Annotated in this window: 105 protein-coding genes, 6 tRNA genes, 2 pseudogenes and 2 riboswitches; of the genes and pseudogenes, 63 read left to right on the forward strand and 50 right to left on the reverse strand. The window is 73.9% G+C overall.

Going from position 1 to position 111,388, the window contains the following annotated elements:
* Window positions 1-71: 71 nt before the first annotated feature.
* The 9 genes and pseudogenes from CYJ76_RS00005 to CYJ76_RS00040 all read left to right on the forward strand — a co-directional run bounded on the left by CYJ76_RS00005 (window position 72) and on the right by CYJ76_RS00040 (window position 9,004).
* Complete coding sequence (locus CYJ76_RS00005; protein WP_414467267.1) at window positions 72-1,427, forward strand: ISL3 family transposase; 1,356 nt, start codon at window positions 72-74, stop codon at window positions 1,425-1,427.
* A 6-nt stretch (window positions 1,428-1,433) separates the two neighbouring features.
* Window positions 1,434-1,586 (forward strand): hypothetical protein, encoded by a 153-nt coding sequence (locus tag CYJ76_RS12295; protein WP_180802148.1) that lies wholly within the window; start codon window positions 1,434-1,436, stop codon window positions 1,584-1,586.
* A 9-nt stretch (window positions 1,587-1,595) separates the two neighbouring features.
* Window positions 1,596-2,081: pseudogene (locus CYJ76_RS00010) on the forward strand (ATP-binding cassette domain-containing protein); the annotation flags it as partial.
* Window positions 2,082-2,338: 257 nt separating this feature from the next.
* Entirely contained in the window at window positions 2,339-3,568 is a 1,230-nt protein-coding gene (locus CYJ76_RS00015) for a hypothetical protein (RefSeq protein ID WP_101848874.1), read from the forward strand.
* Entirely contained in the window at window positions 3,562-4,164 is a 603-nt protein-coding gene (locus tag CYJ76_RS00020; RefSeq protein ID WP_101848875.1) for a hypothetical protein, read from the forward strand. The genes CYJ76_RS00015 and CYJ76_RS00020 overlap by 7 nt, the downstream gene beginning before the upstream one ends.
* 111 nt (window positions 4,165-4,275) lie before the next feature.
* Window positions 4,276-5,493, forward strand: a complete 1,218-nt coding sequence (locus CYJ76_RS00025) for an alpha/beta hydrolase family protein (RefSeq protein ID WP_070705688.1) — start codon at window positions 4,276-4,278, stop codon at window positions 5,491-5,493.
* A gap of 69 nt (window positions 5,494-5,562) precedes the next feature.
* A complete protein-coding gene (locus tag CYJ76_RS00030) occupies window positions 5,563-6,756 on the forward strand; it encodes a polyphosphate kinase 2 family protein (protein WP_180802150.1) in 1,194 nt (397 codons plus the stop codon).
* 5 nt (window positions 6,757-6,761) lie between these two features.
* Window positions 6,762-7,610, forward strand: coding sequence for an aldo/keto reductase (locus CYJ76_RS00035; protein WP_101848876.1), 849 nt, complete (start codon window positions 6,762-6,764; stop codon window positions 7,608-7,610).
* A gap of 2 nt (window positions 7,611-7,612) precedes the next feature.
* On the forward strand, window positions 7,613-9,004 hold the full coding sequence (locus CYJ76_RS00040; protein ID WP_070705686.1) for a protein adenylyltransferase SelO: 1,392 nt from the start codon (window positions 7,613-7,615) through the stop codon (window positions 9,002-9,004).
* Window positions 9,005-9,109: 105 nt separating this feature from the next.
* Here CYJ76_RS00040 and CYJ76_RS00045 read toward each other — a convergent pair whose 3' ends face one another.
* Window positions 9,110-9,730, reverse strand: a complete 621-nt coding sequence (locus CYJ76_RS00045) for a superoxide dismutase (protein ID WP_070705685.1) — start codon at window positions 9,728-9,730, stop codon at window positions 9,110-9,112.
* A gap of 103 nt (window positions 9,731-9,833) precedes the next feature.
* On the opposite strand from CYJ76_RS00045, the gene CYJ76_RS00050 reads away from it, so the two are divergent.
* Complete coding sequence (locus tag CYJ76_RS00050) at window positions 9,834-10,274, forward strand: Fur family transcriptional regulator (protein ID WP_070705684.1); 441 nt, start codon at window positions 9,834-9,836, stop codon at window positions 10,272-10,274.
* A gap of 174 nt (window positions 10,275-10,448) precedes the next feature.
* On the opposite strand, the gene CYJ76_RS00055 is transcribed toward CYJ76_RS00050, so the two are convergent.
* From CYJ76_RS00055 to CYJ76_RS00075, 5 genes are all read right to left on the reverse strand, one after another.
* Window positions 10,449-10,524: transfer RNA gene (locus CYJ76_RS00055), tRNA-Gly, on the reverse strand.
* 24 nt (window positions 10,525-10,548) lie between these two features.
* Window positions 10,549-10,623, reverse strand: a tRNA-Val gene (locus CYJ76_RS00060).
* A 48-nt stretch (window positions 10,624-10,671) separates the two neighbouring features.
* A tRNA-Cys gene (locus tag CYJ76_RS00065) sits at window positions 10,672-10,742 on the reverse strand.
* Between the two features lie 37 nt (window positions 10,743-10,779).
* Window positions 10,780-10,852 (reverse strand) — tRNA-Gly (locus CYJ76_RS00070).
* A 150-nt stretch (window positions 10,853-11,002) separates the two neighbouring features.
* Entirely contained in the window at window positions 11,003-11,833 is an 831-nt protein-coding gene (locus CYJ76_RS00075; RefSeq protein ID WP_070706003.1) for a thioesterase family protein, read from the reverse strand.
* 61 nt (window positions 11,834-11,894) lie between these two features.
* Between CYJ76_RS00075 and CYJ76_RS00080 the strand changes: the two genes are divergently transcribed.
* The 4 genes from CYJ76_RS00080 (at window position 11,895) to thrS (ending at window position 15,687) form a co-directional block, all read left to right on the forward strand.
* Window positions 11,895-12,839 carry an aminotransferase class IV gene (locus tag CYJ76_RS00080; protein WP_070706005.1) on the forward strand — a complete coding sequence of 315 codons (945 nt, stop codon included), beginning with the start codon at window positions 11,895-11,897 and terminating at the stop codon, window positions 12,837-12,839.
* Window positions 12,836-13,333 carry a TIGR02611 family protein gene (locus CYJ76_RS00085; protein ID WP_237769843.1) on the forward strand — a complete coding sequence of 166 codons (498 nt, stop codon included), beginning with the start codon at window positions 12,836-12,838 and terminating at the stop codon, window positions 13,331-13,333. Before CYJ76_RS00080 ends, CYJ76_RS00085 begins: the two co-directional genes overlap by 4 nt.
* Before the next feature lie 94 nt (window positions 13,334-13,427).
* Window positions 13,428-13,501, forward strand: a tRNA-Val gene (locus tag CYJ76_RS00090).
* A 203-nt stretch (window positions 13,502-13,704) separates the two neighbouring features.
* Window positions 13,705-15,687 carry a threonine--tRNA ligase gene (thrS, locus tag CYJ76_RS00095; RefSeq protein WP_101848877.1) on the forward strand — a complete coding sequence of 661 codons (1,983 nt, stop codon included), beginning with the start codon at window positions 13,705-13,707 and terminating at the stop codon, window positions 15,685-15,687.
* 165 nt (window positions 15,688-15,852) lie between these two features.
* Here the strand turns inward: thrS and CYJ76_RS00100 are convergent, their stop codons facing one another.
* Entirely contained in the window at window positions 15,853-16,344 is a 492-nt protein-coding gene (locus CYJ76_RS00100) for a C40 family peptidase (protein ID WP_083323657.1), read from the reverse strand.
* A 301-nt stretch (window positions 16,345-16,645) separates the two neighbouring features.
* On the opposite strand from CYJ76_RS00100, the gene CYJ76_RS00105 reads away from it, so the two are divergent.
* Entirely contained in the window at window positions 16,646-17,200 is a 555-nt protein-coding gene (locus CYJ76_RS00105; RefSeq protein ID WP_101848878.1) for an HIT family protein, read from the forward strand.
* A gap of 90 nt (window positions 17,201-17,290) precedes the next feature.
* On the opposite strand, the gene CYJ76_RS00110 is transcribed toward CYJ76_RS00105, so the two are convergent.
* Window positions 17,291-17,557: a GlsB/YeaQ/YmgE family stress response membrane protein gene (locus tag CYJ76_RS00110; RefSeq protein ID WP_070705611.1), complete on the reverse strand. Its 267-nt coding sequence runs from the start codon at window positions 17,555-17,557 to the stop codon at window positions 17,291-17,293.
* Between the two features lie 183 nt (window positions 17,558-17,740).
* Between CYJ76_RS00110 and pgsA the strand changes: the two genes are divergently transcribed.
* From pgsA to CYJ76_RS00175, 13 genes are all read left to right on the forward strand, one after another.
* Complete coding sequence (gene pgsA, locus CYJ76_RS00115) at window positions 17,741-18,376, forward strand: phosphatidylinositol phosphate synthase (RefSeq protein WP_070705610.1); 636 nt, start codon at window positions 17,741-17,743, stop codon at window positions 18,374-18,376.
* Entirely contained in the window at window positions 18,373-19,569 is a 1,197-nt protein-coding gene (locus CYJ76_RS00120; RefSeq protein ID WP_101848879.1) for a glycosyltransferase family 4 protein, read from the forward strand. Before pgsA ends, CYJ76_RS00120 begins: the two co-directional genes overlap by 4 nt.
* Window positions 19,566-20,204, forward strand: coding sequence for a hypothetical protein (locus CYJ76_RS00125; RefSeq protein ID WP_101848880.1), 639 nt, complete (start codon window positions 19,566-19,568; stop codon window positions 20,202-20,204). Before CYJ76_RS00120 ends, CYJ76_RS00125 begins: the two co-directional genes overlap by 4 nt.
* 57 nt (window positions 20,205-20,261) lie before the next feature.
* Window positions 20,262-21,158, forward strand: coding sequence for a pyridoxal 5'-phosphate synthase lyase subunit PdxS (gene pdxS, locus CYJ76_RS00130; RefSeq protein ID WP_070704230.1), 897 nt, complete (start codon window positions 20,262-20,264; stop codon window positions 21,156-21,158).
* On the forward strand, window positions 21,155-21,847 hold the full coding sequence (pdxT, locus tag CYJ76_RS00135; protein ID WP_070704228.1) for a pyridoxal 5'-phosphate synthase glutaminase subunit PdxT: 693 nt from the start codon (window positions 21,155-21,157) through the stop codon (window positions 21,845-21,847). Before pdxS ends, pdxT begins: the two co-directional genes overlap by 4 nt.
* A gap of 71 nt (window positions 21,848-21,918) precedes the next feature.
* Window positions 21,919-22,680 (forward strand): YebC/PmpR family DNA-binding transcriptional regulator, encoded by a 762-nt coding sequence (locus tag CYJ76_RS00140; protein ID WP_101848881.1) that lies wholly within the window; start codon window positions 21,919-21,921, stop codon window positions 22,678-22,680.
* Window positions 22,681-22,684: 4 nt separating this feature from the next.
* Entirely contained in the window at window positions 22,685-23,311 is a 627-nt protein-coding gene (gene ruvC / locus CYJ76_RS00145; RefSeq protein ID WP_101848882.1) for a crossover junction endodeoxyribonuclease RuvC, read from the forward strand.
* Window positions 23,308-23,937, forward strand: a complete 630-nt coding sequence (gene ruvA, locus CYJ76_RS00150) for a Holliday junction branch migration protein RuvA (RefSeq protein ID WP_101848883.1) — start codon at window positions 23,308-23,310, stop codon at window positions 23,935-23,937. The genes ruvC and ruvA overlap by 4 nt, the downstream gene beginning before the upstream one ends.
* Window positions 23,934-25,010 (forward strand): Holliday junction branch migration DNA helicase RuvB, encoded by a 1,077-nt coding sequence (ruvB, locus tag CYJ76_RS00155; RefSeq protein ID WP_101848884.1) that lies wholly within the window; start codon window positions 23,934-23,936, stop codon window positions 25,008-25,010. The genes ruvA and ruvB overlap by 4 nt, the downstream gene beginning before the upstream one ends.
* 98 nt (window positions 25,011-25,108) lie before the next feature.
* Window positions 25,109-27,013 carry a protein translocase subunit SecD gene (gene secD / locus CYJ76_RS00160; RefSeq protein WP_101848885.1) on the forward strand — a complete coding sequence of 635 codons (1,905 nt, stop codon included), beginning with the start codon at window positions 25,109-25,111 and terminating at the stop codon, window positions 27,011-27,013.
* The gene (gene secF / locus CYJ76_RS00165; protein ID WP_101848886.1) at window positions 27,013-28,209 is read left to right on the forward strand and encodes a protein translocase subunit SecF; all 1,197 of its coding nucleotides are present in this window, start codon (window positions 27,013-27,015) and stop codon (window positions 28,207-28,209) included. The genes secD and secF overlap by 1 nt, the downstream gene beginning before the upstream one ends.
* A complete protein-coding gene (locus tag CYJ76_RS00170) occupies window positions 28,206-28,787 on the forward strand; it encodes an adenine phosphoribosyltransferase (RefSeq protein ID WP_238138094.1) in 582 nt (193 codons plus the stop codon). The genes secF and CYJ76_RS00170 overlap by 4 nt, the downstream gene beginning before the upstream one ends.
* A 105-nt stretch (window positions 28,788-28,892) precedes the next feature.
* Window positions 28,893-31,118: a RelA/SpoT family protein gene (locus CYJ76_RS00175; protein WP_101848887.1), complete on the forward strand. Its 2,226-nt coding sequence runs from the start codon at window positions 28,893-28,895 to the stop codon at window positions 31,116-31,118.
* Between the two features lie 37 nt (window positions 31,119-31,155).
* Here the strand turns inward: CYJ76_RS00175 and CYJ76_RS00180 are convergent, their stop codons facing one another.
* Window positions 31,156-32,484, reverse strand: coding sequence for a M18 family aminopeptidase (locus CYJ76_RS00180; protein ID WP_101848888.1), 1,329 nt, complete (start codon window positions 32,482-32,484; stop codon window positions 31,156-31,158).
* Complete coding sequence (locus CYJ76_RS00185; protein WP_101848889.1) at window positions 32,481-34,043, reverse strand: DUF349 domain-containing protein; 1,563 nt, start codon at window positions 34,041-34,043, stop codon at window positions 32,481-32,483. The genes CYJ76_RS00180 and CYJ76_RS00185 overlap by 4 nt, the downstream gene beginning before the upstream one ends.
* 124 nt (window positions 34,044-34,167) lie before the next feature.
* Between CYJ76_RS00185 and CYJ76_RS00190 the strand changes: the two genes are divergently transcribed.
* The gene (locus CYJ76_RS00190) at window positions 34,168-34,866 is read left to right on the forward strand and encodes an MBL fold metallo-hydrolase (RefSeq protein WP_101848890.1); all 699 of its coding nucleotides are present in this window, start codon (window positions 34,168-34,170) and stop codon (window positions 34,864-34,866) included.
* Here the strand turns inward: CYJ76_RS00190 and CYJ76_RS00195 are convergent.
* Window positions 34,848-35,468: a hypothetical protein gene (locus tag CYJ76_RS00195; RefSeq protein ID WP_101848891.1), complete on the reverse strand. Its 621-nt coding sequence runs from the start codon at window positions 35,466-35,468 to the stop codon at window positions 34,848-34,850. The genes CYJ76_RS00190 and CYJ76_RS00195 overlap by 19 nt on opposite strands.
* A 27-nt stretch (window positions 35,469-35,495) precedes the next feature.
* Between CYJ76_RS00195 and CYJ76_RS00200 the strand changes: the two genes are divergently transcribed.
* The 10 genes from CYJ76_RS00200 to CYJ76_RS00240 all read left to right on the forward strand — a co-directional run bounded on the left by CYJ76_RS00200 (window position 35,496) and on the right by CYJ76_RS00240 (window position 47,889).
* Window positions 35,496-36,449: a site-specific tyrosine recombinase XerD gene (locus CYJ76_RS00200; protein ID WP_180802151.1), complete on the forward strand. Its 954-nt coding sequence runs from the start codon at window positions 35,496-35,498 to the stop codon at window positions 36,447-36,449.
* Window positions 36,450-36,579: 130 nt separating this feature from the next.
* Entirely contained in the window at window positions 36,580-37,542 is a 963-nt protein-coding gene (locus CYJ76_RS00205; RefSeq protein WP_070705440.1) for a ParA family protein, read from the forward strand.
* A 21-nt stretch (window positions 37,543-37,563) separates the two neighbouring features.
* Window positions 37,564-38,430: a segregation and condensation protein A gene (locus CYJ76_RS00210; protein ID WP_101848892.1), complete on the forward strand. Its 867-nt coding sequence runs from the start codon at window positions 37,564-37,566 to the stop codon at window positions 38,428-38,430.
* Window positions 38,423-39,175, forward strand: a complete 753-nt coding sequence (gene scpB / locus CYJ76_RS00215; protein ID WP_101848893.1) for an SMC-Scp complex subunit ScpB — start codon at window positions 38,423-38,425, stop codon at window positions 39,173-39,175. The genes CYJ76_RS00210 and scpB overlap by 8 nt, the downstream gene beginning before the upstream one ends.
* The gene (locus CYJ76_RS00220; protein WP_070705441.1) at window positions 39,172-40,026 is read left to right on the forward strand and encodes a pseudouridine synthase; all 855 of its coding nucleotides are present in this window, start codon (window positions 39,172-39,174) and stop codon (window positions 40,024-40,026) included. Before scpB ends, CYJ76_RS00220 begins: the two co-directional genes overlap by 4 nt.
* Complete coding sequence (gene cmk, locus CYJ76_RS12300) at window positions 40,026-40,778, forward strand: (d)CMP kinase (RefSeq protein WP_070705447.1); 753 nt, start codon at window positions 40,026-40,028, stop codon at window positions 40,776-40,778. The genes CYJ76_RS00220 and cmk overlap by 1 nt, the downstream gene beginning before the upstream one ends.
* Window positions 40,775-42,319, forward strand: a complete 1,545-nt coding sequence (der, locus tag CYJ76_RS00225) for a ribosome biogenesis GTPase Der (RefSeq protein ID WP_238138095.1) — start codon at window positions 40,775-40,777, stop codon at window positions 42,317-42,319. Before cmk ends, der begins: the two co-directional genes overlap by 4 nt.
* Window positions 42,320-42,421: 102 nt before the next feature.
* Window positions 42,422-42,498, forward strand: a tRNA-Pro gene (locus CYJ76_RS00230).
* 139 nt (window positions 42,499-42,637) lie between these two features.
* Window positions 42,638-46,513: a Pls/PosA family non-ribosomal peptide synthetase gene (locus tag CYJ76_RS00235; RefSeq protein WP_101848894.1), complete on the forward strand. Its 3,876-nt coding sequence runs from the start codon at window positions 42,638-42,640 to the stop codon at window positions 46,511-46,513.
* Between the two features lie 59 nt (window positions 46,514-46,572).
* Window positions 46,573-47,889, forward strand: coding sequence for a M1 family metallopeptidase (locus tag CYJ76_RS00240; protein WP_101848895.1), 1,317 nt, complete (start codon window positions 46,573-46,575; stop codon window positions 47,887-47,889).
* Window positions 47,890-47,925: 36 nt separating this feature from the next.
* Here the strand turns inward: CYJ76_RS00240 and CYJ76_RS00245 are convergent, their stop codons facing one another.
* The gene (locus tag CYJ76_RS00245; RefSeq protein ID WP_101848896.1) at window positions 47,926-48,456 is read right to left on the reverse strand and encodes a 4'-phosphopantetheinyl transferase family protein; all 531 of its coding nucleotides are present in this window, start codon (window positions 48,454-48,456) and stop codon (window positions 47,926-47,928) included.
* A 57-nt stretch (window positions 48,457-48,513) separates the two neighbouring features.
* Here CYJ76_RS00245 and fdhD point away from each other — a divergent pair, with 57 nt between their 5' ends.
* From fdhD to CYJ76_RS00295, 10 genes are all read left to right on the forward strand, one after another.
* Window positions 48,514-49,368, forward strand: coding sequence for a formate dehydrogenase accessory sulfurtransferase FdhD (fdhD, locus tag CYJ76_RS00250; RefSeq protein WP_070705519.1), 855 nt, complete (start codon window positions 48,514-48,516; stop codon window positions 49,366-49,368).
* A 61-nt stretch (window positions 49,369-49,429) separates the two neighbouring features.
* Complete coding sequence (locus CYJ76_RS00255) at window positions 49,430-50,257, forward strand: DUF881 domain-containing protein (protein WP_101848897.1); 828 nt, start codon at window positions 49,430-49,432, stop codon at window positions 50,255-50,257.
* Window positions 50,254-50,586, forward strand: coding sequence for a small basic family protein (locus CYJ76_RS00260; protein WP_070705521.1), 333 nt, complete (start codon window positions 50,254-50,256; stop codon window positions 50,584-50,586). Before CYJ76_RS00255 ends, CYJ76_RS00260 begins: the two co-directional genes overlap by 4 nt.
* The gene (locus CYJ76_RS00265; protein WP_070705522.1) at window positions 50,579-51,319 is read left to right on the forward strand and encodes a DUF881 domain-containing protein; all 741 of its coding nucleotides are present in this window, start codon (window positions 50,579-50,581) and stop codon (window positions 51,317-51,319) included. Before CYJ76_RS00260 ends, CYJ76_RS00265 begins: the two co-directional genes overlap by 8 nt.
* A 62-nt stretch (window positions 51,320-51,381) precedes the next feature.
* Window positions 51,382-51,762 (forward strand): glycine cleavage system protein GcvH, encoded by a 381-nt coding sequence (gcvH, locus tag CYJ76_RS00270; protein ID WP_070705523.1) that lies wholly within the window; start codon window positions 51,382-51,384, stop codon window positions 51,760-51,762.
* Between the two features lie 76 nt (window positions 51,763-51,838).
* On the forward strand, window positions 51,839-52,294 hold the full coding sequence (locus tag CYJ76_RS00275; protein WP_070705524.1) for an FHA domain-containing protein: 456 nt from the start codon (window positions 51,839-51,841) through the stop codon (window positions 52,292-52,294).
* A 26-nt stretch (window positions 52,295-52,320) separates the two neighbouring features.
* Complete coding sequence (gene ftsR / locus CYJ76_RS00280) at window positions 52,321-52,995, forward strand: transcriptional regulator FtsR (protein WP_237769800.1); 675 nt, start codon at window positions 52,321-52,323, stop codon at window positions 52,993-52,995.
* An 81-nt stretch (window positions 52,996-53,076) separates the two neighbouring features.
* Window positions 53,077-53,628, forward strand: a complete 552-nt coding sequence (locus CYJ76_RS00285) for a MerR family transcriptional regulator (protein ID WP_180802152.1) — start codon at window positions 53,077-53,079, stop codon at window positions 53,626-53,628.
* A gap of 61 nt (window positions 53,629-53,689) precedes the next feature.
* Window positions 53,690-53,775: riboswitch (glycine riboswitch) on the forward strand.
* Between the two features lie 127 nt (window positions 53,776-53,902).
* Window positions 53,903-56,806 (forward strand): aminomethyl-transferring glycine dehydrogenase, encoded by a 2,904-nt coding sequence (gene gcvP, locus CYJ76_RS00290; RefSeq protein ID WP_238138103.1) that lies wholly within the window; start codon window positions 53,903-53,905, stop codon window positions 56,804-56,806.
* Between the two features lie 133 nt (window positions 56,807-56,939).
* Complete coding sequence (locus tag CYJ76_RS00295; RefSeq protein ID WP_070703964.1) at window positions 56,940-58,448, forward strand: glutamate--cysteine ligase family protein; 1,509 nt, start codon at window positions 56,940-56,942, stop codon at window positions 58,446-58,448.
* Window positions 58,449-58,455: 7 nt separating this feature from the next.
* Here the strand turns inward: CYJ76_RS00295 and CYJ76_RS00300 are convergent, their stop codons facing one another.
* Window positions 58,456-59,169: a histidine phosphatase family protein gene (locus tag CYJ76_RS00300; RefSeq protein ID WP_083323460.1), complete on the reverse strand. Its 714-nt coding sequence runs from the start codon at window positions 59,167-59,169 to the stop codon at window positions 58,456-58,458.
* A 19-nt stretch (window positions 59,170-59,188) separates the two neighbouring features.
* On the opposite strand from CYJ76_RS00300, the gene CYJ76_RS12705 reads away from it, so the two are divergent.
* Together CYJ76_RS12705 and CYJ76_RS00305 are read left to right on the forward strand one after the other, a co-directional pair.
* Entirely contained in the window at window positions 59,189-59,644 is a 456-nt protein-coding gene (locus CYJ76_RS12705) for an OsmC family protein (protein WP_070703966.1), read from the forward strand.
* Entirely contained in the window at window positions 59,641-60,972 is a 1,332-nt protein-coding gene (locus CYJ76_RS00305) for an APC family permease (RefSeq protein WP_238138096.1), read from the forward strand. The genes CYJ76_RS12705 and CYJ76_RS00305 overlap by 4 nt, the downstream gene beginning before the upstream one ends.
* On the opposite strand, the gene CYJ76_RS00310 is transcribed toward CYJ76_RS00305, so the two are convergent.
* Window positions 60,914-61,756, reverse strand: coding sequence for an aldo/keto reductase (locus CYJ76_RS00310; protein WP_101848900.1), 843 nt, complete (start codon window positions 61,754-61,756; stop codon window positions 60,914-60,916). The two genes, CYJ76_RS00305 and CYJ76_RS00310, sit on opposite strands and share 59 nt — an antisense overlap.
* A gap of 85 nt (window positions 61,757-61,841) precedes the next feature.
* Between CYJ76_RS00310 and CYJ76_RS00315 the strand changes: the two genes are divergently transcribed.
* Complete coding sequence (locus CYJ76_RS00315; protein WP_101848901.1) at window positions 61,842-63,086, forward strand: alanine racemase; 1,245 nt, start codon at window positions 61,842-61,844, stop codon at window positions 63,084-63,086.
* Complete coding sequence (locus CYJ76_RS00320; RefSeq protein WP_101848902.1) at window positions 63,083-64,417, forward strand: D-arabinono-1,4-lactone oxidase; 1,335 nt, start codon at window positions 63,083-63,085, stop codon at window positions 64,415-64,417. The genes CYJ76_RS00315 and CYJ76_RS00320 overlap by 4 nt, the downstream gene beginning before the upstream one ends.
* A 3-nt stretch (window positions 64,418-64,420) precedes the next feature.
* Here the strand turns inward: CYJ76_RS00320 and CYJ76_RS00325 are convergent, their stop codons facing one another.
* Genes CYJ76_RS00325 through CYJ76_RS00340 form a run of 4 tightly spaced genes read right to left on the reverse strand, consistent with a single transcriptional unit; the run spans window position 64,421 to window position 69,503 of the window.
* The gene (locus CYJ76_RS00325; protein WP_101848903.1) at window positions 64,421-65,803 is read right to left on the reverse strand and encodes an aldehyde dehydrogenase family protein; all 1,383 of its coding nucleotides are present in this window, start codon (window positions 65,801-65,803) and stop codon (window positions 64,421-64,423) included.
* Window positions 65,804-65,812: 9 nt separating this feature from the next.
* The gene (gene thrB / locus CYJ76_RS00330; RefSeq protein WP_101848904.1) at window positions 65,813-66,715 is read right to left on the reverse strand and encodes a homoserine kinase; all 903 of its coding nucleotides are present in this window, start codon (window positions 66,713-66,715) and stop codon (window positions 65,813-65,815) included.
* Complete coding sequence (gene thrC, locus CYJ76_RS00335; protein ID WP_101848905.1) at window positions 66,712-68,256, reverse strand: threonine synthase; 1,545 nt, start codon at window positions 68,254-68,256, stop codon at window positions 66,712-66,714. Before thrC ends, thrB begins: the two co-directional genes overlap by 4 nt.
* Window positions 68,253-69,503, reverse strand: coding sequence for a homoserine dehydrogenase (locus tag CYJ76_RS00340; RefSeq protein WP_070705361.1), 1,251 nt, complete (start codon window positions 69,501-69,503; stop codon window positions 68,253-68,255). Before CYJ76_RS00340 ends, thrC begins: the two co-directional genes overlap by 4 nt.
* Before the next feature lie 229 nt (window positions 69,504-69,732).
* Here CYJ76_RS00340 and CYJ76_RS00345 point away from each other — a divergent pair, with 229 nt between their 5' ends.
* Together CYJ76_RS00345 and CYJ76_RS00350 are read left to right on the forward strand one after the other, a co-directional pair.
* Entirely contained in the window at window positions 69,733-70,905 is a 1,173-nt protein-coding gene (locus CYJ76_RS00345; protein ID WP_180802153.1) for a hypothetical protein, read from the forward strand.
* A gap of 139 nt (window positions 70,906-71,044) precedes the next feature.
* The gene (locus tag CYJ76_RS00350; RefSeq protein ID WP_180802154.1) at window positions 71,045-72,409 is read left to right on the forward strand and encodes an MFS transporter; all 1,365 of its coding nucleotides are present in this window, start codon (window positions 71,045-71,047) and stop codon (window positions 72,407-72,409) included.
* On the opposite strand, the gene CYJ76_RS00355 is transcribed toward CYJ76_RS00350, so the two are convergent.
* From CYJ76_RS00355 to CYJ76_RS00390, 8 genes are all read right to left on the reverse strand, one after another.
* Window positions 72,377-73,630, reverse strand: coding sequence for an acyltransferase family protein (locus CYJ76_RS00355; RefSeq protein ID WP_101848907.1), 1,254 nt, complete (start codon window positions 73,628-73,630; stop codon window positions 72,377-72,379). The genes CYJ76_RS00350 and CYJ76_RS00355 overlap by 33 nt on opposite strands.
* Before the next feature lie 388 nt (window positions 73,631-74,018).
* Window positions 74,019-75,269 (reverse strand): glucose-1-phosphate adenylyltransferase family protein, encoded by a 1,251-nt coding sequence (locus tag CYJ76_RS00360; RefSeq protein ID WP_101848908.1) that lies wholly within the window; start codon window positions 75,267-75,269, stop codon window positions 74,019-74,021.
* A 15-nt stretch (window positions 75,270-75,284) separates the two neighbouring features.
* The gene (locus tag CYJ76_RS00365) at window positions 75,285-76,424 is read right to left on the reverse strand and encodes a HesA/MoeB/ThiF family protein (RefSeq protein ID WP_202820440.1); all 1,140 of its coding nucleotides are present in this window, start codon (window positions 76,422-76,424) and stop codon (window positions 75,285-75,287) included.
* The gene (locus CYJ76_RS00370) at window positions 76,421-77,314 is read right to left on the reverse strand and encodes a thiazole synthase (protein ID WP_101848909.1); all 894 of its coding nucleotides are present in this window, start codon (window positions 77,312-77,314) and stop codon (window positions 76,421-76,423) included. The genes CYJ76_RS00365 and CYJ76_RS00370 overlap by 4 nt, the downstream gene beginning before the upstream one ends.
* Entirely contained in the window at window positions 77,311-77,526 is a 216-nt protein-coding gene (gene thiS / locus CYJ76_RS00375; RefSeq protein ID WP_070706105.1) for a sulfur carrier protein ThiS, read from the reverse strand. Before thiS ends, CYJ76_RS00370 begins: the two co-directional genes overlap by 4 nt.
* Window positions 77,523-78,701 (reverse strand): FAD-dependent oxidoreductase, encoded by a 1,179-nt coding sequence (locus CYJ76_RS00380; RefSeq protein WP_101848910.1) that lies wholly within the window; start codon window positions 78,699-78,701, stop codon window positions 77,523-77,525. The genes thiS and CYJ76_RS00380 overlap by 4 nt, the downstream gene beginning before the upstream one ends.
* Before the next feature lie 4 nt (window positions 78,702-78,705).
* A riboswitch (TPP riboswitch) is annotated at window positions 78,706-78,790 on the reverse strand.
* A gap of 12 nt (window positions 78,791-78,802) precedes the next feature.
* The gene (locus CYJ76_RS00385) at window positions 78,803-80,002 is read right to left on the reverse strand and encodes a methyltransferase domain-containing protein (RefSeq protein ID WP_414467266.1); all 1,200 of its coding nucleotides are present in this window, start codon (window positions 80,000-80,002) and stop codon (window positions 78,803-78,805) included.
* Window positions 80,002-80,730 (reverse strand): glutamine amidotransferase, encoded by a 729-nt coding sequence (locus CYJ76_RS00390; protein WP_101848911.1) that lies wholly within the window; start codon window positions 80,728-80,730, stop codon window positions 80,002-80,004. The genes CYJ76_RS00385 and CYJ76_RS00390 overlap by 1 nt, the downstream gene beginning before the upstream one ends.
* Before the next feature lie 55 nt (window positions 80,731-80,785).
* Between CYJ76_RS00390 and CYJ76_RS00395 the strand changes: the two genes are divergently transcribed.
* Window positions 80,786-81,583 (forward strand): alpha/beta fold hydrolase, encoded by a 798-nt coding sequence (locus CYJ76_RS00395; RefSeq protein ID WP_101848912.1) that lies wholly within the window; start codon window positions 80,786-80,788, stop codon window positions 81,581-81,583.
* A gap of 97 nt (window positions 81,584-81,680) precedes the next feature.
* Here the strand turns inward: CYJ76_RS00395 and CYJ76_RS00400 are convergent, their stop codons facing one another.
* The 4 genes from CYJ76_RS00400 to CYJ76_RS00415 all read right to left on the reverse strand — a co-directional run bounded on the left by CYJ76_RS00400 (window position 81,681) and on the right by CYJ76_RS00415 (window position 86,073).
* Window positions 81,681-83,258 (reverse strand): MDR family MFS transporter, encoded by a 1,578-nt coding sequence (locus CYJ76_RS00400; protein WP_101848913.1) that lies wholly within the window; start codon window positions 83,256-83,258, stop codon window positions 81,681-81,683.
* Window positions 83,255-83,896 (reverse strand): TetR/AcrR family transcriptional regulator, encoded by a 642-nt coding sequence (locus tag CYJ76_RS00405; RefSeq protein ID WP_101848914.1) that lies wholly within the window; start codon window positions 83,894-83,896, stop codon window positions 83,255-83,257. Before CYJ76_RS00405 ends, CYJ76_RS00400 begins: the two co-directional genes overlap by 4 nt.
* Window positions 83,897-83,970: 74 nt before the next feature.
* Window positions 83,971-85,026 carry a DUF2207 domain-containing protein gene (locus tag CYJ76_RS13035; RefSeq protein ID WP_070705991.1) on the reverse strand — a complete coding sequence of 352 codons (1,056 nt, stop codon included), beginning with the start codon at window positions 85,024-85,026 and terminating at the stop codon, window positions 83,971-83,973.
* An 18-nt stretch (window positions 85,027-85,044) separates the two neighbouring features.
* Entirely contained in the window at window positions 85,045-86,073 is a 1,029-nt protein-coding gene (locus tag CYJ76_RS00415; RefSeq protein ID WP_101848915.1) for a helix-turn-helix transcriptional regulator, read from the reverse strand.
* 61 nt (window positions 86,074-86,134) lie between these two features.
* Between CYJ76_RS00415 and CYJ76_RS00420 the strand changes: the two genes are divergently transcribed.
* On the forward strand, window positions 86,135-86,950 hold the full coding sequence (locus CYJ76_RS00420) for a DinB family protein (RefSeq protein ID WP_070705995.1): 816 nt from the start codon (window positions 86,135-86,137) through the stop codon (window positions 86,948-86,950).
* Window position 86,951: 1 nt separating this feature from the next.
* A complete protein-coding gene (locus CYJ76_RS00425) occupies window positions 86,952-87,704 on the forward strand; it encodes an alpha/beta fold hydrolase (RefSeq protein ID WP_101848916.1) in 753 nt (250 codons plus the stop codon).
* A gap of 75 nt (window positions 87,705-87,779) precedes the next feature.
* On the opposite strand, the gene CYJ76_RS00430 is transcribed toward CYJ76_RS00425, so the two are convergent.
* Window positions 87,780-89,306: an MDR family MFS transporter gene (locus CYJ76_RS00430; protein ID WP_070703342.1), complete on the reverse strand. Its 1,527-nt coding sequence runs from the start codon at window positions 89,304-89,306 to the stop codon at window positions 87,780-87,782.
* 144 nt (window positions 89,307-89,450) lie between these two features.
* On the opposite strand from CYJ76_RS00430, the gene CYJ76_RS00435 reads away from it, so the two are divergent.
* Window positions 89,451-90,683 (forward strand): serine/threonine-protein kinase, encoded by a 1,233-nt coding sequence (locus tag CYJ76_RS00435; protein WP_180802155.1) that lies wholly within the window; start codon window positions 89,451-89,453, stop codon window positions 90,681-90,683.
* A gap of 7 nt (window positions 90,684-90,690) precedes the next feature.
* Here CYJ76_RS00435 and CYJ76_RS00440 read toward each other — a convergent pair whose 3' ends face one another.
* The 11 genes from CYJ76_RS00440 to CYJ76_RS00490 form a co-directional block, all read right to left on the reverse strand.
* Window positions 90,691-91,986: a hypothetical protein gene (locus CYJ76_RS00440; protein ID WP_101848918.1), complete on the reverse strand. Its 1,296-nt coding sequence runs from the start codon at window positions 91,984-91,986 to the stop codon at window positions 90,691-90,693.
* A gap of 95 nt (window positions 91,987-92,081) precedes the next feature.
* Window positions 92,082-92,636 (reverse strand): GtrA family protein, encoded by a 555-nt coding sequence (locus tag CYJ76_RS00445; protein ID WP_101848919.1) that lies wholly within the window; start codon window positions 92,634-92,636, stop codon window positions 92,082-92,084.
* Window positions 92,629-93,456 carry an SOS response-associated peptidase gene (locus CYJ76_RS00450; RefSeq protein ID WP_101848920.1) on the reverse strand — a complete coding sequence of 276 codons (828 nt, stop codon included), beginning with the start codon at window positions 93,454-93,456 and terminating at the stop codon, window positions 92,629-92,631. The genes CYJ76_RS00445 and CYJ76_RS00450 overlap by 8 nt, the downstream gene beginning before the upstream one ends.
* A 52-nt stretch (window positions 93,457-93,508) precedes the next feature.
* Window positions 93,509-96,274 carry a multicopper oxidase domain-containing protein gene (locus tag CYJ76_RS00455; protein WP_101848921.1) on the reverse strand — a complete coding sequence of 922 codons (2,766 nt, stop codon included), beginning with the start codon at window positions 96,272-96,274 and terminating at the stop codon, window positions 93,509-93,511.
* Window positions 96,274-96,723 carry a hemerythrin domain-containing protein gene (locus CYJ76_RS00460; protein ID WP_101848922.1) on the reverse strand — a complete coding sequence of 150 codons (450 nt, stop codon included), beginning with the start codon at window positions 96,721-96,723 and terminating at the stop codon, window positions 96,274-96,276. Before CYJ76_RS00460 ends, CYJ76_RS00455 begins: the two co-directional genes overlap by 1 nt.
* A 115-nt stretch (window positions 96,724-96,838) precedes the next feature.
* Complete coding sequence (gene gdhA / locus CYJ76_RS00465) at window positions 96,839-98,188, reverse strand: NADP-specific glutamate dehydrogenase (RefSeq protein ID WP_101848923.1); 1,350 nt, start codon at window positions 98,186-98,188, stop codon at window positions 96,839-96,841.
* A gap of 235 nt (window positions 98,189-98,423) precedes the next feature.
* The gene (locus CYJ76_RS00470) at window positions 98,424-98,621 is read right to left on the reverse strand and encodes a hypothetical protein (RefSeq protein WP_070703241.1); all 198 of its coding nucleotides are present in this window, start codon (window positions 98,619-98,621) and stop codon (window positions 98,424-98,426) included.
* A gap of 30 nt (window positions 98,622-98,651) precedes the next feature.
* Window positions 98,652-99,200, reverse strand: a complete 549-nt coding sequence (locus CYJ76_RS00475) for a hypothetical protein (RefSeq protein ID WP_141495010.1) — start codon at window positions 99,198-99,200, stop codon at window positions 98,652-98,654.
* 162 nt (window positions 99,201-99,362) lie between these two features.
* Window positions 99,363-100,763 carry an MFS transporter gene (locus tag CYJ76_RS00480; RefSeq protein WP_101848924.1) on the reverse strand — a complete coding sequence of 467 codons (1,401 nt, stop codon included), beginning with the start codon at window positions 100,761-100,763 and terminating at the stop codon, window positions 99,363-99,365.
* A gap of 51 nt (window positions 100,764-100,814) precedes the next feature.
* Window positions 100,815-101,750 (reverse strand): DUF2797 domain-containing protein, encoded by a 936-nt coding sequence (locus CYJ76_RS00485; RefSeq protein ID WP_144043001.1) that lies wholly within the window; start codon window positions 101,748-101,750, stop codon window positions 100,815-100,817.
* 17 nt (window positions 101,751-101,767) lie between these two features.
* On the reverse strand, window positions 101,768-102,556 hold the full coding sequence (locus tag CYJ76_RS00490) for a M15 family metallopeptidase (protein WP_070705456.1): 789 nt from the start codon (window positions 102,554-102,556) through the stop codon (window positions 101,768-101,770).
* 114 nt (window positions 102,557-102,670) lie between these two features.
* On the opposite strand from CYJ76_RS00490, the gene CYJ76_RS00495 reads away from it, so the two are divergent.
* Window positions 102,671-103,126: a DinB family protein gene (locus CYJ76_RS00495; protein ID WP_101848926.1), complete on the forward strand. Its 456-nt coding sequence runs from the start codon at window positions 102,671-102,673 to the stop codon at window positions 103,124-103,126.
* Between the two features lie 25 nt (window positions 103,127-103,151).
* Here the strand turns inward: CYJ76_RS00495 and CYJ76_RS00500 are convergent, their stop codons facing one another.
* Both CYJ76_RS00500 and CYJ76_RS00505 read right to left on the reverse strand, forming a co-directional pair.
* Complete coding sequence (locus tag CYJ76_RS00500) at window positions 103,152-104,177, reverse strand: class I SAM-dependent methyltransferase (protein ID WP_101848927.1); 1,026 nt, start codon at window positions 104,175-104,177, stop codon at window positions 103,152-103,154.
* On the reverse strand, window positions 104,174-104,710 hold the full coding sequence (locus CYJ76_RS00505; RefSeq protein ID WP_070705458.1) for a DUF6328 family protein: 537 nt from the start codon (window positions 104,708-104,710) through the stop codon (window positions 104,174-104,176). The genes CYJ76_RS00500 and CYJ76_RS00505 overlap by 4 nt, the downstream gene beginning before the upstream one ends.
* Window positions 104,711-104,905: 195 nt before the next feature.
* Between CYJ76_RS00505 and CYJ76_RS00510 the strand changes: the two genes are divergently transcribed.
* Both CYJ76_RS00510 and CYJ76_RS00515 read left to right on the forward strand, forming a co-directional pair.
* On the forward strand, window positions 104,906-105,265 hold the full coding sequence (locus CYJ76_RS00510; RefSeq protein ID WP_070705463.1) for a nuclear transport factor 2 family protein: 360 nt from the start codon (window positions 104,906-104,908) through the stop codon (window positions 105,263-105,265).
* A 202-nt stretch (window positions 105,266-105,467) separates the two neighbouring features.
* Window positions 105,468-105,880, forward strand: a pseudogene (locus tag CYJ76_RS00515) (VOC family protein).
* Between the two features lie 22 nt (window positions 105,881-105,902).
* On the opposite strand, the gene CYJ76_RS00520 reads toward CYJ76_RS00515, so the two are convergent.
* The 6 genes from CYJ76_RS00520 to CYJ76_RS00540 form a co-directional block, all read right to left on the reverse strand.
* Window positions 105,903-106,400 carry a DsbA family oxidoreductase gene (locus CYJ76_RS00520; RefSeq protein ID WP_101848928.1) on the reverse strand — a complete coding sequence of 166 codons (498 nt, stop codon included), beginning with the start codon at window positions 106,398-106,400 and terminating at the stop codon, window positions 105,903-105,905.
* Window positions 106,401-106,762: 362 nt separating this feature from the next.
* The gene (locus tag CYJ76_RS00525; RefSeq protein ID WP_238138097.1) at window positions 106,763-107,545 is read right to left on the reverse strand and encodes a class I SAM-dependent methyltransferase; all 783 of its coding nucleotides are present in this window, start codon (window positions 107,543-107,545) and stop codon (window positions 106,763-106,765) included.
* 1 nt (window position 107,546) lies between these two features.
* Complete coding sequence (locus CYJ76_RS00530) at window positions 107,547-107,960, reverse strand: VOC family protein (protein WP_101848929.1); 414 nt, start codon at window positions 107,958-107,960, stop codon at window positions 107,547-107,549.
* Between the two features lie 4 nt (window positions 107,961-107,964).
* Window positions 107,965-108,777, reverse strand: coding sequence for an inositol monophosphatase family protein (locus CYJ76_RS00535; protein WP_101848930.1), 813 nt, complete (start codon window positions 108,775-108,777; stop codon window positions 107,965-107,967).
* 32 nt (window positions 108,778-108,809) lie between these two features.
* Window positions 108,810-108,950 (reverse strand): hypothetical protein, encoded by a 141-nt coding sequence (locus tag CYJ76_RS12310; protein WP_168168484.1) that lies wholly within the window; start codon window positions 108,948-108,950, stop codon window positions 108,810-108,812.
* A gap of 428 nt (window positions 108,951-109,378) precedes the next feature.
* On the reverse strand, window positions 109,379-110,695 hold the full coding sequence (locus tag CYJ76_RS00540) for an HNH endonuclease (protein ID WP_180802157.1): 1,317 nt from the start codon (window positions 110,693-110,695) through the stop codon (window positions 109,379-109,381).
* Between the two features lie 239 nt (window positions 110,696-110,934).
* Here CYJ76_RS00540 and CYJ76_RS00545 point away from each other — a divergent pair.
* Window positions 110,935-111,388: NUDIX domain-containing protein (locus tag CYJ76_RS00545; RefSeq protein ID WP_101848932.1), on the forward strand; the 454-nt coding region annotated here is incomplete at its 3' end.

Here is a 111,388-nt window from a genome sequence, read left to right on the forward strand (position 1 = left end):
GGCTCTTCCGATCTGAGGGTGTAGCAGTGGTGGTGTGACCGGGTCGAGGTAGGGGTCGAGGTCCCCTGATGATGGGGGTTCCTACACCGACCCGACCAGAAGACCTCGACGTGCGTGAACTTACCTTTGATGCCCCTGATCTGACGACCTTCGCCCGCCTGGACGAGCTTGGTCTCGTTGCGGTTGGCCAGCGCGTGGAGCCTGACCGGGCGGTGCTGGAATGCCGGGTGGTCGCGGGCGATGACGACGCGTTCTGCCGGCACTGCGGGGCCGAGGGCGCCGCGCGGGGCACGGTGACCCGTCAGCTGGCGCATGAGCCGTTCGGGTGGCGGCCCACCACGCTGCTGATCCGGGTGCGTCGCTTCGGCTGTCAGGCGTGCCGGCGGGTGTGGCGCCAGGACACCACGGGCGCAGCCGAGCCACGGGCGAAGCTCTCACGGGCAGCGGTGCGCTGGGCGCTGGTTGCCCTGGTGACCCAGCACCTGACTGTCGCCAGGTTGGCCGAGGCTCTGGGAGTGGCCTGGGACACCGCCAATGACGCGGTCCTGGCCGAGGGCCGACGGGTCCTGATAGATGACCCCACCCGGTTTGACGGCGTCACCGTGGTCGGAGTGGACGAGCACGTCTGGCGCCATACCCGAAGCGGCGAGAAGTACGTCACCGTCGTCATCGATCTGACCCCGATCCGCGACGGGACGGGTCCAGCACGCCTGCTCGACATGGTCCAGGGGCGATCGAAGAGCACTTTCAAGACCTGGCTCGCTGCCCGCACCCAGGCATGGCGCGACAGGGTGGAGGTGGTGGCGATGGACGGGTTCACCGGGTTCAAGACTGCTGCGGCCGAGGAGCTCCCCGACGCGGTCGCGGTGATGGATCCCTTCCACGTGGTCCGGCTCGCTGGTGACGCCCTGGACCGTTGTCGCCGACGGGTCGGGCAAGATCTCCACGGCCACCGCGGCCGGGCCGGCGATCCGCTCTACTGCGCGCGGCGGACCCTGCACACTGGCGCCAACCTGCTCACCGACAAGCAGGCCCGCAGGATCGAGTCCCTGTTCGCCGACGAGGAGCACGTCGAGGTCGAGGCGACCTGGGGCATCTACCAACGCATGATCGCCGCCTACCGCCACCCAGACCGGCGCGAAGGCCGGGCACTGATGACCGCCGTGATCGACTCGGTGACTCGTGGCGTTCCCACCGCCCTGAGCGAGCTCGTCACGCTCGGGCGGACGCTGACCAAGCGGGCCGAAGACGTACTCGCATTCTTCGACCTGCCGGGCACGAGCAACGGCCCGACCGAGGCGATCAACGGCCGCCTCGAGCACCTCCGAGGGTCCGCCCTCGGCTTCCGCAACCTGACCCACTACGTCGCCCGATCCCTCCTCGAAGCCGGCGGCTTCAGACCACGACTACACCCTCAGATCGGATGAGCCATCTTGATCCGGAACGTCACGCACTCGTGCGGCGGCTATCGAGAGTTCAACCACGGCTGGCAGCGCAAGGATGACTACATGGTTCGGTTGAACGGTTACCAGCACATCTACTACCGCGAAGCCGTGGACTTCCAAGGAATCGGCGTCAAGTACTGAGGAGTCGAATTGGCTTCATCGTCCTTCGGGCTGGCGGGCGTCACCGTCCACCGCGGCGGCCTCTGGCGTGGCCGTCGACAGGCCGTTCTGGAGAACCTGACATGGATGGTGCCCGACGTTCGTCGCACCGTCCTCCTGGGGGCGAACGGAGCTGGGAAGACCACGCTCGTCGAGACGCTCGCTGGCCTGCGAAGGCCCAGCACCGGACGGGTGCACCGCTCGGGTCAGGCGGCCTTCGTCGCGCAGTACTCCGGTCGTTTCCGAGGCCTGCGCGTGGCCGAGCAGGTGGCCTACTCGGCCTGGTTGGCCGGGCGAGACCGGGCGGCGTTGCCGCGTGAGGTGGACCGCGCACTGGCCCTGACCGACCTCGGCGGGTTACGTGACCGACCGGTGATGCAGCTGTCGGGTGGTGAGGCCCGTCGCCTCGCGCTGGCCGAAGGACTGGCCGCCCCTGGTGAGCTGGTCATCCTGGACGAGCCCACCGCGGGTCTCGACCCGTTGCAGCGGGCCCTCTTCCATCAGGCGGTGGACCGCGTCGACCGCCCGGTCCTCGTCACCACGCATCTCGTGGAGGACCTGGCCGACGAGGCCGACCACGTCACCCTGCTCGATGCCGGCCAGGTGGTGTTCGATGGGTCACCGGCGGACTTCGTCCGCGTGGACGGCCAGACCCTGTCACCGCAGGCCGCATTCTCAGTGCGGGTTCAGCGAGCCTGGGGGTTGGAATGGGTGTGCTGAGACCGTCTACGCTGATGCGTCTGACCGCCTGGCCGCTCGTTCTCCTGCTCGCCGGGGGACTGCTGGCCTACCACTTGTGGATGGTCGGGGTGGAAACGGTCCATCCCCTCACGAATGCCCTTGACGCCCACGGGGGGTCGGTGCTCGTGCTGCCGGTCGTGGCCGCCGGGGCCACCGTCGTCGCGGGTCGTCTGGTTGAGGGTGAAGTCTTCAGGAGGCGCCTCGCGCCCCTCAAGGAGCTGGCGCTCTGGGCGGTCGCCGTGCTGCCTGTCGCGAGCGTCGGAGCAGTCGTGCTGCTCGGGGGTGCCTGGGTCCAGATGCTGCGGGCTGGCCACCTGGCTGGCATCGCCGGGTGGCTGGCCGCGGCCATGGTTCTCAGTCCGCTGGCCGCGGCCTCGTGGGGAGCCCTGGCCGGGCGCACCCTGCCCTTGTACGTGGCCCTGCCCACCAGCATCGTGGTCGCCTATCTCGCCCTGGGGGCCTTCGCCTCCATGGAGAACGGCCCTGCTCGGCTCATGATGGCGCCTCCAGTCGCCTGCTGTGTCAGCCAGACGGAACCCACAGCGGGTGCCTCGACTGCCTACCTCCTGACCGTGGCCGCCATGGTGCTCCTGCTGGCGGCCGCGTGGTGGGCCCTCCAGCGACCGGTCGTCTCGACAGCTCTCCTTCTGGCGGCACTGTTGACCGCTCTGGCGGGGTGGCAGGCTGCTCGAACCAGCCCTGTACATGGTCTGCGCCTTCGTCCCGCGGTCGCTGGTTGTCAGGCTGTGGCGTCGGGCGGACTCGACCGAGCAGTGGAACTCTGCCTCTGGCCGGAGAACGAGGACCGTCGCGCAGAGATCGCCGGCGAGGTCGAGCGGCTCGCGGCCGTCGCGGGGGAGAACGGTATCTCCTTCCCGCGTCGCTTCACCGAATACCCGGACTCACAGGGGCGACTCCTGCCCCTCGACGCTGCCGACCACCAGAGCTGGGCCAGGACCCTGCTGTTCTCCGTGGCCGAGGCACCCCGGTGCGGTCCGGATCAGGTCCTGCCGGAGGGTGACGGCCAGGCCACCGCTGCTTCCGCTCCCCCCGATGCCGCACCTTCGGCTTCCGCGTCCGACGTGGACGCAGCTGCCGTGGAGTGGTGGGAGAAGGCGCTGGGAGAGCGTCCGGACCTCTCGCCACGGGCTCGGGCCATCCTCGGGGAGTCTCCCGCAGCACAGCTGAAGACGCTGCGGGAGCACTCGGAGCAGTCGTGTTGAGGGGCCCGGTCTCCTGGTTCCTTCGGCAGCGCCTCACGGGAGCCTCCGCGGCCCTGTGGGCGGCCGGACTGCTCACGACGGTGTGGGTGGGCTCCCGAGACCTTCCGATCCCACGCCTGGCCCCGGGTCTCGTCCAGTACGCGGAGTTCCTGCCGAGCCTCGCGGCGGCGGGCATCGTGGCGAGCATGGTGGCGCCGCGCCATCGCATCCCCGAGGTGCGTTCGCTTCGTGGGGTGGCCGCGTGGGAACGCATGGGGCTGGCGGGGGCCCTCGTGCTGACCTGCGCCGTGTGGGTCGTGGCCGCCGTGGTCGGGACGGAGTCGACCCTCCTGGTCGTGGCCAGCCGTGACCTCCTGGGGTACACGGGGATCGGTCTGGTCTGCCGGGGGCTCGGGTGGGGCCCGTACGCACCGGCTGTCTGTGTGCTGGTCGCAGCTGCCGCGACGGTGCTGGGGTACCCCGGGCAGTGGTTGTTGCACTGGCCCTTGGAGCCGGTCGAGTCGTGGCCGGCAGCCTCTATCGCCGTCACCCTGCTCTGCGCGGGCTGGTGGGTGGGAACCGGCCCCTGCCCGATGTACTCCGACGCGACGCGCTGACATGGGGGGCACGCGAGTGGCTGCTCAGGGCAGGGGATCCGCGAGCCGGACGGACGCGCCCACCTGCTGGCTGCCCCCACCCTGACGGCCGAGAACAACTAGGATCCCGGCATGGCTCTGACGACCGCCGTGTGGCGACGCATCGGGGCGGTGACCGGCTGGGTGGTCGGCAGCGCCGCCGCGCTGACCGGGGCCGCCGTGGTGGGGACGGCGGTCTACTTCGGTCGGCGGGTGCTCACCCCCGATGCGGTGCACCCGGACGACTGCGAGCTGCTCGCCGTGGACCTGCACGCCCGCACGGTGACCTTGGCCGCCAACGGCCTCACCCTGCAGCCCGGCCGCTACGGCCTGTGGACCACGGGCGGCGACCGGCACCTGCGCTTCAGCGACGTGGTCGAGCACCACGAGGAGTCCGGCCGCGTGGTGCGCCGTCTCGACGCCGTGGACGGCCCCGCCCCGGAGCCGGGCCCGGCGCGCCTCAACCCCTACTACTTCCCGCGCGACCCGCGGCAGGCCCTGGGCCTGCCCGCCCGCGACCTGTCGCTGCACTCCGACATCGGCGAGATCCCCTGCTGGCAGGTGCTCCCCGACGGCGTGGCCGACGGTCCGGCGCTGCAGCACGACCGGTGGATGGTCACCGTGCACGGCCGGGCCGCCCGGCGTGAGGAGGGCTTCCGTGCCGTGGCCCCCTTCCGCGAGGAGGGCTGGGCCTGCCTGGTGCCGGCCTACCGCAACGACAGCGAGGCCCCGCGCAGCGCCGACGGCCGGTACAACCTCGGCCTCACCGAGTGGCGTGACGTCGAGGCCGCGCTGGAGTACGCCGTCGCCCACGGGGCGCGCGAGCTGGCCCTGGTGGGCTACTCCATGGGCGGGGCGATCGTGCTGCAGACGCTGGTGCGCTCGCGCTTCGCCGACCGCGTCACCTGCGTGGTGCTCGACGCCCCGGTGGTGGACTGGGGCAAGGTGCTGGCCCACGCCGCGGTGCGGGCCAAGGTGCCGGCCGCGGTGGAGCAGCTGGCCCGCCACCTCATGGGACGCCACGAGGCGAAGTTCCTGTTCGCCATCACCGAGCCGCGTGACCTGGCGCAGATGAACTGGCTCGACCGAGCCGCCGAGCTGCGCCACCGCATGCTGGTGATCCACTCGGTGGTCGACGAGGTGGTGCCGGTGGGCACCTCCCGCGAGCTGGCGGCCATGCGGCCGGACCTGGTGACGTTGGCCGAGTGGCCGGCCGGCATGCACTGCCGCGAGTGGAACACCGACCCGCAGCGTTGGGAGCAGGTCGTGCAGCGCTTCGTCCAGCGCCGCGCCGCCCCCGACGTGCCCTGACCCCGGGAACGGGCTGGTCCGGCGCCCCGGGGCCTGCCGCGTGGGGTGCTGGATGGCAGAGTTGGCCCCATGGCCAAGAGGAAGAACGAGGTCCCCGGACCCTCCGAGAAGCAGCTGGCGAAGGCTGCCGGGCAGATCCAGGACGGCGCCACGCCGTTCAGCGACGCCCTGCGCGCGGAGCGTGGTTTCCGCCTGTCCGAGCTGGACCCCCGCTCGACGCCGGCCTTCGAGGGCGACAAGGTGCAGGGCAAGCTGGCGATGATGGCCGCCGACGCCGAGGTGGACGAGCTCCAGGAGCGTCTGTGGGCCAACGGGACCCGCGGTGACAAGCGTCGCCTGCTCGTGGTGGTGCAGGGCATGGACACCTCCGGCAAGGGCGGTGTGATGCGCCACGTCATCGGGGCCATGGACCCGCAGGGCACCCGCATCGCGTCCTTCAAGAAGCCCACGGCCGAGGAGCTGCGGCACGACTTCCTGTGGCGCATCCGCCAGCAGGTTCCCGAGCCCGGTGAGATCGGTGTGTTCGACCGCTCCCACTACGAGGACGTCCTCGTGGTCCGCGTGCACGACCTCGTGCCGCCGGCCGAGTGGCAGAAGCGCTACGCCCTCATCAACGCCTTCGAGCGCCAGCTGGCCGCCCGGGGCGTGACCATGGTGAAGGTGATGCTGCACGTCTCGCCCGAGGAGCAGGCCGAGCGACTGCTCGACCGCCTCGAGCGCCCGGACAAGCACTGGAAGTTCAACCCCGGAGACCTCGAGGAGCGCGATCACTGGGCGGACTACCAGAAGGCCTACCAGGTGATGCTGACGCGCACCTCCACCAAGGGTGCGCCCTGGTACGTGGTGCCGGCCGACCGCAAGTGGTACGCCCGCCTGGCGGTGCAGCAGCTGGTGCTGGAGCATCTGCGTGGCCTGGACCTCCAGTGGCCGGAGGCGGACTTCGACGTCGAGGCCAGCACGGCCCGCCTGCGCTCCCAGCGGGGGCTGGCCCCCGAGGAGGGGGCTGAGCAGGACGCCGCCGAGGTGTCGGAGGCACCCGCTCCCGGCACGGACCGGGGCGCCCAGTCCGAGACGCTGCCCTTCGGCAGCGCGGACGCCCCGGGAGTGACCGAGGTGGCCATGGCCCGTCCGACCCCGGCGAAGAAGGAGGACGAGCCCAAGAAGGCCAAGAAGTCCGGCGACAAGAAGGCCGCGAAGGCCGAGAAGCCGAAGAAGGCCAAGAGCACCAAGAAGTCCACGAGGTCGACGAAGAAGGGATCCTGACCCCGATGGTGAACCCCACTGACGTCCCCACCCTGACACTCAACAACGGCGTCGAGATCCCGCAGGTCGGGTTCGGCACCTTCAAGGTCGACCCCAAGGGTGCCCAACGCGCCGTCGAGGCCGCTCTGGAGGCCGGGTACCGCCACATCGACACCGCCGCGGTGTACGGCAACGAGGAGGGCGTGGGCGCGGCCATCGCGGCCTCCGGCATCGCCCGCGACGAGCTCTTCGTGACCACCAAGCTCCGCAACGGCGAGCAGCGCAAGGATCTCGTGCACCCGGCGTTCGAGGAGTCCCTGCGCAAGCTGGGCCTGGACCACGTGGACCTCTACCTGGTCCACTGGCCGGCCCCGGGGCTGGGCACCTACCGCGAGGCGTGGACCGAGCTCGAGGGCATCTACCGCGAGGGCGGCGCCCGTGCCATCGGCGTGTCCAACTTCCTGCCCGAGCACCTGCACTCGGTGCTCGAGGTGGCCGAGGTGGTGCCGGCGGTCAACCAGGTGGAGTTGCACCCCAGCTTCCAGCAGCCCGAGACCCAGCAGGCCAGCCTCGAGAAGGGACTGGCCGTCGAGGCCTACGCCCCCATCGGTCAGGGTGCCGACCTCGAGCTGCCGGCCGTCACCCGCATCGCCGAGGCCAAGGGCGTCACGCCGGCCCAGGTGGTGCTGCGCTGGCACCTGCAGTCCGGCCGCGTGGTGATCCCCAAGTCGGTCACCCCGGAGCGCATCGCGAGCAACATCGACCTGTTCGGCTTCGAGCTCTCCGAGGAGGAGATGACCGACCTCACCGCCCAGGACACGCCCGAGCGCATGTTCCCGGACCCGGCCACCGCCGACTTCACGATGCTGGACTGAGCATGACCACCCGCCCCCGCCTGGAGCAGGGGTACGCCGCGGCCGTCCCGGAGCTCTCGCTCCCGTGGGCGGCCGCGCCCGTCCCCGAACCGACCCTGCTCGCCCTCGACGAGCAGCTGGCAGCCTCCCTCGGCCTCGATGCCGGGTGGCTCCGCTCACCCGAGGGGCTGCGTTTTCTCTGCGGGGACGTCTCGGCGCTGCCCGAGGCGCCGCCCACCGTCGCCCAGGCCTACGCCGGCCACCAGTTCGGCGGGTTCTCGCCGCTGCTGGGCGACGGGCGGGCCCTGCTGCTCGGTGAGCTGGTGGACCCGGCCGGGCGCCGCTGGGACCTCCACCTCAAGGGCTCGGGGCGCACCCCCTTCGCCCGCGGGGGAGACGGGAAGGCGGCCGTGGGCCCGATGCTTCGCGAGCACCTGTTCTCCACCTTCGCGCACGCGGTGGGTATCCCGACCACGCGCTCCCTGGCGGTGGTGGGTACGGGCGAGCAGGTGCAGCGCGAGACCCTGCTCCCCGGGGCGATCCTGGTGCGCGTGGCGGCCAGCCACCTGCGGGTGGGCACGGTGCAGCACGCGGCGGCCTCCCACGACCGCGACGTGCTCGAGCGCCTCGTCTCCCACGCGCTGGACCGCCACCACCCGGCTGCGCGGGACGCGGCCCGGGCGGCGGGGGAGCCGGACGGCCTCACGCTGCTGCGGGCCGTGGCCGACGCCCAGGCCGACCTCGTGGCCCGCTGGATGGGCGTGGGCCTCGTCCACGGGGTCATGAACACCGACAACATGACCCTCTCGGGCGAGACGATCGACTACGGCCCCGTCGCGATGCTCGAGGCCCACGACCCGCAGGCGGTGTTCAGCAGCATCGACCACCAGGGGCGCTACGCCTACGGCAACCAGCCGGCCGTGGCGCAGTGGAACCTGGCCCGTCTGGCCGAGGCGCTGCTGCCGCTGGTGGACGCCGATCCCGACCGTGCCGTGGAGCGGGCCACCGAGGTCGTGGTGGGCTTCGCGGACACCTACCGCCGCGCCCACACCGCGGTGTTCTCCGCCAAGCTCGGCCTGCCGGAGCCGGACGCCCAGGCGGTGGGGGAGTTCCTGGACCGCCTGACCGCCGAGCGGGCGGACCACACGGGAGCGTTCGCGTCCCTGGCCGACGAGGCCGAGGCCGCGGGGGAGACCGACCGTGCCGCCCGCCTCCGTGCGGCCAACCCCGTGTACGTGCCCCGCAACCACGTGGTGGAGGAGGCCCTGGCCGCGGCCGCCGACGGCGACCTCGCGCCCGTGGAGCGGCTCACCGCCGCGTTGCGGGAGCCCTTCGCACGCCGCCCGGGCCTGGAGGACCTGGAGCGGCCCGCCCCGCCCGGCGCGCCCCCGCACGTCACCTTCTGCGGCACCTGACGCCCCGGGCACACAGAACGGGAGGAGACCGTCGTGCGGTCTCCTCCCGTTCCCGGACCGACGGCGCCTCTCCCGCTACAGTGACGACGCCGTCGGTGGTCTGTGTCAGGGCGTGATGAGCCCCTGGGTGCGGCTGGCCCCCTCGAACCGCGCCGCGACGTCCTGCCAGTTCACGACCTCCCACCACGCCTTGACGTAGTCGGGCTTGACGTTGCGGTACTGCAGGTAGAACGCGTGCTCCCACATGTCGATCATGAGCAGCGGCACCTGGCCGGTCGGCAGGTTGCCCTGGTGGTCATACAGCTGGCAGATGTAGGGGCGCTGGCCGAGGGTGTCCCAGGCGAGGATCGACCAGCCCGATCCCTGGATGCCCAGGGCGCTGGCGGTGAACTGCTCGCGGAAGGCGTCGAAGCCACCAAAGTGGGTGTCCAGGGCGGTCTTCAGGGCGCCCTCGGGTTCGCCGCCGCCATCGGGGGACATGTTGTTCCAGAACACCGTGTGGTTGAGGTGGCCACCCAGGTTGAAGGCGAGGTTCTTCTCCAGCATGTTCACCGTGGAGAAGTCGCGCTGCACGCGGGACTCGGACAGCTTGTCCATGGCCGTGTTGGCGCCGTCCACGTACGCCTTGTGGTGCTTGGAGTGGTGCAGCTCCATGATCTCGGCGTTGATGTGCGGGGCCAGTTCGCCGTAGTCGTACGGCATGTCGGGCAGGGTGTACTGGTCCATCGCAGCCTCCTCGTCGGTGGTTCGTCAGGTGAGACGGTGTCTCAGGAAGAGAGTGTGCCACGTCGCCCGCGGGACGGGCAGGGGGGTGGCGCAGACTGGTGCCATGACCCCCGATCCCGTAGTGCTGCAGCACGCCGAGGACGCCCTGCGCGCGCAGGGCGTGCGCGTCACCAAGCCTCGCCGTGAGGTGCTCGCCCTCCTCGCGGCGGTGGCGGACCTCCCCACGGCCGACGAGATGCTCGAACGTCTCGACCCGGCCGCCGGGGCCACGCGCGCCACGCTCTACCGCACCCTGCAGGTCGGCGTGGAGGTCGGCGTCGTCTGTCACGTGCACACCGGGCACACGCCCACGCGCTACCACCTGAGCGCCCCCGACGCCGAGGAGCACGTCCACCTGTTCTGCGTGGAGTGCCAGCGCCTCGTCACGGCGCCGCGGTCCCTCCTGGGCGGGGCAGAGGAGCAGCTCGGCCGGGAGGGCTTCCTGCTGGACCCCTCGCACCTGGCCCTGTCCGGACGCTGCCGTCGCTGCGCCGCCGGCAGCTGAGGGGGAGGGGAGGGGTGCTGACCCCCGCGAGGTGGAGCGGGCTTCCCGGCGTGCGGGCGCTCGGCTCCACTGCGATGCCGGGCCGACCCGGAACCGGCTCCCACCCGCACCGCACGCTCCCGGAACGTGGACATGAGAAGGGCCCGCACCCTGATGGGTGCGGGCCCTTCTCGATGGAGCGGACAACCGGGCTCGAACCGGCGACCTCAACCTTGGCAAGGTTGCGCTCTACCAACTGAGCTATGTCCGCCTGCACGCGCCGTGCGGCTCGTGCTGGTGGGCGATACTGGGTTTGAACCAGTGACCTCTTCCGTGTCAAGGAAGCGCGCTACCACTGCGCCAATCGCCCGAGTCGATCAGTGACCGACAAGGTGGCAACGGATTTCCCGTCGCCTCGAGGTGGAGACGGGATTCGAACCCGTGTATACGGCTTTGCAGGCCGCTGCCTCGCCTCTCGGCCACTCCACCGTGAGGTGCGAGACCTCAGGGAGGTCGGAGACCTCAGAGCGGACAACCGGGCTCGAACCGGCGACCTCAACCTTGGCAAGGTTGCGCTCTACCAACTGAGCTATGTCCGCCTGCGCGCTGTGTCCTCGGCGTCTGTGACGTCCGGGGGCCCTGCGGCGCTGGGAAACAATAACCAACTTCGGCCCGAGTGCCAAGTCGGGGCGTGTCCGGGTGGGGATTCCGCACCACGGTGCGGAATCCCCACCCGGACAGCGCGTGCCTCAGAGGTTCTCCGGCATCGGGCGCACGGTCAGTGACTGCTCGATGCGGGCGAAGGCCCCCTGCTCGTCGTGCATCCAGGTGGAGGTCAGGCCGGCGCCGGTCGGCCCCCACATCACCTGCCCGTCGAGCCCCACCCAGCCGCGCTCGGGCTGGCGCCACAAGTGGATGGAGATCTCCACGTTCGGGAACATCCACTCTGCCGGGCTCTGTCGCGGGCCGATGCCGTTGGCCGTGTCCGAGAGCGCCATGGCCGCGGCCACGGGGGAGACCTCCACGCCCTCCACCAGGGGGTGGTCAGTGTGCAGCCACGCGCGCCCGCGCCCGGGGCCGTGGCCCGGCACCTCCTTGAAGGTGAGCGAGTCGATGAACCCGCCGCTCCACACGTTCATGCCCTCCCAGTCGGGCAGCGTGTCCGGCGCCGGGAGCTGCTCGACCTCCTGCCCGGCCACGGCGGCGGTGTCCACGACGGCGATGCGCCAGGCGTGGGCCCGCACCACCACGCGGTCGGCGATGGTCATGGTCGCCTCGAGCAGCTCGATGGTGCGCCCCGGCCGCACCGTGCGCACCTCGATGGTCGAGGGCATCGCCGGCATGACCCCGTAGGCCTCCAGCGTGATGCGGGAGAGCTGCATGTCCTCGCGCTTCTCGTGCTCGTGCAGCTCGTGGGTGAGCAGCCCGACCACGGGGGCCAGGTGGTGCTCCCACGGTCGCCACGCACCCTGCACGTGGATCGTCGGCTGGTAGCGACCACCACCGAGGGGCTGGAAGTAGGCGGGGCTGTCGGTGGGCAGGGCGGCGACGACCTCGTCGGGGTCCGGCAGAGCATTCATGCCGGTCAGGGTAGGGCGCCGCCCCGCGCCCGGTGTGACGGCGCCCACCTAGCATGTGGCCATGAATGACACGCAGCCCATCGTCTGGGTCGACGGCGCCCTCGTGCCCGCCGACCGCGCCGCCGTGCTGGCCCTCGACCACGGCATCACCGTCGGGGACGGGGTCTTCGAGACCGCCGAGGTGCGCCACGGTCAGGTCTTCGCCCGCACCCGCCACCACGACCGCATGGACCGCTCGCTCGCCGGCATCGGGCTGGCCCCGCTGGACCGGGCCCGTCTGGACGCCGGCATCGATGCCGTGCTGGCCGCCTCCCGCGAGGTCCACGGCGAGGCCCTGCCGCTGGAGCGCCTGCGCTACACCGTCACCGGTGGGCGCGGCCCGCTCGGGTCCGGCCGCTACGACACCGAGCCCACCTACATCGTGGCGCTGGCGCCGGACCCCGGCATGGAGGGCCCGACCACCGTGGCCGTGGGCCCGTGGCGGCGCAACCTGCACTCCACGGTCACCGGGCTCAAGACCACGTCGTACGCCGAGAACGCGGTCATGCTGCTGGCGGGCTCGAAGCTGGGCGCCACCGAGACGCTCTTCGCCACCAGCGAGGGCGACCTCTGCGAGGGCACCGGCTCCAACACCTTCGTGGTGACCGACGGCGTGCTGCGCACCCCCGGCCTGGACCGCGGCCCGCTGGCCGGCGTGACCCGCGGCCTGGTCATCGAGTGGGCGCGGGAGGCCGGCATCGAGGTGCGCGAGGAGCAGGTGCCCATGGCCGACCTCGCCACCGCCGAGGAGGTCTTCATCACCAGCTCGATCCGCTCGGTGCAGCCGGTGGAGCGCCTCGTGGAGATCACCGAGTCGCCCCTGCCCACCGCCCCCGGCCTCGCCGCCCCCGTGGCGCCGTCCGAGCAGTACGGCGTCTCCTTCGACCGCACCCTCGAGGTGGGCCCGGTCACCCGTCGCCTGCAGGCGCTCTTCCGCGAGAACGCCGCCGCCACCCCCGACCCGTGACGCCGAGCCACAGGGCGCCGGCGGGCCCGGGTGGGTCCGCCGGCGCCGGCGCGGGGGAGCACGTGCCGCTGCACGAGCGGGACTGGGCCTGGCGCAACGCGCTGCGCTCGATGCCGGTCGTCGGGCCGTTCTACAAGGTGCTGGTGGGGGTCGTGGGCCTGTTCGTGGTGGTCCTGGGGCTCATCCTCGTTCCCTTCCCCGGCCCCGGGTGGGCCATCGTCTTCCTCGGGGTGCTGCTGTGGGCCACCGAGTTCCCCCCGGCCTCGCGGCTGCTCCACTGGGGGCGCCTGCAGCTGGGGCGGTTCACGCACTGGGTGGCCCGGCGGGGGTGGCCGGCCCGCATCGGGCTGGGCGTCCTCACCGCCGTGACGTGCACGGTCATCGTGTGGTGCGTGCTGTGGCTGATCGGCCCGCCGCCGGGGCTGCCGGCCTCCTGGGAGGACCTCCTGCTGCGCTGGGGCCACCTGCCGGGCGAGCCCGTCTGGGCCCGCTGACCGGGGTCGGGCGGGCCGCCAGCAGGCGGAATTGGCACCCTCCGCCGAGATGGGGTACTGTCTGCCCCCGCGCCGGTCACACGGCGAAGCGCACGGGCGCATAGCTCAGTTGGTTAGAGCGTTCGCTTCACACGCGAGAGGTCAGGGGTTCGAGTCCCTTTGCGCCCACCCGTTGCCGCCCCCGGAGTCCACCAGGACCCGGGGGCGTTCGCGTCCCCGGGGAGGACTGCGGTGACCCTGGGCGCGGGGCGTGGGGCGGTGGCCGCGCCGGTGGGGGAGCGGGCTGCGGCACGTAGACTGCGCGGGCGCGCGGAATCCCGCGCGCCACACCCCATCGAGATGCAGCACGCGCTGCACGGACAGGAGCAGTCATGGCCCCCATCAGTCTGACCGTGAACGGCGAACCCCGTACGGCCGAGACGGGGACCACTGGCACCGACCTGTTCGGCGAGGACCGCGCCGTCGTGGCCACCCGCGTCAACGGCGAGCTGCGCGACCTGTACCGCGAGGTGGCTGACGGCGACGTCGTGGAGGCCGTGCTCATCAGCGAGCCCGACGGGCTGGACATCCTGCGCCACTCGACGGCCCACGTGCTGGCCCAGGCGGTGCAGCAGGAGTTCCCCGAGGCCAAGCTCGGCATCGGACCGCCCATCACCGACGGCTTCTACTACGACTTCGACGTGGCCGAGCCGTTCACGCCCGAGGATCTCAAGAAGCTCTCCAAGGCCATGCAGCGCATCGTCAAGGAGGGCCAGACCTTCGTGCGCCGCGAGATCAGCGACGCCGACGCCCTCGAGGAGCTGGCCGCCGAGCCGTACAAGTGCGAGCTGGTGGGTCTCAAGGGCGGGGCGGCCGAGGAGGCCGCCGACGGCGCCTCGGCCGAGGTGGGCGGCGCGCAGCTGACCATCTACGACAACGTGAAGCGGGACGGCTCCGTGGCCTGGGGCGATCTGTGCCGCGGGCCGCACCTGCCCAGCACCAAGCTCATCGGCAACGGCTTCGCGCTCACCCGCTCGGCGGCGGCCTACTGGCGCGGCTCGGAGAAGAACCCGCAGCTGCAGCGCGTCTACGGCACGGCGTGGCCGTCCAAGGACGAGCTCAAGGCCTACCAGGAGCGCCTGGCCGAGGCCGAGCGCCGCGACCACCGCAAGCTCGGCGCGCAGATGGGGCTCTTCAGCTTCCCCGAGGAGGTGGGCCCCGGCCTGCCGGTCTTCCACCCCAAGGGCGGTGCCCTGCGCAAGGCGATGGAGGACTACGTCTACAAGCGCCACATCGAGGAGGGGTTCCAGTACGTCACCACGCCCCACCTGGCCAAGGAGCAGCTCTTCCACACCTCCGGGCACCTGCCGTACTACGCGGACGGCATGATGCCGGAGCTCGACGACGACGGGCAGGCCTACCGCGTCAAGGCCATGAACTGCCCGATGCACAACCTCATCTACCGCAGCGAGCAGCGCTCCTACCGTGACCTGCCGCTGCGCTTCTTCGAGTTCGGCACGGTGTACCGCAACGAGAAGTCCGGTGTGCTGCAGGGCCTCACGCGCGTGCGGATGATCACCCAGGACGACTCGCACTCCTACGTCACCGAGGAGCAGGCGCCCGGCGAGATCCGCCACCTGCTGGACTTCGTGCTCTCCCTGCTGCGGGACTTCGGGCTGGACGACTACTACCTGGAGCTCTCCACGCGTGACGAGGAGGGCGACAAGAAGGACAAGTTCATCGGCACCGACGAGCAGTGGGAGAAGGCCACCTCCGTGCTGCGCGAGGTGGCCGAGTCGACCGGGCTCGAGCTCGTGCCGGACCCGGGCGGTGCCGCGTACTACGGCCCGAAGATCTCCGTGCAGGCGCGCGACGCCATCGGCCGCACCTGGCAGATGTCGACCATCCAGTACGACTTCAACCAGCCGGAGCGCTTCGGTCTGGAGTACTCCTCGGCCGACGGTGGCCGGGAGCGCCCGGTGATGATCCACTCGGCCAAGTTCGGTTCCATCGAGCGCTTCATCGGCGTGCTCATCGAGCACTACGCCGGGCAGTTCCCGGTGTGGCTGGCGCCCACCCAGGTGCTCGGTGTGCCGGTGGCCGAGGAGTTCACCCCCTACCTGCGGGAGGTCCTCGACCAGATGAAGGCGCAGGGCATCCGCACGGAGCTCGACGACAGCGACGACCGCTTCCCCAAGAAGATCCGCAACGCGAGCACCTCCAAGGTGCCCTTCACCCTCATCGCCGGTGGGGAGGACCGGGACGCCGGGGCGGTGTCCTTCCGCTTCCGTGACGGCTCGCAGGAGAACGGTGTGCCGGTGGCCGAGGCCATCGCCCGCATCCGCGAGGCGATCGACACGCGCGCCCAGGCCTGAGCGCAGGGCGCCCCGCCGGCGCAGGACCCCCTGAGCGCGGGGCGCCCGCCGGCGCAGGACCCGGCGGGCGCCTGCCGCTGCGTGCCCCCTGACGTGAGAAGGCCCCCACCGTCCGGTGGGGGCCTTCCCGATGTCACGTCCTCGTCGGTGACGAGGACCCGCTGCTCAGTAGAAGCGGCGGGTGGTGTAGCGCCAGGTCCAGATGCGGTCGCAGACGACGCGACGGCCCGGACGCGGGGCGTGGAAGATGTAGTTGCGGCCGTTCCACGGCACGTAGAAGCCCACGTGCGAGGCGTGGTTGTAGTTGCCGACGAACAGCATGTCGCCGAGCGTCGCGTTGCGGCGCGAGATGGCCTTGGCGCGACGGTACTGGGTGGCGGCGGAGCGCGGCAGGGTGATGCCGTGGCGCTTGTACGCCCACTGCACCAGGCCGGAGCAGTCGTAGGCGGAGGGGCCGTTGGCGCCGTACACGTACGGCTTGCCCTCCTGGGTACGGGCGGTGCGGTAGATGTTGCGGCGCGACGTGCGGGTCAGGGCGCTGGCACCCGTGGCCCCACCGACCGTCACGGCGGCCGCACCGACGGCGGCCGCAGCCGTCCCGGTGAGCACGGAGCGACGGGTCGCGACGGCAGGCATCTCGAAGGTCGTTGCAGACATGAGGGATCTCAGGATCGCTTGCGGAGTATGACCTGTCGGGTTCGGCTCCTGTGAAACCGGCCAGGGGGACACCTGGCTTCACCCCGAGACGGCTGGAGGCCGTCAGTTGTGGGTACCCCGTTCCCGCCATCGACTTTCGTCGGACATCAACGGCGTCGTGGCGGGACTCAGCGCGACGTCGTCACCCCCGCAAGGGATCGGGGGCGTGGACAACGTAGGGCACGCTCTCCGGGGAGGTCAACCCATGGGGGGAGGGCGCGTCTCCACCCACGGGCTGGAGCGGCGTCGGTAGCCTCCACCCATGACGACCGACCCGTCCGAGTCGAGCGCCGACCTGCCCGGTGTGCAGGACGGCTTCCAGCGCCTGTGGGTGCCCCACCGGATGGCCTACCTGGAGGCCAATCCCGCGCGGGGAGGCGAGCCCCGGGGGTGTCCCTTCTGCGAGGCCCCGCGCAAGGACGACGCCAGTGGCCTGGTGGTGGCCCGCGGGACGCACTGCTTCGTGGCCCTCAACCTCTTCCCGTACAACCCCGGCCACCTGCTCGTGTGCCCCTATGCGCACGTGCCGGAGTACCTCGACATCGCCGACGAGGCCCTGGCGGAGTTCAGCGCGATGACGCAGCAGGCCATGCGCACGCTGCGCGCGGCCTCGGGGTGCCACGGCTTCAACCTCGGCATGAACCAGGGGTCCGTGGCCGGAGCCGGGGTGGCCGAGCACCTCCACCAGCACGTGGTGCCGCGCTGGTCGGGGGACTCCAACTTCTTCCCCGTGGTGGCCCGGACGCGTGCCCTGCCCGAGCTGCTCGAGGACACCCGCGCCAAGTTGTCGGCCGCCTGGGACGACCACGCCGCGTGACGGGCGCGCGGCACGTCTGAGAGGTGCCCGGAACGTGCGAGGGCCCCGCCGGACCGTGTCCGACGGGGCCCACGCGAGTGGGTGACCGGCTCAGCGACGGTGCGTGAGCTTGCCCACGATGAACAGCAGCAGGCAGGCACCCACGATGGAGGCCAGGAAGCTCGGGATGCTGAACGGGCGGTCCATGAAGTTGCCGTCAGCGAACAGGATGTTCCAGAGGAAGCCGAACAGGCCGGCACCCACGACACCGGTGATGACGTTGGCCGGGATGCCCATGGAGGCGTCCGTGCCCATGATCTTGCTGGCGATCCAGCCGGCGACACCGCCGACGATGATCCACGCGATGATGGTCCACATGAGGGACTCCTTTCGTCAGTGCCCTCGGAGGGGAAGGTGACTGCCCGAGTGGGCAGTCGGAGGGCGCTTGCACCGACTCTAGGACCTCGCGGCCGTGATTTCCTGTCGAGGGGAATGGGCCCGGGGCCGTCCCGCGGACGCGCCGACCGGCGTGCCGCGGCGGCGGACTAGGCTCTGAGCGCCATGTTGAGCCGTCATGCCCGCCCCGCCCTCGCGCGCGTCGTGGACCCCCTCGCCCGAGCGCTCCTGCGCGCCGGCCTGGGACCCGACGCGGTGTCCGTGGGTGGCCTGCTGGGCGTCGTGGTGGCGTCCCTGTGGTTCTTCCCCCGCGGGCAGTTCCTCGCCGGGACCCTCGTGGTGACCCTCTTCGTGCTCTCCGACCTGCTGGACGGCGCGATGGCCCGCCAGCAGGAGCGCTCCCGGCCGTGGGGGGCCTTCCTCGACTCCACCTGCGACCGGGTCGGGGACGCCGCGGTGCTGCTCGGCATCGCCTGGTGGGCCCTGCGGGTGGCGGGCACCGGCAGCGACCCCGTGCTCCCGGCCGACCACGCCGGGGTGCTGGGCGCCCTGACGCTCGGTTCGCTGGTGGCCGGCTTCCTGGTCAGCTACGCGCGGGCCCGTGCCGAGGGGCTGGGCGTCCGCGCCGACGGGGGCCCGGCCGAGCGGGCCGAGCGGCTGCTGCTCGTGCTGGTGACCACGGGGCTGGTGGGCCTGGGCCTGCCGGTCGTTCTCCTCACCCTCTCGATGGGGGTGCTCCTGGCCGCCAGCCTGCTCACGGTCGCGCACCGGGTGGCCACCGCCCGGCGGGAGCTGGTGTGAGGCGCCACATCGGACTGGTGTGCCCCTACCCGGTGGACATGCCCGGTGGTGTGCAGGCCCACGTGCGGGACCTGGCCTCCACCCTGGACGCAGCCGGCCACCGCGTGAGCGTGCTCGCCCCCGTGGCCGGGTCCGGGGCGGCTCTGCGCCGCGCCTGCCGGGCCGAGGAGGACGCCCCGCTGTCCCCGCTCGCGGCCGGCACCTGGGGCCTCCCGCCCTCGGTGGGCCTGACCGTGGTGCCCGGGGCGCTGGCCGTGCCCTACGCCTGGTCGGCCTCGCACGTGACCACCGGCCGCGGTGCACGCCGCGCGGTGGGTGACTGGGTGCGGGACGTGGCCCCGGACCTGGTGCACCTCCACGAGCCCATGGCGCCGAGCCTCTCCCTGACCGCGGCCGACGTGGTGCGCGACCGCCTGCCGATGGTGGCCACCCACCACAGCGCCTTCAAGCCGGGGCACTCCCTGCGCCAGGTGCTGCCGCTGACCCAGCAGGTGCTGCGCCCGGTGGCGGCTTCCATCGCCGTCTCGCGCCCCACCCGGCGGTCCGTGCGCGAGTGCCTCGGGGTGGAGCCCCGCGTCATCCCCACCGGGGTACGCGTCTCCCGCTTCACCGACCCGCCACCCCGGGCGCCGTGGTCCGAGGGGCCGGGGCGCCCCACCATCACGTTCATCGGTCGGTCCAGCGAGCACCGCAAGGGCCTGCGGACCCTGCTGGAGGCCCTCCCGGGGATCGTGCAGCGCACCCCGGGGGCGCGCGTCTTCGTGGCCGGTCCCGGGCAGCCCGCCGCCCGCCGGGTGGTGGACCAGGAGTTCCCCCACCTGCGCACCTCGCTGGTGTGGCTGGGGGAGCTCAGCGAGGCCGACAAGGCGTCCCTGATGCGGAGCGTGTCGCTCATGGTGGCGCCCCAGGTGCAGGGGGAGAACTTCGGTGTGACGCTCGTGGAGGCCATGGCCGCCGGGGCGCCGGTGGTGGCCAGCGACCTGCCGGCCTACCGATCGGTGCTCGACGGGGCGGGCCTGCACTTCCGCGCCGGTGACGCCGACGACCTGGCCCGGGTCCTCGAGGAGGTGGTGCTCGACCCCGGCCTGCGCGCACGGATGCGCCGGGCCTCGGTGGAACGGGCCGCCCGCTTCGACTGGCAGGTGGTGGGACGCGAGGTCATGCACGTCTACGAGGAGGTGGTCCGGGCGTGACCGCTCGAGATCTGGACCCGACGGCCCTGGTGCGGGCGGTCGGCGCAGGCACCCTGGTGGCCCTGCTGGTGCTCGCCGTGGGGGCGGTGCTGCTCTGGCGTGCCCGGGCGGCAGGCCGGGCGCGGGAGGCCCACGCCCGCATCGAGGCCTCGCGGGCCGCGCTGGACGCGGCCCTGATGCGCCGCGCCCTGGCCGCCCGCGAGTTCGCCAGCATCGGCTGCCTCGACCCGGCCAGCGCGGTCATCGTGCTGCGCACCGTGGGCGACGTGCTGGACGCCTGCGACGCCGCCGGCCCCGGCGAGGTCATGGGCCCCGACCGGCTCGAGGCCGAGGAGCACCTCACCGAGGCCCTGCGTCGCGCCTTCCACCAGCGCCACGGCAGCGGGGGCGCCAGCGGCGGGGAGCTCGGACCGCAGCGCCTGGCCGCCAAGCAGGCCCTCGCCCGCGCGTCGGAGCGGGTGCACGCCCAGCGGCTGCACCACAACGAGGAGGTGCGGGCCACCCGTCACATCGTGGACGGCCGCACCGCGCGCCTCCTGGGGCTCTCGCGCGGGGTGAGCCGCCCCGAGCCGCTGGAGGTGGAGGACGACGTCCCGTACCTGCGCTCGGCCGACGGTGAGCGCGACGTAGACTGAGGGACCGGCCCTCCGCGCCCGGAGGCGTCCCCCCAGCACAGCGAAAGGCACATCGACGTGACTGAGCAGAACCCCACCACCGGCACCGCCCGTGTGAAGCGCGGCATGGCCGAGATGCTCAAGGGCGGCGTGATCATGGACGTGGTCACCCCCGAGCAGGCCCGCATCGCCGAGGATGCCGGCGCCGTGGCGGTGATGGCTCTCGAGCGCGTCCCCGCGGACATCCGCACCGAGGGCGGCGTGGCGCGCATGAGCGACCCCGACCTCATCGACGGCATCATCGAGGCGGTGTCGATCCCGGTGATGGCCAAGGCCCGCATCGGCCACTTCGTCGAGGCGCAGGTGCTGCAGTCCCTCGGCGTCGACTACGTGGACGAGTCCGAGGTGCTCACCCCGGCCGACTACGCCAACCACATCGACAAGTTCGCCTTCGACGTGCCCTTCGTCTGCGGCGCCACCAACCTGGGCGAGGCCCTGCGCCGCATCACCGAGGGCGCGGCCATGATCCGCTCCAAGGGCGAGGCCGGCACCGGCGACGTGTCCAACGCCACCACCCACATGCGCACCATCCGCGCCGAGATCAACCGCCTCACCACGCTGGCCGAGGACGAGCTGTACGTGGCCGCCAAGGAGCTGCAGGCCCCCTACGAGCTGGTCAAGGAGGTGGCGCAGAACGGCAAGCTGCCGGTCGTGCTGTTCACCGCCGGCGGCATCGCCACCCCGGCCGACGCCGCGATGATGATGCAGCTGGGCGCCGAGGGCGTCTTCGTGGGCTCGGGCATCTTCAAGTCCGGCAACCCCGCCGAGCGCGCCAAGGCCATCGTCCAGGCCACCACCTTCCACGACGACCCGGCCAAGATCGCCGAGGTCTCCCGCGGTCTGGGCGAGGCGATGGTGGGCCTCAACGTCGAGGGCATCGCCGAGCCCCACCGCCTCGCCGAGCGCGGCTGGTGAGCGCGACCGACCACACCCACGGCGCTCCCTCGTCCCACGACGGGGGAGCGCCGCTGGTGGGCGTGCTGGCCGTCCAGGGCGACGTGCGCGAGCACGTGCACGCGCTGGAGGCCAGCGGCGCGCGGACCGTCGCGGTGCGCCGTCCCCAGGAGCTCGCCGCGGTGGACGGTCTGGTCGTCCCGGGCGGGGAGTCCACCGTCATGGACAAGCTCACCCGCCTGTTCGGGCTGCGCGAGCCGCTGCTCGAGCGCATCGCCGCGGGCATGCCGGTCTACGGTTCCTGCGCGGGGATGATCATGCTGGCCGACCGGGTGCTCGACGGGCACCCCGAGCAGCAGACGCTCGGCGGCATCGACATGACGGTCCGGCGCAACGCCTTCGGTCGCCAGGTGGACTCCTTCGAGACCCACCTGCCCGTTCCCGCCCTGCGCGAGGGCACCACCGAGCTGGTGCACGCCGTGTTCATCCGGGCCCCGTGGGTCGAGGAGGTGGGCGAGGGCGTCGAGGTCCTGGCCCGCGTGCCGCGCACCGACCCGGTGGACGGCGAGCACCCCGAGCCGGCGGCCGCCGAGCGGGTGGTGGCCGTGCGCCAGGGCGCCCTGCTGGCCACCTCCTTCCACCCCGAGGTCACCGGCGACCGCCGCGTCCACGAGTACTTCGTGGAGATGGTGCGCGCCGCCCGCGACTGAGGCAGCCGCACCACGGGTCGTTAGGATGGCCCGCTGCAACCAGACCTTTCGTACCGAGCAGAGGGAGCACCGTGGCCGGTCACTCCAAGTGGGCAACGACCAAGCACAAGAAGGCGGCGATCGACGCCAAGCGTGCCAAGCTCTTCGCCAAGCTGATCAAGAACATCGAGGTGGCCGCCCGCACCGGCGGCGGCGACCCGGCGGGCAACCCGTCCCTGTTCGACGCCATCCAGAAGGCCAAGAAGAGCTCGGTGCCCAATGACAACATCGACCGTGCGGTGAAGCGCGGCTCCGGTGCCGAGGGCGGTGGCGCGGACTACCAGACGCTGACCTACGAGGGCTACGCCCCCGGCGGCGTGGGCCTCATCATCGAGTGCCTGAGCGAGAACAAGAACCGCGCCGTCATGGAGGTGCGCACCGCGCTCACCCGCAACGGCGGCCAGATGGCCGACTCCGGCTCGGTGGCCTTCAACTTCCACCGCAAGGGCGTGGTCGTGGTGCCCGCCGGTGAGAAGTCCGAGGACGAGCTCATGGAGATCGTCCTGGAGGCCGGCGCCGAGGAGCTCACCGACATGGGCGAGGCCGGCTTCGAGGTGACCACCGAGCCGTCGGACATGGTCCCCGTGCGCACCGCGCTGCAGGAGGCGGGCGTCGACTACGACTCCGCCGACGTGAAGATGCTGCCGATCACCCCGATCGAGCTGGACGCCGAGGGGGCGCGCAAGCTGTTCCGCCTCATCGACGCGCTCGAGGACTGCGACGACGTGCAGGAGGTCTACGCCGCCGCCGACGTGCCGGACGCGGTGCTGGCCGAGCTCGACTCCGAGGACTGACCCGGTGCGGGTCCTCGGCGTCGACCCCGGCCTCACGCGGTGCGGCCTGGGCGTCGTCGAGGGCCGCCGCGGGGGTGCGCTGCGGATGGTGGCGGTCGACGTGGCCCGCACCAACACTGACGCCCTGCCCGAGCAGCGCCTCCTGGCGGTGAGCCGCCGCATCGAGGAGTGGATCGAGCGCTATCAGCCGGACGCGGTGGCGGTGGAGCGCATCTTCGCCCGGTCGGACGTGAGCACCATCATGGGAACCGTCCAGGCCAGCGGGGTCGCGCTGGTGGCCGCCGCGCGCGCCGGGGTGGAGGTGGGCCAGCACACCCCGAGCGAGGTGAAGGCCGCCGTGTGCGGCAACGGCCGGGCGGGCAAGGAGCAGGTCACCGCGATGGTGACGCGCATCCTGGCGCTGGACACCCCGCCCCGCCCGGCGGACGCCGCCGACGCGCTCGCGCTGGGCATCGCCCAGGTGTGGCGCGGCGGGGGAGAGCGGCAGCTGGCCGCGGCGGCCGGCACCGGTCGCCGCACCGGCGCGCGCTGGGACGCGGCCGTGGCCGCCCAGTCCGAGGCCCGGGCGCGGTCCGCCGAGCGGTGGCGCGCGGCAGAGCAGAAGGCCCGAACGAGCAGGAGGACCCCGTGATCGTCTCCTTGGAGGGAACCGTGGCCCACGTGGGCCTGGACCACGTCGTGCTGGAGACCGGCGGCGTGGGCCGGCGTGTCCTGGTGCCCCCGCAGGTGTCGGCCGAGCTGCGCACCGGGCAGCCGGCCCGCCTGGCGACCTCGCTCGTGGTGCGCGAGGACTCGATGACCCTGTACGGCTTCCTCGACGACGACACCCGGGAGGTGTTCGAGACCGTGCAGTCGGTCTCCGGCGTGGGGCCGCGCCTGGCGCTGGCGCTGGTGGCCGTGCTCTCCCCGGCCGAGCTGGCCCGGGCAGTGGCGGCCGAGGACCTGGCCGCGCTGACGAGCGTGCCCGGCATCGGGAAGAAGGGGGCACAGCGGCTGGTGCTGGAGCTCGCCGGAAAGCTGCCCGCGGTGCCCGTCGGCGCCGAGGGCGAGGTGGCTGTGGTCGACCCGGCGCCCACCGCGGCGGCCGACGGGCCGGCGTGGGCCGGGCAGGTGCGCGAGGCCCTGGAGGGGCTGGGGTGGAACACCGCCCAGGCCACCCGCGCCACCGACGCGGTCGTCGCGCGTCACGAGGGGGACGACCCGGTGCCCGCGCTGCCGGAGCTGCTGCGCGAGGCCCTCCGGGAGGCGTCGTCGTGACCGACCCCTGGGACCGTTCGGCGGACGCCGGGCCCGAGGCCGCCCCCCGCATCGTGGACCCCGCGGCGGCGGGGGAGGACGCCGGCCTCGACGCCGCTCTGCGCCCGCGGCGCCTGGCCGACCTCGCCGGGCAGGACCGGGTGCGCGACCAGCTGCACCTGGTGCTCGAGGCCGCCCGCCGCCGGGGCGCGCCGGCCGACCACATCCTGCTCTCCGGGCCGCCCGGGCTGGGCAAGACGACGCTGGCCATGATCGTGGCCGCCGAGATGGGCGCGCCGATCCGCATCACCTCCGGACCGGCCATCCAGCACGCCGGCGACCTGGCCGCCATCCTCTCCTCGCTGGCCGAGGGGGAGGTGCTCTTCCTCGACGAGATCCACCGCATGTCGCGGGCCGCCGAGGAGATGCTCTACCTGGCCATGGAGGACTTCCGCGTGGACGTGGTGGTGGGCAAGGGCCCCGGGGCCACCGCCATCCCGCTGGAACTGCCGCCGTTCACCGTGGTGGGCGCCACCACGCGCTCGGGGCTGCTGCCCGCGCCGCTGCGCGACCGCTTCGGGTTCACCGGGCACCTCGACTACTACGCGGCCGAGGACCTGGCCACGATCCTCACCGTGAACGCCCGCAAGCTGGGCGTGCAGGCCGAGACCCGGGGCATCGCGGAGATCGCCGGCCGGTCCCGGGGCACGCCCCGCATCGCCAACCGGTTGCTGCGGCGCGTCCGGGACTGGGCCCAGGTGCACGGCCGCCAGGTGGTGGACGCCGAGGCCTCGCGGGAGGCCCTGGACCTCTTCGACGTCGACCTGCAGGGCCTGGACCGGCTGGACCGCGCGGTCCTGGAGGCGCTGTGCCGCCGCTTCGACGGCGGCCCGGTGGGCCTGACCACGCTGGCCGTGGCCGTGGGGGAGGAGCCCGACACCGTGGAGACCGTGGCCGAGCCCTACCTGGTGCGCGAGGGTTTCGTGGTGCGGACCCCCCGGGGGCGTGCCGCGACCCCCGCGGCCTGGCGCCACCTGGGCGACGAACCGCCGCCACCCGCGGGTCGCTTCGGCCACCCGGCGCCCCTCGCCTAGACTCACTCCCCGCCGTGCCCGAGGGGGCGGCCCCAACCCACGAACCGAGGTAAGTCGATGCCCATGCCGCGCGAACGGGCCCGCTTGGGGGTGCGCCGATGAACATGCGTGCCCAGCGGGCCAAGGCCGTGAACACCCTGCTGACGCTGCTGCTGCTCCTGATGCTGTTGTTCGGAGGCCTGGGCGCCGCCCACCTCTTCGCCAAGCCGCAGGCGTCCCTGACCCCGATGCTCGGGCTGGACCTCGAGGGCGGGCAGCAGCTCATCCTCGAGCCGGCCGTCGAGGGCGGTCAGGTGACCAGCGGCCAGGTGGACCAGGCCGTGAACATCATCCGGCAGCGCGTGGACGGCTCCGGCGTGGCCGAGGCGGAGGTGACCACCCTGGGTGGCCGCAACATCTCCGTGGCCATGCCCGGTACCCCCGACCCGGCGGTCATCGAGTCGCTGCAGGCCTCGAGCCGCATGACCTTCCGCGAGGTGCTGGCCGTGGAGTCCGGTGCCCCGGCGCCGAAGAACCCCAAGAACCTCCCGGGCTACGAGGGCAGCTCGTCGAAGGACGGCAAGGCCTCCGGCAAGGAGTCGGGCAAGGGGTCGACGGGCGGCTCGAGCGCCCCGGCCACCATCGCCGAGGGCGTGTGGCCGGCCCAGTCGTCGCCGAAGGCCACCGACTCCTCGAAGGACTCCAGCGCCTCGTCGTCGGGCAAGGACTCGGGCAAGGCGTCCGACAAGGCGGCTCCGAGCGCCTCGGCCTCGCAGGGTTCCGGGGACGCCGCCTCCTCGCCGGCCCCGACGGGCTCGGACGACGCGCAGCAGCCCGCGCAGGGCGACGGCACGCCGCACGGCAAGGACATCACCATCCCGGCCGCCGTGCAGAAGCGCTTCGACAGCTACGACTGCGGCACGGACAAGACCCGCGAGGAGGCCCAGTCCGCCGGCGACGACGACTTCGTGGTGGCCTGTGACCCCACCGGTACCGAGAAGTTCCTGCTCAGCCCCACCCGCATCGAGGGTTCGAGCATCGCCGACGCCTCCTCCGGCCCGGAGACCAACCAGCAGGGTCAGCCCACCGGCAAGATCGCCGTGAGCCTCGAGCTGGACGGCAAGGCCGCCGACACCTTCGCCGACCTCTCGGCGGTCATGGCCGCCCAGCCCAAGGACTCGCCGTACAACCGGTTCGCGATGCTGCTCGACGGCGAGGTCATCTCCGCCCCGGGCATGAACCAGGTCATCACCAACGGCCAGGCCTCCATCACTGGCGACTTCACCGCCGAGGAGGGCAAGGCCCTGGCCGACCAGCTGAAGTTCGGTGCCCTGCCGTTCTCGTTCAAGCTCCAGTCCTCCGAGCAGATCAGCCCCACCCTGGGTGACGAGCAGCTGCGTTGGGGCATCTGGGCCGGCGTGATCGGCCTGGCCCTGGTGGCCGTCTACTCGCTCTTCCAGTACCGCGCCCTGGGCCTGGTCACCCTGGCCTCCCTCGCGCTGGCCGCCCTGCTGGCCTACCTCGCGGTGGTGCTCCTGGGCTGGCAGTACAACCTGCGCCTCACGATGGCCGGCATCACCGGCCTCATCGTGGCCATCGGTGTGACCGCGGACTCCTTCATCGTGTACTTCGAGCGCGTCCGCGACGAGGTGCGCGAGGGGCGGCCGCTGCGCAACGCCGTGGACACCGGCTGGGCCCGTGCACGCCGCACGATCCTCATCTCGGACGCGGTGAACCTGCTCGCAGCGGTGATCCTCTACCTGCTCAGCGAGGCCAACGTGAAGGCCTTCGCGTTCATGCTGGGGCTCACCACCATCATCGACCTCGTGGTGGTCATGCTCTTCACCCACCCGGTGGTGACGCTGCTGGCGCAGACCCGCTTCTTCGGTGACGGCCACAAGCTCTCGGGCATGAACCCCGAGAGCCTGGGTGCCCGCCGCACCACCTACGTGGGCCGGGGCCGGGTGCGTTCCCTGCCCGACACCCCGCCGACCACCGGCACGACCACGGAGGCCGCTCTCTGATGGGTTTCGCACAGTTCGGCAACGACCTGCACACCGGCCGCCGCCAGTTCGACTTCGTCGGCCGCCGCAAGCTCTGGTACACGGTCTCGGCGGTGCTCCTGGCGCTCTCGCTGCTCGGCCTGTTCGGCCGCGGCCTCAACCTGGGCCTGGAGTTCACCGGCGGCTCGGACTTCCGGGTGGCCGGGGTGAGCGACACCACGGACTACGAGGCCCGTGCGGCCCGGGCGCTCGACGCCCAGGTGGGCGCCGGGGAGACGGTGCGCTCCAGCGTCATCGGCGGCGAGACGGTCCGCGTGCAGACCGGCAGCCTCGAGGGCGGCTCGACGGGCCTGGACAAGGCCCGCAGCGCCCTGGCGCAGGAGTTCGACGTGCCCGCCAAGGACGTGGCCGGCTCCCTGGTGGGTCCGTCCTGGGGCAAGGAGGTCAGCCGCAAGGCCGTGATCGCCCTGGGTGTCTTCCTCGGCCTGGTCTCGCTCGTGCTGGCCCTGTACTTCCGCACCTGGAAGATGGCGCTGGCAGCCCTGGTGGCCCTGCTCCACGACCTCGTGTTCACCGTCGGCGCCTTCGCGCTGGCCGGTTTCGAGGTCTCCCCGGCCTCGGTCATCGGCTTCCTCACCATCCTCGGCTACTCGCTCTACGACACCGTGGTGGTGTTCGACAAGCTGCGCGAGAACGTCGACGACGCGATGAAGCACAAGAACCGCACCTACGCCCAGGCGGCCAACACGGCCGTCAACCAGACGCTGGTGCGCTCCATCAACACCTCGGTGGTGGCGCTGCTGCCGGTGGCGGCCATCCTCGCGGTGGGCTTCGGCAAGCTGGGTCCGGGCACGCTGCTGGACCTCTCGCTGGCCCTGTTCATCGGCATCGCGGTGGGCACCTTCTCGTCGATCTTCATCGCCACGCCGCTGCTCGTGCAGCTGCGTCAGGGCGAGCCGGGCATCCGCGCCCACGACGCCGAGGTGCGCCAGCGCCAGCGCGCGCGGGCGCAGGCCATCATCGCCCGCAAGCGCGAGGCGGCGGCCGCCCCGGCCGGTGCCTCGCCGGAGGCCGAGGACGGCGACGGCGACACCGTGGCGGGCCCCGATGCGGCGACGACCGCCGTGCCGGTGGCCGCCGGGGCCCCCTCCACGGGTGAGGGGCGCACCATCGCCACCGGTCGTCCCCGCCACCCCGCCGCCTGGGGCTCCCAGTGAGCGCCCCGGTGCACGGCGCCCAGGGCGCCGAGGAGCTGCCGCAGGGCGAGGCCCTCACCGAGCTCGTGGCCTCGCGCCTCGACGACATCCCGGACTTCCCGCAGCCGGGCGTGGTGTTCAAGGACTTCACCCCGCTGCTGCGCGACCCGCACGCCAGCCGTGTGGTGGTGCACGACGTGGTGCGCCGCCGCGCCGGGTCGGTGGACGTCGTGGTGGGCATCGAGGCCAGGGGGTTCATCCTGGGCGCGGCCATGGCCTATGCGATGGGCGTGGGCTTCGTGCCCGTGCGCAAGGCCGGCAAGCTGCCCGGCGAGACCCTCTCGGCCAGCTACACCCTCGAGTACGGCACGGCCACCATCGAGGTGCACACCGGCGCCCTGCAGCCCGGTGACCGCGTGCTCGTGGTGGACGACGTGCTGGCCACCGGCGGCACCGCGGCCGCCTGCGTGCAGCTCGTGCGCGAGGCCGGGGCGGAGGTCGCCGGCGTCGAGGTGGTGCTGGAGCTCGGCTTCCTCGACGGTCGCGCCGCGCTGGAGGACGTGGGGGTGGACGTGGTGAGCCTGCTCGTCCAGGAGTGAGACCACCCCACCGCACCCAGGGCCCTGCCGGCACCCGCCGGTGTGGCCCTGTCCGTTGCGTCACGTCGGCACCGGTGAGGGTGTGACGCCGCGTATCATCCCGACATGAGCCAGCAGACGCGCCCCACGACGGGCTGGACCGTGCGCGAACGCCTGGCCCGACTGGGGACCTCCCGCACCGACACCCCCGAGCTGGCCCCCCTCATGCGCCGCCTGCGCCAGCGCGGCGACAAGGCCGACCTCTCGGTGGTGGAACGCGCCTACCAGGTCGCCGCCCGGGCGCACGAGGGCGAGGTCCGCAAGAGCGGGGACCCGTACATCACCCACCCGGTGGCCGTGGCCGGCCTGCTGGCCGACCTCGGTATGGACGCCTCCACGGTGGCCGCCGCCCTGCTCCACGACACGGTGGAGGACACGCCCTACAGCCAGGAGCAGCTGGAGGCCGACTTCGGCCCGGAGATCGCCCTGCTCGTGGACGGCGTCACCAAGCTCGACAAGGTGGAGTACGGCGACAGTGCGCAGGCCGAGACCGTGCGCAAGATGGTCGTGGCCATGTCCAAGGACATCCGGGTGCTGGTCATCAAGCTGGCCGACCGGCTGCACAACGCGCGCACCTGGCGCTACGTCTCGGCGGCCAGTGCCCGCCGCAAGGCCGTGGAGACCCTGGACATCTACACCCCGCTGGCGCACCGGTTGGGCATGAACGCCGTCAAGTGGGAGCTGGAGGACCTGTCCTTCCGCTTCAGCCAGCCCGAGGTGTACGAGGCCGTGGTGCGGCAGGTGGCCGCCGCCGCGCCGGAGCGCGAGAAGTACCTGGGGGAGATCCGCCAGCGCCTCGAGGGCGCCATGGCCGAGGCCCGGCTGCCGGGCGTCATCACCGGGCGCGAGAAGCACTACTGGTCGATCTACCAGAAGATGACGGTGCGCGGCCGGGCCTTCGAGGACATCCACGACCTCGTGGCCCTGCGCATCCTCGTGCAGGACGTCTCGGACTGCTACCACGCCCTGGGCCTGGTGCACTCGATGTTCACCCCGCTGCCCAACCGCATCAAGGACTACATCGCCACCCCCAAGGGCAACGGCTACCAGTCGCTGCACACCACGGTGATGGGCACCGGCGGCAAGCCGGTGGAGATCCAGATCCGCACGCACGACATGCACCGCCTGGCCGAGTACGGCGTGGCCGCGCACTGGCGCTACAAGCAGGGCGAGCAGCCGCAGCGCTCCACCCAGGACCTCTCGTGGCTCCGGGAGACCATGGACCTCGCGGTGGACGCCAGCAGCGAGGACTTCATGGACACGCTGCGCTTCCAGATCTCCTCCCCGGAAGTCTTCGTCTTCACGCCCAAGGGCAAGATCGTGTCGCTGGCCCAGGGCTCGACCCCGGTGGACATGGCCTACGCCATCCACACCGACGTGGGGCACAAGGCGGTGGGCGCCAAGGTCAACGGCCGGATGGTGCCGCTGGACACCCAGCTGGCCAACGGCGACTCGGTGGAGATCCTCACCGCCAAGGGCGAGGGGGCCGGACCCTCGCGCGACTGGTTCACCTTCGTGGCCACGCCCCGGGCCCGGTCCAAGATCAAGCAGTGGTTCAGCCGGGAGCGCAAGGCGGAAATGACCGCCGCCGGCCACGACATGCTCGTGCGCGCCCTGCGCAAGGCCGACCTGCCGGTCAAGCAGTGGACCCGCCCGGAGGCCCTGCAGCCGGTGGTGGAGAAGCTCAGCGTGCACGACCGGGACGGCGTGTTCCAGGCCGTGGGGGAGCGGCGTGCCTCGGTGGAGCACGTCATCGAGCTGCTGCGCCAGGCCCACGGCATGGAGGAGCCCGAGCCGCTGGTTCCCGCCGATGTCGTGGCCGCGCCGACGCGCCGTCGTCACCCCGGCGAGGCGCCGGTGCACATCGTGGGCTCGGACGACGTGTGGAGCCACCTGGCGGTGTGCTGCGCGCCGGTGCCGGGCGACGACATCGTGGGCTACGTGACCACGGGCCGCGGCGTGTCGGTGCACCGCCGTGACTGCCCGAACGTGGAGCAGCTCGTGCAGAGCCCGGAGAGGATGGTGCGTGTGGCCTGGGACGAACGACCGCGGGGTGCGTTCACCGCGCGCCTGGTCATGGAGGGACTCGACCGGGAGGGGCTGCTGGCCGACGTGATGCGGGTGACCGCCGAGCTGGGGCTGGTGCTCTCCGACGTGGCCTTCTCCTCCCCGGACGGGCGCACCGCCTACGGTCGGCTGGAGTTCGAGCTGGCCGAGGTGGACTATCTCGACCACGTGGTGTCCACGCTCAAGCAGATCCGCGGCATCTACTCCGTGACCCGCGCCGCCTGAGGGCGACGCGGGTCACGGGGGCGGGGCCGGACGGCCCTCAGGCGGGGTCGAGGAAGGCCGCCAGGCAGGCCGCGTACATGGCCTGGTCGGCGGTGCCGCACACCTCGCGGATGCTGTGCATCGACAGCGTGGGGGCGCCGAAGTCCACCGTGGTGGAGCCGGTGAGTGCCGCCGTCATCGGGCCCACCGTGCTGCCGCAGGGCAGGTCCGAGCGCACCACGAACTCCTGCATCGGCACCCCGGCCTGCTGGCAGGCCAGGCGGAAGGCCGCCGTGCCCAGTCCGTCGGTGGCGTAGCGCCCGTTGGTGTTGACCTTGAGCACCGGTCCGCCGTTGACGGCGATGTGGTGGCCGGGCTCGTGGCGGTCGGCGTAGTTGGGGTGGGTGGCGTGCGCCATGTCGCCCGAGGCGATGACCGTGGAGGCCAGCGCCCGCAGGTGGTCCTGGCGGTCGCCGCCGCGGGCCAGCACGATGCGCTCGAGCACGGCCGGCAGCAGCTGGGAGAAGGCGCCGCGCTCGGTCATCGAGCCGACCTCCTCGTGGTCGAACAGCGCGATGAGCGGGATGGCCGCGCCGTCGCCCACGGGCGACCCCACGGCATCGAGCAGGGCGCGCACCGCCGCGTAGGAGGTGGCCAGGTTGTCCAGCCGGGCCGAGGCGATGAGGCCCCCGTCCAAGCCGATGCGGGCCGCCCCGGTGAGGTCGTAGGCCATGAGGTCCCAGCCGAGGACGTCCGCCTCGGCCACGCCCAGGCGCCCGGCCAGCCAGGTGGTGAAGGCCGGCGCGTCGGGGGAGACCGACCAGTGCGGCACGAGGTGGCGCTGCGCGTTGAGGGCCTCGCCCTCGCGCACGTCCCGGTCGAGGTGGATGGCCAGGCGCGAGACGCGCAGCAGGGCCTCGTCCACGTCGAGCAGCTCGGTGCGCACGCCGTCGGTGCCCTGCGGGTCGCGCAGGGTCACCCGGCCGGCCAGGCCCAGGTCGCGGTCGAGCCACGAGTTGGTGATGAGCCCGCCGTAGGGCTCCACCGCCAACTGGGCGAACCCGGCCGAGGACACATCCGGGCGCGGCTTGATGCGCAGCGTCGGCGAGTCGGTGTGGGCACCCACCACGCGGAAGCCGGTGGCCGGACCGGCACCGGCCGGGAGGTGCTCGGTGCTCCACGCCACGAGGGAGCCGCCGCGCACCAGGTAGTGGCGCCCCGGGCCCTCGGGGAAGGCCTGCGTCTCGTCCACCTCGGTGAACCCGGCACCCTCCAGCAGCGCGGCGGCCGAGGCCACCGCGTGGAAGGGGGTGGGGGAGTCGTCCAGGTAGGCGATGAGGCCGGCGGCCACCTCGTCGGTGTCGAACCGGTCCAGCCGCGCCATCATGCCTCCCCGCCGAACTCGGCCACTCCCTGCTGCGCCTGGTCGAGCCACGCCTGCTTGGTCTCCAGCTCCTTGCGCACCTTGGCGGCGCGCTTCTCGTCGCCGGCGGCCTCGGCCTTGGCCAGCTTGGCCTGCAGGTCCTCCACGGCGCCCTGCAGCTGGGTGGCGAAGAGGCTGGCGCGCTGGGCGTGCTCCGGCGAGGTCTTCTTCCACTGCAGGTCCTCGGCCTCGCGGACGGCCTGCTCCACGGCGCGCATGCGGCCCTCGATGCGCTTGACGTCGGCGCGCGGCACCATGCCGGCTGCCTCGAAGCGCTCCTGGATGCCACGCAGCTGACGCTTGGTGGTGTCCAGGTCCTTGACCGGCAGCAGCGCCTCGGCCTCGGCCAGGAGGGCCTCCTTGGCGGGCAGGTTGGCGGCGTACTCCTCGTCCTTGGCGGCGGCCTCGGCGTCCTTGGCGTTGAAGAACTGGTCCTGGGCGGCGCGGAACTGCTGCCACAGGGCGTCGTCCACCGAGCGCTGGGCGCGGCCGGCGCGCTTCCAGTCCTGCATGAGGCGCTTGAACGCCCCCGCGGTGCGCGGGTCGTCGGTGCGGGTGGCCAGGCGCTGGGCCTCCTTGACGAGCTCCTCCTTGACCACGCGGGCCTGGTCGCGCTCGGCGTCCAGCCGGGCGAAGTGGGCCTTGCGCACCTTGTCGAAGGTGTTGCGGGCACTGGCCAGGCGCTGCCAGAGCTCGTTCTCGGTGGGCTTGTCCAGGCGGATCTGGGCGCGCTGCATCGCCTTCCAGTCGTCCACCATGTGCCGCATGCGGTCGCTGGCGGCCTTCCACTGCATCTGCGCCGGGTCGGTGGCGGCCAGGGTCTCGGCCTCCACCACGAGCTTCTCGCGCTCGGCGGCGGCCTCGGCGCGGGCCTCGGCGCGCTGCGCCTGGTCGCTGCGCTCCTTGTCGCGCAGGGCCTCGGTGAGCTCGTCGAGCACCGAGGAGAGGGTGGCGTAGTCGCCCACCATCGGCGTCTCGGCCAGATGGGTGCGCACGGCCTCCAGGGACTGGCGGCCCTCGGCGGCGGTCACGCTGCCGGCGTGGATGCGCTGGGCCAGGAGCACGGTGGAGGCCACGACCTCGTCGAACTTGCGCACGAAGTAGGCCACGGCGTCGGCGGCGTCCGCGCCCGGGTAGCTGCCCACCACGGTGGTGGTGCCGTCGGCGTCGGTGCGCACGACCTCGCCGGACTCGGCGAGCGAGCCGAAGGCGGACTGGTCGGTCTCGGTGAGGGCCGAGGTGTCCACCAGCGGGCCGGGCACCGGAGTGGGGGTGAACGAGGCGCGCTGGGCGGCCGGGCGCTGGCGGCCCTCGCCGCGTGCGGCGCCCTTCTCGGCATCGGGGGAACCGCCCACCGGGGTCACCGGCGGGGCGGGGCGCTTGCGGGCCAGGGCGCCGGGGGAGGGCACGGCCGCGGGGGTCGGGGCGGGGGTGGGTGCCGCGTCGGTGGGCGCCTGCTCCTGGCCGGCCGGGGTGCCCTCGGGGCCCTCGGGGGTGGACGTGGTCTGATCAGCCGCGTTCATGGTTGCCTCTCTCGGCGGACGGTTCGCTCGGGCCAGTCTAGGTAGTCGCCGTGGCCCGGGTGCGCCAAGGTGCGTGGGGCGCGCCGCCGGTGGTCCGCGGGTGCGCCCGCCTACGCTGGCGGCCATGTTCACCCTCGCCATCCCGGCCACCGCCTTCGGCACCAACTGCTACGTCGTGGCCCCCGAGGCCGGGGAGGAGTGCGTCGTCATCGACCCCGGGTTCGGGGTGGTCGACCGCCTGCGGGAGGCGCTGCGCGAGAACGGCCTGCGCCCCGCGGCGGTGCTGCTCACGCACGGGCACCTGGACCACACCGTGAGCATCACGCCGGTCTGCGGCGGCACCGTGGGCGCCTACGTGCACACCGACGACCGCTACCGGCTCACCGACCCGCGCAAGGGCCTCTCGGAACCGATGTGGGCGATGCTGCAGCGCGAGTACGGCGGCTCGTTCACCTGGGCCGAGCCGGAGGTCGTGCACGAGGTCACCGACCGGGCCACCCTCGAGTTGGCCGGCATGACCTGGCAGGTGCGCCACGCCCCGGGGCACACCGAGGGCAGCGTGCTCTACGACGTCCAGAAGGTGCCCGAGCAGGTGCGCCGCGCCGGCTCGGACCTGCAGGCCAGCTCGTTCACCGGCGACGTGCTGTTCGCCGGTTCGATCGGCCGCACCGACCTGCCGGGCGGGGACCCGGTGGCCATGCAGCGCTCCCTGCGCGAGGTGGTGCTGCCCACGCCGGACGCCACGATGGTGCTGCCGGGGCACGGACGCCCCAGCACGATGGCCCACGAGCGGGCCAGCAACCCCTACCTGCGGGACCTCTGAGGCAGCTGCACCCCGAGCTCCCGTGCCTGGGCGCGGGCCAGCTCGTGCACGACCTCCTCGTCGCCGCGCCGCCAGGCGGCCACGGGGTCGCGGTCGATGGAGGCCAGTGTGCCCACCGGCAGCGTGGCCAGCCCGCGCAGGGCGAGCAGGGCCTCGGGGTCGTCCACGCGCCGGAGGTTGGCGGCGGTGGCCGCCGAGCGCACCGCGAAGTGCAGGCGCACCGGCAGCCAGACCAGCAGGGCGGTGAGCACCGGCAGGCCGGTGACCGCGAGCCACATCGTGTCGGCCAGCCGCTCCCCGGAGGCCAGCAGCTCCCGGCCGGTCTCGGTCACCGGGTCGCCCACGCCCAGCAGCCCGTCGAGCACGCCCGAGGCGAGGTCGCCCACCAGCGGCAGGTCGGACAGGCGCTGGTCGGCTCCCTGGACGCCGTCGTTGATGCGGTCGCCGCTCTCCACGAGGCGCTCGGCGGGGGCGAAGCGCTCGAGCACGTGGTGGTGCGCCGCGCGGCCGACGAGGACCCACAGCAGGGTCCACCCGGCCATGGCGAGGTCGGAGAGGACCTGTACGGACCGATGGGCGGGGGCGGAGGAGTACCAGGCCATGGGGCCAGCCTGCCTCACACTGGGGGGATGAGGAGCAAAGGGCCGACGGGCGTGGACGGGCCACTGTGGCCGGCGGTGGAGGAGTGGCTGGCCCACCTGTCGGTGGAGCGGGGGTTGGCCGCCAACACCCTCGCGGCCTACCGGCGCGACCTCGTGGTCTGGGTGCGCTTCCTGCAGGAGGCCGGGTGCCGGGAGTGGGCGGCGGTGACCACGCAGGACGTCCGCGACCACCTGCAGGCGCTGGCGGCCTCGGGGCGGGCCCGGTCGTCGGTGACGCGGATGCTCGTGGCGGTGCGCCGCTTCCACGCCTTCGCCCTGCTGGAGGGCTGGGTCCCCGCCGACGTGGCCGCCGACGTGACCCCGCCGAGCACGGGCCAGCGCCTGCCCAAGGCGCTCTCGGTGCAGGAGGTGACCCGGCTGCTGGAGGCCACCGCCCCGGTGGAGGGGGGCGCCGCGCCGCGGGAGCTGGCCCTGGCCCGCCGGGACCGGGCGCTGCTCGAGCTGCTCTACGGCACCGGCGCGCGGGTGTCCGAGGTGACCGGGCTCGACGTGGACGACGTGGACCTCCGGGGACGCGTGGTGCGCCTGCTGGGCAAGGGCGGCAAGGAGCGCCACGTGCCGTTGGGTGGGGCGGCGGCCCAGGCCGTGGGCGACTGGTTGGCGGCGGGTCGTTCCGTGCTGGCGGCGAGCGGGGGTGCCGGTGCGGCGCTGCTGCTCAACCAGCGGGGGCGCCGGCTGGGGCGGCAGTCAGCCTGGGCCGTGGTGGCCGAGGCCGGTGAGCGGGCGGGCCTGGGGGAGCGGCTGGGGCCGCACACCCTGCGCCACAGCTACGCCACGCACCTCATGGCCGGCGGCGCGGACGTGCGCGTGGTGCAGGAGCTGCTGGGGCACGCGTCGGTCACCACCACCCAGATCTACACGCGGGTGACCCCCGGTCACCTCCGCGAGGTCTTCCAGGCGACCCACCCACGCGCTCGATGACGTCACGAAGCTAGGAGAGGGCATGACCCTGAGGTCGAGGGTCACCCACGGGTCGAGTTGAGGATGAGGGGGCGACGGTGCCTCGGGTGCGCCTGTAGGGTTGCCCCGTCGATCAGGAGAGGAAGGCACCGTGAGCGAACGCTCGGACACCCAGGACCACGCGGCGGCCACGCAGCTGCCGCTCGAGGGAGTCGAGGCCGCGGCGGCGACCGAGGCGCCGGTTGCTGCGCCGCGGGTGTCCCGCGCCGTGGCCCTGGCGGAGAACCCCCGCCTGGACGACTTCCCCCGGCCGCCGGAGCTGACCTCTCACGGCCCTGCCCGCGTCATCGCCCTGTGCAACCAGAAGGGCGGGGTGGGCAAGACGACCACCACCATCAACCTGGGTGCTGCCCTGGCCGAGATGGGGCGCCGGGTGCTGCTCGTGGACTTCGACCCCCAGGGCGCCCTCTCGGTGGGCCTCGGCGTGCGCTCCTCCGGCTCGGAGCACAGCGTCTACGACCTGCTCATGCGCCCGGCCCGCGAGCTCGACGTGCACGACGTCATCCGGACCACGAGCACCCCGGGCCTGGACGTGCTGCCCGCCGACATCGACCTCTCGGCCGCCGAGGTGCAGCTGGTCAACGAGGTGGCCCGCGAGCAGGTGCTCGAGCGCGCGCTGCGCCCGGTGCTCGAGGAGTACGACGCCATCCTCATCGACTGCCAGCCGTCGCTGGGCCTGCTCACCGTGAACGCGCTCACCGCCGCCCACGGCGTGATCATCCCGCTGGAGACCGAGTACTTCGCCCTGCGCGGCGTGGCGCTGCTGGTGGAGACCATCGAGAAGATCACCGACCGCCTCAACCCCCTGCTGCAGATCGACGGCATCCTGCCCACGATGGTGGACGGCCGCACCCTGCACAGCCGCGAGGTCGTGGCCAGCGTCACCGACCACTTCGGCGAGCTGGTCTTCACCACCCCCATCCGTCGCACGGTGAAGTTCCCCGACGCCACCCTGGCCGCCGAGCCCATCACCCGCTACGCCCCGCACCACACGGCCGCCTACGCCTACCGCCGCCTGGCCCGCGAGCTCATCGCCCGCGGCGCGGTGGCCTGAGCCATCGGCCACACTGCCCCCGTGACCGACCTGCCCCCACCCGCTGCCGGGACCACCCCCGGCGGCGTGCTGACCCACCGGCGGCCGGTGCCCTTCCACGTGCACCAGTCGGCCTACGAGGGGCCCTTCGACCTGCTGCTCGGCCTCATCGCCAAGCACCGGCTGGACGTCACCGAGATCGCCCTGGCACAGGTGACCGACGAGTTCATCGCCCACCTGCGCGAGGCCCAGCGGGCCGCCTCGGAGGCCGAGGCCGGTGGGGACCGCGCCGCCTCGGCCTGGCTGCTGGGGGAGCTCTCGGAGTTCCTCGTGGTGGCCTCCACGCTGCTGGAGCTCAAGGCCAACCGCCTGCTGCCGGCCGAGACGCGCTCGGAGGTGGAGGACCTCGAGTTCATCGAGGCCCGCGACGTGCTCTTCGCCCGCCTGCTGCAGTACCGCGCCTACAAGCAGGTGGCGGCGTGGATGGCCGAGCGCACCGGCCAGGCGGGCGGGGCGGTGCCGCGCATGGCAGGCCTGGAGGAGCGCTTCGCCGCCGTGCTGCCCGACCTGGTGATGACCGTCACCCCCGACCAGCTCGCGATGGTGGCCGCCGGGGCGCTCAGCCCCCGCCCGGAGCCGGTGGTGGGAGTCGAGCACCTCCACGCCCCCACCGTGAGCGTCACCGAGCAGGTGAGCCTCATGTCCGCGCGGCTGCGGGAGGCCGGGCGGCTGACCTTCGCCGAGCTCATCGGGGACGCCTCGACCCGGCTGGAGGTGGTGGGCCGCTTCCTCGGGGTGCTGGAGATGCTCCGGTCGGGGACGGTCGACGTGACCCAGTCGGCACCCCTGGGCCCGATGGAGGTCGTCTGGTCGCCGGGCGCGACCGGGCACACTGGACCCCGTGAGTGACCCGATCGTGACCGCCCCCGACGAGGCCCCCTCCTGGGCCGACGACCTGCCCGCCGCGCTCGAGGCCGTGCTCATGGTCGTGGACGAGCCCGTGCCGGCCGCCGACCTCGCCGAGGGCCTGGGCGCCCCGGTCGAGGAGGTCCGGGCCACCCTGGAGCGCCTCGCCGAGGAGTACACCGAGGCCGGCCGCGGCTTCGACCTGCGGCAGGTGGCCGGCGCCTGGCGGATGTACTCGCGCCCCGCCTACTCCGAGGCCGTGGAGCGCTTCCTCGTGGGCGGCCGGCAGGCGCGGCTCACGCAGGCGGCGTTGGAGACGCTCGCCGTCATCGCGTACCGTCAGCCGATCAGTCGCGGCCGGGTGGCCGCGGTGCGCGGCGTCAACGTGGACGGTGTGGTCCGGACCCTCGTGGCGCGCGGCCTCATCGCCGAGGTGGGCGCCGAACCCAGTGGGGCGGTGCTCTACGGCACCACCCACCAGTTCCTCGAGCGGATGGGGCTGGCCGACCTGGCCGAGCTCCCCGACCTCGCGCCCTTCCTCCCCGACGCCGGGGACGTCGACGCCATCGCCGAGGGTCTGGGTGCCCCGCGTCGGCCCGGCGCCCGGGAGACCGAGGCCGCACCGGAAGGTGGCGCCGCCCCGGAGGGCGATGTCGCGCCCGACCCCGGGGCCGTACCCGAGCCCGACCCGCACGACACCGCGCCCGAGGACGGGCCGACCCAGCAGCAGGAGAGTGAGCAGTCATGACACGCCGTGAGAACGCACCCCGTCGCGCCAGCGGCCAGGGCAAGCGGGGCACGGGCGGCTTCGGCCCGGTGCGCAAGCGCCGCGTCCGCCCCACCGCCGCACAGGCCGACCACGACGTGCACACCGCCGACGGCGAGCGCCTGCAGAAGGTGCTGGCCGCCGCCGGGCTGGGCTCCCGCCGCGCGTGCGAGCAGATGATCGCCGACGGTCGCGTGGAGGTGGACGGCGTGCCGGTGACCGAGCTGGGCGTGCGCATCGACACCTCGCGCCAGAAGGTGGCCGTCGACGGCCTGCCGGTGCAGACCGACGACTCCAAGGTCTACCTGGTGTTCAACAAGCCGGTGGGCGTCATCTCCACCATGGAGGACGACGAGGGCCGCCTCTCGGTGGGCGACTACACCTTCACCCGCAAGGAGCGCCTCTTCCACGTGGGCCGGCTCGACCAGGAGACCTCCGGCCTGCTGCTGCTCACCAACGACGGCGACTTCGCCCACCGCATGCAGCACCCCAGCTTCCAGGTGCTCAAGACCTACGTGGCCAAGGTGCCCGGCCCGGTGGCCAAGGGCCTGGGCAACACCCTGCGCGAGGGGGTGGAGCTCGACGACGGGCTGGTCAAGGTCGACCAGTTCTCGGTCATCGACTCCCAGCCCGGGTGGGCGCTGGTGCAGCTGGTGATCCACGAGGGCAAGAAGCACGTGGTGCGCCGCCTGCTGGAGGCCGTCGGCCACCCCGTGGAGGAGCTCGTGCGCACGCAGGTGGGCGAGGTCCGCCTCGGCGACCTGCGCCCGGGCAAGATGCGCGCGGTGACGCCCGACGAGCTGGCCCGCACGATGAAGCTGGTGGACCTGTGATGCGCCTGCCCTACTCCGCCACCCGACGCCACCCCCGCATCGCCGACCTGGACGTGCCAGTGACCGTGGCCATCGACGGCCCGTCGGGCTCCGGCAAGTCCACTGTGGCCCGCACCGTGGCCATGGCCTTCGACCTGGCCTACCTGGACACCGGGGCGATGTTCCGCGCGCTCACCTGGGCGGCACTGGATGCGGGCGTCGACCTGCGCGACGTGGACGCCGTGGCCCACCTTTCCCGCACCGCGCCGCTGCACCAGTCCACCGACCCGGCGCAGCCCGGCGTCTGGGTGGGCCAGGAGAACGTGGGCCGCGCCATCCGCGAGAGCCGCATCTCCTCGCAGGTCTCCGCGGTGGCCACCAACCTCGACGTCCGCGGCGAGCTGGCCCGCCGGCAGCGGGAGATCATCGCCGGCACACACGCCGCGGGCCGCGGCATCGTGGCCGAGGGGCGCGACATCACCACCGTCATCGCGCCCGACGCGCGGGTGCGGATCCTGCTGACCGCCAGCGAGGAGGCCCGCCTGGCCCGCCGCCAGCGGCAGACCGGCGGCAAGGCCGTCTCGGCGGCCACCCGTGACGAGGTGGTGCGCCGCGACCGCGACGACTCCACCGTCTCGAACTTCACCACCGCCGCCGACGGCGTCACCACCATCGACACCTCCGACCTGGACCTGCCCGGTTCGGTGGAGGCCGTCGTCTCGGTGGTGCTCGACCGCGCCGGCACCGGCTCGACCCCCGAGGGAGCAGCATGACCGAGCACGACGACCAGACCCTGCCCGAGGACGGCCCCGAGGTGGAGTACGTGGTGCCGGACGACCCGGCGGTGCTCGAGGAGGCCACGGCGCCGGACACCGAGGTGGAGACCGCCTACGCCACCGCGCTGCGGGCCGGGCTGGAGGAGTTCGAGCTCGACGCCGAGGACGCCGCGCTCATCGAGGGCGGTGACGGGTTCGACGAGTACGGCAACCAGGTCACCTCACTGCCGGTGGTGGCCATCGTGGGCCGCCCGAACGTGGGCAAGTCCACCCTGGTCAACCGCATCCTGGGCCGCCGCGAGGCCGTGGTGCAGGACGAGCCGGGCGTGACCCGCGACCGCGTGACCTACCCGGCGGAGTGGAACGGCACGCCGTTCATGGTCATGGACACCGGTGGCTGGGAGCTGGACGCCAAGGGCATCCAGCGTCACGTGGCCCAGCAGGCCGAGGTGGCCGTGGAGCTCGCCGACGTCATCGTGTTCGTCGTGGACGCCACCGTCGGTGCCACCGACGCCGACGAGGACGTGGTGAAGTTGCTGCGCCGCGCGGACAAGCCGGTGCTGCTCGTGGCCAACAAGGTGGACGACGTGCACCTGGAGGGCGAGGCCGCCGCGCTGTGGAACATGGGCCTGGGTCAGCCGTGGCCGGTCTCCGCGCTCCACGGCAAGGGCTCGGGCGACCTGCTCGACGAGATCCTCGCGAACTTCCCCGACGAGCCGTCCTCCGATGCCGGGCGCATCGTGGGCGGGCCGCGGCGCGTGGCCCTGCTGGGCCGCCCCAACGTGGGCAAGTCCTCGCTGCTCAACCGGCTGGCGGGGGAGGACCGCGTGGTGGTGGACAACGTGGCCGGTACCACCCGCGACCCGGTGGACGAGTACATCCAGCTGGGCGGGCGCACGTGGATGTTCGTGGACACCGCCGGCATCCGGCGCCGCGTGCACCAGACCCGCGGCGTGGACTTCTACGCCTCCCTGCGCACGCAGAGCGCACTGGAGAAGGCCGAGGTGGCCGTCGTCCTCATCGATGCCGGGGTGGAGATCGCCGAGCAGGACATCCGCGTGGTGCAGCAGGTCATCGACTCCGGCCGTGCGCTGGTGATCGCCTACAACAAGTGGGACACCACCGACGACGAGCGCCGCCACTACCTGGAGCGCGAGATCGAGCGCGAGCTGGTGCAGGTGCCGTGGGCGCCGCGGGTCAACATGTCCGCGGCCACCGGGCGCCACGTGGACCGCCTCGTGCCGGCGCTGGACACCGCCCTGGAGAGCTGGGACGCGCGCATCCCCACCGGCCGCCTCAACTCGTTCCTCGGCGAGGTGGTGGCCGCCCACCCGCACCCGGTGCGCTCGGGCAAGCAGCCGCGCATCCTGTTCGCCACCCAGGCCAGCAGCCGCCCGCCCACGTTCGTGGTGTTCGCCTCGGGCTTCCTGGAGCACTCCTACCGGCGCTTCCTGGAGCGCAAGCTGCGGGAGCGCTTCGGCTTCGAGGGCAGCCCCATCGAGATCTCGGTGCGCGTCCGGGAGCGCCGCCGCCGCTGAGTGCACCCACCACCGGGCCCCGCAGGCACCACGCCGAGGGGGCTGGTTGGGGGAGAGCCCGCCCGATGGGTTATGGTTCTCTCCGCTCCGCACGCGGGGCATCGGGCTGTGGCGCAGTTTGGTAGCGCACTTGACTGGGGGTCAAGGGGTCGCAGGTTCAAATCCTGTCAGCCCGACCAGTGGGAGCCCCACCTCCGGGTGGGGCTCCTTTGCTGCGCGCACGCCCCGGCGTGCCGTGCCGACGGGTCCCCGCCGGCGCCCCGGCAGGGCCCCCGTCCGCCGGGTTCGTCCCCACTCCGTCGCTGGGAGGATCCAGCCATGACCACCGCCCCGACGCCCCCCGAGCAGGACCCGCTGCGCGCCGGCCACCTCGCCCCCTCGCCGCGCACCCTGGTGGACCTCTTCCTCGAGACCGTCGAGAGCTCCGGTGACGCGCCCGCCGTCGCCGCCGGCGGCAGCGTGCTCACCTACGACGAGTTCCACGAGGCCTCCGCCGAGCTCGCCGCGCGCCTCGCGGAGCTCGGCATCGGCGCCGGCGACAAGGTGGGCGTCCGCGTCCCCTCGGGCACGGCGGACCTCTACGTGGCGATCATGGGCGTGCTGCTGGCCGGTGCGGCCTACGTGCCGGTGGACGCCGACGACCCCGACGAGCGCGCCCGCACCGTCTTCGAGGAGTCGCAGGCCGCCGCCGTGGTGGGCGCCGACCTCGTGATCTCCTCCCGGCTGGACGCACACCGCGAGCCGGTCGAGCCCGCCCTGCCGGACCTGGCGGACGACTGCTGGGTGATCTTCACCTCGGGCTCCACGGGCAAGCCCAAGGGCGTGGCCGTCACGCACCGCTCCGCGGCCGCCTTCGTCGATGCCGAGTCGCGCCTCTTCCTGCAGGGGGCCCCCATCGGGCCCGGCGACCGGGTCATGGCCGGCCTGTCGGTGGCCTTCGACGCCAGCTGCGAGGAGATGTGGCTGGCCTGGGCGCACGGGGCCTGCCTGGTGCCCGCCCCGCGCTCCCTGGTGCGCTCCGGTGTGGACCTGGGCCCGTGGCTCGTGGCCAACGACATCACCGTGGTCTCCACCGTGCCCACGCTGGTCTCCATGTGGCCGGCCGAGGCGATGGACCGGGTGCGCCTGCTCATCGTGGGCGGGGAGGCCTGCCCGCCGGAGCTCGGCGCGCGCTTCGCCACCGACACCCGCGAGGTGTGGAACACCTACGGGCCCACCGAGGCCACCGTGGTGGCCTGCGCCGCGCAGGTGACGGCCGAGCCGCCGGTGCGTATCGGCCTGCCGCTGGACGGGTGGGACCTGGCGGTCGTCGACGCCGAGGGGCAGCCGGTCGCCCCCGGCGAGGAGGGTGAGCTGATCATCGGCGGCGTCGGCCTGGCGCGCTACCTGGACCCTGCCAAGGACGCCGAGAAGTACGCCCCGATGCCGACGCTCGGCTGGGAGCGCGCCTACCGGTCGGGTGACGTGGTGGTCAACGACCCCGCCGGGCTGCTCTTCCGTGGCCGCGCGGACGACCAGGTGAAGGTGGGCGGGCGCCGCATCGAGCTGGGGGAGATCGACTCCGCGCTGCTGCAGCTGCCGGGTGTGGCGGGCGCCGCCGCGGCGATCCGCAGGACCGAGTCGGGCAACACCCTCATCGTGGGCTACCTGACGGTGGACGAGGCCTTCGACCGCGCGGCCTCCCTGGCCCGCCTGCGCGCCGACATGCCCGCCGCCCTCGTGCCGCGGCTGGCCGTGGTGCCGGACCTTCCCACCCGCACCAGCGGCAAGATCGACCGCGACGCCCTGCCGTGGCCGCTGCCCGAGGAGGAGGGCGCCGGCGACAGCGCCCTGGACGAGACCGGGCAGTGGCTGGCCGACATCTGGAACACCGTGCTGGGCGCCCGGCCGACCAGCCCGGACGAGGACTTCTTCGAGCTGGGCGGCGGGTCGCTCACCGCGGCGCAGATCGTGGCCCGCGTCCGTGAGCGGTACGTCAACGCGACGGTGGCCGACGTCTACGAGCACCACACCATCGGTGCCTTCGCCAGCTGGCTGCAGGGACTGGACGGCCCCACCGGCCGCCTCAACGAGCAGGTGCCCCCGGTGGGCCGCGGCGTGCAGGCCGTGCAGCTGCTGGCCCTGCTGGGGCTGCGCACGCTCACCGGTCTGCGGTGGGTGTTCTGGATGGCCCTGGGGGCCCGCGTGCTGGACCTCCTGGGCTGGGAGGCGGCCTCGCTCGTGCCGATGGCGCCCTGGTGGGCGCTCGGCCTGGGCTGGGTGCTCCTCGTGCTGCCCGCCGGCCGCCTGGCCCTGGCCGCCCTCGCGGCCCGGGTGCTGCTGACCGGGGTGCGCCCCGGTACCCACCCGCGGGGCGGGGGAGTCCACCTGCGCCTGTGGCTCGCCGAGCGCTTCGCCGACGAGGCGGGCGCGGGCCTGGTCTCCGGTGCCGGGCTCGTGCGCTGGTACGCCCGCCTGCTCGGCTGCCGGGTGGGGCGCGGCGTGGACCTGCACGCCATGCCGCCGATCACCGGCCACCTCACGCTGGGTGAGGGCTGCGCGGTGGAGCCCGAGGTGGACCTGCAGGGTCACTGGGTGGACGGCGCGACCCTGCACGTGGGCCCCATCGAGGTGGGGGAGCGAGCCCGCATCGGCGCCCGCTCCACGCTCGTGGGCGGTGCCCGCGTCGGCGCCGACGCCGAGGTGGCCCCCGGGTCCACCGTGTTCGGGGACGTGCCCGCCGGCGAGCGGTGGTCGGGCTCCCCGGCCATCCGCGCCGGCCAGGCCCGTGGCCCGTGGGCCGACGCCCCGCGCCGCCGCCCGGTCTACACCGGTCTCTACGCCCTCACCGGCGTGCTCATCTCGCTGCTGCCGCTCGTGGCCACGCTCGTCGGCGGACTGGTGCTCTGGCGCCCGCTGGCCGGGGCCGACTCGCTGGGGGAGGCCGTCCGCACCGCCCTGCTCTGGCTGCCGCTGGCGGGCCTGGCGGGCTACGCCACCCTCGCGCTGCTCATCCTCGTGCTGGTGCGTCTGGCCGGCAGCGGCCTGCAGGGCGGCCACCACCCCACGCAGAGCCGCCGCGCCCTGCAGGCCTGGGCCACGCTGCGCCTCATGGACGAGGCCCGCACCTGGCTGTTCCCCATGTACGCCGGCGCCATCACCACGCTCTGGCTGCGCCTCCTGGGCGCCCGCATGGGCAAGGACGCCGAGGCCTCCACGGTGCTCATGATCCCCAGCCTCACCCGGGTGGGTGCCGGGGCCTTCCTCGCCGACGACACGCTCATCGGCGGGTACGAGCTCGGCGGTGGCTGGATGCGCGTCGAGCGCGTGAAGATCGGCCGCGGGGCCTTCGTGGGCAACTCCGGCATGACCGCGCCGGGCCGCAAGGTGCCCAAGAAGTCCCTGGTGGCGGTGCTCTCGGCCGCGCCGCGCCGCAAGAAGGCCAAGGCCGGCGCCTCCTGGGTGGGCTCGCCGCCGGAGAAGCTGCGCCGCGCCCCCTCCCAGGTCGACGCGGCACGCACCTACGCCCCGCCGCGCCACCTGCGCGTGCTGCGGGCGATGGTGGAGTCCTGCCGCGTGCTCGCGCTGCTGGCGCACCTGGTGCTGCACCTGCTGGGTGCCGCGGCCCTCTGCTGGCTCGCCGCCCGATGGGGCTGGGGCGCCGCCGCGGCCGCCTCCGGTCTGGTGCTGCTCGCCTGCGGTGTCCTCGCCGTGCTGGTGGCGGTGGTGGCCAAGTGGCTGCTCGTGGGGCGCTGGAAGCCCTCGGAGCACCCGCTGTGGTCCGGCATGGTCTGGCGCGGTGAGCTCGCCGACGCGTTCGTGGAGTCCGTGGCCGTGCCGTGGATGCTGCGCGCCGTCCCGGGCACCGCCCTGCTGAACCTGTACTTCCGGGTCATGGGTGCCCGCGTGGGCCGTGGCGTGTGGTGCGAGACCTACTGGCTGCCCGAGCACGACCTCATCGAGCTGGGCGCCGGTGCCACGGTCAACCGCGGCTGCGTCGTGCAGACCCACCTCTTCCACGACCGCGTGCTGGCCATGGACACGGTGCGCCTGCGGGCCGGGTCCACCGTGGGCCCCAACTCGGTGGTGCTCCCCGCCTCCACCCTGGGCCGCGACGCGACCGTGGGACCGGGCTCCCTGGTGATGCGCGGCGAGTCCGCGCCCGACCGCACCCGGTGGGTCGGCAACCCCATCGGCCCGTGGGTCGAGGACTAGGCTGACGCCTTCCCCCGAGCCCGAAGACCACCCGACGAACCCTCTGCGAACAGGCGCCCATGACCCACCCCGACCCGTACCTGCGCGGCCACGGCGACACCCGCTACCGCGTCCACCACTACGACCTGCAGCTCACCTACGCCGTGGTGACCAACCGCCTCGACGAGCGGGCGCGGCTGCACGTCGAGGTCGTCGAGCCGACTCACCACCTGAAGGTCGACCTGCGCGGCCTCCAGCTGGGCGGTGCCACCGTCGACGGTGCCCCGGCCAGGTACCGGCGCACCAGCGGTGGCTGGTCGGTCGCCGTCGGGGACCGGCGGGCCGGGGAGCGGCTCGTGCTGGAGCTCAAGGTGTCCGGCAAGCCGCGCCCGGTGCCCGGCACCCACGGTGAGGCCGGGTGGGAGGAGCTGACCGACGGCTCGATGGTGGGCTCGCAGCCGCAGGGCGCGCCGTCGTGGTTCCCGTGCAACAACGACGCCGCCGACAAGGCCACGTACCGCATCGAGGTGCTCACCGACGCCCACTACCAGGTGGTGGCCAACGGTACCCGCACCGTCTGCGAGCGCCAGGGGCGCCGCACCCGCTGGGTGTACGAGATGGACCGCCCGATGTCGCCCTACCTGGCCACCCTGCAGGTCGGCCGCTACGTGGAGACGCCCTGCGATGCGTCGGTCCCGGTGAGCATCGTCCACCCGCCGACGGTCCGGGTGGGGGAGGGCACCTCGCTCGAGCACCAGGGGCGCATGGTCGACTTCCTCAGCGGGCTGTTCGGCCCCTACCCCTTCGCGCAGTACCGCGCGGTGGTGGTGGACGACGACCTGGAGATCCCGCTGGAGGCTCAGGGTCTGAGCACCTTCGGCCGCAACTACGTCGAGGCGGTCTGGGAGAACGAGCGCCTGGTGGCCCACGAGCTGGCCCACCAGTGGTTCGGCAACGCCGTCACCGGTGAGCTGCTGCGCGACATCTGGCTGCACGAGGGCTTCGCCTGCTACGCCGAGTGGCTGTGGTCCGACCATCGCCGCACCTGGGAGCCCGGCCCCTCCGTGCAGGAGCAGGCCGCCCGGCACCACGCCGAGCTCGAGGACCTGCCGGCCGGGGTGACCCTCGCGGCCCCCACCATGCGCCGCATGTTCGACGACTGGGTCTACAAGCGGGGCGCGCTCACCCTCCACGCGCTGCGCGCCGTGGTGGGCGACGAGACCTTCTTCGACCTGCTGCGCACCTGGGTGCAGGCGCACTCCGGCGGCACGGCCAGCACGGCCCAGTTCGTGGCCCACTGCGTGCAGGGGTCCGGTGCGCAGGGCGCCCTGGTGGAACAGACCCTCCACGCCTGGCTGCACGAGCCGCAGCTGCCGCCGCTGCCCGAGCTGGCCTGAGCCCGGGCACCGCCCGGGCGCGAGGTGCCGCGCGGCTCAGTGCCAGACGAGCCGCACCGGGCCCGGGGGCGTGACCGCCACGGCCGCGGTCTGCCCCGCATGGTCCAGGTCCACCAGCGTGGCCGGCGGCCCTGCCAGCACCGTGCCGTCCATCGCCAGCCGGACCGTCCGCGGGTCGGTGGCCAGCCCCGTGCCGTGCGCCTTGAGCAGCGCCTCCTTGCGCACCCACAGGCGGGTGCGGGCGGCGTCGTCGGCGCAGGTCTCCCGCGGGTGCAGGGCCACGGCGTCGAAGCCCGCGAAGGCCACGGCGCCGTGGTGCTCGGTGTCCACGCCCACCCCGGCGCCCACGCAGAGGGCCACGAGCGCCGGGCCCGGGTCGCGGGGGCGGGAGAGCGACACCGAGGCGCCCTCCACCCCGCGCAGCACCGGCCGGCCGTGTGCGGCGGACCCGCACTGCGGGCAGGCGTGGGCGAGGGACAGGCCGGGGGCGCCGGTGACGGCGGCGGCCAGGGCGAGCAGCGCGGTGTGCGCGTCGCCGGGGGCGCGCGCCAGGTGGACCTCGGGCACACCGGCACCGTAGTCCGTGCCCCGCACCCGTCCCGCCCCTCGTGCGAGGATCGCCCGATGGGCCGCCTCACCGTCCGCCGACCGATCCTCCGCCTCCGGGGCCAGGAGCCCGCCCGCCGGGTGGTCGACACCCTGGCCGGCGAGGAGCCGCTGGAGATCCGGGTGGCCGGGCGGCCGCTGGCGGTCACCATGCGCACCCCGGGCCACGACGTGGAGCTGGCCACCGGCTTCCTGGTCTCCGAGGGCGTGCTGCGCCGCGGGGACGACCTGCGTGCCGCCATCCACTGCGGCGGGCCGGGTACCGGGGGAGGGGAGCCCAACACCTACAACGTGCTCGACCTCGCGCTGGCCGAGGGCGTGGAGCCGCCGGGGGAGGCGGTGGAGCGGAACTTCTACACCACCAGCAGCTGCGGCGTGTGTGGCAAGGCCAGCATCGAGGCGGTGCGCACCACCTCGGTGCACGACCTCACCACCGACCGCTGCCGGGTCTCCCGCGCCACCCTGGCCGCGCTGCCCGGGGCCCTGCGCGAGGCCCAGCGGGTGTTCGACAGCACCGGGGGCCTGCACGCCGCGGGCTTGTTCGACGCGGCCACCGGCGAGGCGCTCGTGGTGCGTGAGGACGTGGGGCGCCACAACGCGGTCGACAAGGTGGTGGGCTGGGCCGCCCAGCACGACCGCCTGCCGGCCCGCGGCACGGTGCTGCAGGTCTCCGGGCGGGCCAGCTTCGAGCTGGTGCAGAAGGCGGTCATGGCCGGCATCCCGGTGCTCAGCGCGGTCTCCGCGCCCTCCTCGCTGGCGGTCGAGCTGGCCGACGAGCAGGGACTCACGCTCCTGGGTTTCGTCCGCGGCGACTCGATGAACCTCTACGCGCACGCCCACCGGGTCGAGGGGGTCGACGCCGCCACCTCGTGACCCGCCCGCGGTAGTAGGCTCCGACCCTCAGCAGGCCCCGCGGACGGCGAGGGAGGTGGCCATGGCGCAGCAGGAGCCCGACCAGCGGCCGCGCAACCTCATCGAGGAGCTGCTGGCCAACCCCGTCGAGCCCGCGTACGCCGCGGCCCACGAGCGGCGCCGTCGTGCCGGCGAGGGTCCCGCCCCCGCCCGCCGGGCCCCGGCCGGACTGGCCCTGGGCGCCACGCTCGTGCTCATCGGTCTGGTGCTGGTGGCCGGCTACCAGAACCTGCGCGAGGACCTGCCGGCCGACGCCCCCCGCGCCCAGCTGGCCGCCCGCCTCCACGAGGAGCAGGACCTCTTCGCCGAGGAGGCCGCGGCGCTCGACCGGGAGCAACGGGCCGTGGAGGAGCAGCAGGGCCACCTCCTGCGCGAGGGGGGCAGCGGTGAGCTCGCCGCGCAGGTCGAGGCCCGTGGCGTCGCCGCGGCGGCCACCCCCGTCACCGGTGCGGGGCTGGTCCTGCAGCTCGACGACGCGCCGGGGCCCGACCCCGAGCAGCGGGTCGTCGCTGCGGACCTCCAGCGCCTGTCCAACCTGCTGTGGGCCTCCGGGGCGCAGGCCGTGAGCATCAACGGCCACCGCCTGAGCTCCCTGGCCGGCATCCGCTTCGCAGGCCAGGCCCTGGTGGTGGACTTCCGCGCCCTGGACCGCCCGTACACGGTGGAGGCGGTGGGTCCGGCCACGATGCCGGACCGCTTCGCCGAGCTGGGGGGTCAGGACCACCTGCGCCACCTGCGTGACGAGGTGGGCCTGCGCACCAGCACCCGCCGGGCCGCGGACCTCACGGTGCCGGCCGACCCCACCCTCACGCTGCACCATGCCCGCCCCGTCACCGTGGAGACTCCATGATCCCCGCCCTCGGCCTCGTCCTTGGCATCCTGCTGGGCGTCTGGCTCCAGCCCGACGTGCCCTGGTGGTTGGAGCCCTACCTGCCCATCGCCGTCATCGCCGCGCTGGACGCCGTGTTCGGTGGTGCCCGCGCCGCGCTGGACGGCATCTTCTCCGAGCGCGTCTTCGTGGTCTCCTTCCTCTCCAACGTGGTGGTGGCCGCCTTCATCGTCTGGATCGGCGACCAGCTCGGGGTGGGCTCGCAGCTCACCACCGGGGTGGTCGTCGTGCTGGGTCTGCGCATCTTCAGCAACCTCGCCGCCATCCGGAGGCACCTGTTCCATGCCTGAGTCCCCGCAGCCCGGCGCGCGTCCCCCGCGCCGTCCCCGCCCCCTGCCGAGGCCCCGGCGCACCGGCTGGCGGGCCTTTGGCGGCCGCGGCAGCACCACCGCCGCGGTCCTGCTGGGCCTGCTCGGCTTCGCGCTGTCCACGAGCAGCCTGGACCCGCAGCGCGATGCCGTGCGCGACCTGAGCGAGGCCGAGCTGGTGGAGCTCCTCCACGACGTGGAGGCCCACGACGACGAGCTCGATGCCCAGCGGGTGGCCCTAGAGGAGCAGAAGGCCGCCCTGGAGGCCGGGTCTGGGCGTTCCGAGGCCGAGAAGCAGGCGCGCCGCCGCTCCCAGGAGCTGGGCATCCTTGCCGGCGTGGTGCCGGCCGCCGGCCCCGGCATCCAGATGACGGTGCCGGCGGCCGGGGAGCTCGGGGCCGGGACCCTGCTGCAGGCCGTGCAGGAGCTGCGCGACGCCGGCGCCGAGGCCATGGAGGTGAACGGTCACCGGGTGGTGGCCGGCAGCTGGTTCGTCGACGACACCGAGGGGCGGGTGGTCATGGACGGTGAGGTGCTCCGCCCGCCCTACCGGTTCCGCGCCATCGGGCCCGCCGAGACCCTGGCCACCGCCATGCGGATCCCCGGCGGCGTGGTGGAGTCCGCCGCCCAGGAGGGCTCCCGGGTGAGCGTGCTGGTGCGCGACGAGGTACGGGTGGAGGCCACCGTCCCGCTGGAGGAGGGCGCCGGACGGTGACGACTGTGGCACGGGACACTAGGATCGACCCACCATCACCCGAAGGAGTGCGAGGAGCGCCCATGGACTACCCCCAGGACCTGCTGTACACCGACAAGCACGAGTGGCTGCGTGAGGCCGGCGACGGCGTCTACCGCGTGGGCATCACCGACTACGCCCAGGACGCGCTGGGTGACGTCGTCTTCGTGACGCTGCCGGCCGTGGGCGAAACCTTCTCCCGCGACGACGCCGCCGGTGAGGTGGAGTCCACCAAGTCCGTCAGCGACGTGTACTCCCCGCTGAGCGGCGAGATCACGGCCGTCAACGACGCGCTCGACGCCACCCCCGAGAACGTGAACTCCGACCCCTACGGCGAGGGCTGGATCTTCGAGATCAAGGTCTCCGAGTCCTCCGAGGTCGAGGACCTCCTCGACGCCGAGGCCTACACCGCCACGCTCGACTGAGCGCAGCACCCCCGGACGACGGGTGCCGGGGGCGACCCCCGGCACCCGTCGTCGACCACCAGAAAGGACCAGGCGCATGAGCTCCACCCCGGGCGGTACCCCGCACGCGACGGGCCCCGCCACCTCCCGCATCGACCTGGCGACCGGGTCGCCCGTCCCCACCCACCCGCGCACACCGGTGGCGATGACGGACGTCGATGCGCAGATGATCGCCGCCCTGCGCCCGGGCACCGCCCTGCTGCTCATCCCCGCCGGCGCCTCGGCCGGTGCGCGCTACCTGCTCGACGAGCCGGAGACCACGGTGGGCCGCGCCGCGGACGCCGACATCCTGCTCGACGACGTGACCGTCTCGCGCCACCACGCGCGCTTCGTGCTCTCGCAGGAGGGGTGCCGCCTCGTGGACAGCAAGTCCACCAACGGCACCTACGTCAACGGCGAGCCGGTGGAACAGGTCGACCTGCAGGAGGGCGACGAGGTGCAGATCGGCAAGTACCGCCTGGTCTTCCACCCCGCGACCTCCCCGGTGGCATGACGGGGGCGAGGCACACCATCGGCCAGGTGGTCCGCGAGCTGTCGGCGGACTTCCCGGACCTCACCATCTCGAAGGTGCGCTTCCTGGAGGGCAAGGGGCTCATCACCCCGGAGCGCACCCCCGCCGGCTACCGGCTGTTCTCCGACGACCAGGTGGAGCGCCTGCGTTTCGTGCTCACCTCCCAGCGCGACCGCTTCTGGCCGCTCAAGGTGATCGCCGACGCCCTGGACCAGATGGACCGTGGCCTGTCGGTGGACCTCGACGCGCCCGCCCCCGGACGGCCCGCTCCTCCGCCCGCCGGCGCGCTGCCCGGGGCGACCGGGCCGGCCGTGCAGGCGGTGGATTTCTCCAGCCGCGAGGCGGTGCGCGTCAGCCGGTCCGAGCTCTGCCGCAGCGCCGGCATCGAGCCCTCCCAGCTGGACGACATCGCGTCCTTCGGCCTGGTCCATGCCGACCGCGAGGGCTGGTACTCCTCCCACGACGTCGACATCGCCCGCGCGGTGGCCACCTTCGCCTCCTTCGGGCTGGAGCCCCGGCACCTGCGCATGTTCCGGCTGGCCGCCGACCGCGAGGCGGCGCTGGTGCAGCAGACCCTCACCGCCTCGCGTCCCGCCCCGGACGAGCGGGAGGGGATGCGCAACGAGCTGGCCGCGGCCTGCCTGGCGCTCCACGTGGCCCTGGTGCGCGCCGAGCTCGGCTGACCGCCCGACCGCGGCCGGCCCGACCGGCCGGTCGGCGTGGCGGCGTTGCCTGCCCGGGGACGGCGCAGTAGCGTCGCCCCCGTGACGACGACGCCGCCCGAGCAGGGCCACCCGGGGGAGCAGGTCCCGCTGTTCGACGACCCGGTCGCCGCTGCCCGGGACGCGGTGGGCTACCGCGGCCCGCAGGCCTGCGCCGCCGCCGGCGTCACCTACCGCCAGCTCGACTACTGGGCCCGCACCGGCCTGCTGCGCCCCAGCGTGCGAGGCGCCCAGGGCTCGGGCACGCAGCGGCTCTACTCCTTCCGCGACATCGTCGTGCTCAAGATCATCAAGCGCCTGCTCGACACAGGTGTCTCGCTGCAGCAGATCCGGGTGGCCGTCGAGGCCGTCGCGGACCGTGGCGCGGACGACCTCGCCTCGCTGACCCTCATGTCCGACGGCGCCTCGGTGTACGAGTGCACGAGCGACGACGAGGTCATCGACCTGGTGCGCGGCGGGCAGGGCGTCTTCGGCATCGCCATCTCCAGCGTGTGGCGCGAGGTGGAGGGCAGCCTGTGCGAGCTGCCCGGTGCCGACGAGCGCGAGGGCGTGGTCGACGAGCTGGCCGCCCGGCGCGCGCGCCGCGGCGCCTGAGGCGGCACGGGCCCGAACCCTCCTCGGCGGGGGCGTGACGTAATACACTCGCCGGTGCCGTCGACCCCGCAGGGGAGAGTCCCGCACCGGGACGCCGAAGGAGCAACCTCCCCGGAATCTCTCAGGCCCACGGACCCTGCGCGGTGAGGCAACTCTGGCCGGCCCCAGTGCCCACAGAGGGGGAGAGATCGTGACCCACGCAGCGACTCCAGGAGGACCCTTGGTTCCCGACGGCACCACGCCCACCCCCGCGCACGAGGCCACCGAGGCCCCCGTGTTCGACGCCAGCGACGAGCTGGGCCTGCACCACGAGCCCGACTTCGTGGGGCGCCACATCGGCCCCCGCGACGAGGACGTGGCCCAGATGCTCGAGGTGATCGGCCAGCCCTCGCTGGACGCCATCATCGCCAAGGCCGTACCGGGCGCCATCCAGGGCGACGAGCAGCTGCCGATGTCGGCGGCCCCCACCGAGCAGGCCGCCACCGCCGAGCTGCGCGCCTACGCCGAGCGCAACACCGTGGCCCGCTCCATGATCGGCCTGGGCTACTACGGCACCCACACCCCGCCGGTGATCCTGCGCAAGATCCTGGAGAACCCGGCCTGGTACACCGCGTACACGCCCTACCAGCCGGAGATCTCCCAGGGCCGCCTCGAGGCGCTGCTGAACTTCCAGACCATGTGCTCCGAGTTGTCGGGCCTCACCACCGCCGGGGCCTCCCTGCTCGACGAGGGCACCGCCGTGGCCGAGGCGATGACGGTGATGCGCCGCACCGCCAAGGTGGGCGCCAAGGACAACTCCGCCGTGCTGCTGCTGGACTCCGGCCTGCTGCCGCAGTCCATCGCCGTCACCGAGACCCGCGCCGAGCCGCTGGGCATCCCGGTGGTCGTGGCCGACCTGGCGGGCGTGGACTCCGTCGAGGGCCTGCGCGCCGCCGCCGGCGACCGCGACGTGTTCGGCGTCATCGTGCAGTACCCGGCCGTGGACGGTGCGATCCGCGACTGGTCGGCCCTGGCCGAGGCCGTCCACGAGGCCGGCGCCCTGGTGACCGCCGCCGCGGACCTGCTGGCCCTCACCCTGCTCACGCCCCCCGGCGAGTGGGGCGCCGACGTGGTGGTGGGCACCACCCAGCGCTTCGGCGTGCCGATGGGCTTCGGTGGCCCGCACGCCGGCTTCATGGCCGTCCGCTCCGGCCTCGAGCGCACCCTGCCGGGCCGCCTCGTGGGCGTCTCCAAGGACGACGAGGGCAAGGTGGCCTACCGCCTGGCCCTGCAGACCCGCGAGCAGCACATCCGTCGCGAGAAGGCCACCTCCAACATCTGCACCGCCCAGGTGCTGCTGGCGGTCATCGCCTCCATGTACGCGGTGTGGCACGGCCCGCAGGGGCTGCGCTCCATCGCCCGCGACGTGCACGGCAAGGCCCGCCGCCTGGCCGGCTCCCTCTCCTCGGCCGGCCTGGAGGTCGTGCACGAGGACTACTTCGACACCCTGGCCGTCCGCGTGCCGGGCCAGGCCGGCAACATCGTGGCCGCCGCCCGCCGCGAGGGCGTGCTGCTGTGGAAGCAGGACGAGGACACGGTGCTGGTGAGCGTGGACGAGACCACGCTCTCGGCCGACCTCGAGGTCGTCGCCGAGGCCTTCGGCGTCTCGCTGGCCGACCGCCTCGGCCCGGCGATGGAGCTCACCTGGCCGCAGCAGCTGCAGCGCACCAGCGACTTCCTCACCCCCGAGGTCTTCCACGTGCACCGCTCGGAGACCCAGATGCTGCGCTACCTGCGCGAGCTCTCCGAGCGCGACTACGCGCTGGACCGCGGCATGATCCCGCTGGGCTCCTGCACCATGAAGCTCAACGCCACCACGGCGATGGAGCCCATCACCTGGCCGGAGTTCGCCAACCTGCACCCCTTCGCCCCGGCGGAGCACTCCGAGGGCATCCGTGCCCTCATGGACGAGCTGAGCCAGTGGCTGTGCGACATCACCGGCTACGACGCCGTCTCGCTGCAGCCCAACTCCGGTGCGCAGGGCGAGCTGGCCGGCCTCATGGCCATCCGCGCCTACCACGCCTCCCAGGGCCAGGAGCACCGCGACGTCTGCCTCATCCCGGCCTCCGCGCACGGCACCAACGCGGCCTCGGCGGTCATGGCCGGCATGAAGGTGGTCGTGGTGAAGACCGCCGAGGGCGGCGACATCGACATGGACGACCTGCGCGCCAAGGTGGAGAAGCACGGCCCCCAGCTGGCCGCCATCATGGTGACCTACCCGTCCACGCACGGCGTGTTCGAGGACACCATCGCCGACCTGTGCGGCCTGGTGCACGACGCCGGCGGCCAGGTCTACGTCGACGGCGCCAACCTCAACGCCCTCATCGGCGTGGCCCGTCCGGGCAAGTTCGGCTCGGACGTCAGCCACCTCAACCTGCACAAGACCTTCACCATCCCGCACGGTGGTGGCGGTCCGGGCGTGGGCCCGATCGGCGTGCGCGAGCACCTGGCGCCCTTCCTGCCCAACCACCCGCTGGTGCCCGGCGCCGGCCCGGCCACCGGGGTCGGCCCCATCGCCGCGGCCCCGTGGGGCTCGGCGAGCATCCTGCCGATCCCGTGGGCGTACATCCGCATGATGGGCTCGGCCGGCCTGAAGAAGGCCACCCGCGTGGCCATCCTCTCGGCCAACTACCTGGCCAAGCGCCTCGACGAGCACTACCCGGTGCTCTACACGGGCAACGAGGGCCTCGTGGCCCACGAGTGCATCCTCGACCTGCGCCAGATCACCAAGGACACCGGCGTCACCGTGGACGACGTGGCCAAGCGCCTCATCGACTACGGCTTCCACGCCCCGACCATGTCCTTCCCGGTCTCCGGCACGCTCATGGTGGAGCCGACGGAGTCGGAGTCGCTCGACGAGCTGGACCGCTTCGTGGACGCGATGGTGGCCATCAAGGCCGAGATCGACGCGGTGGGCCAGCAGGGCGACGCCGACGACTCGGTGCTGCGCCACGCCCCGTACACCGCCCGCTCGATGGCCGGCGACTGGCCGTACTCGTTCACCCGCGCCGAGGCCGTGTACCCGGCCGGCGTGAACCCGGCGACCAAGTACTTCCCGCCGGTGCGCCGCATCGACGGCGTGTACGGCGACCGCAACCTGGTCTGCTCGTGCCCGCCGCCGGAGGCCTTCGAGGACTGACCTGCTGCGCGGCAGGGGCCCTGTCCGGGTCCCTGCCGGCGCGGGACGGCGCCCCCGTCACGTGGGACCGGCCACCCTGTGGTGGCCGGTCCCACGTGCTTGGATGGAGCCCCGCACGGCGAAAGGCAGGACCATGGGCGCAGAGGTCGAGAAGACCGAGTACTCCTCGGCGGACCGGGTGCGGTTCCGCGAGGAGGTCAACCACGAGCTGGAGACCTTCACCTGGCTGCTCGCGCACGCAGAGTTCGACTCCACCTTCCCCAAGATCGGGATCGAGATGGAGCTCAACCTCGTGGACGCCGACATGCAGCCCTCCCTCAACAACGAGGCGGTGCTGGGGCACCTGGGGGAGCACTTCCAGTCCGAGCTGGCGCGCTTCAACATCGAGGTGAACGTGGAGCCGCGCCCGGTGGCCACGGGTGCCTCGCCGTCGCTGGAGCACGTGGTGCTGCACCACCTGCAGGAGGCGCACGACGCGGCCGACGCCGAGGGCTGCCGCATGGTGCCCATCGGCATCCTGCCCACGCTGCGCGAGGAGCACCTGGTAGGGGAGTGGATCTCCGCCGGCTCGCGCTACCGGGCCCTGGAGAACGCGTTGCTCAAGGAGCGCGGCGAGGGCGCCACCATCGACATCACCGGCCCCACCGGGGAGCGAGTCAAGCAGTACACCGAGACCATCGCCCCCGGCGCCGCGGCCACCTCGCTGCAGCTGCACCGGCAGGTCTCGCCGGAGAGGTTCGCCACCTTCTGGAACGCCGCCCAGCTGGTGGCCGCCGTGCAGGTGGCGGTGGGTGCCAACTCGCCCTTCCTGTTCGGCAAACGGCTGTGGGCCGAGACCCGCATCCCGCTCTTCGAGCAGATGATGGACACGCGCACGCCGGAGCTGCGCAACCAGGGGGTGAAGTCCCGGGCCCTGTTCGGGCGCGACTGGATCGCCACCCCGGCCGACCTGTTCCGGGAGAACATCGGCTCCTACCCGGGCCTGCTGCCCGAGCTGTTCGAGCTGCCCTCCACCGAGGGTGGTCCGAGCAGCGACCGCTCCGGGGCCGGCAAGGGGCGGGCCCCCAAGCTGCCGCGCCTGATGCTGCACAACGGCACGGTGTGGCGCTGGAACCGCGGCATCTACGACGTGGTCGACGGCGTGCCGCACCTGCGCGTGGAGAACCGCGTGCTGCCGGCGGGCCCGACTGCGGCGGACACGATGGCCAACTGCGCGCTCTACTACGGGCTGCTGCGCACCCTGGTGGACACCACCCCCGAGCCGTGGCTGGGCTTCAGCCACGCCGAGGCGGAGCGCAACTTCTACGCCGCGGCCGAGCACGGCATCGAGGCGGAGCTGGCCTGGCCGGGCACCACCGGCACGATGCCGGTGACCGAGCTGGTGGCCGAGCACCTGCTGCCGCTGGCGCACGCCGGCCTGGTCTCCGGGGGCACCACCTCCGAGGACGCCGACACCTACCTGGGCACGGTGCGGCGCCGCTGCGAGAAGCGCACCAACGGCGCCACCTGGCAGGTGCAGGCCGTCGAGCGGCTGGAGGCCCGCGGCCTGGACCGCGACGCGGCGCTCACCGAGATGACGCGCCTGTACTGGGAGGCCAACGCCACCCACCAGCCGGTGGACCAGTGGGAGCTGCCCGCCTGAGACCCGCTCAGGGCGCCAGGTTCCACCGGTGGACGGTGGGCGTGGTGCGGTGGTGCCCGAGCACGCTCAGGCTGCCGGCCTCGAGCTCCAGGGCGTCGGCCAGGTAGGGCGTCTGGCGCAGGTACACCGCGGCCAGCACGCGCAGGTGGTGCCCGTGCCCCACGAGCACCACGTCGCCGTGTTCCAGGTGGCGCCACACCCGCCCCAGCACCCGGCTGGCCCGGGCGGCCACCATCTCCACCGTCTCGCCGGGGGTCTCGCCCGGTGGCACGCCGTCGAAGACGGTCCACCCGGGGCGGCCCTCGGCCTGCGCCTGGGCGGTGGTGCGGCCCTCCTCGGCGCCGTAGTCCCACTCCACGAGGTCGGCGTCCAGCGCGTCGGGCTCCAGGCCGGCCAGGCGGGCGGTCTCGGTGGCGCGCTGCAGCGGGGAGCAGCGCACGTGCACCAGGTCGTACTCCGCGAGCAGGTCGGGCAGGCCGCCGACCGCGGCGCGTCCGGCCCCGGTGAGGGGCAGGTCGGTGAGCCCGGTGTGCCGGCCGGCCCGGGACCACGCGGTCTCGCCGTGGCGCACCAGCAGGAGCCGGCCCCGGCCGGGCTCGGAGGGACGCACGTCCACCGGGCCGGCGTCGGCGTACCGGTGGAGGCCGCCCAGGGTGGCGGCGGCCGAGGCCCTGGTCACGCTCGGGCCGGTGGGCGAGGCGGTCTTCGCGTCGGGCTCCATGTGCGGCAGGCTATGCCCCATGAGCAGCGAGACCCCGACCCCGCCCAGCCCCCGCTCGGTCCGTCTGGAGCGCACCGACTTCGCCACCTTCACCGTGACCAACGAGCGGGGCGCCAGCATCACCATCGGGGACGGGAGCGATGCCGACTTCACCCCGGTGGAGCTGCTGCTGGCCGCCGTGGCCGGCTGCTCGGCCATCGACGTCGACTTCATCACCCACAAGCGCGCCGAGCCGGAGTCCTTCGTGGTGGAGGCCCGGGGCACCAAGGTGCGCGACGAGGACGGCAACCACCTGACCGACGTGCAGGCGGCCTTCGACGTGACCTTCGCCGAGGACGAGGCCGGCCGGGCCGCCACCGAGGTGCTGCCGCGGGCCGTGGCCTCCTCGCGCGACCGCCTGTGCACCGTGAGCCGCACCGTGGCCCTGCCCACGCCGGTGGAGTTCACCCTCGCCGACGGCCGGTCGGTGGAGTGAGCGCCCGGCGCCTGACCTTTCTCGACGCGCTCACCATCGGCCTGGCGGCCATGGTGGGCGCGGGGGTGTTCGGGGTCTGGGGCCCGGCCACCGCCGCCGCGGGCGCGTGGCTGCTGGCCGCTCTGGCCGTGGCCGCGCTCGTGGCCTGGTGCAACGCCAGCTCCAGTGCCCAGCTCGCCGCCCGCCACCCGGGGGCCGGGGGCACCTACCTCTACGGCCGGGAGCGGCTCTCCCCGTTCTGGGGCTACCTCGCCGGGTGGTGCTTCGTCGTCGGCAAGACCGCCTCCTGCGCCGCGATGGCGATGGTGGCCGGCTCCTACCTGTGGCCCGGCCGGGAGCAGCTGCTCGGGGTGTTCGCCGTGGTCGCGCTCACGGCCGTCACGCTCGGCGGCGTCGTGCGGTCGGCCCGGGTGGCGCGCGTGGTGGTGGGGCTGGTGCTCCTGGGCATCGTGGGCACCCTGCTCGTCTCGTGGTTCCTGCCGCCGGACCCCACCCTGTGGACCCCCACCCGCGATGCCGCGGTGGTGCCGGGCCGTCCCTCGCCGCACGGGCTGCTGCAGGGCGCCGGGCTGCTCTTCTTCGCGTTCGCCGGGTACGCCCGCATCGCCACCCTGGGCGACCAGGTGGTCGAGCCGCGCCGCACCGTCCCGCGGGCCGTCGCGTGGGGCCTGGGCACCGTGCTGGTGCTCTACGCCGCGGTGGCGGTGACCCTGCTGGCGCGCCTGCGACCGGAGGGCATCGTGGCCAGCGCCGCCCCGTTGCGCGACCTGGCCGGGGGCGCGTCCTCCTGGTGGGCCGTGGTCGTCGGCGTGCTCGCCGGGCTGGCCGCCGTCGGGGCCCTGTGGGCGCTGCTGCTGGGCGTGGCCAGCACCCTCAAGGCGATGGGGCAGCGCCGCGACCTGCCGCCGGCCCTGGGCGTCACCGCCACCGCCTCCACCGGCGAGCGGGTGCCGCGCGTGGCCGCCCTCGCGGTGGCCGGTGCGGTGGTGCTGCTGGTGCTGCTGCTCGACCTGCGCGGCGCCATCGGCTTCTCCGGCGTGGGCGTGCTGCTCTACTACGCGGTGGCCAACGCCGCGGCGTTCACGCTGCGCGACGAGTGGCGCGCCGGGTGGGTGGTGCCGGTGGTGGGCCTGGTCGGCTGCGTCGTGCTCGTGGCGAGCCTCCCGGCCACCAGTCTCGTCGGCGGCCTGGTGATGGTGGCCGTCGGCGTGGTGCTGTGGTTCGTGCGCCGCGGCGAGCCCCGCGTGGCCGATGCCGACCGGGTGCCGGTCAGTGCTCCTCGTGGTGGTCGGGGTCCCCGCCGAACAGGCGACCGTCCGGCCGCGTGAGGTCGGTGATGGCGGCCACCTCGTCGTCGGACAGGGAGAACCCGAACAGGTCGAGGTTCTCCCGCTGGCGCTCCGGCGTGGCCGACTTGGGCAGGGGCAGCACCCCGCGCTGCAGGTGCCAGCGCAGCACCACCTGCGCCGGGGTGACGCCCAACCGCTCGGCCGGTGCCGCCACGGCGGTGTCGGTGTAGCGCGGCTGGCGCTTGCCCAGCGGGCTCCACGCCTGCGTGAGGATGCCGCGGCGGGCGTTCTCGGCCAGCAGGCCGGCCTGGCTGAACGAGGGGTGGACCTCCACCTGGTTGACCGCCGGGGTGACGCCCACCGAGCGGATGACCCGGTCCAGGTGGTGGGGGTGGAAGTTCGAGACCCCGATGCTGCGGGTCAGGCCCCGCTCGCGGGCCTGCACCAGGCCGTCCCAGGCGTACTCGTACTCGCCCTGCGAGGGGTTGGGCCAGTGGACCAGCACGAGGTCGAGGTGGTCGGTGCCCAGGCGGCGCAGGGACTCCTCCACGCACTCCACGGCGCTGCGGTGGCGCCGGCCGGGCACCTTGGTCACGAGCGCGACCTCCTCACGGTCCAGGCCGCTGGCAGCCACGGCGCGACCCACCTCGGTCTCGTTGCGGTAGGAGACGGCCGTGTCGAGCAGTCGGTAGCCGGCGTCCAGGGCGTGGCGCACGGCCGTGACGCCCTCGGCGCCGGTGAGCTCGTAGGTGCCGAAACCCACCAAGGGAAGAGTGGTGCCGTCGTGCAGCGTGTGGCGGGCGGTGGGGGAGAGGTCGACCATGCCCCCAGCCTAGGCGTGACGTCGTGTACCGACATCCCCGCGCGGCGTGTGTGCTGCGCGTCACCGCGGAGGTTAGGTTCTCGGGATGGACCCCCGGGCGCACGACACCACCCCCTGGCCACGCCTCGACGCCGCCACCGCGCACCTGCCCGCGCCGGTGGCCGCGGTGTCCCTCGATGCGGTGGACCGCAACCTGGACCGACTCGTGGAGGCGGCCGACGGCATGCCGCTGCGCGTGGCGAGCAAGAGCATCCGCGTGCGGGCCGTGGTCGAGCGCGCCCTGGCCCACCGTGGCGTGGAAGGCGTGCTCGCCTTCACGCTGCCCGAGGCCATCTGGCTGGCCCGGGTGGGCACCACCGACGACCTGCTCGTGGCCTACCCGACGGTGGACGCCGCCGGCCTGGACGCCCTGGTCTGCGAACCCGACCTCGCCGCGGCCATCACCCTGACCGTCGACGACCCCGCCCACCTCGCCGCGATCGCCGAGGCCCGCGCCCGCACCGGTGGCCGCGAGACCGTGCAGGTGGTGCTCGAGGCCGACGTCTCCCTGCGCAAGGGGCCCGTCACCATCGGCCCCCGCCGCTCGCCCCTGCACGGGTCGCAGGCGGTGGAACGCGCCGCGCGCCGCGTGGTGGCCGAGCCCGGCATCGCGCTGCGCGGACTGCTCACCTACGAGGGCCACGTGGCCGGGGTGCAGGACGTGCCCGTGGCCGGCGACCTGCGCGACCGCGCCTACCGCTGGGCCGTCCGCGGCATGCAGGGCGTCTCGCGCCGCGGGCTGTACGCCGAGCGGCGGGCCGTGGTCGACGCGGTGGCCGCGGTGCTCGGCCACGCCCCGGAGCTCGTGAACGGCGGCGGCACGGGGTCGGTGGCGTGGTCCTCGGCCGACCCGGCGCTCACCGAGGTCACCGTGGGCTCCGGCCTGTTCGTGGGCCACCTGTTCGACCGCTTCCGCGCCATCGACCTGGAGCCCGCGTTCGGCATCGGCCTGGACGTGGTGCGCACCCCCGAGCCGGACATGGTGACCCTGCTGGGCAGCGGCTGGGTGGCCACCGGTGCCGTCGCCGCCGACCGCCTGCCGGTGGCGGCCTGGCCCCCGGGCCTCGAGCTCACCGGCACCGAGGGGGCCGGCGAGGTGCAGACGCCCCTCACCGGTGCCCTGGCCGCCCGGGCCGCCGGCCACCGCCTCGAGGTCGGCTCCCGCGTGTGGATGCGCCACGCGAAGTCCGGCGAGCCCGCCGAGCGGGTCGACGAGGTGGTGCTGGTTCAGGAGGACGGCAGCACCCACACTGTGCCCACCTACCGTGGCGAGGGAAAGGCCTTCCTGTGAACACCACTCGGACCACCGGCTTCCGCAACTGGTCGCGCACCGTCGACCTGCCCGACGCCCCGCGCACCGTCGCGGACTCCACCGAGGCGGTGCAGGCCGCGGTGCGCCACGCCGTGTCCTCCGGCCGCCCGGTGCACCCCGTGGGCAGCGGGCACTCCTTCACCGGGGTGGCCGCCCCGCGCGGGGGCGCCCGCCCGGGCACCTCGCTGGCCGTGGACGGCCTCACCGGCGTGGTCGACGACTCCCGTGCCGCCGAGGGGCTCCTCACCCTCGGCGCCGGCACGCCCCTGCACGCCCTGCCCGCCCTGTTGGCGCCCTACGGCCTGGCCCTGGAGAACATGGGCGACATCGACCGCCAGACGCTCGCCGGCGCCCTCTCCAGCGGCACCCACGGCACGGGCGCGGCGTTCGGCTGCCTCGCCACCCAGGTGCGGGGCGTCACCCTCGTGGACGGCACCGGCCAGGTGCACCGCATCGGCGCCGGGGACCCGCGCCTCAAGGGCGCCGCGGTCTCGCTCGGGGCGCTCGGCGTCATCGTGGACATCACGCTGCAGCTGGTGCCGGCCTACTGCCTGGACCTGCAGGTCGAGAACGAGTCCGCGCCGGAGGTGTTCGCCACCTGGCAGGAGCGCACCGAGGCCCACGACCACTTCGAGGCCTTCTGGTTCCCGCACAGCCCCAGGACCATCACCAAGAGCACCCGTCGGTGCCAGGCCGACACCCCGCCGGTGCCGCGGAGCTGGTTCGGCCACCACGTCGAGGACGGGCTGGTCTCCAACGCGGGCCTGGCGGCCCTGGCGCACCTGTGCGACCGGCTGCCGGGCCGCACGCCGTGGCTCAACCGCACCTTCGGCGGGCTCACCCCGCACCGGGTGGTCGGCCCCTCGCACACCGTCTTCGCCAGCGCCCGCACGGTGCGCTTCCGCGAGATGGAGTACGGCGTGCCGCTGGCCGACCTCCCCGAGGTGATGGCGGAGGTCTCCGCGGCCATCCGCCGTCGCCGCTGGCCGGTGGGCTTCCCGCTGGAGATCCGCAGCACCGCCGGTGACGACCTGTGGCTCTCGATGGCGCAGGGCGGCCCGCGGGCGTTCGTCGCGGTGCACACGGTGCACGGTGACGGCCGCGCCCGGGCGTACTTCGCCGAGCTGGAGCGCATCCTCGTGGCCGCCGGGGGCCGCCCGCACTGGGGCAAGATGCACTCCCTGGGCGCCGAGGCGCTGGCGGGGCTCTACCCGCACCTGGGCGACTTCACCGCCCTGCGCGCGCAGCTCGACCCGCACGGGGTGTTCGCCAACGAGTACACCGACCGCGTGCTCGGCCCCGTGGGCTGAGGCTCAGAGCAGGCGGCGCAGCAGCTCCCGCTTCACCGGGCCCGAGGGCGGGTAGGCCAGTCCCAGGGTGTCCGGGCGCAGCGGCTTGTCCAGCACCGAGCGCTCGTGGGTGAAGGTCCGCACCGACGCCTCGCCGTGGTAGCTGCCCATGCCGCTGGCGCCCACGCCGCCGAAGGGCAGGGAGTGCACGCCCACGTGCGCCATCGGCACGTTGATGCCCACGCCGCCGGAGCGGGTGCCGGCCAGCCAGCGTTCCTGCACGTCGGTATCGCGGGTGAAGAGGTAGAGCGCCAGCGGGGAGGGGCCGTCGGCCACCCGGTCGATGGCGGCCTGCACGTCGGGCACGGTGACGACCGGCAGCACGGGGCCGAAGATCTCCTCGGCCATGGCCGGGTGGTCGTCGTCCACGTTGGTGAGCACGGTGGGGGAGACGTAGAGCGCGTCGAGGTCCACCTCGCCGCCCACCGCGGCGCCGTCCACCATCGCGGCCAGGCGCTCGGCGTGCTTCCGGTTGATGATGCGTCCGTAGTCGCGGCTGGTGCGCGGGTCGGGGCCGAACATGTCGGTGATGGCGCGTTCCAGCTCGGGTACGAGGGCGGCCTGGGTCGCCGGGGTGCACAGCACGTGGTCGGGTGCCACGCAGGTCTGGCCCGCGTTGCTGAACTTGCCCCACACGATGCGGCGGGCCACGGCGCGCAGGTCCACGTCCTCGCCCACCCACGTGGGGGACTTGCCGCCCAGCTCCAGGGTCACCGGGGTGAGGTGCTCGGCGGCGGCCCGCATGACGATGCGGCCGACCTTCTCGCCCCCGGTGAAGAACACGTGGTCCCACTTCTGCTCCAGCAGGGCCGTGGTCTCGGGCACGCCCCCGGTCACCACCTGCACCACCTCGGGGTCCAGGTACTGCGCCACCAGCTCGGCCAGCACGGCGGCGGTGGCCGGTGCGAGCTCGCTGGGCTTGAGCACCACCGTGTTGCCCCCGGCCAGGGCGCCGGCCAGCGGTGTGAGCACGAGGTTCACCGGGTAGTTCCACGGCCCGATGACGAGCACGGCGCCCAGCGGCTCGCGGCGCACCGTGGCGCGGGCGGGCTGCATGGCCAGCGGCACGGAGGCGGCCCGGGGCGACAGCCACTCGTCCAGGTGCTTGAGGAGCTGCTCCACCTCGCCCTCCACCACCGCGAGCTCGGTGGTGCGCGCCTCGGCCCCGGGCTTGCGGAGGTCCTCGCGCAGGGCGGCGAGCAGGCGCGGCTCCTCCTCGCGCAGCAGGGTGCGCAGGGCCCGCAGCTGCTCGCGGCGGGCGTCGAGCTCGCGCAGGCGGCCTGTGGCCCAGGTCTCGTGGGCCAGCTCGCGGACGGTGGCGGCGGTGGACTGCTCGGGGGACGTCATGGTCCCAGCCTACGCAGCAACGGACTCCTCCACGGCCGCGCCGTGGGCCTCCAGCGGCACCCGCCGCAGCTGCCAGCTCCAGGGGTGGTCGGCCAGGTGGGCGGACAGGGCGGCCTCGGTGCCGGTCGCGGGGGAGAGCACCAGCAGGGTGGGTCCGGCCCCACTCACGCACGCGGCTGAAGCGCCGGACGCGCGGGCGGCGGCCAGCACGTCCTCGACGCCCGGTACGAGGTGCGCGCGGTGCGGCTGGTGGAGGCGGTCGTCCACCGCCTCGGAGAGCGCCTCGGTGCGACCGGTGGCCAGGGCGGCCACGAGGAGCGCGCTGCGGGCGGCGTTGTGCACCGCGTCGGCGAAGGGCACCGATGCGGGCAGCGCGGCGCGGGCCTCGGCGGTGGCCACGGGGTGGTCGGGCACCAGCAGCAGCACCTCGGGCAGTGCGCCGGGGGCCACCGGCACGGGCACGCTGTGCACCCGCCCGTCGGCCGCCGCCACGGAGACCACCACGCCGCCCAGCAGGGCCGGGGCCACGTTGTCCGGGTGCCCCTCGGTGAGGGTGCCCAGGCGCACCAGCTCGTCGTCGTCCCAGTCGGTGCCGTGCAGGGCACGGGCGGCCAGCACGCCCCCGACCACGCAGGTGGCCGAGGACCCCAGACCGCGGGAGGGTGGCACGTCGCCGGCCACCGTGCAGCGCACCGCCACCGGCTCGATGCCGTGCTCGGCGCAGGCGCGTTCGTAGGCGGCCACGGGCAGGCTGTCGCCGGCGTCGGTGCGGGCGGGGTCGTCGGCGGCCACCACCTCGAGGGTCACCCGGTTGTGCAGGGCCACCGCCAGGCCCAGGGCGTCGAAGCCGGTGCCCAGGTTGGCCGAGGTGGCCGGCACCCGCACGGTGACCGACCGGCCGGTGGCGCTCATCGGTGCAGGACCTCCTCGATGGTGGACGGCACCTCGGGGACCTCCACCACCTGCTCGTGCAGCACGGCTGCGTCGCGCAGGGAGCTCAGGCCCAGCGGGGCGCCGCGCTCGTCGCCGGCGGTGGTGGCCAGGCGCACGAGGGTGTCGAACTCGTCCTCGTCGGCCTCGTGGCCCAGGGCGGCGAGGACCGCGGGGGCGAACTTGTACGGGCTGGCCGTGGCGGCCACCAGCGCCGGTCGGGCCGGGGGCTGCTGGCCGCCGGTGAGGTCGCCGCGCCGGTACTGCGCCAGCACGTCCAGGGCCACCGCGGTGTGCGGGTCCACCAGCGTGCCGTGCTCGGCGTGCATCGCGCGCAGGGTCGCGGCCGCCTGCTCGCCGGTGGCGGTGCCGGCCACCACCCGGTGCCGGGAGGCGTCCGCGCCCTCGGGCAGGTCCGCCGGCTCCCCGGGCAGCGCGCCCCAGTCGAAGACCCGCTCGTCGGCCAGCTGCGCCATCGCCGCGCGCACCCGGTCGCTGTCGCGCCCGCTGGTGTCGTGCAGGAAGCGCTCCAGGTTGCTCGAGACGAGGATGTCCATCGAGGGCGAGTCCGTGCGCACCAGCCCGCGTCGGGCGTCGTAGGTGCCGGTGGCGAAGAAGTCCGCCAGCACCCGGTTCTCGTTGGTGGCGCACACCATGGTTCCCAGCGGGACGCCTGCGGCGCGGGCCCAGGTGGCGGCCAGCAGGTTGCCGAAGTTGCCGGTGGGCACCACCACGTCCACGGGTTCGCCGGCGGCCACCATGCCCGCCCGGCGCAGGGCCGCGTAACCGGTCACGTAGTAGACCATCTGCGGCAGCAGGCGCCCCAGGTTGATGGAGTTGGCCGAGCTCACCGCGTACCCGCGCCCCGTGAGCCGTTCCCGGGCGCCCGCGTCGGCGAAGAGGGCCTTCACCGCCCGCTGGGCGTCGTCGAAGTCGCCGTGGATGCCCAGCACGTGCACGTTGCCACCGGCCTGCGTGCGCATCTGCTGCTTCTGCATGAAGCTCACGCCCTCGGTGGGGTAGAGCACCACCACCTCGGTGTCGGGCACGTCCTTGAAGCCCTCGAGCGCCGCCTTGCCGGTGTCGCCGCTGGTGGCGGTGAGCACCAGTGTGGTGCCCTGCTGCCCCTCGGCGGTGCGCGCCAGCGTCACCAGGTGGGGCAGCAGCGTGAGCGCGACGTCCTTGAAGGCGTGCGTGGGCCCGTGGAAGAGCTCCAGCAGGCCGATCGTCCCGTCCGCCTCGCCGAGGACGGTCAGCGGTACCACCTCCTCGGTCTCGAAGCGGGCCGCCGCCGCCTCGACGGCCTCCCGCAGCCCGTCGGCCGGCAGGCCGCCCTCCCCGGTGAGGTAGGGCGCCATGACCGCCGTGGCCACCTCGGCCCAGGGGGCGTCGAGCAGGGACTCCACGTCCAGCGGCTCGATGCGCTCGGGAACGTAGAGCCCGCCGTCGGGGGCCAGGCCGTCGAGCACCGCCCGGGCCGCGCCCACCGCCGGTGCCTGACCGCGGGTGCTGGTGAACCTCATGCCGCCCCCTCGCCGGCGGCCTCCCAGCGGACGACGCAGCTGCCCGGGTCGTCCAGCCAGGGCTGCAGCACGGCCCGGCGCAGCGGACCGGTGATGCCCGCCACCGGGTCGGAACCCAGCCGGTCCTGCAACAGGGCCTCGGCCTGCCCCGCCAGGGCGGCGCTGCTGCGCAGGTACCAGCGGCCGGTCACCGTGGCGTTCGCGTCGTGCAGCGGGGCGTCCGAGAGCGGGCTGGTGGTGGGCACCGCACCCAGCAGCACGTCCACCACGTCGGTGAGCACCGCCGAGGCGGTCTCGTAGCGCCCCGCGCCGGGCCCGGCGAAGGTCAGGGCACCCACGTGGTCGGCCTCGAAGGTGACCGCGTTGGTGGACCCGGTGATGCTGGCCGCCCAGTGCTCCGGCGGCACGGCGACCGGCTCGACGACGGCGGTCACCTCGTGGCCGCCGGGACCCTGCACGGCGTGCGCCTCACCCACCAGGCGCACCACGCGCGGGCCGCCGGGCGCCGTGCGCAGCGCCTGCAGGTCGGCCGCCGACACCCGCTCGATGCCGGTGCACAGGATGTGAGGCTCGGTCACCGGGCCGCCGAACGCCATCGAGGCCAGGATGCGCAGCTTGCGCAGCGAGTCCGCCCCGCTCACGTCGGCGCTCGGGTCGGCCTCCAGGTAGCCCAGCTGCTGGGCCTCGGCGGCCACCACGCCGTAGTCCCGCCCGGACTCCATGGCCGAGAGGATGTAGTTGCACGAGCCGTTGAGGATGCCGCTCACCGAACGCACCCGGTCCACGCGGACGAGGTCGCGCAGGGCCCGCACGCACGGCACCCCACCGGCCACGGCGGCCTCGAAGAGCAGGTTCACCCCCTGCTCCTGGGCCAGCGCGGTGAGCTCCTCGCCGTGCGCGCTGAGCAGCGCCTTGTTGGCGGTGACCACGTGCTTGCCCTGGCGCAGCGCCTCGCCCACCAGCTCCAGGCCCTCCTCGACGGGCCCGGCCACCTCCACCACGAGGTCCACCGACGGGTCGGTCACCGCCCCCCGGGCGTCAGTGCTCAGGGTGCCGGCAGGGGCGGGGACGTCGCGCTCGCGGTGCAGGTCGCGCACCACCACGTGACGCACCACCACGTCGGTGCCCAGCTGGTCCAGCCAACGCCCACGGTGCCGGCCCAGCAGGTCGACGACCCCCTGGCCCACCGTCCCGTAGCCCAGGACGGCCACCCCCACGCTGCGCACGCCCTCGGTCTGTTCCGTCATGTCGGCCTCCTGGGTGGTCTCGTCCCGGGTCTTCCAGTCGTCTCGTGGTCTGGTCCCGCCCGGCCACCGGCTGGGCCGGCGGTGGCGCCAGCCTAACGACGCCTCCCCGCCTGGTAGGAGGGGCCGTGCCCGGGTCTCCGCCCGGGGCCGCGCGGGGGCCGTCGGTGCCTCGGGCGATACTTGGGGCAGGTGCCGAGAGCCGGCACGCCGATGACCCCGAGGGGGCACCATGAAGCGCACGACCCTGACGCTGCTGGCCGCGATGAGCACCACCGTGGTGCTCGCCGGGTGCAACGAGGACAACGGTGGCGGCGGTGGCTCCGCCCAAGCCGACTCCGACCCGAAGGCCGCCGTGTCGCAGGCCTTCGACAAGGCCAACGAGGCCAAGGACCAGACGGCCACGATCTCCCTGGACAGCTCCTCGGAGTCGCTCAAGAAGCTCACGGAGTCCTCCGACTTCTCCACCCTGAGCTCTGACGACCGGATGGCCGTGGAGAAGGTCACCGAGCTGCTGCCCAAGTCCAAGATCACGGTCTCGACCCACTCGCGCGACCAGGCCCTCTCCGAGGAGAAGGACGCCAAGGACCTCGACACCGCCATGACCCTGCACATCGGCGAGGGAAAGGTCGAGTTCCGCCAGGTCGAGGGCGGCATGTACATGCGCGCCGACGTGGACAAGATCGGTCAGGAGACCGGCCTGTTCACCGCCGACCAGCTCAAGATGGGCCTCACCGGCGGCTCCGGTGCCCCGGCCGACGACCCCTCGATGCAGTTCCTCACCAAGGCCCTCTCCGGCGAGTGGGTCGGTGTCTCCTCCGAGCAGGTGGAGTCCGAGCTGCAGAAGCAGGGGCTCACCCTGGAGGACCTCACCAAGGAGGCCACCGGCGGCACCGAGGTGTCCGCCCAGCAGCAGCTGAAGATGCAGCAGGACCTCAAGACCTTCATGGACGAGCACGGCGAGTTCACCCGCGAGGGAGACGTGGTGCACGTGGCTGTGCCGGTGGAGGAGAGCTGGGACGACTTCGCCGCCATCGTGAACCAGAACATCACGGACCCCTCGGAGAAGCTGCCGACGCTCACCGAGGAGAACAAGAAGGCCATCAAGGACGACGCCAAGGCGACCATCGACGTGACCCTCGACGGCGACCAGCTCAAGGGCCTGGACCTCGACTTCACCCAGGTCAAGGACTTCGTGGACCCGGCCTCGCTGGACGCCACCGAGAAGAAGGACTACGACGAGTTCGTCCAGCAGGTCGGCGACGGCCCGCTCGGCCTGAAGATCGAATACGGCCAGGAGGGCGCGCCGGCCAAGCCGGACCAGTTCACCGAGGTGCCGCAGGAGCTGCTCGACGCCGGCGCGGCCAGCGCCACGGGCGCTGGTGGCGCGGAGATGGCCGGCTGACCCGACCCGTCGCACCGCCCCGCCGGGGGCACCCGCTCACCGCGGGTGCCCCCGGCGTGGCCGTTCCCGCACACTGGGTCCACCGGCCCACCGACCCGTCCACCCACCCCAGGAGCCCCATGACCCAGCGAGCCGCCTCGTGACCGCCGCCCAGACCGCACCCGGCCCCGGGGCGGGCCTGCCGCGCTTCCTGGCCCCCTTCGCCACCCGGGACTACCGCCTGCTGGCCACCAGCCTGCTGCTCGTCTCGTTCTCCGCGGGGGTGTGGACCGTGGGGCTGGTCTACGCCGTCAAGGGCCTCGGCGGCCGCGAGGTGGACCTCTCGGTGGTCACGGCCGTGGGCTCGATCGGGCTGGTGCTCTGCGCGCTCGTCGGAGGCGTGGCCGCCGACCGGCTGCCCCTGCGCGGACTGCTGGCCGGCTGCTCGCTGCTGTTCGCCGTCGTCGGCGGGGTGGTGGCGCTGCTGGGGGCCACCGGCGCCCTGCAGATGTGGCAGCTCATGGTCGCGGCCTTCCTGGCCATGGCCTGTGCCGGCATCTACAACCCGGCCTACTCCGCGCTGCTGCCGCGGGTGCTGCACGACGACCAGCTGCTGGCCGCCAACGGCCTGGAGGCCGCGAGCCGCCCGGTGCTGCAGCAGGCGGCCGGTCCGGCCGTCGCCGGCTTCGTGGTGGGGGCGGTGGCGCCCTCGGCGGCGATGGCGGTGGTGACCGTGGCGCAGGCAGGGGCCGTGGCCTGCGTGCTGGCGCTGCGCACCGGAGGGCTGTTCCGGCGTGCGCTGCCGGTGGAGGAGCAGGGACCGGACCAGTCGGTCTGGCGCGACTTCACCGAGGGCGCCGCGTACACCTGGCGCACCCCCTGGCTGGCGGCCACGCTCGTGTGGTCGGTGGTGGCGGTGTTCCTGTTCATCGGGCCGATGGAGGTGCTGCTGCCCTTCATCGTCACGCGCCACGGGGGCGGACCGGACACCTTCGGGCTGCTGCTGGCGTGCCTGGGTGCGGGGGCCGCGGTGGGGGCCATCGGCGTGAGCTCCCGCCGCCTGCCGCGGCGCTACCTCACGGTCATGATCACGGTGTGGTCGGTGGCGGCGGTGCCCTTCTTCGCCCTGGCGATCACGGACAGCTTCTGGCTCATGGGCCTGGTGCTCTTCGTCTTCGGCCTCGGCGACGGAGCGGGCATGGTCATCTGGGGCACGCTGCTGCAGCGCCGGGTGCCGCGGTCCATGCTCGGCCGCGTGAGCTCGCTGGACTTCTTCGTCTCGCTGGCCATGATGCCGGTCTCGATGGCGCTGGCCGGCCCGGTGGCGCAGGTGCTGCCCACCTGGGTGGTCTTCGCCCTGCCGTCGGTAGGCATCCCGTTGGTGGGGCTGGCCTGCCACGTGCTGGCCGACCTGGGCGGGGACGAGCTGCGGCACCCGCTGGACCAGGAGGTGGACCTGGCCGGCGCGCACACCGAGGTGGTGGACGGCGTCTCAGGCCTCCACTCGTCGGCCCGCGCTGAGTAGCACCACCGCCAGCACGAGGCCCGCCGCCCAGGCCAGCTGCTCGGCCGTCAGACCGAAGCCGAGCTGCCACAGGCGGTGGACCGCCACGCCGCCGAGCACCGCACCCAGCACGCCGCGCCAGGTGGTGCTCGTGGTGGCGAAGCGGGAGAACCACACCTCCCACCGGACGGCGCCGAACACCATGACCGCCAGCATCGCGCCGGAGAGCACGAACCACACCGGGCGCACCATCCACCAGCCGGCGATGCTGCGGGGGAGCAGCAGGTCCGGGGCGAGCATGCCGATGCCGATCATCACGGTCATGGCCGGTACGTGCCACAGGTAGACCAGCATGGCCAGTGCGTTGCCGGTGCCGATGCGGCGCCGCCACCGCTCGCCGGGGGACCACCCGAGCAGGCGCCGGCCCACCGCGGTGAGCACGGCCCACTGCGCGATGCCGAGCACGGCCAGGGCGGCGGTGGGCGGGGCCAGGTTGCTCACCGGGGCGTCGCGCACGCCGAGATTGGTCGGGAACCACGGGCCGGGCACCACCATCGCCACCAGGGCGGCCGCGCAGGCGAGCACCACCAGGGCCAGCTGCCACAGCGGGGCGGAGAAGGCGCGGCGCCGCGCGTACCCGACGCCGAGCTGGTGGCAGAACAGCCAGACGAACACGAGGTTGAGCGCGGTGAGGTCGACCCCGCCCCAGAAGCGCAGCACGTCCACGCCGAACGCGGCGGCCAGCAGCACCGCCGCCGAGGCCCACCCGGTGCGGTCGAAGGCCCACACCGCCAGCGGCGCGGTGGCGGTGCACAGCAGGTAGACCGAGAGGAACCACAGCGGGTTGGCGATCTGGTCGCCGATGGTGACCGCCAGGCCGGGGGCGATGAGCCCGCCGACCACCACCACGAGCAGGGTGACCCCCATGAGCGGCAGCACCGGCGAGGTCAGGCGTCGGGCGCGCAGGCCCAGGTAGGCCCCGAGCGGGTCTCCGGAGGCGCGCCAGCGGTCCACCAGCAGGGTGTTGGTGAAGCCGCCGGCCACGAAGAAGGCCGGCATGGCCTGCAGGAGCCAGGTGAGGGCCCACACCACGGGACCGGAGAGCGCGAGCTCCAGCTGCAGGCCGTCCTCCATCCACAGGTGCAGGTAGCACCAGTGCATGCAGACGACGATGATCATGGCCGCGAGGCGGACGATGTCCACCACGTGGTCGCGTGCGCGTGTGGCGCCCCCGTTGGTCATGCGCGCATTGTGCACTGCCACAGGGCAGGAGGGCCCGATGCGGGTGAGCACGACGGAGCAGCGCAGGGACGGCACGGGGTGGCTGGTGGTGATCGCCGAGCCCGAGCCCGGGGACGGCGGTGGACACGACGCGGCGGGTACCGGCGACGACGGCGGGGTCGGCGGCGTGCGGATGGGGCTGCACCGACTGCACCGCGGCCGCCGCTCTCATGCCCGCGCCCACGGCCCTGTACTTCCTGGAGCGGGCCCTGCAGCACCCGGAGCCGGGGGCGGCGCTGCGGCGCTCGCCGATCAAGGTGGAGATCAGCATCGCCCACGCGCGTGCGCTCGCAGGCCGGGCGGGTGGCTCGCTACCTCGGTCGGCGGGTGCGCCGCCGCTGAGGGCCCCTCAGGCGGTGGTGCCGGGGTCCAGGCGGGCGCCGGGGGCCAGCTCCACGCCCTCGCCGATGGTGCTCTGGCGGCCCACCAGCACGATGTGCTCGTCCTCCAGCTCGTCCGGCCCGGGCTCACCGACCCGTGCGTCCGCACCCACCTGCACGCCCTCGTCGACGATCGCCGTGGAGATGCTCGCCCCGGCGGCCACGTGCACCTCGTCGAAGAGCACGCTGTCGACCACGGTGGCACCCTCCTCGACCACCACGCCCGGGCCGAGCACGCTGCGCTCCACCGTGCCGGCCACGCGGCAGCCGGGGGAGAGCAGGGCGTCGCTCGCCCGACCGGTGGAGGTCACCAGGGCCGGGGGCAGGTCGCGGTGGCTGCTGCGCACCACGAGGTGCTCGGTGGCGAAGACCTGGTCGGGATCGGCCACGAGGTCGCGGTGGCCCTGCAGGTAGGCCGAGGGGCGGCCCATGTCGCGCCAGTAGCCCTCGACCCGGTGGCGGCGCACCGAGCCACGCTCCACGAGGCGGGGCAACACCTCCTCTGGCAGGTCGCCGGGGCCGTCGTCGTCCGCCTCGGCGGGGTCGCCGGGGCAGGACGCGCGGTCGGCGCGCACGGCATCGAGCACCTCGCGCAGTGCCGGCCAGGAGTAGACGACCACCTCGGCGGAGATCTCCGGGTCGTCGCCGGGCTCCTCGGGCTTCTCGGCGATGTCGGTGACGCGCTCGCCGTCGAGGGTGAGCACGGCCTTGTGGCGGGCCACCTCGGGGGAGGCCGGCAGGGAGAGGACGGTGCACTCGGCCCCCGAGGCGGTGTGGGCGGCCACCGCCTCGGCGAGGTCGGCCACGAGCACCTGGTCGGCGCTCAGCGTGATGACCACGTCCGGGCCGTGCGCCTCGACGGCGTCGCGGACGGCCAGCAGGTCCTCGGTGTTGGACTCGGAGAACGCCGGGCCGTCAGCGTGGCCGCTCTCGGGCACCATGCGCCGGTAGCCGCCGCGCACCCGGTCCAGGTCCCACGGACGGCCGTGCTGCAGGTGGTCGTCCAGGGTGCTGGCCATGTACTGCACGCTCACCCACACGTCGCTGATGCCGGCGTGGGCCGCCGCGGAGACCGCGAGGTCCACCAGCCGGTAGGACCCGGCGTAGGGCAGGGCCGGCTTGGCGCGCTCCTGGGTGAGCACCTCCATGCGCGAGCCCTGGCCACCGGCCTGGACGATCGCGAGCACGCGCGGGGCGTCGGGCGCGGGGGTGCGGGTCATCGGTCCCTCCTGGGGTCAGGTGGCGGGGTCGGTCCGGCGGCCAGTCTGCCCCGGATCGGCCCACGCGTCCCATCCACCCACCAGGTGCCCCACCTCACCGCCGCGGGCACGCACCGCGTCGCGGGCCAGCCCGGAGCGCATCCCGCTGGCGCAGTGCAGCACCGCGCCGTGCACGGCGGCGTCGTGGTCGCCGCGCAGCACCTCCTCGAACGGCAGGAAGACCGCCCCGGGCAGGATGCCGACGGTGCGCTCGGCCGGGTCGCGCAGGTCCACCACCACCGGCGGGTGCTCGCCGGCCAGCGCGCGGCGCAGGGCCGCCGGGGTCCACGCGCCGTCCGGGCCGGCGTCCGTGGCGTCCTCGACCGCGTCGCCGCCCTCGGTCCCCGGAGTGGGCACCTCGCCGCGCGGCAGCGTGTAGGTGCTCACCGCCATCGTCCAGGCGTCCACGACGAGCAGGCGGCCCAGCAGTGGCTCGCCGCCCCCGACCAGCAGCTTCACCGCCTCGGCGGCCATGCACGAGGCGACGAGGCCGCACACGGGGCCGAGCACCCCGCCCCGCGCGCACGAGGGGGCGCCGCGCACCTCCTCGGCCGGCGGGTACAGGTCGCGATAGCGCCACCCGCGCCGGGCGTCGAAGGTGCTCACCTGGCCTGTGGTGCCGCTCACCGCGCCCCACACGTGCGGCACACCCAGCTCGGCGCAGGCGGCGTCCACCGCGTCGCGGGCGGCGAAGGAGTCCGAGCCGTCGAGCACGAGGTCGTGCCCGGCCAGCAGGGCGGTGGCGTTGTCCGGCGTCAGGCGCGTGGGCACGGTGCGCAGGGTGACGGTGCCGTTGAGGCGGGCCACCGCGTCGGCGGCGCTGTCGACCTTGGGGCGGCCCAGGTCGGCCTCGCCGTGGAGCACCTGGCGGTGCAGGTTGCCCAGGTCCACCACGTCGTCGTCCACCACCGTGATCTGCCCGATGCCGGCGCCGGCCAGGTAGAGCAGCGTGGGGGAGCCGAGCCCGCCGGCGCCCAAGACGGCCACGCGGGCGCTCGCCAGCCGGGCCTGGCCGGTGGCACCCACCTGGGGCAGGGCCAGCTGGCGCACGTAGCGGCGGCTCGTGGCGGCGTCCAGCGGCGCGGCTCGGTGGCCCGGCCCCGGGGCGGTGCTCACTGCTCGGGCTCCCAGTCCGCGCCGTCGCCCGCCCCGGGACCGCCGAACTGCGCCATGCCCTCCAGCGTGCTGCTGGCCAGCGCCCGCTCGCGGCGCGGGATGCGCCCGGCCCGCCGCGCCCACCAGCCGGCCCGCACGGCCTCGCGCAGGGCGGCGGCCATGGTCACCGGGTCGTGCGCGCGGTGCACCGCGGTGGCCAGCAGCACGGCGTCGCACCCCAGCTCCATGGCCAGGGCGGCGTCGCTCGCAGTGCCGATGCCGGCGTCCAGCACCACCGGAACCCCTGCCCGCGAGCAGATGAGCGCGATGTTGTGCGGGTTGAGCACGCCCAGCCCGGACCCGATGGGGGAGCCGCCGGGCATCACCGCGGCACAGCCCAGGTCCTCCAAGTGCGCGGCCAGCGCCGGGTCGTCGGAGGTGTACGCCCACACGGTGAACCCGTCGGCCACGAGCTGCTCGGCAGCCTCGGCGGTCTCCAGTGGGTCGGGCAGCAGCGTGTCGTGGTCCATGACCACCTCGAGCTTCACCCAGTCGGTGCCCAGCGCCTCCCGGCCCAGCCGGGCGGTGAGCACGGCCTCGTGGGCGGTCTGGCACCCGGCGGTGTTGGGCAGCACCCGCAGGCCCAGGTCGCGGACCACGCCGAGCAGGGACGGGCCGTCGGCCAGGTCGGCGCGGCGCAGGGCCACGGTGGTCACCTCGGTACCGCTGGCGCGCAGCGCGTCGGCCAGCAGAGTGTGGTGGGTGGCGCCCCCGGTGCCGGTGACGAGCCGGGAGGTCAGGCGCGTGCCGGCCACCTCCCAGCCCGGGTCCTCCAGCGGGGTGTGCGAGGGGATACCGGGCGGTGCGGTGGGAGCGGTCGTCGTCGGGGTGGGGCTCGGCTCGGTGCTCATCCGCCGGCCACCGGGGTGAGCAGCTCCACCTGGTCACCCTCGGCGAGCACCGTGAGGCCCCACGCACCGGCGGGCACCACCTGCTGGCCCACGGCCGCGGCCACCCCGGCGTGACCCGGGCCGAGCACCTCGGTGACCAGCTGCTCCAGGGTGGTGCCCGGCGGCACGGTGCGTTCGGTGCCGTTGAACCGGATGGTGGTGGGCGTGCTCACGAGGCCTCCTCGAGGGTGGGCGGGACGGACGGGGACGAACGGGCTGGTGGGGTCGGGGCGACGGACGGGGCCGACGTGCGCACCGCGGCGGCGGTGGCGGCGGCGGCCCGGTGGCACAGCAACACACCGTGCCGGCCGTGACCGGTGGAGAGCACCACCCGCACCGGGCCGTCGGAGCCGGGCAGCGTGTGCTCGCGCAGCAGCGGGCCCGGTGTGGCGAGGGTGGGCCGGTGGCCGCTGAGCGCCTCGGCCAGGTGCATCTCGCGGACGCCCGGGTAGAGCGCGGCGGCGTCACCGAGCAGGTCGAGCACCTCGCCGGCCGGCACGCGCTCGTCGGTGCCCCGCTCCACGCTCGTGGCCCCCACCACGAGCTCACCGTCGGTGCGGGGCACGAGGTACACCTCGCGGTCGTCCACGCGGCCCCGCAGCACGTGGCTGGGCACCGGCGCGGTGGGGGTGCCGTGCAGGCGCAGCACGGTGCCGGCCACGGCGCGTACGCCGGTGGGTGGCAGGGCACCGGGCAGCAGGGCGTCGGTGCGGTGCCCGGCGCAGACCACCACCACGCTGGCCCGCAGCGTGCAGCCGTCCGCGAGCACCACGGAGCCGTCGTCGGCCAGGCGTCCGGCGGCATCGACCAGCCGCACCCCGCGGGCGGCGCAGGAGGCCCGCAGCGCCGTCACGAGCCGCCGCGGGTCCACCTGGTGGTCGCCCTGCACGGCCACCCCGCCGGCCACTCGGCGCGAGAGCCCCGGCTCGGCGCGCCGCAGGGACCGGCGGTCCAGGGGCGCGGCCTCGAGACCGGCCGCCCGAGCGGCGTCGGCCAGGTGGGTGGTGCGGGCCAGGTCGTCGGCGCCCAGGGCCACGTGGAGGGTGCCGGCGGTGCGCAGGTCCAGACCGATGCCGGTCTCGGTCTCGAGCGCGGCGGCCTCACCGGGCCAGCGCCCCATCGCGTCGAGGGCGAGCGCGTGCACCTCCGGCTCGGTGGTGCGGAACTCGCTGGTGGGTGCCAGCATCCCGGCGGCACGGTGCGCGGCACGGAGGTGCTCCCCGGCATCGACGAGGACGACCCGGTGGTCGGCCGCCAGCAGGCGCGCGGTGGCCGCCCCCACCGGTCCGCCGCCGAGCACGACGACGTCCGCCGGCCCCTGGTGCTGCTGCTGGATGGCGCTGTGCACGCCGACCTCCCTCCGCCGGTACGACCCGGATCAGGTGCGACGGTCGGCGATGCCTCGCCCTCTCAGCCCGGCTCCAGGGCTCCCGTGGTTCGGCCAGCACCCTAACGCGGGCCCAGCAGCACCAGCACCTCGGCGTGGTCGGTGTTGGGGAACATGTCCACCAGCCGTGCGGACAACGGCTGCCAGTGCGGCATCGCCGCCAGGTCGGTGGCCAGCGTGACGGGGTTGCACGAGGAGTAGACGAGCGTGCCCGTGGGCGTGGCCGGGTCCGCGGCGGCCGAGAGGCCGTCGAGCAGCACCGGCAGGTCCGGCCCCAGGCCACGCCGCGGCGGGTTGACCACCACGGCCTGCGTGGCCCCGGCCGCGGCCACCACCGCCGCGGGGTCCGAGGCGTCGGCCACCACGAAGCGTGCCCCCGCCGCGCCCGGGACGCCCGCCAGGTCCCGCGCACCGCGGGTCGCGCCGCGCACCGCATCGGCCGACACCTCCACGCCCACCGCCTCGATGCCGGCGGCGGCCGCGTGCAGCGCGAACCCGCCCACGCCGCAGTACAGGTCGGTCACCGTGGCCGCACCACGGTCGGTGATCCAGTCGGTCACCTGCGCGTAGAGGGCCGCCGCGACGGCGGTGTTGGTCTGCAGGAAGGAATCCGGGCCCACGTGGAGCACCACCGGCCCCATCGGGACGGACAGCAGCGTCTCCTCGGTGAGTGGCACCTCCTGCGCACCGGAGAGGGTGGCCTTGTGCTCGGGGTGGATGTTGGCGCTCACCACCCGCAGCCGCGGCAGGTCGGCCAACAGGCCGGGCAGGTGCTCCCGGACCCGCTCCAACGGCCCGGTGGTGCGCAGCACCAGGCGCAGCATGAGCTCCCCGGTGGGGGAGGCGGTGAGCACCAGGTGCTTGAGCTCCCCGCGGCGGCGGGCCACGTCGTAGGGCGGCAGGGCAGCGCGGGTCACGAAGCGCGCGAGGCGGTCCAGCACGGTGGCCAGGGCCGCCTCGTGCAGGCCGCAGGTGCGCAGGTCCACCCCGCGTCCGTCCGCGTCGAGGATGCCCAGGGTGGGCGCACCCGCGGTGCCGCCCACCACCAGCTTGGCCTTGTTGCGGAAGCCCGCGGCGGCGCTCGGCAGCGGCTCCTGCCAGACGTGGTCGGGCACCAGGGGGCCCAGGCGCTCGCGGACGGCGGCATCCTTGGCGGCCAGCTGGTCGGCGTAGGGCGTGCCCATGAGCGTGCAGGAGCGGCACCGTCCGGCGGAGAAGTGGCCGCAGTGCAGGGGAGGGGTCGAGCGCAGGTCCACGCCCATCACCCGTACAGCACGGCGAAGCGGGCGAGCAGGCGGTGCGAGGCGGACACGTCCGTGGTGCGGGCCGCGGCCACGATGTCGGCCGCCTCCTCGGGGGCGAAGTAGCCGTGGTGGGCGTAGACGGCCACCCGGGCGGCCAGCCCCTCGGCGTCGAGCTCGGGGTGGAACTGGGTGGCGCGCACGTGTCGGCCCACGCGGACCAGCTGCACGGGGCAGGCCGCGGAGCCGGCCAGCACGGTCATCCCCGACGAGGGGGTGGCGACGGCCTCCTTGTGGCCCACCCACGCGCGGAACTGCCGCGGGACGCCCTCGAGCAGTGGGTCGTCGGCACCGGCCTCGGTGAGGGTGACGACCGGTGCGGCGAGCTGCTCCCCGTGCGTGGTGTCCACGGTGGCCTGCTGGTGGACGCCGAGCACGCCCATGCCGTAGCAGAGGCCCAGGGTGGGGAAGTCCGCCGCCACCACGGCGTCGAGCACCGCGGTCAGGTCGGCCTCCACCCGGCGTTGCACGGGGTCCTTGGACCCGGGCGGGTCGGAGACGGTGAACGGGCTGCCGCCGATGATCACGCCGGCCCACCGGCCGAGGTCCAGCCCCGGCATCGGCCCGGCTTCCAGGCGCCACTGCACGACGCGCTCCGGCGGGACCCCCATGTGGCGTGCCACCGCCTCGTGCTCCTGGTGGGCCAGGTCGTCCTCGGCGCGCGTGGACAGCAGGAGGAAGGGGAGCATCGCCCCATTGTGCGGCACACTGTGCACGCCCTCGAAAACCCGGTAGGAGACCCCCATGGCCAGCACCCTGAACACCCACTTCGTCGAGGGAGGGGACGAGCGCATCGTCTTCCTCCACGGCCTCATGGGACAGGGACGCAACTTCCGCACCGTCGCCGGCGACCTGCAGGACTACGCGAGCTCCCTGCTGGTCGACCTGCCCAACCACGGCGCCTCGGAGCACACCGAGGAGTTCGACTACCGGGAGATGGCCCGCGCGGTGGAGGCCACCGTCCGCGAGACCTGGCCCGAGGGGGCGGCCAACGTGGTGGGTCACTCGATGGGGGGCAAGGTGGCCATGGCCGTGGCGCTGCTCTTCCCGGAGATGGTGGACCGCCTGGTGGTGGTGGACATCTCCCCGGTGAACAGCGAGAACGCGAGCGAGTTCAGCCACCTGCTGGGCTCCCTGCAGGCCCTCGACCTGGATTCGATGGAGCGCCGCCAGGAGGTGGACGAGGCCCTGGCCGAGCAGGTGCCCGACTACACGACCCGCGCCTTCCTGCTGCAGAACCTCACCCGCACCGAGGGCGACCGCTGGAGCTGGAAGGCCAACCTGCCGATGCTGCTGGAGAACCTGCCGGTGGTCATGGGCTTCCCCGAGGAGCTGCGCGAGCGCCAGTTCGACGGGCCGGTGCTGTGGATCGCCGGTGGCGACTCCGACTACGTGCAGGAGGAGTACCGCCCGGCGATGGAGGAGCTCTTCCCCAAGGTGCGGCTGGTGACCGTGAAGGGCGCCGGGCACTGGGTGCACTCGGAGAAGCCGGAGGTCTTCCACCAGACGCTGCGCAACTTCCTGCTCGAGACGCTCACCTGAACCGGCGGCACCCGGCGCCGCGCGTGCCCCGGCCCCGCCCCCTGTCGCAGGGAGCGGGGCCGGGGCACGTCCGGGCCGGGCTACGGCGTCGGACCCGTCAGTCCAGCGTGGTGCGCAGCTCGTCCTCGCGGATGAAGCACAGCAGCACGGTGGCGATGAGGCCACAGGGCACCAGCCACAGGTAGATCGGCGTCAGCGCGTCGGAGTACGCACCCACGATGACCTCGCGGATCGGGCCCGGCAGGTGCTGGATGCGGTCGGGCGTCAGCGAGGACTCCGCACCACCGCCCTGGCCGGGCTTCATCGGCAGCCGCTCGGCCACCAGGTCGTGCAGGCGCTGGGTGAACAGCGAGCCCACGAGCGCCGACCCGAGGGTGGCGCCGATCTGGCGGAAGAAGTTGTTGGCGGCCGTCGCGGTGCCCACCTCGCGCAGCGGGAAGGCGTTCTGCACCACCAGCACGAGGATCTGCATCGACAGGCCCAGACCCACGCCCAGCACCGCGAGCGCGGCGCACACGTGCCACAGCGGGTCACCGACCTCCAGCAGGGAGAGCAGCCACAGACCCACCGAGATGATGGCCGAGCCGACGATGGGCAGCGTCTTGTAGCTGCCGGTGCGGCTCACGCGGTTGCCCGCCCAGACCGACGTGGCGAGCATGGCGCCCATCATCGGGATCATGAGCAGGCCGGCCACCGTGGCGGACTTGCCGTAGGCCATCTGCAGGTAGGTGGGCATGTAGCCCAGGGCGCCGAACATCGCGATGCCGATGAACAGGCCCGCCACCGTGGAGAGGGTGAAGTTGCGGTGGGCGAACAGGTGCATGGGCAGGATCGGCTCGGTGGCGCGGCGCTCCACGAGCACCAGCAGCACCCAGGCCACCATGGTGCCGGCGATCAGCCAGAGGATCTGCCAGGAGTCCCACGCGTAGGTGTGGCCGCCCCAGGTGACGGTGAGGATGAGGCCGGTGGTGGCCAGCGCGGCCACGACCATGCCGGCCCAGTCGATGGAGACCTTGGCGGGGGTGTGGGGCAGCTTGAGGAAGCTGACGGCGCCGAAGAGCGCGATGGCACCCAGCGGCAGGCTCATCCAGAACGCCCAGCGCCAGCCGGGGCCCTCGGTGAACCAGCCACCGAGCAGCGGGCCGGCCACCGAGGCCAGGGCGAAGACGCCACCCATGACGCCCATGTAGCGGCCGCGCTCACGCGGCGGCACCACGTCGGCGATGATCGCCTGCGAGAGGATCATCAGCCCGCCACCGCCGAGGCCCTGCACCACGCGGGACACGATGAGCCAGGGCATGTCCTGGGCCAGGGCGCCGATGACGGAGCCGGCCACGAAGGTGGTGATGGCCGCGATGAGCAGCGGCTTGCGGCCGATGAGGTCACCGAGCTTGCCGTAGACCGGCATCATGATGGTGCTGGCCAGGATGTAGGCGGTGATGACCCACTGCATCTGGTTCACGCCGTCGAGCTCGCCGACGATGGTGGGCAGCGCCGTGGAGAGCACGGTCTGGTTGAGGGCGGCCAGCAGCATCGCCAGGACCAGGGCCGCGAAGATCCAGCCGATGTGGCGCGAGTTCTCCTCGCGGCTGGCCGTGGCCCCGGGGGCCGGGCCGGTCGCTGGGTTCTCGGTGGGGGTCTTCTCGGCGGGGGGCGTGTAGCGGGTCGCTGTCACTCGGGGCTCCTGAGCAGGTGGTGGAACAGGTCGATGCTGCGGCGCACCGCGGCGGGAGTGAGGGCCTCGCCGGGCACGTGGTCGGGGTCGGTGGTGGCGTGACGCAGCACGGCGCCGGCGAGGCTGGCCCACATGCGCAGGGCGTGGGCCGGGCCGCCGGGTGCGTCGGCCAGGCGGGGGTCGTCGGCGAACCGGGACTCCAGGGCCTCGATGACGAGGTCCTCGGAGCGGGCCAGTGCCTGGAGGCGGAAGCGCCCCAGGGCGGGGTTGGTCTGGATCAGCTGCTTGCGCAGGGCCGGGGTGCCCTCCGGGGTGGAGGTGCGCATGGTGGCCAGCAGCAGCTCCGTGGCCTGGGCCACCGGGTCGCCGGAGGGGCCCATGCGCTCGAGCGCCTCGGTGGGGACGTGCGGCTCGGTGTAGCCGTAGACCGCCTCGTCCTTGGACGTGAAGTAGTTGAAGAAGGTGCGGGTGGAGACGCCGGCGGTGGCCGCGATGGCCTCCACGCTCGAGGCCGTGGCGTCGCCGGAGAGGGCGGCCTCGGCGGCGGCGCGGTGCAGGGCCGCCCAGGTCTCCCGGCGGCGCCGTTCGCGCAGCGAGGTGGGTCCCGCCGGATCGTTGGGAGGGGTGGAGGAGGGCATGGGTGCAATTCTTGCATGAGTGCAAGGTCTGCACGGGTGCAGGAATGTGAGTGATGCCTCACCAATGCGGTGGGTCAGTCACCTCCACCCCCACCGTCGCCGCCGCCGTCGCCACCACCGTCGCCGCCCCCACCGTCGGAGGAACCGCCGGCGTCACCCCATCCGCCGTCGGTCGAGCCGGACTCGACGAAGGCGTCCAGCCCGCCCCACCCGGCGACCGCGTCCCCGGCCCACGCCTCGTGCAGCCAGGAGGTGTCGCCCATCCATGCCGGGTCGTCGTGGTCGGACCCGTCCGTGGAGCCACCGGACACCACGCCGCCGTCCCCGCCGGCCTGCCGGGCGAGGCCGAGCTGTGCCTCCAGCTCGTCCGCCGCCCGGGCGTGGTGGCCGAGCACCACCGCCAGCGGCACGAGGGCGGCCGCCGCCGAGGCGGAGGCGGACCACCCGAGGGACATGCCCCCTCCTGCGCCGGGGTCGGACAGCGCCTCGTCGAGCGCCCGCAGGTGGCGCACCTGTTCCCGTCCGGCCGGCGTGAGGCGCGGGGCACCCCCGAGGCGGGAGATCAGCAGGAATCCTGCGAGCAGCACCAGCAGGCCGAAGAGGGGGACGGAGAAGGGCTCCGGCGCCAGGGACACGACCACGGCTGCCCCCAGCACGGTCAGGGGCGTGGCCAGGGGCCACCAGGTACGACGCAGCAGGCCCCGCTGGCGCAGGTCGCGACGTACCTGGCGTGTCACGCGCCGCAGCCGGCGCTGTGCCGAGCGGTCGGTGCCGGGCATGACCACGGCCTTCGGCGGGTCGCCGAACAGGGCGCGTACCACCGCGCCCGTGGTGGCCGGTACCGGGCGGATGAGGTCACGGGCGACGACCTCGTGCTGGCCAGAGGTGCCGCGCCGCACGTCCACCACGCCGCGCCGGGAGAGGTCCACCACCTCACCCACCACGCCCCGGCGGCCCCGGGGCAGCAGCAGTGCCGCCTCGAGGGGCGTGAGCGGTGGGGGCGGGGAGGCGAGGACCACGTGGGGCGGCACGGTGGCGTCGGGGCGGGTGGCGGCTCCGTCCCGGGAGCGCACGAGCCACTCCACCAGGACCACCACGAGCAGGGCGACGATCGTCGGGATCCAGTCCATCCCCCCGAGTGTGCAGGGTCAGGCACGCAGGGACGCACCCCGGGTCGGAGGTCCGGCGGCGTCGCCCACCGCCGCGGCGAGTCGCCCGGCCAGCTCCCGCACCGCCTCGGCCAGCTCGGGGCCCTCCAGCACGGTGAACGCGAACGGCAGGCGGGCCAGGTACTCCCCGGCGTACATGGCCGGGTTCTGGGTGGTGCCCCGGAGCAGGCAGCCTTGCGGGTGGTCGGTGAGCTCGCCCCACGAGCCGCCCACCCAGGGGGCCACCTCCTGGCGCGGGGCGTGGACCAGCACGGCCGTGGGGTACCGCCACCCGCGGCCCAGGTGCTCCTCGAGGGCGGCGACGGGGTCGATCTCGGCCGGCGGGGTGAACCGTTCGGTGGCCACCTGCGCCGCGGTCACGCGGTCGAGGCGGTAGGCGCGCACAGCGTCCACCCGCCGGGCGTGGCACAGCAGGTACCAGCGCCCGTGGCGGGCCACCACGGCGTGCGGTTCCACCACGTCGCGCAGCACCCGCCCGGACTCCGTGCGGTAGTCCAGCTCCACGCAGTGCGTGGTGGCCACGGCGCCCACGAGCAGGCTCACCACGGCCGGGTCCGGGCGGGCGGCCCGGCGGTCCGGGGTGGAGCCGGCCAGGTCGCGCACCGCGGTCGCCTCCTGGGACACGGCATCCGGCATGGCGCGCAGCAGCTTGGCCAGCGCCGCGCCCACCGGCTGGGTCTCGTCGCGGGCCTCGTGGCGGCCGTCGACCACGGCCATCACCAGGGAGAGCGCCTCGGTCTGGCTGAACACCACCGGCGGCAGGCGCACGCCGCATCCCAGCCGGTAGCCGCCGCCGGGGCCGCTCGTGGCGCCCACCGGCACGTCCGCCTCCCGCAGGGTGGCGATGGTGCGGCGCACGGCGCGTTCGCTGACCCCCAGGTGCTCGGCCAGCTCGGAGGCCGTGACGCCGGGTCGACGCTGCAGGAGGTCCAGGGCGCGCAGGGCCCGGACGGTGGGGGAGTCCGAGGCAGGGCCGGGATGGGTGGGGCGCGCTGAGGCATCGGGCACGGGACCACTCTCGCAGACTTCGCGGACGTGAACCGTCCGGGAAGGGCCCTAGCGTGGGGGCATGGACGAGCACGTCGACGGAGTCGACCTCAGCGGGGCCACCCTCCAGCACGTCCGGGTGGCCGGGGCCAGCATGACCAAGGTCGACGCCAGCGGCGCCGACATCCGCGGGCTGCTCATGGAGGGCGCCCGCATCCGCGGAGGGGCGATCGTGCACACCCGCATCGACTGCGACGTGTTCGACCTCGTCATCAACGGGGTGGACGTGGCGCCCCTCATCGACGCCGAGCTGAACCGCCGCGACCCGGACCGGGCCCTGCTGTTCGCCACTGACCCCGACGGCATCCGCGCCGCGTGGGCCCGGTTGGAGGAGCTGTGGGAAGGCACCATCGAGCGCGCCCGCACCCTGCCCGGGGACCAGCTGCACGCCAGCGTGGACGGCGAGTGGTCCTTCGTGCAGACGCTGCGCCACCTCAACTTCAAGAACGCGGCGTGGGCCCAGCGCGTGCTGCGCGGCGAGCCCGACCCCTACGCGCCGTTGGACCTGCCGTGGGACGAGGCGCCCGCCATCGAGGGGTTCACCCCGGTGCGTGACGCCCGCCCGGGCCTGGGCGAGGTGCTGGCCGAACGGTCCCAGCGCTGCGAGCAGGTGCGGGCGGCCCTGCGACCGCTCGACGATGCGGCGCTCGCCGGCACCGTCACGCGCGCCGAGCCCGGGTGGCCGCAGGTGGAGGACCTGCCGGTGGCCGAGGCGGTGCACGTGCTGCTCATGGAGGAGTACGAGCACCGGCTGTTCGCCGAGCGTGACCTCGACGCCCTCACCGGCGTCTCGACCTCTGCCGACCCCACCACCCCACCGACCTCCCAGGAGCCCTGACATGACCGCACCCACCCCGTCCACGGACGTCCCCGACCCCGCCGAGGCGCCCACCGGCACCACCGTGCTGCTGCTCGGCGGGCTGTGGCTCGACGAGCACGCGTGGGACGCCCTGCTCCTGCTGCTCGAGGCGGCGGACCTGCGCGCCCAGGTGGTAGCACTGCCGGGGGCCAGCACCACCGCGCCCGACCCCGAGGGCGTCACCCTCGACGACCAGCTGGGGGCCGTCCTGGCCACCATCGACGCCACGAGCCCCGACGGGCCGGTGGTGGTGGTCGGGCACTCGGCCGCGTGCACGCTGGCGTGGATGGCGGCCGACCGCCGCCCGGGCGCCGTGCGGCGCGTGGTGCTCGTGGGCGGCGTCCCCAGCACCGGCGGGGAGCAGTACGCCGCCTTCTTCCCCATCGAGGACGGGGTGATGGCGCACCCTGGGTGGGAGCCCTTCGCCGGCCCGGACTCCGACGACCTGGACGAGGCCGCCAAGGCCGACCTCCTGGACCGCGCCATCCCAGTGCCGCAGGGCGTGGCCGAGGCCGTGGTGGAGTACACCGACGAGGCGCGCTTCGACGTGCCCATCACCCTGGTGTGCCCCGAGTTCACCCCCGAGCAGGTGCGCCAGTGGCAGGCCGCCGACCCGATGCCCGAGCTCGCCGGGGCGCAGGTGGACTTCATCGACATCGACACCGGGCACTGGCCCATGGTCTCTGCGCCGCAGGTGCTGGGCGACGCCCTCGTGGAGGCCGTCCGCCGCTGAGCGCCGCCACACGCACGCAGCGGCCCCTCGACCACTCGGTCGAGGGGCCGCTGCGCCCAGGGGGACCGCTTGGCCTCAGGCCGTGGCCGGCGCTGCGTCGGTGACCTGGCTGGCGGCGTCGTCGCCCTCGGTGGGCACTGCGCCCTCCTGGTCCGGGCGACGCACCAGGAGCGTGAGCGCCAGGGCCACCACGAAGATCCCGGCCCCGGCCGCCATCGCCAGGGAGACGCCGCCGGCGAGGGACTCGGCAGGGCCGTGCCCGTCGGCCGCCAGCTGCCCGGCGCGGTGGCTCATGAGGGCAATGGCCAGGGCGGTGCCGGTGGCCGCGGCCACCTGCTGGAAGGTGCCCAGGATGGCCGAGCCGTGGGAGTACAGGTCCATCGGCAGCGCGCCCAGGCCGGCGGAGAACAGCGGCGTGAACAGCAGGGCCAGGCCGAAGCTGATGGCCGGGTGCACCAGGAGGAAGGCCCACCACGGGGCGTCGAGGGCCGCCCAGGTGCCCACCGAGAGGGCCACGAGCACCAGCAGGGCGCCGGGCACCACCAGCGGGCGGGGCCCCAGCCGGTCGTACCAGCGGCCGATGCGGGGAGCCAGGAGGCCCATCATCAGGCCACCGGGCATCATCACCAGGCCGGCCTGCAGGACGCTCAGGCCGCGCGCGTCCTGCAGCCACAGGGGCAGCAGGATCATGGAGCCCATCATCGCCATCATGGCGGCACACATGATGCCCATGGACAGGGCGAAGTTGCGGTGGGTCAGCGCGCGCAGGTCCAGCAGCGGGGCGCCCCCGGAGCGGGCCAGGGAGAGCTGGCGCCACACGAGCAGGGCCACGCCGGCCGCGCCCACGGCCACCGCGAGCACCGGGGAGACCACCGGCTCGGCGGCGCCGGGGCCGGAGTGGCCGCCGAAGGAGCTCAGGCCGTAGACCAGGGCACCGAAACCGACCGCGGCCAGGGGGAGGCTGAGCAGGTCGAGTGGGCCGGCGGCCCCGGCGTGGTTGCGCGGCAGCAGGCGCAGGCCCACCAGCAGCATGCCCACGGCCAGCGGCAGAACGAGCAGGAAGAGCCAGCGCCAGGAGGCGAACTGCAGCACCAGGCCGGAGGTGGTGGGGCCCAGGGCGGGCGCCACGGAGATGGCCAGGGAGACGTTGCCCATGGTGCGGCCGCGGTCCTCCACGGGCACCAGGGTCATGACGGTGGTCATGAGCAGCGGCATCATGATGGCGGTGCCGACGGCCTGGACGATGCGGCCCACCAGGAGCAGGGCGAAGCCCGGCGCGACGGCGCACAGCAGCGTGCCCAGGGCGAACGCGCCCATGGCGGTGGCGAAGGCGGCACGGCGGTCCAGGCGGTGCAGGAACCAGCCGGTGGTGGGGATGACCACGGCCATGGTGAGCATGAACGCCGTCGACAGCCACTGGGCGGCCTGCGCCGAGACGTGCAGCGAGTCCATGAGCTGGGGGACGGCGTTGACCATGATGGTCTCGTTGAGGATCACCACGAAGGTGGCGACGGTGAGGACGCGCAGGATGGGCGTGGGGTCGACCTCGAGGTCGGCGGGGGAGTCGACCGTGGTCGACGGCGTGCTGCGGGTCTCGGGCATGCGGCAGGGGCTCCTCGGAGGAGTGGAGGGGATGGGGGAGGGGTGCGCCAGCCTAGGGCTGGGGGAGAGGCGACAACACCGATTTTGCTGAGACATTCCCGACACGCGGGGCCGGCCCGGGGGAGCGTGGGTAGGGTTCGCCGGGTGGGAGACGTCTTCGCGGGCCGGTACGAGCTGGTGGACCCTCTGGGTGAGGGTGGCACGGGTGTGGTGTGGCGGGTCTGGGACCACCGGGCCCACCGCTACTGCGCGGCCAAGGTGCTGCGCCAGGTGGACGCCTCCTCCCTGGTGCGCTTCGTGCGCGAGCAGGGCGTGCGCGTGCAGCACTCCCACCTGCTGGTGCCCTACGGCTGGGCGGGGGACGACGAGCGCGTGATGCTGGTCATGCCGGTGGTGGACGGCGGTTCGGCCGCCACGCTCCTGGCGGAGCACGGACCGCTGCCGGCGCCCTGGGTGGCCACCCTCACCGACCAGCTGCTGCAGGGGCTGGGGCAGCTGCACGACGAGGGCATGGTGCACCGGGACGTGAAGCCGGCCAACCTGCTGCTGGACGCCACCGGCACCGGGGTGCCGAGGGCCCGCCTGGCGGACTTCGGCCTGACGATGAGCGTGGACGCCCCGCGCCTGACCACGGGCCCCTACGTGCACGGAACGCTGGGCTACATGGCCCCGGAGTCGTTGGCGCACGGCTGGGACCCGAGCCCGGCGGCCGACCTCTACGGCGTGGGGATGACGGCGCGCGAGCTGCTCACCGGGCAGCGCCCGCAGGGTCGGGACCACGACGCGGTGGCCGGCGAGCTGGCGCGCGCCGGGGTGCCCGACGGGTTGGCGCGGGTGCTCGAGGAGCTCGTGGAGCTGGACCCGGCGGACCGGCCGCGCAGCGCGCAGGCGGCCATGGCCTCGCTGCGTGCCACCGGCCTGGTGGCCACCACTGCCGAGCAGCTGGGGGGCGGCGTCGCGCTGCACGACCGGCTGCCGGCGCTGCCGGCAGGGTGGACCCCGCAGGGGCCGGCCCAGGACCGGGGCCAGGTGCCGGCGGGGCCGCCACAGCACGCGACGGGCCTGCCGCCGGCCGGAGCGGCCCGCACCACCATGTACGACGTGCCCCAGACCGGGCCGGTGGACCGGTTCGCCACGGGGCAGGAGCCGTCGCGCGGTCCGCTCGTGGAGGCCCCTGTCGGTGGGACCCAGACGCCCGACGCCCCGGGGCCGCGCCGCGTGGTGGGTCGGGCGGCACCGGTGGAGCCGGCCGCCTCCCGGGTCTGGAACCACGAGGAGACCCCGTCCTCCCCGGTGGTGCCGCCGGCGGTCGCCTGGGCCCTGGTGCTCGCCGGCCTGCTGGTGCTGCTCGTGGTGCTCGTGGCCGCGCTGGGCTGAGTGCCCCTCAGCCGCGGGCGCGGTTGGCCACCAGGGCCAGGGCGCCGGCCAGGAGCATCAGGCCACCGAGGGCGCCTCCACCCCACAGGACCGGCTTCGACGGGCCGCCGTCGGAGGAGCCGGCCGAGGCCGCCCGCTCGTCGCCGCCGGTCGCCGCGGAGGACGTGCTGCCGCCGGAGTCCTCCCCGCCGGTCGGCGCCGCGTTGCCTTGGTCACCCTCACCGCGTCCGGCCCCGGGCTCGATGACGCGGTCACGCTCCTCGGAGGGAGCGCTGCCCTCGGCGTAGCGGGGGGCGTCGACGGCATCGCCGAGTACCGCCACGGTGAGGGTGAACGGCACCTTGCGGTACTCCTCACCGGACTCGTCGGCCGTCACCACCACGTACTGGTCACCGGGGAGGGTCGGCCCCTGCCCGTCGCGGTTGTTCCACGCCACCGGCAGCGAGGCCGTCTCGGCCACCGCCTCGTCGTGGTCCCAGAAGCTTGCCCGGGCGTCCTTGGCGCCGCTGGCCTCGGTGTCCAACTCGCGTCGGTCGGCACCCACCAGGGTCACGGTGACGGCGCCGGACTCGAGGCCCTCGGACTCCGCGTTCACCGACACGCGGGCCTGCACCCGCTGGCCCCACTCGGCGGGGACCTTGTAGAGGCGCGCCTCGCCGGCCACCACGGACCCGCGCACGGAGTGCTCCGGCGACACCTCGGGGGCCTCGGCCAGGGAGAGGCCTCCCTGGGTGTCCTGCACCTCGGCGCTGGCCTTCATGTCCGTCCAGTCGACCGACTCCTGGGGCTTCGGCAGGCCGGCGGTGGTGGGCACCGCCGGCTCCTCGGCCACGTGCAGCTCGAACGGCCGCTCCTGGGGCTCCTTGGTGGTGTTGGTGACCGCCACGACCACCTGGTCGGAGTTCTCGCAGACCGGGTCCTCGTCGTCGCCGGCGTTGCCCACCACGAGACCGAGCGTCCAGCCGGTGTCCGTCCCGCACTCCTGGCCGAGGGCGTCCAGCACGCGGACCTCCAGGCCCTCGGCCTCGTAGGTGGTGGTGCCCACGCGCAGGATGCCGTCCTGGGTGCTGCGACGGACCCGGTAGAAGGACGTGTCGCCGTCGGCCGGGGCGGAGTCGGTGAAGGTGCCGGCGCTCAGCAGCGGGGCCGTGAACAGGTCCCCACCGCCCTGGACCGCCGTGCCCTTGGTCTGCAGGGGCTCGGGCTCGCGCTCGGCGGCCGGGGAGGAGGCGGCCCCCGCGGACGGGCCCTGCAGCAGGGCCAGCACGATGCCGGCGACGGCGGGGCGGGCGAGGGGGTGCATGCGTCCTCCGTGCGGGGTCGAGGGGCGGCCCACGGCTCACGGCGCGGGCGGGGACCGGCGGACCTGTCCGGGGGTCGAGGGTACCTGCGGACCGGTCAGGCGCCGCGGCGGTCCGCGGGCCACCGGGCCCCGTCCGACGACTCGTCGGCCGGGTTGCCGTGGCGGAAGACCACGAACCGCATGGCCAGGTACATGTAGACCGCCTCGCACAGGCCGGCGGCCATCCGGGCGACGGCGAACGGCACACCCAGCGTGGTCAGCCCCGTGTTCACGCCGAGGATGAAGGCCAGGTAGTTGACCGACACCACGAGCACGTAGCGCAGCGACTGGCGGCCGGCGTGCCCCTCGCTCTCGAAGTTGAAGTGCCGGTTCACCACGAAGGCCGTGGCCAGGGCGGTCACGTACGCGATGGTGGTGGCCACCGGGTAGGGCAGGCCCACCGGCTTGTGCAGCAGCCACAGCAGCGCGAGGTCCAGAGCGAAGGTGCAGAGGTTCAGCATCGCGAACCCGACCGCCGTGGGCGGCACGTGGCGGCGCAGGCCCGAGGGGATGAGCCGCCAGAGGCCGTCGCGCAGGCGCAGGAAGGCCGCCACGCCCGTCGGGCGCGGCTCGTGGGCGGTGGGGTGCTCGGGGGTCACGGGCTCAGCCACCGACCACCTCGCCGGTGACGGGGTCCACCACGCCCACGAGCTGCTCGGTGGGCACCGGGCGCACGAGCTCGGGGCCGTTGGTGGCCACCCGGCTCACGCCGCTGCCCACCGGCCATGCCTGGAAACGGCCCTCCGGCTGGTGGGAGAGCAGCTCCAGGACGTGGTCGTCCTCGGTGGCGGCCGGGTCGAGCCAGGCGGCCCAGTCCTCGGGCTCCACCACCACCGGCTGCCGGTCGTGGATGCGGTCCAGCCCCGGCTCGGCGTCACGGGTGAGGATGGTGAAGCTCACCACCCAGTCGTGAGCCTGGCCCCCGGTGCCCAGCCGGTGGAACTCGTACAGCCCGGCGAAGGCCAGCGGCGCCTCGTCCACGCGGGACATGAAGAACGGTTGCTTGCGGGGCTTGCCCGCGGTCGTGCGGGCCACGGGGGAGGCCTGCCACTCGTACCAGCCGTCCGCAGGCACCAGGCAGCGCCGCGTGCGCGCCGGGCCCGCGAAGGTGCGCTTCTCGAACAGCGTCCCGCTGCGGGCGTTGATCATGCGGTTGCCCATGGTCAGGTCCTTGGCCCACGGCGGCACGAGACCCCAGGAGAGCAGGCGCAGCTGGCGCTCGGCGGGGGCGTCCTCCTCGCCTCGGGGCGTGCGGGTGAGGACCACCGGCACCTGCTTGGTGGGCGCCACGTTGAAGTCCGGGGTGCCGGGGGCCGGCTCCTGGGGACGCTTCATCACCGGCGCGCCGGGCTCGTCGGTCGCGTCGCGCTCGACCTCGAACTCCTCCACCAGGGCGTCCGGGGAGGCGCTGGCTGCGTAGCGTCCACACATGGGACCCGAGCCTACGGTGCCGGGGCGGGGCGACGGGCTACGCCGAGCGGGCTCAACGGGCGGCCCCGGTGACCTCCACCACGCCGCGGGCACCGCGCTCGGCATCGGACATGACGTGGCTGACCAGCGGGTAGTGGCCCGCCTCGGGGAAGGTGAGCTCCACGAAGCCGCCCTCGGCCGGCTGCAGGGCCATCACCTGGGCGCCGGTCCCGCGGGCCCGTGGGCCCACCCGGTAGGCGCCCTCGGACCAGACGGTGTCGAACTGCCCACCCACCACGTGGAAGGAGCTCGCTCGGTTGGGCCCCGCATCGAGCACCCACAGGCGCACGCGCTCACCGACCCGGGCGGTCAGCGGGTGCTGCAGGTACTGGTCGGCGATGCCGTTGAAGGTGACGAACGGCGCCTCCCCGGCGGCGATCGCCTCGGGGTCCACCGGCCCGTCGTCCGAGGCGGGGTAGGCCTCGGACTGCACGAGCACGTACTCGCGGTCCACCTCCGGCAGGCCCTCGCGCGGCTCGACGACCACCGCCCCGTGCATGCCGGCGGCGATGTGCGAGCTCATCGGCGCCGTGGAGCAGTGGTACATCCAGATGCCCGATCGCTCGGCGGTGAAGCGGTAGGTGAGGCGCTCGCCGGGTTGGATGGTGCGCATCGGGCGGTCCGGGGCCAGGGCGCCGGCGTGGAAGTCGATGGAGTGCCCCATCGAGCCGTCGTTGACGAGCGTGACCACGAAGGTGTCCCCGACCCGGCCGTGGAGGGTGGGTCCGGGGGCGCGGTCGTTGAAGGTCCACCGGTGCTGCGTGACGCCGGGGGCCACCTCGAGCTCCAGCTCGCTGGCGCGCAGGGTCACGTGGTGCTCGGTGCCGCGTCCCCGGGCGGGCAGGCGCGGGTCCACCGGGTGCTCCACGGTGGCGTCCGGGTCGGCGCGCAGGGGAGTGGTGGAGGCCGGGGAGTCCGTTCCGTGGCCGGCGTGCTCCCCGGGGTCGTGCCCGGCCTGCCCGTCGGCCGTGTCCGCGGCCTCGCCAGCGCCGCCCTCGACGACGAGGTCGAGCACCATGCCGGCCTGCCGGTGGCCCACGATGGTGCACCACCCCTGGGTGTCGGCGCCGACGACGCCGAGGTCCAGCGTGGCGCGCTCCCCGGGGCCCAGGCGCGGGGTCTGCTGCCCGGCGATGGCGAGGTCGTGCACCTGGGTGTCGGCGTTCACCACGTCGAGGACGACGCGGTCGCCGGCGGGCACGGTGACGGTTCCGGGGTCGAAGCGCATGTCGGCGGCGCGCACCTCCACCCGGGTGGTGTGCCCGGTGGGGGCCACCGCTGCCTGACCGGAGGGGGAGGGGGCGGTGGCCGGGCCGAGGGAGGCCCCCAGCGCGGTCACCAGGGCCAGGGCGGAGAGGGCCGCGGCGACCTGCCCGGCCGACCAGATGGACGGCATGCGGTCCAGACCGGCGGGTGCCGTGCGTTCCCCTGCGTCGGGGGAGCCGGTCTCGTCGACGGCCCGCACCGCGCCTGCCTGCCGGGCCGCCAGCTGCTCCCGACGCGCCCGCCCGGCGGCGGCGACGGCGCGGACCATCAGCGGGACGAACGATGCCAGCGACACCAGCACCAGCACGGAGGCGGCCACCCGCACGAGGCTGGGCACCGGCAGCAGGCACACGAGCAGGCCGGCGTTGGTGGTCACCAGTCGGGCGGCACCCCACCGGTCGAACCACGCCGCGGCGGCACGCACCACCGGCTTGCCGCCCCCGATGACCACCGGCATGAGGTGGCTCAGGGCGCCGGTGAGCAGCTGGGCGGCGAAACCCACCACGACCACGGCGGTGGTGCGGTCGAAGGTGGTGCCCACCCGCGTCCAGTCCTGCGCGGTCAGCAGGGCGGTCAGCACCATCGCGATGCCGGCGGCCCACCACAGCAGGGCTGCACCCACGGACATGGCGGCGAACTCGCGCGGAAGCCCCCGGCGCACCGGCGAGAGCACCCCCGCGGCCCACCAGAGGAGGCCCGCGGCGTAGAGCGCCACCCCGGCGGCGGCGACGGGCTGCCACCCGCCGAGCGCGCCGGTCAGCACCACCACGAGCCCACCGACCAGCACCGGCAGGGCGTGCCGGGTGTGCGCCTCGGCCCGCGTCCCGATGCGGGTGCGCAGCATGGTCGGCCAGAGCGTCAGCAGGGTGCCGGTCACGGTGAGACCCACCCAACCCAGGAGGTTCACCATCGTGTGGGCCAGGAGCAGGCGGCCGTGCCACTCGGCGCCCACCCCGCGGGCCAGCGTGGCCCCCAGGGCCGCGCCCACCGGCAGGCACAGCGCCGCGGCCACGTAGTAGCGCACGGTGACGGCGAAGCGGCCGGGCAGGGCAGCCCGCAGGCGGCGCACCAGCTGGCGGGCGTGCTCCAGCACGGCGGTGCCCACCAGCACGGCGCCGGCCACCGTGAGCAGCCACCACCCGGTGGGCACGCCCACCAGGACCAGGCAGGTGCCGGCCAGCAGCATCCACAGGCGGCGAGACTGCGTGGCGCGGTCGTCCACGTCCGGGGCGGACCTCAGCAGGGCGTTGGCGAAGTGGGTGCTCCACACCATGATCGAGTGCGACAGGGCGCCCAGCAGCACCAGGTGCACCATGAGCCAGCGCGAGGCCGGCACGAAGGGGTGCACCAGCGAGAGCAGCACCGCGAGCGCCAGCCACACCACGCCGGGCCGGTCGCGCAGGAGCCAGCGGCCGCCGCGGCGCCGGCCCCGGGCCGGGGCCGGCGCGGCGCCGGGGGCGGCGGCGTCGACGCGTCGGTCGGCGGGGCGTCCGGGCCCGGTGCTCGACGCCATCAGCCGAGGGCGGTCGGGGCCGGCGGGGTGAGCTCGTCGACCTCGTCCCACTCCGGGCCGCCCAGGGCGATCGCGGCGGCGGGGAAGAGCCCGTTGTTCTCGCGGTCCATGTGGTTGCGCAGCTGGCGGACGAAGGCGTCGACACCCGCCAGGTCCCCCGTGCGGATGCGCGCCAGCTGGGCGTCCAGCGCGTCGTGCTCGGCGCACAGGTCGTCCACGTGGTCGGCGATGTGCTCCTCGCGCCGCAGCATCGTGAACAGGCCCAGCTCCTCGGCGTGGGTGTGGGGCTCGAGCAGCTCCGCGATGCGCTCGGCGGCCTCCTGCGCGGCGGGCAGGTCGCCGGCGTCGGCCGCGCGGTGCAGCGGGCCGGTGAGGTCGGTCAGCCGGCCGTGCTCGGCCATGAACCGGCCGATGACGTGGATGGACTCACACCCGCAGTAGGTGCACATGCTGACCCCTCGCCGCGCCCGTGGGCGCTCCTCGTGGACGACGATGCGGCATCGGCCCGGCCGACGACCGTGGGCGACGCGGTGAAACGACGCCCTGTCGTAGAGGGTACGCCCGTCAGATGACGCCCTGGGCCCGCATGGCCTCGGCCACGCGCACGAACCCGCCGATGTTGGCCCCGGCCACCAGGTCGCCCGGCACGCCGTACTCCTCGGCGGTCTCCACGCAGGTGGCGTGGATGGAGGCCATGATCTGGCGCAGGCGCTCGTCGGTGTGGGTGAACGACCACGAGTCCCGGGTGGCGTTCTGCTGCATCTCCAGGGCGCTCACGGCCACGCCGCCGGCGTTGGAGGCCTTGCCCGGCGCGAAGGTGACGCCGCCGGTGGCAAGCACCTCCACCGCATCGGGGGTGGTGGGCATGTTGGCGCCCTCCACCACGGCCAGGCACCCGTTGCGCACCAGGGCGGTGGCGCCGTCGGCGTCGAGCTCGTTCTGGGTGGCGCACGGCAGGGCCAGGTCGCAGGGCACGTCCCAGATGGATCCGTCGGCCACGTGCTGGCCGCCCTTCTCCTGCGCGTAGGTGGCCATCCGCTCGCGCCGGTGCTCCTTGAGCTCGATGAGGTGGGGCACGTCCAGGCCCGCGTCGTCGGCGACGTACCCGCCGGAGTCGCTCATGGCCACCACGGTTCCGCCCAGCTCCACCACCTTCTGCGCGGCGTAGAGCGCCACGTTGCCCGACCCGGAGACCACCACGCGCAGGCCCTCCAGGTCGCGGCCCGAACCGGCCAGCAGCTGCTCGGCGAAGTAGACGGTGCCGTAGCCGGTGGCCTCGGTGCGGGCGCGGGCGCCGCCCCACTCCAGCCCCTTGCCGGTGAGCGCGCCGGCCTCGAACCGGTTGGTGATGCGCTTGTACTGGCCGAACAGGAAGCCGATCTCGCGAGCCCCCACGCCGATGTCGCCGGCGGGCACGTCGGTGTACTCGCCCAGGTGGCGGTGCAGCTCGGTCATGAACGACTGACAGAAGCGCATCACCTCGCCGTCCGAGCGGCCCTTGGGGTCGAAGTCCGAGCCGCCCTTGCCGGCCCCGATGGGCATGCCGGTGAGCGCGTTCTTGAACACCTGCTCGAAGCCCAGGAACTTCACCGTCCCCAGCAGCACCGAGGGGTGGAAGCGCAGACCGCCCTTGTACGGGCCCAGGGCGGAGTTGAACTCCACCCGGAACCCGCGGTTGACCTGCACCACGCCGGAGTCGTCCACCCACGGCACGCGGAAGACCAGCTGGCGCTCGGGCTCGCAGAGGCGCTCGATGATGCTCGCCTCGGCGAGCTCGGGGCGCCGCTCGAGCACCAGGCCCAGGGTGGCCAGCACCTCGTCGGCGGCCTGGTGGAACTCGACCTCCCCGGGGTTGCGACGCAGGATGGTCTCGCGGACCTCGGCCAGGCGCGGGTGCAGGGCGTGCTGGGACATCGGGCCTCCTCGGGGCGTGGTCGTGCGCACAGCGTAGTGAGGGGGGTGGTCACGCCCCGCGCGGCGCGTACATGATGACGGCGACCCCGGCCAGGCACAGGGCGGCACCACGGTGTCCGAGCCCTCCACGAAGGCCCGGCGTCACCGGAGCGGACGCCGGGCCTCACGGACCTCCCTCGTGGTCTGCCCACGCCACAAGTGTGTGGGCCGGGGTGTGCGCGGACGTTCGAGGCGCCTACCGGCGCAGGAGGCGCGCCAGGACGAGGAGAGCCCCGGCGACGGCGAGGGTGGCGCCGAGGAAGACGGACTGTCGGAGGCCGAAACCGCCGACGGTGACGTCCGTCCCGATGAGGCTCACGCCCAGGAGGAGCAGGGCGAGACTCGAGAGGTAGTAACGGATGTCGTCATAGGTCGAGGAGCCACGGTCTGGCAACGGAAATTTCCTTCCTGAATTGAGGCTGAATCAATCAAAACACACGGAGAGTGCCCCGACACCCGTCAGCGCCAGAGCCACGTCCTTGATGTCGTCCTCCATGTCGCGCCCCTTCGACGAACGCCAGCGGAGGAATGAGGAGGCCACCTTCCGGGCACCGTACTTCTTCACGAGTCGAGAGAGGTTGTAGGCGATACGAGCGACCTTGACGGACGGGAAGACGGTCTGCGCAGTGAACCATGCGATGGCGGCGGTGCACTTGGTGATCTTCCAGAAGTCCGCCCCCACAGCCTGTAGGTCTCGGCGCTCAGTCTCCACGTCCTTGGCAGCCCTGCGTGCCTCCTCCATGTCCTCCTGGGACAAGGCGTAACCGGCCTCATGTCCGGCGGCGTCCAAGATTTCGTAGATGGGAGCCCCGTCTTCCCGGGCCACGATCCGTCCGCGGCGCCAGCCGGCTGGCAGGTCGGTGTCCGTAGCTCGAGCGAAGGTGGTGGAGGTTGCGGCGATCGTCGAACCAGCGAGGAGCGCAGCGGCACCCGTCAGCAGGAGGCGGCGATTGACGGAAGCATGAGCAGACATGTCTTTCCCCTTCTCCGTGTGTGTCTTGATCTGCAGGTGGCGGCATGGGGGCATCGAACTCGAGCCCTCGCCTTGCCGCCGGCCGGGAGGTTTTCACGAAGTGGGGGGGGTACCGCAAATTCGGCTCTGGGGGGGCGGCAAGAGGGGTCGTTTGGACCCGCCTCAGAGGACGGCCGGCTGCGGGTTGCCGGCGTCGGCGATGCCGCGGCGCAGGTCCACCCGCGCCAGCAGCAGGCCACCGAGCACGAAGAACACCAGCAGCGCCAGGATGGCCGGCCGGTAGGAGCCGGTGAGCTGGAAGACCAGCCCGAAGGTGAGCGTGCCGAACCACGACGTGCCCCGCTCGCCCGCCTGGTAGAAGGCGAAGAACTCCGACTCCCGGCCCGCCGGCACCAGGTGGCTGTAGAGCGAGCGCGCCAGCGCCTGGGTGCCGCCCAGCACCAGCCCGATGAGGACGGCGCACCCCAGCCAGGTGAGGAAGGCCCCGCGGGGCACGAAGTACGCGCAGGCCACGACCACCACCCACAGGGCGATGCCCGCCAGCACCACCCGGTGGGCACCGAGGCGGGCCGCCATCGCCCCGAACAGCAGCGCGCCGCCCACGGCCACGAACTGCACGAGCAGGATGGTGGTCATGAGCTGGCCAGTGTCGAAGCCGAGCGCCACCGACCCGTACAGGCTGGCCGAGGAGATGACGGTCTGGATGCCGTCGTTGAACAGCAGGTAGGCCGCCAGGAAGGTGAGCGTCTGGGGGTAGCGGCGCAGCTCGCCGAGGGTGGAGCGCAGCTGCCGCAGCGACCCGGTCACGGGGCCGGCGCCCCGGGCCACCGGAACGGCCGTGGTGCCGCGCAGGCGCCGCAGGCCGATGACGGGCACGAGGGTGAACACCCCCCACCACAGGCCCGCGGAGAACAGCGACAGCCGCACCGCCCACTCCATCGAGAGGCCCAGGGCGTCGTGGGCCTGGATGACCACGAGGTTGGCCAGGAGCAGCAGCCCGCCGCCGGCGTAGCCCAGGGCCCAGGCGCGCGAGGAGACCCGGTCTCGCTCGTCCGGGGAGGCGATGCGCACCAGCAGCGCGTCGTAGACCACCGTGGAGGCGCCCAGGGCGATGTTGCCCACGAGCACCAGGAGCACGCCCAGCTGCCAGGACGTGCCGGAGAGGAACACCATGGCCATGGCGGCCAGCGACCCGATGCCCGCGAGCAGCCCCAGCAGGCGTGCCGGACGGGGGTGGCGGTCGGCCACGGCGCCGACGGCCATGACCACCACCACCGAGAGGAGGGTGGCCAGGGTGACCGTGTACGCCGCGAGGGAACCGGCCGCGACGGGGACGCCGAGCACGTCGAGCCTCCCGGTGCAGGCCTGGCCGGTGGGCAGGTCCGGGCACGCGTCGGCGCTGGCCAGCTGCGTGAGATAGGGCCCGATGAGGACCGTGCCGGTGGTGGTGACGTAGGCCGAGTTGGCCCAGTCGTACCAGCCCCAGGCGCGCTGGTGGGCGCGGGTCCGTTCACGGGTGGGGTCGGCCGTGGCCGCGGCGACATCGGAGGGGGAGGTGGTCACCGCGGCAGCATCGCACGGCCGTGGGGTGCCCGGTGCCGCAGCGCCCGGCGGTCAGAACAGGCTGTCCTGGTGGGCCACGGCGGGGGAGTCCACCGGGCCCGGCACGAGCTTGCGGCCCACCAGCCGGGTGAGGTCCGCGAGGTAGCCGCCTGTCTCGTCGTTGACCCGCACCAGGGCCGTGGCACCCACCAGGGTCTCGACGGTCAGGCGGTGGTCGCCGGTGGTGAGGTCCTGGGGCAGCGGGGTGTGGCCGGCGAACGGCGCCCCGGCCCGGTCCTCGCCGAGCACCGGGCCGTGCAGCGCGGGCGGCACCCACGGCTCGGGGGCGGGGTCGAGGCCGCGGGAGGCGAGCAGGTGGCAGGCCCGGTCCACCAGCTCGGCGTGCACGGCATCGAGCCGCGCGGCGGGCAGGGGGCTGGCCAGCGCCGCGGCCTTGCGGCGCGCGGTGCGGGTCTGCGGCACGCCCAGCCCGGCGGTCACCGCGTCCTCGTGGCGCCGCACCTCCAGCCCGTCGGCGCAGCGGGCCAGGTAGGTGGCCCGCACCGCCCCCTGCTCGTCCAGGCGCGCCACCTTGTGGTGGTCCGATGCGGTACCCACCTTGGGCGCGCCGTCGGCGAAGGTGGCCACGTACAGCCAGTGCGGGCGGTCCAGGTAGCGCCGCAGCGCCTCGCCGGCCGGCCCGCCACGGTGCACCTGGTGGATGGGGCGGAACTCGTCGGCCATCGCGCACTCGGAGCACTGCCGACCGGACTCCACCACGCGCCGCCGCGCGCACGCCTCGGTGCGCACCGTGCCCTGCGGCGTGAGCACCGACCGCCCCGTGCAGTGGCGGCCGGGCTCCACGGTGAACGCCAGCGAGGCGCCCGGCAGCGCGATGCGGTGCACGGCCTCGGTGAGGTCGCTGGTCACCAGCGCGGGCCGGTCGCGGTCGGTCCACGAGACCGACCGCACGAGGTGGGTCCCACCATCGACCCAGGAGGTACGCACCCGCGGCAGGGTACGCCTCAGCGCACGTACTCGAAGTGCCAGTACTCGGGCTTGCGGCCGTCGCGGCGCGCCCACGCGGGCTGCACCCAGCCGTACCGGGCCCCGTGCCTCACCAGCCAGCGGTGGCGCGTGGTGCCGAACCCGTACTTCCGGCGGCTCTCCGGCAGGTCGCAGGTGGCCCGGGTCAGCGTGCCGTGGTTGGACGTGCCGGGGGTGGCGGCCATGCGGCCGAAGGCACGGCGGTAGGCCACCTGTGTGTCGTACGTGCGGTAGCACTCGTCCCAGCGCAGGTCCTCCCCGAACCGTGCGCGGTAGGCGCGGTTGAGGCGCTCCAGCGGCCGCACCGAGCGGCAGGCCGTGAGCAGGTGGGCGGCGCTCGCCGAGCCCCGCACGTGGCACAGGTGCCCCGGGGCGTGGCGGCCGTTGCGCGAGGAGTACGGGGTGTGGCGGGTCGTGAGGTCGGCCGTGCGCACGTAGCGGCCGGGGGCCATGCGGAACCAGCGGCCCTGCACGGTGCCCTTCACCATGCCGCCCCGAGGTACGTAGTGGCCGGCGGAGGCGCCCGAGGTGTTGCGGTACACGCGCACGAACATGCCGGACCCGGCACGCACGTGGCGGGTGACGGTGGTGGCCGCGGTGGAGGCGGTGGGTGCGGCCTCGACGGCGGGAGCGGTGACGGAGCGCTCCACGGGGACCGATGCCTGGGCCGGGGCTCCCAGCGGCATCGAGGGGGACACGGTCGCCAGGGCGGCCACGGCGAGCAGGACGCGGCGGGCACGCGTCAGCGCGGGGTGAGGGGACGGCATCGGAGGAACCTTCGGCGAGGGGAGGGGGGGGCGACGGGGACGGTCGCGGAGGGGACGCCCCAGCATCGCGGGCGGGTCTGTCGCCGCGCTGTCGTCCGCGGTTGACTGGGCCCCATGACCACGCCCCGGCCCCTGGCCCCCTTCCTTGCCGAGCAGCTCGACTGGCACTGGCGCACCCAGGCCCGCCCGCGCCTGGAGGGCCTCACCGACGCCGAGTACCTGTGGGAGCCCGCGGCCGGCGCCTGGTCGGTGCGGCGCCGCGGCCAGGCCGCCCCCGCCTCGGCCACGATGCGCGCCGGCGCAGGGGAGTGGCTCGTGGACTTCGCGTTCCCCGAGCCCGACCCGGCGCCGGTGACCACCATCGCCTGGCGGCTGGCGCACGTGGTGGTCGGCGTGTTCGGCATGCGGGCGGCCTCGCACTTCGGCGGCCCGGCCTGTGCCTACGACACCTGGGAGTACGCGGGCACGGCCGCTGGTGCACTGGCCCAGCTCGATGCCGCGCACGCCGCCTGGTGCGAGGGCGTGGCCGGCCTCGACGACGCCGCCCTGTACCGGGCCGGGGTGGCCTGACGCGGGTGAGGCGGCCCGAGCCCCGTCAGCGCACCGCGCGCAGCACGGTGAATTCGCGGTCGCGGGCCACCTCGAGCACCTGCGTGAACACCTCGCGGGCCACCTGCCGGTAGGGCAGGTGCGAGTTGTACACGCACCACAGCTCGCCGCCTGGCCGCAGCACCCGGGCGGCGTCGCGCAGCATCGCCAGCGTGGGGGCGGAGTCCTTGGCCGCACCCACGTGGAACGGCGGGTTGGTGACCACCAGGTCGGCGCTCGCCGAGGGAGTGCCGGTCAGCCCGTCGGCCAGGTGCACCGTGCCGTCGAGGTCGTTGGCGGCCAGCGTCGCCCGGGTCGAGGCCACGGCCGCCCGTGAGACGTCGATCCCGGTCGCCCGGTGCCCGCGTCGGGCGAGCACCGCGGTGAGCACGCCGTTGCCGCACCCCAGGTCGAGGGCGTCGCGTGCCCGGTCGGGCTCGGGCCAGTGGCCTTGGGTGGTGAGCAGCAGGCGGGTACCGCGGTCGAGGCGGGGGCCGTTGAACACCCCGCCGTGGGCCACGAGCTGCAGGCCGGTGGTCTGCTCCTCGGCGGTGCGTGGGGTCGGGACCTCGGCCGGGCGTGCGCCCCGGGCGTGCAGGGCCCGGCACTTGCCGACGCCCCGCTGGGCCTGCACCTGCTCGAAGGCGCGCCCGAGCACGTCGTTCTGCCGCGGGGTCATGTGCTTGGAGCGCCCGGCGGCCACGAGCACCACGCCCGGGGCGGCGTGGGTGGCCACGGTGCGGGCGATGTCCTCCAGGGCGTCCAGCGAGGTGGGCAGGTCCAGCAGGACGAGCTCGGCTCCCTCCACGGCCTCGGCGAGGGTGTCGGTGGAGGGTCCGGCGTCGAGGCGGTCGCGGTAGGCGTTCACGGCGGGCCAGACCTCGCGGGCGGCGACGTCGAGGCCGGCATCGGCGTCCACCACGGCAACGCGTGCAGCGTCCGGGGCGAGGGCGGTGCCGTCGGCCAGCAGGAGGCGCGCCACGGCATCGAGGCCGGTGGGTGAGCAGGGAGAGGGGGAGTGGGGCGTGCTCACGGGGTGCTCCCGGGGTCGTCGGGGTGGTCGTGGTGCGCGGCCAGGTGTGGTGCGGGCCGGCGCAGGAGCACCGGCCAGGCCATCCACAGCAGGCCGGCGAGCGTGCCCACGAGCCCAGCGCCCAGCACGGCCGCGGTGGTGCCGACCACGAGGGCCAGGATGAGGGCGAACATCGAGACCACCGAGAGCCCCAGCGTCACCAGACCCACCCGCACCATGGTGTGGGAGACCTGCACGATGCGGGCCTTGAGCTGCCGCTGGAACAGGGCTCGGTGCACGGCCACGGGCGTCACCAGCAGCAGCACGGTGAGCACCGCCAGGCTCATGGCCAGCACGAACAGCAGCGTCTGCGGGCCGGAGAGATCGGTGAAGCGTGACTGGAACGGCAGGGTCAGCAGGAAGCCGGCCAGCACCTGGGTGCCGGTCTGGAGCACCCGGAGCTCCTGCAGGATCTCCGCGAGGTTGCGGTCCTCCTGGTCGGCCTCGGTCTCCTGCCGCAGGGCCCGGGAGGCGGCGGCGTCTCGAAGGGTCACGCCCCGAGTATGGGGCCTGGCTGGTGGGCCGGGGCCGTGGGTCGTCGAGGGAGGGGGCTCGGTGGATGGAATGACATAATGTCGATTATCGGCGCCCGGTGTGTGGGCGGGATCGCGCCAGAAGGGGCTGCGAGGTCGCCCGGTGTGCGCTGGTGGTCGCTGCGGCCGTGCCGTCTCCCGGGCTACCGTCGCGCCATGGTCACCGACGCCGACATCGCCCACGTTCTCGACCTGGAACGTTCACTGCAGACTCCGGCTGTGCGTGCCGATGCGTGCCGTCTCGCCGAGCTGCTCGCTCCGGACTTCGTGGAGATCGGCGCCTCGGGCCGCCGGTGGAGCCGCGCCGCCGTCCTCGAGCTGCTCCTGAACGAACCTCAGGGCGATGACGTCGACCTCATCGATGTGTACGAGCTGGCGGCACGCGTTCTGGACGGTGGCGTGGTGCAGGTGTTCTGGGTCTCGGACCGCGGTGGCCGGCGGGCGCGGCGGATGTCGCTGTGGCAGCACGTCGACGGCGCATGGCGCACGACCTACCACCAGGGCACGCCGCTGTGACCCTCCCTGCCCCGCCGGCGTCCCGGACCAGGTCGTTTTGACATAACGTGAACCGCTGGGCAGGCCATGGTGTCGCTGCCAGCCCGACGGAATCACCCAACCTGCCGAACCGCTGCCCTACCCACCCCCTGCGGTGCGCTGAGAAGCACTTGGGCGGGTCAGGTCGTGGGGTGCCCAGCACCGCCGGCACTACCGTCGTGGCATGACGGCTCATCCGAGGCTCCTGCAGACCGTGCTCGACGCCACGGACGTCCGCGGCCTGGCCGAGTTCTACCGGCAACTCCTCGGCCTGACCTACCGGCCCGGTGACGAGCCGCCCGCTGACGGTTCCCCGGACGAGGCCGACTGGCTCGTCCTCGTGCACGGCGACGGTGGCCGCGCGCTGGCCTTCCAGCAGGTGGAGCACCTCACGCCAACCACCTGGCCCTCCCCGCCGTGCCGATGCAGCTGCACCTGGACACGACGGTCCCCGACCTCGAGAGCCTCGAGGCGGTGCGGGAACGGGCCGAGGGGCTGGGAGCCCGGCTCCTCCTGGACCGGAGCGACCACCAGGAGGAGCCCACCTACGTGTTCGCCGACCCGGCCTGCCACCCCTTCTGCGTCTTCGTGGCCTGACGGGACCTCGGCGCCGACGGCCTCAGCCCCCGGCGGCGCCCTCGTGATCGGCCCACGCCGTCGCCAGGGCGTGGCGGAAGGCCTCGGCCGGCTGGGCTCTCTGCACGGCGTACCGGCCGTCCAGCACGAAGAACGGCACTCCTCGGGCGCCGATCTGCTGTGCCAGCGCGACGTCGGCGTCCACGTCCTCGGCGTGCGCGTACGAGCGCAGGACGGCCAGCGCCGCATCCCGGTTCAGACCCACCTCGGCGGCGCGTGCGCCGATCTGACGGTTCATCGCGGCCGCCTGCTCCAGGGAGAAACCCTCGAACTCAGTGAGCACCTCGGTGACCGGCATCGTCCGCCCCTCGGACAGGTCCGTCACCAGCAGGAAGGAGTGCTGACGCACCTCCACGGGGTGGTCGAAGTCCTTGATGGCGCGGTCCAGCACCGTGGCGCCGACGTAGCACCACGGGCACATGACGTCGCTCCACACGTCCACCACCACGCGGTCGGCGTGGGTCTCGAAAGGCGAGTTCATCGGCAGGTCCCGTCCACGTCGCACATGCCGTCAGCCTCGTCACCGAGGGCGATGAAGCTGGGCGCCGAGGGGGTGCCGCTCCCCTGCTCGGCGAGCCGGTCGTCCGGCTCCGGGCAGGCCGCGAGGTCGAGGGAACCGACGCCCCCTCCGGCCACGGGTCGGCCGTCAGGCGCGGCCGGCGCTCTCGGTACTGCCGCCCCTTCGCCTCGTAGACCTCCCGCAGGGGGCGGACCGGGTGGGGCGGAGGTGGAGTGCCAGCACGTCGGCGAGCACCGCATCGAGGACGAATCGCTCAGATGAACCCGGGGCGATGCGACTGCACGGGGAGGGGATCCGTGCCGCACGGCCGGAGCCGGGCCCCGTCATCGCCTCTGGGCTCGCAACCAGAACCGCTTGCGCGTGAGCCGTATCGGGCCACCCTCGGTCTGATGATGCAGGGCCAGCAACCGGTCGGCGTACCGGTCCACGGTGAAGTCGTCCGGGGTCTCCCACGGCACGAGACGCAGGTAGGCCAGGAGCGCCGCGACGTCCCGGAACGTGTAGGCACCCACGTGCTCGGCGGCGTCGAGGACCATGAACCCGGACTCTTCTAAGTCAGACCGGAACCGGGCCGGGTTCACGTGGGGCATCTCGTGGTGCTCACCCAGCCAGTACGCCAGCTCGTGGGCCTCGTCACCGCCGACCTGCTGGGTGACGAACCGCCCACCTGGCGCGATGACGCGCGCCAGCTCTGTGGGCGAGAACGACTCGTGGCGGTTCAGCACGAGGTCGAAGCGTCCGTCCGAAAACGGCATCGGAAGGGCGTCCACGTCCTCGTCGGGTGCGCCGTACTCCACCACCTCGATGCCGTGCGGAGCCAAGGCGCGGCGGGCCACCTCGACGTTGGGGGGCCACCCCTCGGTGGCCACCGTGTCGGCCGGCAGGTCGCCGGTGAGCGTGAGCAGGAACTCCCCGCCGCCGGTCCCCATGTCAAGCACGTGCGACGCTGTGGCGAGTTCACGGCGGTACTCGCCTGCCAGGTCCCACGGCTCGGCCGACTCGCTCATCCGCCCTGCCAGGTGGCCGAAGTCCCACCCCTCCGGCTGGGCCCCCTCCTCGGCCCGCCAGCGCTCGACGAGCTCGGCGTCGCCGGGTGAGGTGATCACCTCACTTCCCCGCCACGACGAGCTGCCAGTTCACGCCGAACCGGTCGGCCGCCCAGCCGAACTGCCCGAAGCCGTAGTCCCCCACCGGCATGAACACCTGACCCCCGTCCGCGAGCGCGTCGAAGACCCGCTGGTGCTCGGCCGCATCGGAGAACTCCACCCAGAGCGACTGCGCCGGCGAGAAGTCCCACGCGTGCTGCACCGGGCTGTCGCTGCAGCGCACCCGCAGGTCGCCGATGCGGAACTCGGCGGTCATCACCGTGCCCTCGGCCTCGGCGCCGCCCGGCCCGTCGGCGCCCCAGAGCTGCTCGGAGAGCACCTCGGCCTCCCCGAAGACGTCGCAGTACAGGGCCATCGCCTCGGCGGCGCGCTGGCCGCGGCTGGGCTGGAAGGTCAGGAAGGGTTGTGCGTGCATGGGCTCATCCTCCCTGCGCGAGCAGGTCCACCACCTGCGCCGCGGCCGACGGCGGACCGGCCACCGACCACGTGTACCCACGCACCTCCACCTGGCGGGCCACGCCGCCGGCCCCCTCCACCAAGGCGCACCCCGGCATCCAGTCCCAGGCCGGCACGCTGTGGTGCAGCCACAGGTCCATCCGCCCGTCGGCCACGGCGGCCAGGTCCAGGGAGCCCGAACCGACCATGCGCAGCACCTTGGCCGGCTGCACCGCGGCGGCGAAAGGTTCGGCCACCTCGGGCACGCCGAACCAGCGCGTGTGCAGGTAGGTGGCCACAGCGCAGTCCTCCAGAGGCCGGTCGGCGATGCGGGGCAGCTCCACCCCGTCGCGTGTGGTGGGCACCCCGGGTCCACCCACCCACGTGGTGCCTGATGCGGGGTGGTGTACCGCGCCCAGGGCCACCGAGCCGTCCCCGGGGCGGCGGGCGTCGGCATCGGTGGTCAGCGCGAGCGCCGAGCACCACGCGTCGAGCCCCTGCACGAAGTTGAACGTGCCGTCCACGGGGTCGATCACCCACGTGCGCCCGGAGGTCCCGGCGCGCGCGGCCCCTTCCTCCCCCACGATGCCGTCGTCCGACCGCGCGGTGGCGAGGCGCGACGTGACGAGTTCCTCGGCGGCGTGGTCGGCCGCGGTCACCACGTCGCTGGAGGAGGTCTTGTGCCGCGCGTCGATGCCGTCGCCCCGCATCCGGGCGGCGAGCTGGCCGGCCTCGCGGACCAGGTCGGCGGCGAGTGCGGCGTCGTCGGTCCAGATGGTCCGGTCGCTGCTATCCATGGGAGCGACCCTAGGCCGTGGTGGCGCCGCCCCTACCAGCCGAGGACCTCCCGGCACCGCGCCACGGTGCTGGGCACGTGGCCCGCTGCCTCGATGCGGTGCACGGCGGGCCGGGCGGCGATGAGGCCGTCCACCGACGCCACCATCCGGGCCATGGTCGGTGCGTCCGGCACGTCGGCGTCCTGGGGATGTGCGGGCTCGGGGTGCCGACGTCCGCTGAGGCGGGCCAGGGCCGTCGGGCGTCCACGGTCGGGGCGAGCTCCTGGCACCCGCGCGGTGTCTGGCTGCCGGCGGCGGCGAGGCGCTCGCCCAGGTCCTGGCGCGCCGTGAACTGGCTGACCACCACCGAGTGGCCGGCGCGCAGGTGGCAGGCGGCCATGTCGGCCGTGAGTTGCCGGGCCAGGAGGGCGGCCGCCATCGGTCGGCTTCCCACCCGTGGATCTGGGCCCTCACCGCGTCCACGTCCACGTGCAGGGTCAGCGGGCGCAGCGACGCCAGCTCGGCGGCCACGGTGGTCTTGCCCGGGCCGGGCACCCCGTTGACCACCACGAGGGTGGGCCGCGCGTCGTCCACTCCTCGACGGTACCGCCGGGCGGTCATCTCAGGCCCCGACCAGCCTCCTCGTCGGGCTGGTGTACCGGTGGCCGGAGGGCGTGGTCGTCTCCACCGAGGTCTGCCGCCCGCGGGCGTCCAGCTGTGCGACGGTGTCCCACGCCGGGTGGTTCTTCACCTGGTTGCAGTGCTGGCACAACCCCTGTCCGTTGTCCGGAGTAGTCGGGCCGCCCGCCGCCCACGGCTCCACGTGGTCGGCCTCGCGCACCGGTGCGTCGCACCACGGCGTCCGGCACGTCTCGTCGCGGGCCACCAACAGGTCGCGGTCGGCCCGCGAGAAGGTTCGCCGCCGAGCATCACGGTCCACCAGCGTGCCGGACTCCGGGTCCACGAGCAGCCGCCGGAGCGTGCACCGCTGTGCGCGCCGCACCAGATCCCGTGCCATCGGCGCCGGAATGGGGCCGTGGCCCACCAGGGTCGCCGGGGCGTCGGAGTCGGTCAGCGCCCCCAGCACCGCCTCGCCACCGAACACGGCCCCTGCCGGGACGACCACCTGCAGCTCGACCACAGGTCCGTCGGCGAGCGCCTGCCCGGTCACCCGCTCGGTGAGCACGTCCGCCCGGAGCTGGGCCAGCGACCGCTCGTCCCCCGCGGCGCGCAGTGAGCGGGCGGCCCGGTCCAGGGCGCCCCACACGGCGACCGCCTGTGTGGCCGGCAGCAGGGCCGAGAGCACGGCCATGGTGTCCGGCGTCGGCCGCACCGAGACGTGCCGCTCCTCGCGCTGGCGTGCGATGTGGGCGACGTGCCCCTCGGGGTCCAGTGCGTAGGCTCGGGCCGACACCCGGCGGCGCAACCGACCCACTGAGAGGTCCCCCAGGTGGGGCCCGAACTCGGCGTCGACGACCGCACGCTGCGCCCGCGACAGGAAGACCGTGCCCCGCGCCACGACCTCGGCGTGTCGCCTGCTGCCGTGGCCCTCCAGCATCGCCCGCCGGGTCGTCGGCAGCTCCGCGCGCAGCACCGCCGCCAGTTCCCGGTCCCGGGCACCCTGGTGGGGTGAGGTGCGCCGGGCCAGCCCCACCATCGAAGCGACCGCCCGGTCGGTCACCTCCTGCTCGATGCCGGCTGCCGCGTCATCGCGCCGCTGCCGGGCGGTGAGTGCGGCCACCACGTCCAGCTGCACCGCCGCGACGGTGGTGGCCAGGCGTTCCAGGGCGGCGACGGCGTCCACCAAGGCGCTCGCTGGTGGGTCACCGTCACCCCATCGCTCCCCTGCCGCTCGGACCTGCTCTGCCAGGTCGTCGAACGCTGGCTGGCTCCAGTCGTGGCCGTCGCCCACCTGCCCCACCGCTCTCTCCTGCTCCACAACTCCCCCTGCGGGTTGCTCCCGCCGAGCCCCCACGACCCGGCGACCACCGAACACCTTCTCGATGATGGAACAACCGTACGAGATTCCACCGACAACCTCCTCCCCCACGAACGGGCCTGTGGACGACGGGCGCTGCCGTGAGCACCGACACGGGGCACCCACCCCGGCCCTCGCCTCACCGCCCGCGTGACCGACGCCATGTCAGCGCCCCGCCCGGTGTGCGGCACGCTTGCCCCATGACCTCGTGGACCCTGCCCACCGTCCCCGTCTCCGCCGGCGCCCTCATCACCGACGAGGCCGGGCGCCTGCTCATCCTCAAGCCCACCTACAAGTCCGGCTGGACCATCCCCGGCGGGGTCATGGAGGCCGACGGCGAGACCCCCTGGGAGTGCTGCCAGCGCGAGGTCTTCGAGGAGACCGGCCTGCGTGTGGCCAGTGGTCGCCTCGTGGCCGTGGACACGCGGGCCGCCAAGGCCGACGAGCAGCTGGGGATCCGCTTCCTCTTCGACTGCGGTGCCGTCACCGCCGCCGAGGCCGCCGGGATCGTGCTCCAGGAGAGCGAGATCAGCGAGCACCGCTTCGCCCCACTCGTCGAGGCCGAGGCCCTGCTGCGCAAGCGCGTGCGCCGCCGGGTGCGGCGGGCGCCCGTCCTCGAGGTAGACCACACCCGGTCCGGCGAGCGCCCGCCGC

Origin of the sequence: Kytococcus schroeteri (genome assembly GCF_002847825.1) — a bacterium.
GTDB classification, from domain to species: domain Bacteria; phylum Actinomycetota; class Actinomycetes; order Actinomycetales; family Dermatophilaceae; genus Kytococcus; species Kytococcus schroeteri.

Coding starts and splice junctions, on each gene's coding strand:
- secF (WP_101848886.1), top strand. CDS start 27,013: ATGGGTTTCGCACAGTTCGGCAACGACCTGCACACCGGCCGCCGCCAG.
- CYJ76_RS00405 (WP_101848914.1), bottom strand. CDS start 83,896: ATGCCCTCCTCCACCCCTCCCAACGATCCGGCGGGACCCACCTCGCTG.
- CYJ76_RS00390 (WP_101848911.1), bottom strand. CDS start 80,730: ATGCTCCCCTTCCTCCTGCTGTCCACGCGCGCCGAGGACGACCTGGCC.
- CYJ76_RS00450 (WP_101848920.1), bottom strand. CDS start 93,456: ATGTGTGGACGCTACGCAGCCAGCGCCTCCCCGGACGCCCTGGTGGAG.
- CYJ76_RS00385 (WP_414467266.1), bottom strand. CDS start 80,002: ATGGGCGTGGACCTGCGCTCGACCCCTCCCCTGCACTGCGGCCACTTC.
- der (WP_238138095.1), top strand. CDS start 40,775: ATGACCGAGCACGACGACCAGACCCTGCCCGAGGACGGCCCCGAGGTG.
- CYJ76_RS00520 (WP_101848928.1), bottom strand. CDS start 106,400: ATGAACTCGCCTTTCGAGACCCACGCCGACCGCGTGGTGGTGGACGTG.
- CYJ76_RS00490 (WP_070705456.1), bottom strand. CDS start 102,556: ATGCCGTCCCCTCACCCCGCGCTGACGCGTGCCCGCCGCGTCCTGCTC.
- CYJ76_RS00325 (WP_101848903.1), bottom strand. CDS start 65,803: ATGACGTCCCCCGAGCAGTCCACCGCCGCCACCGTCCGCGAGCTGGCC.
- CYJ76_RS00180 (WP_101848888.1), bottom strand. CDS start 32,484: ATGATGGCGCGGCTGGACCGGTTCGACACCGACGAGGTGGCCGCCGGC.
- CYJ76_RS00420 (WP_070705995.1), top strand. CDS start 86,135: ATGGACGAGCACGTCGACGGAGTCGACCTCAGCGGGGCCACCCTCCAG.
- CYJ76_RS13035 (WP_070705991.1), bottom strand. CDS start 85,026: ATGGACTGGATCCCGACGATCGTCGCCCTGCTCGTGGTGGTCCTGGTG.
- CYJ76_RS00255 (WP_101848897.1), top strand. CDS start 49,430: ATGGCGCAGCAGGAGCCCGACCAGCGGCCGCGCAACCTCATCGAGGAG.
- CYJ76_RS00315 (WP_101848901.1), top strand. CDS start 61,842: ATGGACCCCCGGGCGCACGACACCACCCCCTGGCCACGCCTCGACGCC.
- CYJ76_RS00190 (WP_101848890.1), top strand. CDS start 34,168: ATGTTCACCCTCGCCATCCCGGCCACCGCCTTCGGCACCAACTGCTAC.
- CYJ76_RS12705 (WP_070703966.1), top strand. CDS start 59,189: ATGAGCAGCGAGACCCCGACCCCGCCCAGCCCCCGCTCGGTCCGTCTG.
- CYJ76_RS00045 (WP_070705685.1), bottom strand. CDS start 9,730: ATGGACCAGTACACCCTGCCCGACATGCCGTACGACTACGGCGAACTG.
- CYJ76_RS00370 (WP_101848909.1), bottom strand. CDS start 77,314: ATGAGCACCGAGCCGAGCCCCACCCCGACGACGACCGCTCCCACCGCA.
- CYJ76_RS00175 (WP_101848887.1), top strand. CDS start 28,893: ATGAGCCAGCAGACGCGCCCCACGACGGGCTGGACCGTGCGCGAACGC.
- CYJ76_RS00265 (WP_070705522.1), top strand. CDS start 50,579: ATGCCTGAGTCCCCGCAGCCCGGCGCGCGTCCCCCGCGCCGTCCCCGC.
- CYJ76_RS00040 (WP_070705686.1), top strand. CDS start 7,613: ATGACCACCCGCCCCCGCCTGGAGCAGGGGTACGCCGCGGCCGTCCCG.
- thrS (WP_101848877.1), top strand. CDS start 13,705: ATGGCCCCCATCAGTCTGACCGTGAACGGCGAACCCCGTACGGCCGAG.
- CYJ76_RS00455 (WP_101848921.1), bottom strand. CDS start 96,274: ATGGCGTCGAGCACCGGGCCCGGACGCCCCGCCGACCGACGCGTCGAC.
- CYJ76_RS00510 (WP_070705463.1), top strand. CDS start 104,906: ATGGTCACCGACGCCGACATCGCCCACGTTCTCGACCTGGAACGTTCA.
- CYJ76_RS00275 (WP_070705524.1), top strand. CDS start 51,839: ATGAGCTCCACCCCGGGCGGTACCCCGCACGCGACGGGCCCCGCCACC.
- CYJ76_RS00475 (WP_141495010.1), bottom strand. CDS start 99,200: ATGTCTGCTCATGCTTCCGTCAATCGCCGCCTCCTGCTGACGGGTGCC.
- CYJ76_RS00080 (WP_070706005.1), top strand. CDS start 11,895: ATGAATGACACGCAGCCCATCGTCTGGGTCGACGGCGCCCTCGTGCCC.
- thrC (WP_101848905.1), bottom strand. CDS start 68,256: ATGAGGTTCACCAGCACCCGCGGTCAGGCACCGGCGGTGGGCGCGGCC.
- CYJ76_RS00295 (WP_070703964.1), top strand. CDS start 56,940: ATGGGCGCAGAGGTCGAGAAGACCGAGTACTCCTCGGCGGACCGGGTG.
- CYJ76_RS00535 (WP_101848930.1), bottom strand. CDS start 108,777: ATGGATAGCAGCGACCGGACCATCTGGACCGACGACGCCGCACTCGCC.
- CYJ76_RS00430 (WP_070703342.1), bottom strand. CDS start 89,306: ATGCCCGAGACCCGCAGCACGCCGTCGACCACGGTCGACTCCCCCGCC.
- CYJ76_RS00240 (WP_101848895.1), top strand. CDS start 46,573: ATGACCCACCCCGACCCGTACCTGCGCGGCCACGGCGACACCCGCTAC.
- pgsA (WP_070705610.1), top strand. CDS start 17,741: ATGTTGAGCCGTCATGCCCGCCCCGCCCTCGCGCGCGTCGTGGACCCC.
- CYJ76_RS00025 (WP_070705688.1), top strand. CDS start 4,276: ATGGCTCTGACGACCGCCGTGTGGCGACGCATCGGGGCGGTGACCGGC.
- CYJ76_RS00360 (WP_101848908.1), bottom strand. CDS start 75,269: ATGACCCGCACCCCCGCGCCCGACGCCCCGCGCGTGCTCGCGATCGTC.
- CYJ76_RS00220 (WP_070705441.1), top strand. CDS start 39,172: ATGACACGCCGTGAGAACGCACCCCGTCGCGCCAGCGGCCAGGGCAAG.
- CYJ76_RS00530 (WP_101848929.1), bottom strand. CDS start 107,960: ATGCACGCACAACCCTTCCTGACCTTCCAGCCCAGCCGCGGCCAGCGC.
- CYJ76_RS00340 (WP_070705361.1), bottom strand. CDS start 69,503: ATGACGGAACAGACCGAGGGCGTGCGCAGCGTGGGGGTGGCCGTCCTG.
- CYJ76_RS00495 (WP_101848926.1), top strand. CDS start 102,671: ATGACCACGCCCCGGCCCCTGGCCCCCTTCCTTGCCGAGCAGCTCGAC.
- gcvH (WP_070705523.1), top strand. CDS start 51,382: ATGGACTACCCCCAGGACCTGCTGTACACCGACAAGCACGAGTGGCTG.
- CYJ76_RS00200 (WP_180802151.1), top strand. CDS start 35,496: ATGAGGAGCAAAGGGCCGACGGGCGTGGACGGGCCACTGTGGCCGGCG.
- CYJ76_RS00425 (WP_101848916.1), top strand. CDS start 86,952: ATGACCGCACCCACCCCGTCCACGGACGTCCCCGACCCCGCCGAGGCG.
- CYJ76_RS00035 (WP_101848876.1), top strand. CDS start 6,762: ATGGTGAACCCCACTGACGTCCCCACCCTGACACTCAACAACGGCGTC.
- CYJ76_RS00460 (WP_101848922.1), bottom strand. CDS start 96,723: ATGTGCACCTACTGCGGGTGTGAGTCCATCCACGTCATCGGCCGGTTC.
- secD (WP_101848885.1), top strand. CDS start 25,109: ATGAACATGCGTGCCCAGCGGGCCAAGGCCGTGAACACCCTGCTGACG.
- CYJ76_RS00355 (WP_101848907.1), bottom strand. CDS start 73,630: ATGACCAACGGGGGCGCCACACGCGCACGCGACCACGTGGTGGACATC.
- CYJ76_RS00075 (WP_070706003.1), bottom strand. CDS start 11,833: ATGAATGCTCTGCCGGACCCCGACGAGGTCGTCGCCGCCCTGCCCACC.
- CYJ76_RS00440 (WP_101848918.1), bottom strand. CDS start 91,986: ATGCACCCCCTCGCCCGCCCCGCCGTCGCCGGCATCGTGCTGGCCCTG.
- CYJ76_RS00185 (WP_101848889.1), bottom strand. CDS start 34,043: ATGAACGCGGCTGATCAGACCACGTCCACCCCCGAGGGCCCCGAGGGC.
- CYJ76_RS00310 (WP_101848900.1), bottom strand. CDS start 61,756: ATGGTCGACCTCTCCCCCACCGCCCGCCACACGCTGCACGACGGCACC.
- CYJ76_RS00395 (WP_101848912.1), top strand. CDS start 80,786: ATGGCCAGCACCCTGAACACCCACTTCGTCGAGGGAGGGGACGAGCGC.
- CYJ76_RS00030 (WP_180802150.1), top strand. CDS start 5,563: ATGGCCAAGAGGAAGAACGAGGTCCCCGGACCCTCCGAGAAGCAGCTG.
- CYJ76_RS00110 (WP_070705611.1), bottom strand. CDS start 17,557: ATGTGGACCATCATCGCGTGGATCATCGTCGGCGGTGTCGCCGGCTGG.
- CYJ76_RS00260 (WP_070705521.1), top strand. CDS start 50,254: ATGATCCCCGCCCTCGGCCTCGTCCTTGGCATCCTGCTGGGCGTCTGG.
- CYJ76_RS00300 (WP_083323460.1), bottom strand. CDS start 59,169: ATGGAGCCCGACGCGAAGACCGCCTCGCCCACCGGCCCGAGCGTGACC.
- CYJ76_RS00345 (WP_180802153.1), top strand. CDS start 69,733: ATGAAGCGCACGACCCTGACGCTGCTGGCCGCGATGAGCACCACCGTG.
- CYJ76_RS00100 (WP_083323657.1), bottom strand. CDS start 16,344: ATGTCTGCAACGACCTTCGAGATGCCTGCCGTCGCGACCCGTCGCTCC.
- CYJ76_RS00195 (WP_101848891.1), bottom strand. CDS start 35,468: ATGGCCTGGTACTCCTCCGCCCCCGCCCATCGGTCCGTACAGGTCCTC.
- cmk (WP_070705447.1), top strand. CDS start 40,026: ATGCGCCTGCCCTACTCCGCCACCCGACGCCACCCCCGCATCGCCGAC.
- gdhA (WP_101848923.1), bottom strand. CDS start 98,188: ATGTCCCAGCACGCCCTGCACCCGCGCCTGGCCGAGGTCCGCGAGACC.
- CYJ76_RS00015 (WP_101848874.1), top strand. CDS start 2,339: ATGCGTCTGACCGCCTGGCCGCTCGTTCTCCTGCTCGCCGGGGGACTG.
- CYJ76_RS00050 (WP_070705684.1), top strand. CDS start 9,834: ATGACCCCCGATCCCGTAGTGCTGCAGCACGCCGAGGACGCCCTGCGC.
- CYJ76_RS00005 (WP_414467267.1), top strand. CDS start 72: ATGGGGGTTCCTACACCGACCCGACCAGAAGACCTCGACGTGCGTGAA.
- thrB (WP_101848904.1), bottom strand. CDS start 66,715: ATGAGCGCCACCGGCCGGTCGGTCACCGTGCGGGTGCCGGCCACCTCG.
- fdhD (WP_070705519.1), top strand. CDS start 48,514: ATGGGCCGCCTCACCGTCCGCCGACCGATCCTCCGCCTCCGGGGCCAG.
- CYJ76_RS00235 (WP_101848894.1), top strand. CDS start 42,638: ATGACCACCGCCCCGACGCCCCCCGAGCAGGACCCGCTGCGCGCCGGC.
- CYJ76_RS00105 (WP_101848878.1), top strand. CDS start 16,646: ATGACGACCGACCCGTCCGAGTCGAGCGCCGACCTGCCCGGTGTGCAG.